Raw genomic sequence first — 114,118 nt, 5'->3', positions numbered from 1 at the left:
ACTGCTTGCCGGAGAACCGGTCGATGTTCTGGCTAAGCACGCGGCCCAGGCCGTGGACCAAACCGTTGAATCGTGGGTTGCGCGGCTGCTTGAGATCGGCGCGGATCTTCGTGTTGATCCGGAAATCCCGCTCGCGGAGGATTGAGCGGTCGGCGTCGGAGGACGGCACGAACGCGGCTACCTCCTTGCCGGTAGCAGGATCGACCAGTCGGCGCAGCACCAGGTACACGGGCATTGGGCGAGGCTTTGCTGGCTTGCTCATTGCGCCGCCCTCTTCGCTTCCAGTTCCTGGGCCTGCCTGATCAGTAACGCCCGGCGATCTGCCAACTCGTTGGCCGCTGCTATCCGTATTTCGTCCTTCTGCTCTGCGCTAGCCTTGCGCATTTCCAGCATCGAGCTCTTCACGAGCTCCAGTTTCTGGCGAAGTGCCGGCTCCGGCTTGGTGACTGTGCCAGCGAGCAAGCCAGCAATGGCCCGGCCGTCCTCAGTGATCGGCTCGACGCTCAGGTCCGCCAGGTACTTCTGGGCGTGTTCGCGAGGGATGCGCTTCAGCTCCATGGCCTTGGTGACAGCCTGGATTCGGCGGTTGGCGTCAAAGCCGACCGAAACGTGCCAATTGACCGGCTTCGCATCCTCGCGGGACTGGCCCACGAACCGTTGGTAGGCGTCGATGAATGCCATGCGCGCGCCGATTTTGTCGCCGCCGTCCAGGATTGGTTTCGCGGCAGCCAGTGCCAGCTGGATCTCGTCGGTCAGCACCACGGTTTCATATTCGTCGTTGGTGGTCATCGCAATTGCCCAGGCCTCGTCCTTCCCAGGGCGGCCGTCGGATGTCTGGACACGCTGCAGGATGTCAGCCATAGCCAGTTTGCCCTTCACTTCGAAGCGGCACGCCTTCAGCGCCGCCTTGACGACGGGCACCGGGTAGGCGCAGAGGTCTTCTGCCATCATCGCAGCAGTCCCAGGGTTCATCTCCTGGCCCATGGCCTCGGCCGTTGCGCAGATGGCGGCGGCAAGTCCGGCAACCTGCTGGTCGTTCATTTCAGAGGTATTCATTGCGGTCACCTGATTGGCGTTTGGCCAGAACCATCTGGGCGGCCTGCTCGGCTGCGGAGTGGTTCGCCTCAGTCCGCTCCATTTGGCGGGCGGTTGTGCCGTTGATGCGCTGACCGGTGACCCACTGGGTGTGGTAACTCTCGGCGTTCGCCAGCAGTTCGTTGAGGCTGTGGCACTTGCGCAGGACGGCGGCGTCGCTGGTTTTCAGGAAGTGGGCGGCCACGTGGTGGGCGACGTCGGCGCCCAGGCGGTCAACCAGTTGTCCGAGCTGGCCGCCGACCTTGGCGTTCCACACAGGCCATGCGCCGTAGCGCTTGCGGTAGGCCATGGCGTAGTTCGCCCAGACCTTGAAGGTTTTGCAGGTCTGGTCTTTGGGGCCAGGCATGTCAGCGGGGATCTCGACCCTTGGGGTATCGGTGCGATCAACCACCAGAACCAAGCCGCGGGACTGAACCGGCTTGCCGGTGGCGTCCTGCAAGTCCTGACTGGTGTCCTGATTGGTACCCTGATGATTGGTATCCTGATTTGTCGGAGATTTATCCGACCCTTGCTCGGATTTTTTTCCGACCTTGCTCGGAGATTTATCCGCGGTAGATCGGATTTTTTTCCGACCTTTGTTTTTGGGTGGGGTCGGATATTTTTCCGACCCATCAAGCTTCTGGTTCCACTCGACGGCCTTCTCGGTGAGGCGAAAAAGCGTGATGTTTGAAGTGCTGGAAAGCTCAATCAAACCGGCCTCTTCCAGGGCCTTCAGCATGCGGTAAGCGGTGTCCGGCTTATCGGTAAGCAATGGCAGCTCTTCGATGATCTTGGCCTTGCTCAGCGCGAAGAAGATCCCGTCATCAGTCTTGATTGGCTTGGTCCAACTCGGGCAGCCGTAGACGAAGGCGAACAGCAGGGCCTGCTGAGAATTCAGCCCCCACTCCAGCGCCTTCACCTGGTTAATCGTGACGGTGTATTGCATGTCAGGCCTTCCCGACCTTAGCGGCCAATTCAAGGAAGCGATCCACGTACCAGTGAGGCTGCGTCTCGCGGGGGCATTGAGGGCTGGTGAGGTTCTTGCCGTAGGCCAGGCCCTTCTCGGTCACGGACCAGAAATCGACCATTTCCTGCTTGGAGTTTTTGCGCTGGAGCAGAGTCAGGAAGCCGTGAGCCTTGAGCGCGAGGTTGAAGGCGCGAGCGGTGCTGGCAATGGCGTGTTCTTTGATAAGCACGGTGATTGCCTTGGTCGGCATCGATGACCCGCCAGCGGCGTCTGGCGCGGCGTCCACGGCGTAGCCTGGGAGGAATTTGGCGTCCAGGCCGTTGTTGGCGGCGATCTTGGCCAGCATCAGCATTTTGCTAGAGGGCGCTGGCTTCAGCATACGGTCAAAGCACTCCAGAATGGCAAGCTCGCCGATGATCTTTGGATTGCTTGGCAGTGCGCGGGCGCGCTCACGATCCTCAAGCGCCGTCATGCGATCGAACACCAATGCCTGAAGCTCATAGCTGTACGACATGGCGATAAGGCAGGCTTCACGCTTGGGGAACACAAAGCACTTTTGTACGCGGCTACGGGCATCAAGGTAATCGGCTGAAAATTTAGCCGATTGATCGGCGCCGAGAACACGCGGCACTTTGGCGATCAGGTTCTTGTGCGTCAGGGTCGGCTCGCCCTTCTTGCGCTTGGAGTTGATGAAGTCCACCAGCTCAAGACTGGACATGGAAACACCGCGCGCCACGTTTTCAGATTGCGAAAAACGTGGCGCGATATTGTTGGGGGTATTGATCGATTCGGTGTGTTGGTGCATGATTCGCTCCAGTTGTTTACTGCTGTAGAAAAAGCCGACCTTGACCGTCGGCTTTTTTGTGCCCGGAATTCAGGCGGCTTTTACCGATTCATCCATCACGTCCAAGGTTTCCCGAATGTGGCCGATCTCGCGGCGGATGGTCGATTTGTCGAACTGGCACACGTGGCCATCTTTCAACGCTTCGTGCACCGCGATGGTCAGATCGGCAAACTCTTTGCTGACGCTGATCATGGATTTGGTGAGTTCTTGCGGCTTCGGGGCGGTCTTCGCTACCAGGTCAAAACCAAACTCCCCGGCAAGCGTGATCAGCGGGCGCATGTCCCCGGTGTGCAGCAAGATCCCGAACAGATGCTCCACGGTCAGGTGGTGAGCCTCGTTGTCCGGATTCGCGCGTTGAAGCAGGCCTACGTGCGGAACACCCATCTTTGCGGCCAGGGACTTGGGCTCGTTGCCCTTCACTGCTGCCTGGCATGCATCCAAAAAGTCTTCCATTCGTAAAACCTCAAATTTGTTTCCGTGGCGCCCTGCTGGTGCAGAGGCGATCATTTGCTCAATGGGGCGGTGGAGATGGATGTCAGGCAGCGGATCTGGCGCGCTTCTGTGGCATGCACAGCTCGCGAGCAGTAATCTTCCCACCGGTCAGCTCTTCAGCCCTGAAAGCCTTTTCGGCGCGCATCGGGTGAATCCCGGCAACCCAGTACGAAACTGCTGCTTGGGAAACGTCGAGCGCTAAAGCGGTTTTGGTTTGCCCGCCGAAGAAGTCGACGAGCTTTTCGATAGGGGTCATATGAGAGCCCTCCTGATAAGCCTGCTTATATCCTAAGTAGAAGCAGGCTTATTTGCAAGCCAATAAGGGAACTTATAAATTCATGTGCATGAGCACACTTGCAGAACGTCTAAAAGAAGCGCGGAAACACGCGAAGCTGACCCAGGCAAAACTGGCGACGGTTTCCGGTGTTGAGCAGCCCCTGATCTCCCAGCTGGAGACAGGCAAGAACCTTCAAAGCGCACACCTTCCAAAATTCGCCCACATATGCGGCGTGAGTGCTATTTGGCTGTCGGACGATATTGGCCCCATGGTCATTGACTCAAAAAAGGAAGAGTCGAACGTATCGCTGGCTGCCCAGAATCCTCAGAGCTTCCGCTATCCGGTGATTAGCTGGGTGTCTGCGGGCGCTTGGTCTGAAGCGGTGGAGCCCTACCCGGCTGGAATCTCGGACACCTACGAGTTTTCGGAGTACGACTCCAAAGGCCCTGCCTTCTGGCTGAGAGTTAAAGGTGACTCGATGACGGCGCCCGCTGGCCAGAGCATCACCGAGGGCACGCTGATCCTGGTGGACACTGAGGCTGAGGTTGCCCCAGGTAAGCTGGTCGTAGCCAAGCTGCCGGACAGCAACGAAGCGACATTCAAGAAGCTGGTCAGCGACGGCGGCCGGCTGTTCTTGAAGCCGCTGAATCCAAGCTACCCCATCGAGGCGGTCGATGAGAATTGCCGGATCGTGGGCGTGGTAGTGCAGGCGTTGCAGAAGTTTTACTGACAATCCTCGAGGATTAGCCATGCCCCTCACCAAACCGAACCAGCAGCTACGCCGCGACCTCAAGGCTATTTCTTTCAACCTTGAACAGTCCTGCATCGACTTAGGCAAGCTTGCGAAAAAGCTGAGCGATGCCGACGCCATAGCCCTGGCGGGGTTAGTAGGAACGCTTTACGAGGAAGCCGGCAGGCTGGTTGGGTATGCGGATGAGGTGAAGGCCGGGCGGATCACCAGAAGCAAGCCCGAATAGACGCGTCTGACGCGGCAACATAGACCGAACTATCGCGAGCTGATCGGCGCTCGCGCGCACAAGGAATGTGGTGATGAACGCTTTACGGATTGTGGCCCTGCTAGTCGCACCTCTTATCCTCTCGGGCTGCTTCAGCACGCCGAAAGAAAAAACCGAGTACGAAAAACAGATAGACGCAGTATCTATGCCCGTCACGGAAGCTGAGCGGCTAGAGCAATGTCGTAATTTCAAGCAAATCGCAGATCGCCAACAGGTTGAAGATTTTTTGCAGTACGCTCATCGGTCAATGATGGGCGCTTCGGATTATGAATATACAGAGTCACTAGCGCTTTTGCGTCGCCTCAGAGCCATGAAGTGTCCTGGGTATGGATGGTTTTCCTAATGCTGCCACCCAGAGTGAGCCAATGACTGCATGGCGAGAGCAGAGCTTCTGGAGCAAGTTTTGGGTTTGGGCTTGGTTGACGTTGCTCATGGTGATACCTGGCGCTTCCGAGGCGGGCTGGCTGGGCGGAGCCTCATCCAATCGCAAGCGGGTGTTCAGCCCTGGCTTCGTTGTGCTCTGCACCATCGTGGCCGTGGTTGAGCTGATAGCGCTGAACTACTTCTATGGGCTCCGCGAATAAAGCTGAGTGGAGCAGAACTGAAGCAAGCGCGTGATAAAGGGAACGCGAGCGCGAGGAGCGACGCGAATAAAAATAAAAGGCAATATCTTGGTTGGAACAAAATTAGTTGCTTACAAAAAATCACGAAGCACCTAAATTTTACAACATGCAATACAGGGAGAGTTAGCAATGTCGAACGCAAGAAAACAAATCACAATACAGTATCGAAAATTTGTACGTCCTTCGGGTGTTAAATACAGCTTAGAAGAGATGATAAGGTCTGCGATGGACTACCCCGTGGATGGCGGGATACAGCTAAAGCATCGATATTTAGAGCGCCTCCGCGAAGATGGAGCAGACAACTATTTTATCAACTTGTATCAAGACTCCTCTCAAAGTTTAGGTTTCGTATTTGGGGATATACTTCATTTTTCAAAAGGCCATTTGCAGGCATTGGCCAAGACAGCTGATCAGAAAGCACAATCGGTCCCAGTTCAGCAACTGAAAGCGCCTGAACAATCTGAATACGTGCACTCTCAAATGTTCTGGATGATAAAAGACGATCATGCATTCGTTGTTCAAAGTATGTCGCTAAAAACTGCTGACCTTGAGGGCTATTTAGCGTGGTTGTTAAAGACTAAGTCCACAACCCTAGGCTCGGAAAATGAAGTAACCCTGACATCAAAATTTGATATTGGCGATATGGGTGGAGATTTAGCTGATATCCAGGAAATCATTATAGGTGGCGTTGCGACACCTCCACCTCTGAAATTTGACAACAATAGAGAGCAGCCTGAAATCATCGACAAGATAAGCGAAGTCACTGAGCACGGCCAAATCGATACAGGGAGAACTACTGGGTGGGCTACCGCTCGTAAAATTCTCGCTGAACTTTTAGGAGGGGAAGCCAATGTAGCGTCTCTCATGCAGTCTGTGCCTCCAGATGCGGAGTTAGACGTTCAAGTCCACATCGGATTTAAAACCAAGAAGCGTCGAATTGATCGTGTAGCCCTTACCCAATTGGAAACTGGGCTACGCAATCTGCCGGATAGCCAGTTACAGGTCAGAGCTAAAGGCGGAAAAATCGGCAGTGATGGAACTATAAAGCTTCATCATAATGCATCAATAAAGCTAATAACCTCCATGGACGGTAACAATGAGATAATAGGATCGCTATTAGACCCTACTGACGTTTTACGTGCTACAATTGAAGCTTATTCAAACTTTGTCGCTAATGGAAAAATCATCGAGTAAATTAATATGCGGCGACCTACAAAGAGAATGATAGCATCGCTAATGCTACCTCTTTTATCAGGAGTTGCAGCAGCGTACTTCACGCCGCTTTCATTTTGGTTTGACATGAAAGAAGGATTAATTGCATTTCTCGGATTTCTAGCGGCGTCCTTAATGCAAGTCATGCCGATAACAGCAAATTTTGTGCAGGCAGATCGACTTACTCCGAATGACGCCAAGAGGATTGTGGCATCACTAACGAGGCAGCAGTACTATTGGATTGGTCTGCTCAGTGCCACCGTAGCTGCATTGCTAGTTGTAATTATAAGCTCTGCATTAAAATCTCCACTTGAAAAAATTTCGACCGAATGGCACGGAATGACATATTCAAGTATTTGTTGCTTTTTAATTGCTGCAACTTTTAGTTTCGTATTAATAAAAATGATGGGCCTGTTTGAAGGAATGCTCTCATTGCATAACCTACGAGCGCAGTTAGTTCTTGATGCTGCAAACAGAGCAGCTATCGAAAAAAAAGCTGCCATCCAAGCTAGCGCTGGGTCATTGACACCCATGATACCCCCGGGCTATGGCGAAATCGTTGATCAGCCGAAGTAGCGCTATCGCGTTAAGCATGTATTGATAAACCTGTTCACGATTTTTTCACAGCTCGCTTACGGTTACACCAGCTCCTAGTGCACATCCCTTTAAGCCCGCACTCCCCATCGCTGGCTTTTCTTTGTCCGAGAATTGATTGCAAAACGCCAGGCCAGCGCTGGGCGTCTCGCATCTGACGTTGGCACTTTTTCAGCAGCAGCATGTCAATCGTGCATCACTGCCACGCTAGTACGCCATCATGCACACTTGGAAGAAGATATCGCTGACAGAGGATCTAGAACGGAGTCTGCCAGGGCACCAGGTAGATTGCATTTTGATCAACGGATGGACAGTTACCGTCTTCGTCAGGCAGCCCGAGTATGAGGCGATGTTTTGTACGACAGGTATCAACCTAGCCAAGCTTGCAGACAGCTCATGCGTCCAAAAGCTCGCTGAAGAAATTGCGTTTGAGATCGATATGTCCAAAGGAGGGATCGCCGGATAGCTCTACTGAAGCTTCTTGTATCTGCCCTTCATCGTGCCCCTATTGAGCTGGCAATCCTGGCGATTGCAAACTGGCCGTGCTGACGGATCGGCGCCCCAAGTGTTACAGAGAGCCCGCCCCGTGCGGGCTTTCTGCTTTTGCGACATCCTTTTCACCTGGCATTTACAGAACAGGGGGTAAGGTCGCCCTACTCCTTTGAAGAATTCCCATTAGGCTCGCACATAAGCGGGCCATTTTTTTTGTCCGCGGCTATGCTTTCCCTTCTTTCTATTGGAGACCAAGCAATGCCGTCACCCGAATACTCTCTCTCGGACACCTTGGAACGAATCTACGAGAACCAGCTCGCTCTTGAAGCTGCACTTATGGAGCTGACCTTGCTCGTTGAAGGACAAGGCAATGCTGAAGCTGGCGATAACGTCCGCGGTGCCCTGGAGACGATTGGCGAGAACGCCGGACATATCAAACAGGGGCTTGCCAGGTTGAGAGCCCAGGAGCCGGACTGACGCCCACAAATGGTGGCTGTGCGCCACGAATGGTAGAGTGCGGGCTCAATTACGGGAGGGATCCAATGAAAGGACTTGGGACGTTCGCGCTGATAGCCGGCATCTGCTGGCTCATCTTCGCGCTGAGTATGGATGTGTCCGTCTCGACCGGCGCGGGTGGCCGAGTAAACAACCTGGGGCTCATGGCTGACCGCCAGATCCACACCATTGTTGGCGGAGTGATTGCGCTCGCCGGCCTACTCATGGTTTTGCTGGGCGGTAAAGGCTCCCCTGCTGCTGCCCAGGCAGAAAAAAATACTCGCCCATGCCCAATGTGTGCCGAGAGCATCAAGACTGCTGCGATCAAGTGCAAGCACTGCGGAGCGGACGTTGAGCCTGCCGCAGCACCACGGCTGAAAAACGGCTGGGTCGCCTCGACTACCTGCCGGGACGAGGAAGAGCAGCAAAGCACCATTGAAGCTATTACCGGAACCGGGCTTCCGGTTGTTTCGATGATCGGCCTGGCTGTAGGTGCCGGCCCATTTGCAACGAAGGAAGAGGCCAAGCAAGCCCTTGTGACGATGCGCGACGGACCCAGGCTATTCAGCGAGATCGTTTATAGAGACTCGGTGAGCGGCAAATACCCACCGATCAGCGATTGACACCAACAGGCTACCAGAGCCCGCTTTTGCGGGCTTTTTATTGCGTGGGGGAAAGTCACCCTTAGACCATTTATGCATAAATGCATTATGGATCCAAATGCAGCTTGCCAATATCGCACGCCATCAATACTGTACATATATCCAGTAATGACCAGGAGAGTCGCATGCAAAGTCCAGCTTTTACCACCTCGAAACCGCCATCCTCGTACGAGGCGGCCGGCCGTCGCCTACAAGCCCTGATTGCCTCTCCAGGCGTTCAGAAGTACCAGGCGGTGACCGTGTGTAGGCTGGAGCATGAAGCGCCCGAGGACTGGCAACGCCTTCTGGATGAGATCAGCGAAACGGCCGGCGTCCGAGTCGAGACCCTGGAAGGAGAAACAGTCAGGATCGGCTGGCGAGAATACTGCGACGCATAAGTGAGCCCGCCACTGAGCGGGCTTTTTATCGCCCTCGATAAAAAATATAAGCCTGCTTATTGACGAATAAAATAAGCGAGCTTATATTTGTTCCATCGGGTCACCCAACAGGGACTCGCCAGGGCCTCAGGGCCTGACCGCTCTTTGGTCACACCGATTCACCCTTGCCGGATAACCACCGGCCCAGATTCAAAGGCAGCGATGAACCGGCCTAAACGGTTCAGAGGGTTGGCAACTGACCCGGGCGTGCAGCGTAAAGCGCCAAGAACAGTTATCCAGCGGGAGAACAAGCCGAAAGGCCCGCGGCTGGAGTGACATTTGATTCAAACCGGTGACCGACGCCAGTAGCGGGAAGCCGGCACCAGAAGATTTCACGTCAGCACCTGTATCAGGTGCTTTCGGAAGATGACTGGGAGGTAGCGTCTGTGGAGCAGGCGTGGCATAAACTGGCGAATATGGTCTGGCTTTTGTCGCACCTTTTGATGAGTAATCAACGGAGAAATGAAAAATGGGACTGGACATTTCCGCATACAGCAAGCTGGTGCTCGCGCCTGACGCTAAGCGTGATGAAGACGGCTACCTAGAAGATTGGCAGAACTTTCGCGAATTTAATGATAGTGATGACTTCCCAGGTCGTCTTGATGGAATCGAGCCCGGCGTTCCTTACCATTTGAGTGGCGACAACATAGATTTTCGGGCGGGAAGTTACAGCAGCTATAACGCTTGGCGCGATCAGCTCGCGCAGATGGCTGGTTATCCGCTTACCAAATACATAGGCCCTGATGGTGAAGCTGAGGGGTATGACGCTGGAGCATGGGCGGCTAGCGAAGGCCCCTTCTTCGAGCAAATTCAGTTCACTGACAGCGACGGGAATATCGGCCCGATCATCAGTTCCAAGCTCTCTAAAGATTATGCAGAGTATGCAGGTAAAGCTGAGCAAATCGGCGGTAATTTCTGGCTGCTTTATCAGGAATGGCAGCGTGCGTTTACCTTGGCTGCTGATGACGGCGTAGTCATATTTGGCTAATACATAAATCCCGAGCCACGCACCTTCCGCCCACTTCATAGCGAGTGAGCCCGACACTATAGAACCCGGTTAACTCCGGGTTTTTATTGTCCCGAATTTATCCATCTGTACACATATCCCTGCGCCCTTCGGCAACCAGCGGGAGGCATGAGTGTTGACGAATACAGGTGAACCACAGAGGAATCGACATGGCACTTCAAGTTGAAGAGGTCGCGGTCACAGGCGGCTATCGAATCATCGATACAGATCGCAGTGCGGCGTATCAGGGTGTTGCGATTGTGGTTCAGCGCGATGCACACCCGGTGATTGCTGGTTGCGAGATCACCCACGCCGAAGCGCTTTCCACCGCGAAAGCAATGGCGGCCTCTCGCGACCTGCTGGAGAGCCTGACAAATCTAGTTGGGCTGGCAAGGCTCGGCGCCGCGCACCTGGGCAATTACCACGCGGCCCTGGCCGACGCCGAATCCATCATCGCCAAGGCGACCGCCTAACCCCAAACACTGGAGGTCGCCATGCATAACTGTACTAAAACTCAAGCTGTTTGCCGAGGATGCGGCCTCAAGTTACGGGGCTCGCCGTCGTGGAAAGCCGGGCTTGCCTACCACCCAGAGCCGCAAGGCGAGGTACACCGCTGCCACTACGGTGGCTGGGTTTGCTCACGCCGATGCGACATACGCGCCTGCGTCGAACTGGAAGGAACCATGCCTGGTTGCGGATCGGTGAACGGCTATCAGCGGCTGTCGCCTTACGCAAAAGAGAGCATCGAACGCCATTGGCCGGAGGCAGCATGAACGCAGCATTGAAGATATGCCAGGAGCGTTACGACGCTCAGTTGCCTCCAGAGATCAGCGAGGCCAATCCGGAACAGGAGTGGCTGGAACAGTCAGCGGAACAGCTGGTGTGCGGCGTCGATATCAAGTGGAAGCGCCGCCACGGCCAGCCGCAAGCGGTTACGTTTGACCGGTTCTGCACTTACCTGCAAGGCCACCTGAACCAACGCCAGATCGATGGCCTGGACGAGCGCGACTCACTTGCTCGGCTGTTCCTGTCGTCGATCCTCGGCGGCCAGGCGGACTCGCGCGGCCACGCCGCCGACTTGATCGGCCAGCCCCGCCCCATCGAAGCCGCCGAGAAGATCGCCATGGACCTGCTCAGGCCCTACGCCGCCGAAGCTGTAGCAGCGGAGCGGGAAGCGGCCGAAGACGACGTGGATGCGGACCTGTGAGCCCGCACGTCGCGATAACCACCGCTCTGCTCGAGCTTGAGCATCCGGACACAACAGACCTTGCCGAGTCACTGACTGAGGGCCTGATCGTCCGCCACTTCACTACCGGCGCCATCAACGCCGAAGAGTTCCACCACTACAGCGCCTGGCTACTGAAGATCAGCCGGCTGCGTAAGGAGGCAGCATGACCACCGCACCGGTTAGATCGCTGATCGACGAGCAGCTCGACGACATCGAGCGCCGCATCGCCATCCTGGGTTTCGGCCTTCCCTTCAACGAGCTCATCGGCCGCAAGCGTGAGGACCTGGTGCGGGATTTGCCCCAGCGCCTGGCACCGACCATGAAAGGTGGCCGGATTGCGGTGAGGGTCCGACGTTGACAACCCGCCAGCGCACCCGACGCATGCTCATCTGGCGCGGCGCCTTCCCTGTCCTCGCCCTCTTTACGTTCCTGATGCTGCTCAGCGCCCTCGCTGATCGAATCACCCAATAACCATACACCTCACAGCGCCCCGCAAGGACGGCGCGGGAGTATCGCCATGCTCGCAGCAATTGCAGATCGCATTCGTTCCAAGTCCTACGAACTTCCCCTGTCCCGCGATTACGTCCGCCACTGGGGTCTGAAAGAGGCCATCCGGGAGCTGGTCCAGAATGCGCTGGATAGCGAGTCGCCTTTCGAATACGCCTTCGCCGACGGCCAACTGTTCATCACCAGCCGCTTTGCAAGGCTGGAAGCCAGCACCCTGGTGTTGGGTAGTACGTCAAAGGCCGACCGCGCCGACGCCATCGGTAGCTTTGGCGAAGGCTACAAAATCGCTTTGCTGGTGCTTACCCGGAACGGCTACGACGTGAAGGTTTGGAACGGCAACAAACAGTGGGTTCCGGAGTTCCGGCATAGCGACCAGTTCGACGCGGAAGTGTTGTGCATCAATGAGACGCCGGCACATCGGCAGAATCAGGGTGTTGAGTTCGTTGTCTCCGGCCTCACCGAGGAAGACGAAACGGAAATCCGCAGCATGTGCCTTCGCATGCAACCGCCAATGAGCGACGTCATTGGCACTAAGTACGGCCACATTCTGCCCTCCCGGCCGGGGAAGCTCTACGTCGGAACGCTCTTCGTCTGCGACACAGACCTGACCTACGGCTACGACATCCTCCCCGAGCACCTGCAGCTTGAGCGCGATCGCCAAACGGTCAGCGGCTGGGACCTGAAGCAAGTATCCAAAAACGCCTGGATCGACACCGGGCGCCTGGATGAAGTGGCAGAGAAGATCGAGGCGGGCATCCCGGACGTTGAATACGTCGAGTACGGCAGTACCGAGCTTGTACGGGAGGCCTGCTACAGGTTGTTCCAGCAGAAGCACCCCGGTGCCATTGCCGTTCAATCCCAGGAAGAGCTGAACAGCCTGGTCAAACAGGGAATGACCAATACCGTGGTTGTGCGCGGCGCGTATTACTCGCAAGTCGCCAACTCGACCTCATACAAGCAGCAGGTCTCGCACGTCGTTGCCATCCAGACGCCCAAGGCGGCCTTGGAAGAATGGTACCGCGACAACAAAAAATACATGAGCAGGCTGCCAGCCGCTTCCTTCAAGGAACTGGTCAAGCGTGCTGACGGCTGGAGGAATAAGTGATGTCCGACAAAACCAGGATCTGGGATCAGGTCAACACGACCGACCCCGATGCAACTAAAAAATACACCGGCGCAGGTGGTTTTAAGGGCACTGCGATCAGGCCAACCTACCTCATGCGCAAGGCGACCGAAATTTTCGGCCCATGTGGTGAGGGTTGGGGCTGGAACGTTCTAGAGGATCGATTTGACGAAGGTGCACCGCTCCAGGGGCCCACAAAAGAGTGGCCAGAAGCTCCGATGATCTGCGCGAAGCTGCACACCGTAAAAATCGAACTTTGGTACTTGGGCAACGCAGGGCAGAAATGCACGGTTCAGCACTACGGCCATACGCCATTCATCTACCTGCAGCAGGGAAAAATACTTACAGACTGGGACGCGGCGAAAAAATCGTTAACTGACGCCATTGGTAAATGCTTGCAGCCACTGGGGTTCGCCGCCGACATCTACATGGGCATGTTCGACGATCCAACCTACGTCGACACAATCACCGAAGAGTTCAAGCTTGAAAAGGCGGAGGACAAAGACGCCGAGATGCTTCGCCAAAAACAGGAGCGTGTCGACTGGCTTGCTTCTGCGGTTGAGACCATCGGCAAAGCCGTCACTGTGTACGAACTCAAAACCTTGAACGTGAAATACATCCGCGAAGCCACTCGCCGCAATGAGCCCGCGTTCATTGCCCGTATCACTCGCGCATTCGAAGAACGCAAAGCAAGCCTTGAGAAAGGCGCGGAGGCAGCAGCATGACCCAGCTCTACGCACTCACCGGCAAACTCGCCGAACTTCAGGCCATGGCCGACACTGATGATGAAGGCCTGAAAGAGGCTTTGCAGCACGCCATGGACGAGGTTCAAGGCGATTTCAACATCAAGGCTGACAACATCGTCATGTTGCGCCGCAATATCGAAAGTGACGTGACGGCCATCGAAAGCGAAATCGAGCGCCTGGCCGAACTCAAGCGGATCAAATCCAACAGCGTGTCGCAGATCAGCGACTACCTGCGCCGGAACATGGAAGCCGCCAACATCAAGTCGATCAAGCGTCCGCTCTTCACCATCACTCTAGCGATGGGAAGTGAACGGGTGATCGTCGACAACGAAGACGCGGTGCCGGACGAGTTGACCACTGTGAAATCGAGCATTGCCCCGGACAAAAAAGCAATTGCCGCCAAACTTAAGGAAATCCGCGATCACAACGAGGCGGTGCGCAAGCGTATGGCCGCCGGCGAAGATGCCGAACACGAGCTGCTCGAAGAGCCGAAATGGGCTCACCTTGAGCGCGGCGACAGTTCAATCAGAATTAAGTGAGGCAGCCATGATCAGCAACCACCTCAACCTGGTCGAACAGCAACGCCAGCACGCCGACTCAATATCGGAGCGCACCGCGCAGTTCCTGGCGGCCGGCGGAACGATCTACCTGGGCGAAAGCCCGGCGATCAACCCTCCACCGCCGAAGCGCTCCACCAAGATCGATCCCGAAACAATCCTCAAGCGCCGCAAGCCGCCAATCACCAGGGCCGAGCGTAGCGCGCTGCGGAAACTCGCGGAGGCATTATGAGCAAGCGCAAGCGGCATAACCTGCAGGCACGAATCGCCCGGTCGTGCCGCTCGCTGCTGGCATCCAACCACGTCGCAGTGGTCAACATCGACCCCAGCGGCCGCCAGGGCATGATCAATTACAAGTCGCTGAAGAACATCGCGCCGGGGAGGATTGGCCAGGCCGTCTGCGGCATTCCTCACCGGTGGACGATTTACCTGAGCGCGCTCTGTATTGACGCCCGCGGCGACCGCTACAGCAAGTCGGTGGAGATTGCGCCCGAAGGCAACTACCTCTCCGACCACCTGGAAGACGTGATCGAGCATTGCTACAAGAAGCTCCGCGACGAGGCCAACCAAAGCCAGATGGTAGCCTCAGGCTGGATTGCCATTCCCGAGGCGATGTCGCTGGACGAAGAGCACGCCGCCCGGATCTTCGAAGCCGTCGGCGCCTGGCACCAGGTGAAGGTCGACTCATGCGCCGCATAGCCCGCACCCAGCAACGCAAACGTCAAACCTGGCTCGCACTGCCGGCCAGCGGAATAGAAGAGGTAGGCCATGGCTGCCGAACAGAAGGAACGCACAGCCAAGCTTGCCGAGAAACAGCAGGAACTGGGCGAGCAGGAATTGCGGCACACGGTCCCCTACGGCACCCGGCAGATGCTCGACGAGTTGATGCGCGGGCATGAGATAGAGGAAGTCCGCGAGGCGGTGAAACTGCTGGTGCTGAATGGCCGGGCCGAGGATATGCCGCCTGCGCCGCCGAAGGCAAAAATTCCGTCCGACATCATTCGCCATTACTTCCGACAGGGGATGCTTGATCGACTGCGGCGCTGACCGTCGAACTAGGCGAGACGAAAGACCGAGCGCTCATCTAGCACTTGATCGCTCACGCCCTCGCGCCTGGATCGAAAAAGTCTGCGCCGCTTTTTAAAAGCGTGCTCCACGAAATCGACATAATGTAATACGTGGGGCAACGATAGAAGGTCGGCATCACTCAACTCCTTCAGATATATCTTGATTAAAATTGAAAAAATGGATTTGACCATATTCAGTCTTTTTCAGAATTATAATAATCATAAACCACTTTCGCTACATATCCGTGCTCGCGCAGATGATTAACCCCCCACTTACGCAAAAGCAAACGCATATGCCTATAGTTGAAAAAAATATAGTTAGAAAACAATATACGCTCGGGCGGCAGTAAAGTCTCCCTAAATACGCCCAAGTATGAGGATTTATTGTCATCAGGGATATTTGAATTATTGACAAAGTTAACCACTCGAGCAGCCCTGAAAAAGAAATTCATAAAGACATCATGCTCTAATACTGCATTAACATGAGCCTTCGCTAGCTTCAATTGACCCTTAACACTCTTACCGGAAAACTCTTCTCGACGTGCTAAAATATCTTCACAGGCTTTATCAGCTTTCGATTTAGCCTTGCCGTTTTCATCCGGCTTTGTTCGAAGATAAATTTCACAATATTTTTCCGCTCTATCTAGCAATTGAAAAAATGTAGCCTCGAACTTCTCAGACTCTAATATTGTTTGTTGCTGCCTCATAAAATCCGTTGTTTTTCTGGCCTCGCCAGTTTGGATAAGAGTGGTTCTTAAAAGCACCAACAATGCTAGAAAGCTAAGCACTGGATTTATGAGTCCGCCGACAAAGTCACCAATCTGACCAATATTATTATCGAGGTTCAGGCGCCTGCCGTATAGCGCCACAAAAGATAGTAAAACTAAACCTGCAATGACAAGTGCCAGCCATACCATCAAGGCATTACTTATTGGAGGTATATTCTCGTCACTGCTACGCCCTCCCTTTTCAATGGAAAAGCGATACATGCTAAAAAGACTTACTCCCAAAATAAAAGTTACTAATACGATCGCAATTGCCTCCCTCAAAACCTTCTCCTTGACTAGCTTCGCGCATTGGATTTGATGCATCCATTCTCACCCTAAAGCCGCAATTTTGCCATTAGTCGCATCCGCCAGCGCAATCTCAACCCAGCCGCCTTTCAGCGATCCCGGAGAAACAGTCATGTCCACAGCAACAGATACAGCAGAGTTTCTTGAAGAACTCAACGGCGGCGCCTTCGCCAGCCAAATTGGCCACGCCATCTCCGAGGTAGCCGCGGGGGTTGTTGACCATGGCAAGTCCGGGAAGCTGGTTATCACCCTGGATTTCAGCCAGATCGGCGAATCCCACCAGGTGAAGATCAAGCACAAGCTCGATTACAAGGTGCCGACCAAGCGTGGCGCCCGCAGCGAAAACACCAGCCTCGACACGCCCATGCACGTGGGCACCGGCGGCCGCGTGACCCTCTTCGCGGAGAAGCACGACCAGCTTTTCAGCCGCGACGACGCGCCGATTCCCAAGCGCACATGATCTACCCCGCTCACCCTCCCTCCGCAATCCAAGGAAATAAGCGATGTCACTTACCAAAGATGCAATTCAGCTGATCACCGATACGGCGCTGGAAGCCAACGGCAAGAAGCTGGAAACACTCGTCCCTACCGTGGTGTTGCCGGAAAGCTCGCGGATCATCGACTTGGAGAAGTTCCAGGCCGGACGTAGCCGCTTCCGTGGCACCTACAGCACCCACTCGCTGGCAGACTTCAGCGCCTACGTGGTTGAGCGTGCAGCTCTTGGCGCACGCGGCTTCATCGATCAGGACGCGATGAGTTGTGTCCTGCTGTTCAACCTGGGCACCGCCGATGTGCCCGGTCACGCCGATGACCGCGCCGTCCTCAAGCTGAAGCCAACCGCCGGCTACACCGCCGCCCAGCAAATCGGCGGGCGCGGCATCAGCCAGAAAGACCTAAGCGACTGGATCGAAGACTGGCATCAGTACCTCACCCCAGTAGACGAAGCTGGCAACGCCATTGCGGTGGCCAAGGCTATCGCAGCCGTTCGCACTATCACCATCAAGGCGTCGAGCGAATCGGAAACCACTGTGGGCGAGACCAGCGCCAGCCGCAGCGCAATGGATCAAATCGAGGCGCGCAGCAAGGAAACCCTGCCGGTGTCCCTGCAATTCAGCACGATCCCGTTCGAAGGTCTGACCGAGCAAGTCATCACGCTGCGCCTCTCCGTTATCACCAGCGGCGCGCAGCCAGTTCTGAAACTGCGCTGGGTCGGTGAAGAGGTCCAGCGCGAAGACATCGGCCAAGAGTTCAAGTCCGTTCTGCAGGAAAAAATCGTCGAGGCTGCCGTCTTGTCGCTTGGCTCGTTCGATCCGAAGTAAAAATTAGGCCGGGAGACCGGCCTTTCTATTCGCTTTCGCCGATTATCTCAGAAGATCTTTACTTCTTTCCCAAAAATGCCCACGCATCTTTTAGAGCTCCGGATGCAGCGGCGGCGCGCACTGGATCACCCGGATAATCTTTGCTCTGAATTGATCCCAAGGCTCTCTCCAGGATCATGTCAGAAGACAGACCGTGCCTTAGATCAAGTTCTTTCAACAGTTGAAACACAATGTGTTCCAAAGCAATGATTTTTGCTTCTTGAGACATCTGCCTTCTCCTTGATCCGGCTCCATGCCGGTCACCCGTAATACCCCATACCCAACCAATTTGCCACCACCGGAGACGGAGGGCGGCGCATGCATTGAGCGATGTATGAGCGATTCATTTGAGGTTCGGCGTGTAACGACCGCCAGAAGGCATCAGCGCCGCCATAGCCATATTCCCCATCGCATGGAATCTACCCAGCACCAGATTCTCCTGACCGATACCGTCCACTTTAGGTCCTTTCTTTCGCGTCTAAATGCCTTTGCGTTCGGTAGTACCAAAGGACGATGCCGAGGAGAAAGAGTCCTAAGGACCATGCTGAATAGGACGTGTACCGGCTTTTTAACGCAGCTAATTCTTCCTCTAGTCGCTGGACAATTTGCAGCTTGTAAGAGGTTGGCTCGACCTTAATACCAAGCTTGTTGAATTCTTGTTGAAAAGTGGCTGTTCGGTCGAATTCGGCCTTTAATTCCTCTGCGGTTTTTGCTTGAGACCCAAACTTTTGATAGCGCATTTCAAGCGCCTTCAGCTCTCGAGAAGAGGCGTCGAGGGCTGAATTCAGCTCTAGCGCACTAACTATCCACTCGTCCTTTTTGTTCTGGAGTTGCTCCTTACGCTGGTTGTAATCGAAATAGAAAAACAGCATGCAGATGAGCCCCGAAATCGCGAGGAATTTGTACAGGTTATCCGTTGGTGCTTGCACTTCTATCTCCCTTATAAGTTCGGGCTTATTACCCAGAACCGAACATAAATACCCCATATCAACGAATCACGCCAGCTGGCGAGGATCCCCTATGTCCGCACAACAGAAGAAACACCCCTTCGATTTCAAAACCCAATACGGACTCGGCTTCAACCCTCAGGACGATGAGATCATTGTCGACTTCTTCTGTGGTGGTGGCGGTGCCGGTACCGGCTTGGAGATGGGCCTCGGCCGCGCGGTGAACGTGGCGAAGAACCACAGCACGCAAGCGATCAGCATGCACACCGTCAATCACCCGGGCGCCCAGCACTTCACCACTGACGTTTTCGAGGGTGATCCGGACACAGAGTGCGGCGGCAAGGCCGTGGGCTGGTTCCACATGTCGCCAGACTGCACGCACCACTCCCAAGCAGCCGGCGGCCAACCGCGCAAGCGCGAGATCCGCAACCTATCGTGGATCGGCCTCAAGTGGGCAGGTATGAAGCGGCCCAGGGTGATCAGCCTGGAGAACGTGAAACAAATCCTGCAGTGGGGCCGACTGATCGCCAAGCGCGACAAGGCCACCGGCCGAGTGGTGAAACTCGGTGGCGACATTGCCGCACCTGGTGAAGTTGTGCCGGTGGGCCAGCAGTTTCTGATTCCTGACCCGAAGCAGCGCGGCCGCACCTGGCGCCGCTTCGTCGCCCTGCTGGAAGGCATGGGCTACGTCGTTGAGTGGAAGGTGATCAAGGCCTGCGACTTCGGCGCGCCGACCAGCCGGGAGCGCCTGTTCATGATCGCCCGGTGCGACGGTCAGCCAATCGTGTGGCCGGAGCCAACCCACGCCAAGAACCCCGCTAAAGGCCAGCAGAAGTGGAAAACAGCCGCTGACTGCATCGACTTCAGCGACCTGGGCAAAAGCATTTTCGGTCGCAAGAAGGACCTGGCGCCGGCCACGCTGCGCCGCGTTGCCAAGGGAATGAAGAAATTCGTCATCGATAGCGCGGCGCCGTTCATTGTGCCGATCGCCAATTGGTCGGGCGAGACGGTGCAGTCTGCCGACGAACCGCTGCGCACCGTCACCTCCTACCCGAAGGGCGGGGCCTTCTCGGTGGTCAGCCCGATCATCGCACCGGCAACGCACCAGGGCAGCGATCGCATCAATGACCCGCTTGAGCCGCTGCCGACGGTGACCTGCGCGAATCGAGGTGAGCTGACGATGATCAGCCCCGTGATGGTTACCGCTGCTCACGGTGAAGGGAAGCCAGGAGGCGTACAGCGTTGGGGAGATGGCTGCAAATCCTCTGCTGACCCGCTGGGCACCGTAACAGCAAGCGGAGGGCACTCGATCGCATCAGCGCATCTGGTGAAGTTTCGATTCAACGACGCGGGCAAGGCGCTGGATGAACCGCTGCCGACCATCACCAGCGGCGGCAACTATCAACGCCCGGCTGGTGCTGCTCACGCCATGGGCATCTCCACGGTGTTCGTGGCCCAGATGAATGGTGGCTTCAACACCACGGCCGCCAAGAGCATCGAAGACCCGATGAGCACGGTGACCAACACCGGCAGTCAGCAGCAGCTGGTGGCGGCGAACCTGGTGCACTTGCGCGGCAACTGCGATGCACGGGACGTAAGCGACCCGCTGCACACCGTCAGCGCCGGCGGCCAGCACCACGGGTTGGTCAGCGCATTCATGGAGCGGGCATTCGGCGGCAGTGTTGGCCAGGGCCTGGAGGATCCGGCGCCGACGATCACGGCCGGCGGCGGTGGCAAGAGCTCCCTGGTGTCACTCACGCTCTCGCCAGAGCATGAAGCCGGCGCGCTGCGCGTGGCGGCCTTCCTGATCAGCTACTACGGCACCGAGAACATCAGCGCCTGCGACTCGCCGGCACCGACGATCACCACCAAGGACCGCCTGGCCATGGTCACAGTCATGGTCAAGGGCACCCCCTACGTGATCGTCGACATCTGCCTGCGGATGCTGAAACCGGCCGAACTGTACAAGGCCCAGGGCTTCCCGGCCGACTACATCATCAGCCACGGTGCCGACGGCAAGCCGTTCACCAAAACTCAGCAGGTGCACATGTGCGGCAACAGCGTCAGCCCGCCGCCGATGGCAGCGCTGGCACGTGCCAACGACCCGTGGCGTGCCGAAGAGCGTCAAGCCCGAGCAGCGTAATTCACCCCAGCGGAACGGCCAAGACCCACTCGGCCAGCCAGCTGAGGCCGCGAAAAATCAGTTCAATCAGTACCTGGTACATCAGGTCAGCGGCAAGTTGTTTCATGCGGTAGAACTCTCGATTTTGGTCAGCTCACAACACGATGCGCTGACGGTAGTGTTCGATGGTCTGCCTCTCTACCCAAGCCTTCCACTTGGGGTTTTTCCAACTCCCCCACTCCACCGACCGGGCATAGCCCTGCAAGGACTCCCCATGCCTACAGAAAACAAATCCTGCGCGGCCGGCGTAACCCTCCGCGCCAACCGCGTCTACGTCGCCGGGCCGATGACTGGTATCGCCGACTTCAACTACCCAGCCTTCAACGCCGTGGCCGATCAGCTGCGCGCCCAGGGCTACGAAGTCGAGAACCCGGCTGACCACGGCGTCGTCGAGGGCGCCCAGTGGGCCGACTACATGGCCTACGACCTCACCCGTCTGGGCTTGTGCGGAATGATCGCCCTGCTGCCGGACTGGGAGCATTCAAAGGGCGCCCGGCTGGAAGTCCTGATCGCCGAACGCCTTGGCATGAAGATTCTTAAAGCCCATGAACTGTTGAATAGATAGGCAGTTGAATATTAGCTAGACAACGGAACTGTTTTTAGCAAGTTTATCTCCCTCATCGGCATAACCTTTCTGCTTTTGCGCTGACATCAATTGTGAAAGTGCCAACACCAAGCATGTAATAGTAAAAACAGCGCTGGCTAGAAAAATTAATCCAAGCTCCACTCCGGCAGTAATTGTCATATACATGCCCATTACAGCAGTCATTTGAAATGACAGCGCTCTTATCTGGGCGTAGTTTGCGCTCTGAACCAATCTTGATCTTTCGTATTCACTTTTTGAGAGCTGATGAATAACTTCCTGTTCTTTTGCTTTTTTTGCATCGTTCGAAGACTTCCACTTCTTCGAGGCAGCCCCAAAACCTGCATCAATTAAGGGCTTTGCGTATGACGAAACTAGATTTATCGCCAGTCCCACAATGACTACAGAGATCCACCAAAAAGAGTCAGATAGCAATGCGTACATATTGGTTGCCTTTCAGTTAAAACCAAAATGATAGCCTTTTGATTGCTCACTTGAACAGAGTAAGCCCCTCACGCGAATTGGCTGCCACTGGCATCCCATCGCCTGCATCGGGATTCCGCTACCTCCCCCTTCAAAGTCAGCCGCTATAGCGGCAAGGACGAAGTCATGTCTGAAGAAAATGTTTTGATCGAGCCAAAAGAAGTCGTGCGCAATAACTGCGGGAACTGGACGCACCCAGCCGTACCGGATTGGGGAGAGGGAGAAAGCTTCGAGACCATCAAGGCATGGTTCGATGCCCATCAAATCGAATGGCGCTCGGTTGCTTTGGAGGATGATCTTTCGGCGGAGGAATACGACAAGTGGGCAGCCAAGGGTGGCTACGACGCAGAAGGATGGGAGCCAACGAAACCGGAGGGGGCTGGCTGGTTTGTTCTGTCTATCCATGACACTGACAACGGCCCAGTCTGCTGGTGGGCACGCCGCGAGGTGACCCCATGACCCAGGTAAAGGAACGGCCAATCCTGCTCTCCGCGCCGATGGTGCGCGCCATCCTGGAAGGCCGGAAGACGGTCACGCGGCGGCCGGTGAAGTTTCCATTCATCGATCGCGCCGTGGGTTGCGAGCTATCCGGCAATGAAATCGGGCCGGACGAAATACGCAACAACTGCCCGTATGGCGTGCCTGGCCAGCGGCTTTGGGTGCGCGAGACCTGGGCGCGTGTCGGCAATAGCGATCCTGGCTATCTGACATTCGGCGCCACCTACCCCGCGTGCCTGCCGCCGGAACTGGAGAATATCCCCGCCGCCAGCGAAATCCGCTGGAAACCCAGCATCCACATGTTCCGCCGTGATAGCCGCATCCTGCTGGAGATCACCGCCGTGCGCGTCGAGCGGTTGCAGGACATCACGGAGGACCAGGCCAAGGCCGAGGGCGTGCGGCTCTACACAGATCATGCCGAACTGGGTGATTGGTGGCACGTCGAGGGGATCAATACCTACAGCGCTGACCCGCGCAAATCGTTCGAGCTGCTCTGGTCATCAGTCGGCGGTGACTGGGTTGCAAACCCGTGGGTCTGGGTGGTCGAGTTCAAAAAAATAGGCATCTTCTAAAATGGCTTTCAATAAACTCATTGTCGCCATAAACCACATCAGACGAGGAGTCGTCCTCTAAGATCTTGAATACTATTCTCCTCAACAACTCCAACATCTTTAAGCTTAATTCTGGCGTAGACTCAGCAACCGCATTGTTAATGTGCGAACCATGAGTGACTTGCGACCGTACGGCGTATACTTTTTTCATAAACTGATATATTAACTCTTTATCCTCTGAGCTTTCCCCAATGAAAAACGCAACCCGCTCGGACAGCCGGTGAGTTAACTCCGTAGTGCTTGTAGAGAAAAGACTTTCTAGCGCGCTGCACATTTGGGAAATCTTCATAGCAGGAACACTTGATCGCCTAGCTATTTGAATAAAATTCAAGAACCTGTCCACCCGAGTCGCTTTATTCGAAACGATCGGTGTGAATACTGAATAACCTTTCTCATCAAGATGCATGCGCAGGGTATTCAGTCGCTCTCCCCATTCCCTCATATCACCTTCGGAAAACTCTATGGAGCACTGCCTGTCACCATCAGAAATAGAAGCTTGAGCGTATAGACTGTTACTACACCAGCCAAGCACACCATTTAAATTAGACCGACAATATGCAACTTCCGAAATAAAGCAGTTATCTTTAACTAGCCATGAATCCTGTAAAACCCAATCTACCCACACCATCCAACAGTGCAATATTTCCTCGCCATTCGAAAACTGATCCCAATACCCGACATCTCCGGGATTACTAACAACAATATTATTAGCATTCTTAAAGTGTTGATACTCAATCTCACCAGCATACTTTCTAAATCCTGAGTTCAAGTACTCATCAATCAACTCGCGCCCAACAACAACATTCACCGTTGGCATAATCTGATAGACGCCAGAGGGGGCCGTCACCTTCAACCACCTAAACGTTGTAATTAAAGAAACTTCTCGCATAACCACTCCAATTAAATGCCTGTAGCGCAAAGACTTTGATCATAGTCAAAAACAGATCGAACGCCCACTTCCACCTACGACAGCCTGCCAGTATGCGGCGGGCGAGGTATTCCTATGTCACCAGTTCAGCGATTCCACCAAGTAACCAACGACGCGCTTGTCAAAATCAGCGAGCACTGCCCGCCAGGCGCAAAGCTGGCCTTGATCATTGTCACGCCGGGCGAGCCTGAGCGAGACATCGTCCTTGAAGACCAGGGCCTGGATCGAAACGAAGTGGTCAGCGCCCTCCGTCGTCGCGGCCTGAGCATCGACGGCGACAACGCCTACAAGCGTGACCTGTGCGACGCAATTGTCGGGGCGCTGGCCATGGGCGCCCAAAACACCAACCCGCCGCCGGCGGATCACTGGGGCCAACGATTCTGGGATATCGGCCGGGAGGAACGCGCCAGCAGCGAGCAACTGCTGGAAGCACTGACAGCGCTCACCCAGGTGGCAGGCGAATGCGAGCAGATCGCCAGCAACTACAGCGGCACCATCGACGGAATTTTCGAACACGGCGGCGACGATCACGAAGACCCCAGCTGCGCGATCTTCCACCGACTGTACTACGCCATGTTCGAAGCGCGCGCCGCCATCGCCAAAGCCACCATCTAACCCACCTTCTGCCGCCCAGCGCGGCAAGGACACCCCAATGTTCGCTATGAAACTCACCCTGATTGTACTGGGCGCTTTGCTGTACCTGGTCGGAACACCCGGCTGGTTCTTTTGGGCCGGGCCCGAGTTGCTGTCCACCGGCACCACCGAGACACTTATCTACGCCCTCTTCGGTACCTGCGCCTGGCTGCTGATCTCCTTTGGCCTGGCAATCCACATTATCAAGACAGCGCGGCCCACAGCGGGCGGGAGGTAGGTATGGAAATTCATTTTCTGTCGCATGAGGAAGTTTGCACACTCACAGGCGCAAAAACCAAAGCCGGCCAGGTGCAAGTGCTAAAGCGGAACGGGATTCGCCACACCATTAAGCGCAGCGGCTGGCCTTGCGTCATCGCCAACGCCCTAACCGGCGAGCCGGTCACAACATCAGCAGAAAAACCAAAATGGCAGCCACGCCTGGTGAGTTAAATGGGAAGGAAGCCAACGAACCCTGATAGCGTCACACGCCTCAGGAAGCGCAAGCAGCGCAGCGGGACAATCTATTACTACTACGACCTCGGGGGCAGACCCAGAAAAGAGATCGCCCTGGGCAGTGATTATGGAATGGCTATCGTGGAGTACGCGAAGCTCGAGAAGAGCCGCGCGTCCTCGGCCTTGGTGCAGGACGTACTCACCTTTGCCTACGTCGCGAACATCTACATGCTCGAAGTTGTTCCAACCAAGGGCGTGGCCACGCAAAAAGACAACGCCCGAGAGTTGAAGCAGCTGTTGAAGTTCTTCGACGATCCGCCTGCACCGCTCGAAGCGATCGAGCCACAGCACGTTGTCCAATACCTGCGGCAGCGCGGCAAAACAGCGCCGGTACGCGCCAATCGCGAGAAAGCTTTGCTCAGCGCTATCTGGAACTTCGCCCGGAGCAGTGGTTACACGTCGCTGGCCAACCCGTGCGCCGGCGTCAAAGGACACAAGGAGTCTGGACGTGATCAATACATAGAAGACGAAATGTTTGCCCTGGTGTACCAGCACGCCGAACAGCCCCTACGGGATGCGCTTGATCTGTTCTATCTGACCGGCCAACGGATCGCGGACACGCTAAAAATGGATGAGCGAGACATCCGTGACAACCGGCTTGCCGTGAAGCAAGGCAAGACGAATGCAAAAAGGAGGATTGAAATAACGGGCGAGCTGAAGGTTGTTATTGACCGAATCCTGGCCAGGAAGGACGGGCACAAGATACGGACAAGTAGGCTCATCGTTATGGATAACGGACAGCCTATGACCAGCAGCATGTTGCGAGGGAGGTTTGACGCGGCCCGTGAGGCGGCCGGCGTAGAGAAAGGAGACTTTCAGATGCGCGATCTCCGCGCAAAAGCTGGCACCGACAAAGCAGAATCCAGCGGTGACATCCTGCAGGCTCGCGACCAACTTGGGCATACAACCGTCGTCATGACGGAGAACTACATCCGTAAGAGGATCGGCAAAAAGGTCACGCCGACCAAGTGAATTCTGCACCGCAATAGTTTTAACCCCCTTGAAAACAAAGGGCTGCAAGCGAGGTAAAAACTACTCGTAGCGGTGCAGAATAGACGCTAACTTATTGTATTTAAAAGAATACCTTGCGGACTTAAAATCCCCCGCTCGTAAGGGCGTCCCGGTTCGATTCCGGGTTCGGGCACCATCTCTTGTTCCACTGACGGCCTGTAAAGTCCGTGGAAGCCTTTAAAACCCGCCGTTTGGCGGGTTTTTTCGTTTGTGGCGTTCCGTCGGTTTTTGCCGAGTTCCAGTGAATTTAGGTATAAATTTAGGGATACAAATCGGTTCGATATCAGGTCGTATACTTATGTCGCGCACCACTACTCCACTCTCTGACGCGGCGTGCCGCACAGCCAAGCCGAAAGACCGCCCCTACGGACTCTTTGACGGAGAAGGTCTTTTTCTCTTAGTCCAACCCAATGGTCGAAAGGGCTGGCGTTTTCGTTATACCAAGCCCAATGGCAAGCAAGGCCTGACTTCTTTCGGCAATTATCCGGTTGTCAGCCTTGTGGACGCTCGAGCAAAACGGCTGCAAGCCAAGCGTTTGATTGTCCAAGGCATTGATCCGGTAGAAAACAAGCGAAACGCCAAAGTACAAGCGCAGGTGAACGGTAGAACCTTTGAAGAGGTGGCGCTTGATTGGCACCGGGGCATGTCTGCCAAATGGACGCCCGGCCACGCAAAGAATGTTTGGCGCCGTCTTCAAACCTATGTCCTACCCCATATTGGCGCGCGTTCTATTGTGGACCTGGACACCCACGACCTGTTGCAACCCATAGAAGCCATCAAGACAAAGGGCTCGATAGACGTTGCTCTGCGCGTCAAATGCTATTTGATGAACATCATGCGTGAAGCAAAACGCGCTCGCATCATCAGCCTAAACCCTGCCTATGATCTAGAAGGCTCAGTCAAATCACGCCGCGTGACCCATCGCCCCGCCCTGCCCCTGTCGCGGTTACCTGAACTGCAGGCGCGAATCGCCGCTTACAAAGGTCGGGCCCTGACACGACTGACAGTCCAGCTTTCTCTGCATCTGTTCGTTCGCTCCAGCGAACTGCGTTTCGCCCGCTGGAACGAGTTTGACCTCCAGCGCGCGGTATGGGAAATCCCCGATACTCGCCAGGCACTTGAAGGTGTCAGCTTCTCCACTCGGGGTACAAAAATGCAGGGCGACATCCATTTGGTCCCTCTCTCCCCCCAGGCAATTGGCTTGCTCAAACAAATCCAGGCTCTGACCGGGGAGTTTGATCTGGTATTCGCCGGCGATGCCAACCCGCGTAAACCGCTTTCAGAAAACACGGTGAATAAAGCGCTTCGGTCGATGGGCTATAACACCCAAGCAGAACTTTGCGGACACGGCTTTCGCACCATGGCCTGCAGCGCACTGGTCGAGTCGGGATTATGGTCAGAGACAGCAATTGAGCGACAAATGAGCCACAGGGAGCGGAACAAGGTCAGAGCCGCATATATACACAAAGCTGAGTTCATCGAAGAGCGGAGGCTTATCATGAATTGGTGGAGCGATTACCTGGACGTGAATCAGGAGGAGCATGTCACTCCACATGAGTTCGCAAGAAAGATCAAAGCATAGCCGTGTCGACGCTGCAGATTTCAAAAATTAGCGGGGGTGGATTGACTTTCCATGGGTGCTGGCACTTTTTAAGCCAAAGAAACTGGAAAACGACAAACAGACCCAATGATTAACAGTCACTTGCTACCTGTTAGGTGCACCGGGACCACGACGAAATGTGGCGAAGGGATAGAATTGCTGCATAGCGTGGATCGCATGAATGCGTCACGTCAGGAAAGTTAGTCGTGTTAGGTTGGCTTGTCAAAGCGTGACAAAGCAATGACTTGTAGGAAAAGGAGGCGCCCGCAGTCAGCTACCGCGTAATCTCGAATGTGTATCTGACCCAGTCGACTTCCATATGGCGTACTTCAAGATGATGGCAATGGGTGGGTGGATGGATTGAGGAGGGTTATCTAAAATTACTGAACCACCAAGAATATAATCGCGGGCTAACGGCCTGCGTTACGCCTTATCCAGCAACTCTTCCTATACCTACAATGATATGTGAAACTCCTTCCAACCTCGCAAAGCCCTATCGAAGTCATCCAAACTTATAGTGACTAAAAACTCCACATCATAAAGTGAATAGATTTTTACTTCATTATTTAAAATACGGGTTGCCCAAGCATCACGGTCCCAGTCAATAGAGACTTCATCTGCGCGCCTCACTGCCATAACTCTAGGGCTGAGGTGAGGAAAAATGGACACCCGAAGAATGTTAAGTAAGTGGCATTCGGAGCAGATTTATTTTTTTGGACCAATCCGCCCCTCCTATTCAGATAGGATGGATCTTTTCAAGCTACTTACCAAACATAAAGCGCTTAATAATTCGAACGTCCTCTGAGGAAGAAGCTAATACTGTCCCAAGAGCAGACCTGACCTCATCGGGCAAATCAAAGACCCTTAATCCTACTCTAGGCTTAGCGATTAGCTTATAACCATCGCTCTCAACGTCATAGCTATACAATCCTTTTTTAGCCATCGAAATAAAGGACTGCAAATAGCGTTCACGCTTAACATGAGATTCAAACAAATTCAGATTCTCTTCCTCAACCTCGCACTCAAAAACCTCGGGCAAGGAACAAAAATAATCGAATAAAAGTTCATAACTTAAAATCGATGCGCGAACCGAGTCTGGGACAAACCCATTCCCTCCAGTAGCAAAATGCGAAAGCGCCCCATCCTGATAAGACGCAAACCAATCCAAGTCATTTATCTCTAAAAATTCGTCATCCATCTGCATTACTCAGCTCCAAATATATTTGTGCAGTTTTCGCACCTAGGAACTACCTCTCCTGTACGAGGACGGATAGCAGGTGTGAACTTAATATCGCTCAACCTTAGTCCCGGATTATTTAGGAGTAGCTCATTCGCGGCACGAAATTCGGCACAACGTCCTAACGTGTTCCCACAAGCTGTTTTCACACCCAAACCTCCCAGTTTTTCAGCATACGCCCGTAATTCTGGAGCAATCACATCTGGAATTGATCCACTTGAGGAAGTCACTATCTTCCCTGTTAATGGGTCTACAGCACCAATCACAGTCGGCGGCTTGTACTTACCAAATGTTCCAATATAAAGCTTGAGCTGCTGATTCGCGTCGCCAAGAAGCTTAGACGTTTCCTCGCTAATAGCACCGTTGGCATTCTCATTGTACATATTCCCAGGGTCGAGTCGATGCTCGGGCGTTACGTATTTTCCATCATCCCGCTGCCCGTCCAGCTGGGTCCCACCGGTATTGGTAGCAGGGTTAACAACGCCGCCATTTACGAAACCACCACTGCTCGGATTTACTCCGTTAATCTCAAGAATGGGAGTGATATAGGCCAAATGTTCAGGGTCGAGCTGATGAATCGGAAAGGAGGTGCCAAGCAAAATCTCCCAAACAGCGACGGAAACCCTGATTTGTTGGGCCGCATCCTTTCCAGCCTTCGCACCTGACTCCACCAGCGAATTCGCAGCAATACGCGCCTTCTCCTGAAACGTCGCATCTGACGCTACCAGAACAGCACCGACAGCCACGACGACTGCTTCAGCCGCCACAGGAATCGCCACTAAATTGCTTGCGCCAGTTCTAGGACCGTTCAAGGTCGTTAACAAACTCATAACGATCAGAGCTTTGTTGGGATCATCGCCCGCAATTTGAGTGAGCTTATCAACCAACGCCTGGTTTTCAGGTGCCTGCTCTTTTCCAGTTATACCCGCGATCACTTTATTGATCAGCGCTGCACGGTCTTCCGGATGGCGACTACCCAATTGCCTAACGAAGGCTTTGGCGGCCATCACGTCGGAGACTCTGTCGGGGTTCTTTCCGATGGCAATGTCCGTACCCGCGCTAAAAAGATCTAGGAGTACTTGAATGGTTTCCTCACCCCGATCTCCAAGCTTCTTAGCATCAGTTGTCCATTGCGCAATCGTTGCAGTGGGGTTTGTCACCGCCGTCAATGAAGAGTCAGTGATGTAAAGATCTGTGCGCTTTTCTTTATCCCTGGTGACTTCGTAAGCTTTACTTACATCACGATTGAGGCCTGCGACAACCGAAGCCGCGTCAGCAGCATCTCGAACAATTATCTCCCCCGAACCAACCGTCGCGCGGACCGACTGTTCACGTTCCTTGTCGTACTTCCAGCCCGAAACACTCCAACCGCTATCGCCGGCTTTCCCCTTACCCACTTGGCTTGGGTCTTGTGTGGTGCTCTGACCCTCTTTGTAGGAGCCGCCAACACTCAGGTAGTACCCATGCTCATTATCTTTTCCTGCGATGTCGTTGAACCCAAGCGTCCCTGTATCCAGTTTGAGATTACCGGTGTCTGAAGCGATCAACGCACCATCCAATTGCGTGTGATCCTCTGTGCGGATATCGACCTTGTCTCGCCCAGTGATACGGGTCTGATCTTCTACCCAGTTGGTTTTACCCGTGGTCTGACCATAACCGACTGAACCGCTAACACCCGCGCCCGGGCCAATTGTTACGGTTGCGCTAATATCAAATTCCTTCCCTTTAACCTTACCGGTGTCAGGAACCGAAGAAACGCTCAAATCTCGACCCACGCGACCGGTTATCTGATCCCCGCGCAGCTCAGCGCCGGCGATGTTGGTATCTCTCCCGCTGCCGAAACTCAGACGGTCTCCTGCATATAGGTAGGCGTTCTGTTGCCCCTGCTTCTCCCTTTCAAGATCCCCCTTGCCCATACTGACGCTCACATAGATACCAGCGCCTTCTTGACCGCCCAGGGTGAGTCCTATCTCCCCTCCACCACTGCTTCTAGTACTTTCGCTATTACTCTCATTTTTCGCCGCACCAATATTCAGATCATTTCCAGCTTTTAGATCAATGTCGCGACCCGACCGGGCTTGAGTTCCAATAAGATTCAAGTCATGACTCGCAATCAGATTGATATCTCGCCCTGCATCTACCACTGTGGGTGTCGAAGTATCATGGCTGGCGTCTTCGTCAGCAACACCATGACTCCCACCGATCCCCAGCTTGGCCCCGCCGCTGGTACCGCCATGAATGCCCGCCCAGCTCTGACTCTGAGAGTCATTCTTTTCGATGTTGCCTTTGGCGACATCAAGATTGATATCACGTCCTGTTACGTTGATATCCCGACCTGCGCTTAACTGACCACCAGCGACTGCAACATCGTTACCGGCAGTCATGTTGAGGTCCTTTCCGGCATGGAGTGTCGAAGGCCGATTGGTCACTTCCACTACTTGTTTGCTGGTACTTTCACTACTACTGCCGATTTTCAGGTCTCCCGTAGGACCTGCCAGGAATTGGCCAACAGCATCGACGCCCCTCAGAGTGCTTGAGCCCTTGCTGACATTGTCCTCACCTTTGCCTGCACCACTCACAGCATCCTTCGTGCTGCCATAGTTATGATTGAGCGATACGCTAACCCCATTGCGCTCCTTTTCAAGCTGTTGCTCTACCAACAAACGCTCACGAGCTGCATCAATATTGATATTGCGCCCAGCCTTCAGGTCAATATCGTTGTCCGCCGCCAGATCAGAGCCGCGCTGGTTGATATCCCGCTTGGCCATAATCGCCAGATTTTCACCCGCGCTGATTTGGCTCGCAGCCGCAGTCTGCTGCTCAAGGCGATTTTTCTCGCCGCTGCGATCGGTACCGGCAAAGAACGTGACGCCATTGGCATCACTGGACACCCCAATACCGGTCTGTTTCGACTTGGCCCAATCACGCTCGCTTTTCGAGTTTTGTGCAGCGACTACGTTGACGTCGCGCCCCGCATTGAGACTGACGTCACGTCCGGCACTGATGCCACTGCCCACCAGGTTGATGTCGCGCTCGGCCTGCAGAGTCGCATCGCGATCTGCCATAACCTGGCTACCAACGCTGGTGCTGCTCTGGGCTTCCTGTCCGGCCTTCTTGGCCGAGGAGATCGCGATGAAGCCACCCGAGATTGAACCGGTCTTCTTCTCGTATTTCTCACTACGGCTATAGGCCGTGTCATTGGCCGATACCAGGTTGATGTCACCGGTATCCTTTACCAGCCCTGCCCGCAACTCAGCATCGTTCTCGGCATTAATCTCACTCGCCCGCAAGCGAATGTCATTGCCCGCAGCCACCACCACGTCGTTGCCGGCCTCCAACTCACTGCCTACTTGCGTGGCGGTCGTTTTCAGTTGGCTCTTGCCACTTTTTGAAAGCCCCAGGAATCCAGACTTGGTCTTCTTGCTGTAAGAGCCATGCTCTTCAACACCTGACAGCACCGCGACGTCACCGGTGGCGCCCAGCAGCATGTCGTCACCGGCTTTCAATTGACTGCCGATCACGGTGACATCACGCCCACCTTCGATGTTCATGCCACCGTCGGCTTTCTTGCTAGCGTTGACGGTCAGGTCCTTGCCCGCCTCCACAACGGAAGCCACGTTGGTGCTGTCGTAACTTTCACGCTGCTCGCTTTTGCTGCGCCCGAACGAGCCCTTGCTCTTTTTCGAGTAGAACGAAGCGTCTTCGTCCAGCGCTGACAAAATGCTCAGGTCACGCTGCGCCTCCAAAGCCACGTTACCGCCGCCCGCAACCCGGCTCGCGGTCAGCTCAAGGTCCTTGCCAGCACTCAATGACACATCACCACCAGCTTTCAGCACACTGGAAACCTGGCTGATGTGATCCTCGGAGCGGGTGACCTTCTTGGACTTGCTGGATGAATGCTGCTCGTCTGCTGCAGACGAAATACTCAAATCATCAGCGGCCGAAATACTCAGATCACGCTTGGCATCAATTCGGCTGGCAATAGCGCTGAAATCGCGGCCCGCCGTGACCTTCACATCACGCCCCGCGTCCAGGCTCGCTCCGGTTTGCGTGACGGTTTCAGTGCGGTATCTGCTTCCCATGTCAACGGAGTTGCGTTGTTCTACCGCATCAAGGCGCACATCACGCCCGGCGGTAATAGTAGTATCGCGTCCACTGGCCAGCACGCTGCCGTTGTTAGAGACGTCACGTCCAGCATTGAGGCTCAGGTCGTTAGCCGCTTCAATCCTGGCAGCGCTATCGAGGTAATCGCGACGTATTGAAGTACCGGAGCTGTAACCGGTGGTGGTCACGCTACGCTCGTTGATCACATCGCCACCAACTGCTGTGAGCGTTACATCGCGGCCGGCAATGATCCCGCCTGCCTTGTTGACGATGTTGTTACCCGCCAGTAGGTCCAGACGGTTGCCGGCTTCAATCAACCCGCTGTTGGCCAGGTCGTTTCCGGCCTTGGCCGACAGGTTATGAGTGGCGCGCAGGGTTCCTGCGTTCTCCAGGTTCTCACCCGCCATAAGGCTGATGTCCTGGCCAGCAATCAGGGCGCCGTTGGGGGCCAGGCGATTATCAGCTTGGGCCAGGTACAACACCGGCACCAACACCTTTTCGCCGTTGATCACATTCTCTTCAAGCCAGACGATATCGTGGGTTAGCGCGGCCACTTGCTGACCGGTCAGCGATACGCCCACCGACAGGTCGAGGGCCTGCTTGCTGCGAATGGCGTTATCCATCAGGTGACGGAACACTGCCTCGTCAGAGGCCTGGCCGTCGATAAAGCGCTGCCCGGTACGCTCGACAATCGCTTGCTGGATCAATCGTTGTTCATAAAGACCGTCGCCCAATCGCTTCGCGCTTTCATCCGGGTTATAGCCCAATCCTGCGAGCAGATAATCCGAGCTCATGAACTGTTTGAGGTCAGTCAGAACTGGATTGGTTTCGATCAGGTATTTATGTGGCTTCGAAACGATTGTACGGTCAGGCAAGCCCTGCACACGGTTTAGGGTTTGACCGCTTCCAGGCGTAGAGGTGGCGAGCTGTGTAATGCCCGGAATATTCAGGGAAGGCGAGCTTCCGGCGTTGATGCCACTGGCCTCTCGGGCACCCACTGATACAGGGCGAGAATCCACCGCAATCTGGCTCGCGCCACCCAACTGGATCGTCCTGCCTTGATTTTGAGGCAATGCCTGCTCTCGGTGAGCCAGCTTGATGCTTGCCTCGCTCAGGGTCCAACTTTTTGGCCCATTGCTGCGTTGCGCCACCTGGGTAGCGCTTACTCCACCGCTACTGAGGCGGAACAAGCCGTTCTGCCCCGTCGGCAGAGCGAAGTTAGGCAGCGCTACCGGATTAACTTGCCGCTGCGCCAGATCCGGGGGCAGTTGGGCATTGACGGAGATATCTTTGGTGATGGTCGTGGGCTTTGCTACCCCGTTCTGCTGGCCTTGATTCATAAAAGGGGCTAGGTTTTTGATATCGCCGTTCTGGATAGATTTTGTTGCGTTTATCGAAACAGTCTTACCGGCCTGAATAACGGCAGCCGCCGAGCTACTGGACTGATAGTTTCTGACATCACTCATTAAATTGAGCGCCAAAATGGCGGCTGGAACAGAAACCTCGGGGCCTTGCCCAAAATAGGGATTCAGATAACCGGTCTTGGCACCAGCGCCCCACATCCATATGTCGTAGCATGGGTCGCCGTCACCACCACCACATGACAAGCCGCCATAATATTCCATCGCATATTTAGAGTTACGCTTAGCGTAGATGTCGACAGGGCCATCACCGTTGATACCCGCGAAAAAAGGGGCTGAATGCTTGCGACCTGGTGTCGACTTATAAACTCTTGAGCGCGTAAATTCGCCTGTACTTACAGAATTATTCTCAAAGACATCTGTTTTAAAACTTATATTTCCACCTGAGACGATAGTTGACGCAAAGTTATTGAAACGTCCGACATCAGCATTAAAATCACCTCCCACCGATACCGTCGCCGCTTGCCCAGAGAAAGTAGCCTCAGACACATACCTCTCTTCCACAAAATAATTCATGTAATAACACTTATTGCCATCACAATCAAAAGTAATGTCACCCGACAACAAGCGCTCTTTACCTGCAACACCCTGCCTCTTATTTTCAAAGACCGTCGAAGCAACGGTAAAATCTGCATCCGACTGTATGGAGGATGAGAAATTTACAACGCTATTAGCCTTACCCCCCTGCTGCCCACCAATATTCAAGTTGCCCAGACTGTAAATGGCCGCATTATCATTGTTCAGCAGATCACCGACTTTAATGTCAATGTTCGAACCGCTAAAAATCAGTCCACCTTCATTCAACAACGTTGGTGTCTGCAGCAACAGCGCCTGTGTACTGCCCAACGTTGCATAGTTATTAATAGCGCCGGCACCGACACTCAGCTTCGCCGCAGATGTAACCCGACCGTAGTTGTTGAATGCTCCCGCGATATTGAGGGTTGTATCGCCCCCTCCTGCAATACTCGCAGCGCTGCTCACGTTTAACTGTGCCGCACTCAAGCCCAGTGTCCCGACACTGCTGTAACGGCCTTTGCCGACGTAGTTGCCGGTCAGGGTCAGATCCGCGGTGCCATCACTGGTGATCAACCCATCATTGTTCCAATTGCCACCCGTACCGATAAGGCTGTCGGACGCCAGCAACTGCCCACTGGCGGTTTGATTCAAGGTGTTGACGTTAATCGTCAAGCGCCCGGCCTGGATTACGCTGCTGTTGGTCCAATTGTTCGCAGTGAGGGTCAGACCGCCTCTGGTAACCACGTCACCACCGGCTTGAGTGAGGTTGGCAGTGGCGATATCAAAGAAGCCCTTACCTGCGTGCAACAAGCTGCCGCCCTGGTTCTGAAAGCCACCTACATTTAGCGTCAAATCAGTATTGGAGGTTTCCAACCGGCCGTTACGGTTATCAAACACGCCACCAATCTGAAAGTTGGTTTTTCCACCGCTACCCAGCGCCCGAATTTGCCCTCCCTGGTTATCAACGCTATTGGCCGCCACATTCAGGCTGCCATCGCTTTCAATCACCCCGCCACGGTTGGTGAGTAGCCCATTTGCCGCCAGCTCAACCGCGCCACCGGCAATTTGCCCGGCACTGTTATCCACTTGCTGACCACCTACCCGTACCAAGCCCTTGGCGTACACGCCACCATTGCTATTGGCAAAATTGTTGGCGTTGACCACAGCATCGCCCGCTTGCGCGGCGATGCGTCCACCCTGGTTGTTGATGCTGTTGGCGAGCAGGTTCAGGCGCTGTGCCTGGATGATGCCACCTTGATTATTCAGGCCTGCGGCCAACTGCGCATCCAGCAGGCCCTTGAAGCTGGCTAATGTACCGCCTTGGTTATCAACATCACCGCGGATTTTCAGGCTCAGGCCGGTTTGGCCCTGCACGACACCCTTGGCGTTGTTCAGGCCCGCGGCGTTCAGTTGCACATCGGCGTCCTGGCTGTAGATCAGACCATTGGTGTGGTTCTGTACGACGTCCGATGCCGTGATTGCTACCCGTTCCTTGGCTACAATGGTGCCACGCTCACTGTTGTCTAGGCCTCCGGTAAACAGGGTCAGCAGGCCCTGGCTGGCAATCTGGCCGTCGGCGTCGTTGTAAACCTGGCTGGCACGTTGCAGAAGCAACGGCCCAGCGCTCACCAGCTTGCCGCCGCTGTTGTTGAGGTTGCCGAGCAAGTCGAGGGTCAACTGTCCGTTGCTCGCGAGGGTGCCGCCGTTGTTGGTCAGGTCGGTACCGGTAAAGGTGAAGGCTTGTTGCGCGTTGATGGTGGCCTGGTTGGCCAGGGTGGCCGCTTGTACATCCAGCGTAGTGCCGCTCTCGATCAAGCTGCCGTCACCATTAACCAATGCGCCAGTCACCGACAGGTGTTGCCCGGCGCCGCTGGAAAGCACGGACTTGCCACGGTTATCCAGGCTGGCAGCGCTGACGTCCAGCCGCCCTTGACTGACCAGCGCGCCTTCAGTGTTGTTTTGCAGAGCACCGCTCAGGCGTACATCGATCGCACCGTTGCGACTCGACAGTGTGCCGTGGTCACGGTTATCGAGGCTACCACCGCTGACGTTCAGGCCTTGCCAACCCGACATCAAGCCATTCGCGCCGTTATTCAGGGTGTCTGCGTTGAGGGTCAGTACTTGGCTGCTGATCAGCTTGCCTGCACTGTTATCCAGCGTGCGCGCTGCCAGGGCAAAGCTTTGCTGGCTGGAAATTTCACCGCCTTGGTTGCTGAGATCCCGCAGGTTTTTCAGAGTCAACGGACCATTGGCGAGGATCAGGCCGTTACGGTTGTCCAGGTCATTGTTGTTGAAGTCGACGGTTATGCCCTGCTCACCGACTATCCTCCCCCCTGCCAGTGCCAAGGCGTTGAGGTCGATAGCCATGGCACCTTTGGCAGAGACTTCACCGCCGTTACCGGAATTGAGGCTGGCGGCCTTGAGGTTCAAGGTGCTCCGGCTATTGATCAGGCCGCTGGCGGTATTGTCCAGGGCCATGGCATTGAGAGTCACCGCAGCACCCAGCAGAGTGCCGCTCTGATTGTTCAGGTCAGCGCTGTGCACAGTGACCGCTTGCGCTGCGCTGATAAGGCCTTGGTCGCTGTTGTTCAGCAGACCGGCGCTGGTTAGTTGCAGGTCGCCGCGACTGGTCAGGCTGCCGCCACGGTTGTCCATGGCAGTGGCTTGCGCAGTGAGACTCGCCCCGCCGATCAGCCCCTTGATGTTGGTCAGAGCCTGGTCGATGCGTAGGGTCAGGCCCTGATTGCTCAGCAGCTTGCCGTTGCTGTTATCGAGGTTTTGGGCGGTCAGGCTGAAGGCTTGGCCGCTGGAGATTTCGCCACCGTTGTTGGTGACGTTGGTGAGGTTATTAAGGAGCAATGGGCCGACGGCATTAATCAGACCGTCTTGGTTGTTAAGTTGACCATTGTTCATATCCAAGGACAGGCCGGCATTGCTGAACAACTTGCCGCCCTGCTGGTTCAGGCCCGTAACGCTGGCCGTCATGGCTTTGGTACTGCCGATGCTGCCACCGTTATTCAACTGCGCGGTGGTCAGCGACAACGTATCGCCGCTGTTGAGTCGACCTCCCTGGTTGTTCACCTCGCCAGAAGTAACCGAGACCGGCCCTTTGCCACTGATATTACCCTGTTCGTTATCCAGATCGGCACTGCGAAGGATCAGGTTGCCATCAGTCAACAGCTCGCCACTTTTGTTATTCAGCATGCTGGTGACTGAAACGTTCAAGCCTTGCGCGCTGGATAGGCTGCCCTTGGTGTTATTGAGCCTGTGCGCTTTGACGTCCAGCGTGCCTTCACTGCTTAGCAGACCTTCGCTGTTATCCAAGTCGCCCGCCAGCGTCAACATCAACGGCTGTTGGCTGAACAGCTTGCCGCCGGTGTTATCCAGTGAAGTGCCAGCCAGCGTGAGGCGCTGGCCGTTCAATTGACCCAGGGTGCGGTTGATCACCTGATCTACCGCAAGTTTCAATCCCAGACCCGAGAACACCACACCCTTGTCGCTGTTGTTCAGTTGCAGTCCAGTGATGGTGACATCGGCATTTCCGGTCACTTCACCGGCGCGATTATCGAGGTGGTCGACGTCGAGTTTCAGCGCTTTTACGGCACCTACCAGGCCCTCGCGATTATCGAGGTTCGCGCTGCTGATATGCAGGCCTTCGGTACTGATCAGTTGACCTTTCTGGTTATCAAAACGGTCTGCGTTGACGGTGACCTGGGCCTTACCGGCGATCTCACCGCTACGGTTATCCAGAGTTGCGCTACTCAGCAACAAGGTACCGTCGGCAATCACGCTGCCACGCTGGTTATCGATCAGTTCGGACGCACTGATATCTACGTCGCCCCGGCCGCTGATCAGGCCTTTGAAATTGTTAAGCACCTGACCAACGCGCAGGGTCAGCTCTTGGTTGCTGATGAGTTTACCGTTGGTGTTGTTGAGGTTCTGCGTGGTCAGGGTGAAAGCGTTCTGGCTGGAAATCTCACCGCTCTGGTTGTCGATACTGGCAAGGTTGTTGAGCAGCAGAATCGGGGCGTTGATCAAACCAGCGTTGGTCAACTTGCCGTTGTGCAGGTCGAGAGTGAGCTGCGCGTTGCTCACCAGTTCGGCGCCGCCCAATTGGGTGAGACCGCCGAGGTTGGCGTTCAGAGTACCGACGCTGGCGATACGGCCACTGTTGGTCACGTGGGTAGCCGTGAGGTCAAGGCGCTCGGCACTGATCACGCGACCGTTAAGGCCGTTAGTGAACTGTCCGGTGACAAGGTTCGTTTCTCGCTGGCTTTTAAGCAGGCCCTGGGTGTTGTCAAGGCTCCCGATGGTCAGCGTGAGTCCTTGTGCGCTTTCGACGGTGCCAGCGTTGTTAAGCAGGTCGGCGGTGGTGTTGATATTCAATTGACCAGCGCTGGAAATACTCCCGCTGGTGTTATCGATGCGCTGCCCAGCAAGGGCAATTGAACCTTCGCTGTTGAGTTTGCCGCGAGTGTTGTCCAAGGATTCGGACAACTTCAGTTCCAGTGAGCGCTGCCCACCCAAGGTACCGTCGGTGTTATCCAGTCGTGTACCGGTCAAGCGTACATCCTTGGCAAACACAAGGCCCTTGGCCTGATTAACGACCTCAGACACCGCCAGCTCCAGTGTGGTACCGGCCAACAGTTTGCCCCCGCGGTTGTCGAGGTACTCGCCGCTGAGTTCGAGGTTTTGCTGACTGGAAATTTCGCCGGCGCGGTTATCGATGCTGTCGGCCTTGAGTTTCAGCACTTTTGTCGCCGCAATCAGGCCGCCGTTCCGGTTATCCACGGTGCCGGCGTTGAGGGTCAGGTCGCCCTGAGCAACCAGTTCACCACCTTGCTGGTTCAATACGCCAAGGGTGGCGTCCAGTTCATCTTCGCTGGCGATGCGGCCCTTAGTGTTATTCACGGTCTCCACCGTCAGGCGCACCGGCCCGATGGCGCCGACCAGGCCGCCTTGGTTGCTTAGGGATTGGCCGGTGATTGCCAGTGCCTGCTTGCTGTTCAGCACACCTTCTCGGTTATCGACTTGGCCAACGTGCAGATTCAGGTTCTGGTTGGCACTAACGACGCCGCTACGGTTATCCAGGCGTCCCGCCTGGACCACCATGACCCCCTTGGCCAAAACGTTGCCTTTGGTCTGGTTATCCAGCAGGTCATCGATCCTCACGGTGAGATCACCATCACTGACCAGACGACCGGTTTGGCTGTTGTCCAGGCTTCCTGAAGTGATGCTCAAACGCTGGCCACTGCCCAGGGTTCCACCCTGGTTGGACAGTGCGCCAGTGTTGACGGTGAGGTCGCGACTGGCGATCACCGTCTTGCCGCTGTTGTCGATGGCTTGTGCGATCAAACGCACATCGCCTTGGGCATTGCGGCTATTATCTACGTTGATACCCGCTTCAATAATCCCGCCGTTAGTCAACCGACCGCCTGCGTCCAGAGTGATGCTGTCCCGGGCGGCGAGGGTTTGTCGGTTGCTCAATGCACCCTGGGTTTTAACCGATAGATCGGTGCCGGCATAGACAGCGCCTTGCGTCTCCACGCTGGCCGCTTTTACCGCAATCGCAGTACCTGCCGACGCCTGCCCCATGACCACGTTGCCCGCCGTATCAATCTGGATATCACCACCGGCGACCATGTCTCCCGACAGGCGTACGCCCACGCCTGACTCGGTACCGACCAGCTTGACCGCGCCCACGTACATGCCGCCCAGCGCCGAAGAATCGATCGCCAGGTCCGGCGCCTGGCTGCCGTCCGCCGCTCGCGCCGTGGCGTTCAGGGTGCGTGCGTCTACATCGTTGCGACCGGCCACGATGGTGAGTTTTTTCGCCTGAATCTGCGCGTTAATGGTGGCAGCGCGGGTGATGATTTCGAACTGGTCGACGTTGTTGGCATTCAGGCCGGCGCCGTCGATGGTAACGCTGCCCTTGTCGACCTGGTAACGGCTGATCTGGCCGTTTTCGATCAGCGCTTTACCGGTAGTCAACGTGGCCTGGGGCGTATTGATAAAGCCGCAACCATTGCAGCTGATGCCGTAAGGGTTGGCCACGATCACATGGGCTGACTGCCCCGCCACTTCGGTGTACCCACGCAACTGACTGGGGCTGCCGCCGTTGACTTCATTGAGGATGACGCTGGCGGCGGCACCATTGAAATTCGGGTTGCCGACGATGATCCCGCCCAACTGCGTGGACTGGGTGCGGCTGGTGGCGTTGTTGAGGATCACGCCCTGCTGGCCGACGTTGTAGTCACTGAACTGGTTATGCGACAAACCGCTGCCATTGGGCGCCGCGATGTTGACGATGGGCACGCCGTTACCCGCCTGGCCCAGACTGGTGCCGGGCGCGCTGACCACAATCCCGTCCGCCTGGGCCAGCAACGGCTGCCAGAACATCGCGTTGGCCAGCACCAACGCCAATCCGCGTTTGGGCAGGCCCAAAAAGCTGGAGCGGGTTTTCACGGCTGCGGAAGGTTGGCGCGCAAGGAAAGCGAACTGGCGAACGTCCATGTCAGGTCTCGATGCCCGAAGGCGGTAAAAATTTAAAGGAAGAAATCCAGGCGGAAATAAACCGGCGCTTCACGTTCAGTGATCGGCCCCGGTCGTTCCAAAGAGTGTGCAAAGGTGACTGTGGCGGCGACGTTCTGGCCGCGTGCGAACAGGTCCACGGAGTTGCTGGTCATGCGCCCGTGCTGTTCGGCGTTGTAGCGGTCGCCGCGGATCACGCCCTGGTCGTAACCGAGGCTGGTGCCGTATTCGGTGAACACCGGTTGCAGCCAGGCCCAGGTCACCGGGCGGCTCCAGCGCAGGTCGTTGCGCCAGTAACCACCGCTGTCGCCGGCAAGGCTCTGGTCCCGGTAGCCGCGAATCGACGACTGCCCGCCCAGGCTCATGCGCTGGGGGCTGAACAGCACGTCTTCGCTACGCTGGCCGGTCATGAGGCTGCTGAAACTGAACGACTCGCCCCACAACTTGAACGGGTACAGGTAGCTCAGGGTGGCGGTGTATTTGCGGTAGCGCGCGTCGGCCTGGCCAGGGCGCGGGTTGTGATTGGCCTGGGCGTCGAAGGCGCCGATGCCGTCCTGCATGCCCAGGTCGATGTTGAGGAACGAGCCGCCGATGCGTCGGCCATGGTTGATGCCGAACTGGGCTTCGCTGAGGCGGTTGCTGCTCAGGGCGAGCTTGCTGTCTTCGATGAAGTTGTTGGTGCGCAGGGTGGCCACGCCGGTGCTGAGCGAAGTTTTGCTCAGGGCGTCGCGGTGGATCACGCGCTCCAGGCGCAGTTGGTGGTTCTGGCTGTCGCCCGATTGCTTGAAGTTGAAGCCGCTGGCCTGGGCCAGGGAGCGGTATTCGGTTTCGCTGTAGCTGTAATTGAGGTTCCACCAGCCAAAGGGCAGGTTGTAATTGAGCATCGAGTTGCGCGAGGTTTTCTGGTGATCGCTGACCGCATCGTGGCCGCCGCGCAGCGACAATTGATCCGCCAGGCCCAGCGGGTTATCCCAATCGAAGCTGGCGCCCCACTGCTGCTCGCCGGTGCTGCGTTGGCCGCCGTTATGGCGGGACAGGCCGACGCGCCACGGCTTCTGCGGGGTGTTTTTGACCAGCACTTCACTGCCGCCAACGGCCTTGCCCGGCGCCAATTCCATCTGCGCCTGGTTCGATGGCAAGCGGTTCAACTGGTCGACCATCTGCTCGATCTCGCGCAGGTTGAGCAGGTCGCCCGGTTTACCTGGGAAACTCATGGCCAGTTGACGGTCGGTGATGCCGCTGCCTTCGGCACCCTTCAGCACTTCCAGGCGGCCTTCCACCACTTGCACCTTGAGGTTGCCGCTGGCGAGGTTCTGTTGTGGCAAGTAGGCGCGGCTGGTGACCAGGCCTTTGGCCAGGTAGTGGTCGGTGATGACCTTAAGCAGGTCATTGAGCTGCGGCACGCCGAGGCATTGGCCGATGTAAGGTTTGAGCAGGCGGGTGCGCTCGGATTCGGACAGGGCGTCGGCGCCGGTGAGCTCGATGGTGTTGATCGCGAAGCAGCGGGTGTCGGCGGGTGCCGTCGGCTGGGCGGCGGTGGCGGCTTTACCGGGCAGGTCCTTGAGGTCTTCGAGGCGGCGCTGTTGCTCTTCGAGCAGGCGGTCCTGGCGGTCGCGGATCAGGTCGGTGACGCCTGGCGTGTTCTGCGGGGTCGCGGCTTGCGCCATGCCGGCTGCGCCAAGGCAAACAAAAGCGGACAACAGGCCGAGCCTGGTTCGACGTACCGTACGCCACATCTCTAGATCCCTCTACATGGCACCGTGCCATCAATGGGCGGCGATCATAAGGTGGCGAAATAGTGGCGTCAATTAAATGTACAAATTTGTTCAATGCCAAGTAGGGATCTCTGGGCCCTGCTTTGTCCGAAAAATCAGACAGTATCTTTGAATCAGAACGGTTGTCGCTGAGCTAGAAAAATATCTGCATAGCGGTAAGCTTTTCTCAATCCAGGCTGTAAATCGACCGCGACCGTTTTGCTCGCCAGCCACAGGGCATGGTCGCCAGCCATCCGACACTCGCAAGTGATTCAACGATCGCCATAGGTAGAGTTGACCTTAACCTTGCACACTCGTCATCGTCAGGAATAAGCCCCGACCAACTCATAGCCTATTTGGATGATTAGCAAATCAATCCGCGCCCCACACTCCAGCCGTCGCCGGAGAAACATCCAGATAACGGCCTACAGGCGATATCCATTAATCAGCGAGCGATTCATTTAAACCAATCGGACATTAATTAAACGCCCCCTCTGCTGACCTCTTGATCGCATCGAAAAAATGTTACGACGAGTTTCGAGACTTCGCGATGACGGGTCGAACTAAACGATGGATTTCGTTCAATTTAGTTCCAGCGCACAACGACCTTCCTCGGCTGAACGCGATGCAAGGCGAACCCTCAAGGACTTTTCAACCCCACGTTTAAACCATTTTAGGAGACCATATCCGCGATAAACGCAGGTGCCGAGCGCTGCGTGATACCCGTCAAAAGCTCAAATCTGAAAACGGATCCGATACGCTAGCGTTGCCCATTCAGGGAGGCCATGACCATGCACACCTCGCCTACTCCGCTAATAAAAGCCTATTACCACCCGCTCGAAGCGGCCATTCGCTGGAGCAACCTGCATCCTTTCGAGTCGACGATTTATGAACAATTGAACGGCCGTCTTCGGCTGGATCACACCGATTTCCCACGCTGGCCGAAGCTGATCCTCAACTACGAACGGCTGCTTTTTGCCCTGTTGAATGGCGAGCTTATGTATGGCAAGCAAGGCATTGTTTACGACGATCCACGCCTACTTCAGGACCCGCAGCTAAGCATCGGTGAAGTGCACCTCAAAGCCTGGATGTCCATGCATTATCCTGAGGAAAAGCCTCGTTTTTTGTTCACTACCAACGAGCTCGGTCGTCTCACGCGGCTCGCCACACAACAGTTGCTTAACGACAACAGTGCAATGGCAATCAACCTCAATGAACGCACCAAGCGGTGTGTGCAACTCAAAGAAGAAAATGTCGCGCTGATGCAACGGGTGAAGGGGCTTGAGCAGCAAGTTCAGTCTTTTGATGTCCCCAGCGAGCGCAGCGTTCTGACCTTCCAGCACATCATCGGCGGCATGCTCACGCTGTTACGCGGCACCTCGCCCGGTGGGCAGCGCTACAGCGTATTCGACAGTGACAGCGCGATCATTGAGGTGATGTTGTCCTTCCATCCTGGACGACTCGGCATCACCCAACGCACGCTGCAAAAGCACTTCGCCGCAGCTCGCAGAAGCCTGGACAGTTGAGCACCACCCTCTCGCAGGAATGTGCGTGTGGACGCAGCACATTGGCGGTATCCCTCATCTGACGAGAGCCATTGAATACCGATCATTCCCCAAGAGACACGTGGAGTGATCATGATGACCCAAGAAGTCCAAGCAGAATCCCCCCTCGAGCGACGCGTGCTACGCCGGGTCGATGTCGAACACAAAACCGGCCTCAGACGCTCGCACATCTACGCGCTGATGCGTGAGGGGCGCTTCCCCAAAAACTTCCCGCTGGGCATGCGTGCCGTCGGTTGGGATTCCCGGGAAGTCGATCAATGGATCGCCGAACGCCGTGCCGAGCGCGCGTAATGGGAGGCGGCCATGATTGTAATAGTGGCGCTAAATACCAAGGGTGGCGTGGGCAAGACCACCGTGATCGCCAACCTCGGCGCAATGGCCGCCGATGCCGGCTTGCGCGTGCTGATGCTTGATCTCGATATACAGCCCACGTTGTCTAGCTACTATGAGTTGACTCGGCAAGCCAGCGGCGGCATTTACGAGTTGCTGGCCTACGCAGAGCGCGACCTCGACAGCCTTATCTCACACACCGCCATCCCCGGGCTGGACCTGATTGTGTCCAATGACAACCAGGGCCAGTTGAATACCTTGCTGCTGCACGCGCCGGATGGCCGTTTGCGTTTGCGCAATCTGATGCCGCTATTCGAGGCCAGCTATGACCTGGTGCTGATCGACACCCAGGGCGCGCGCAACGTGTTGCTGGAAATGGCCCTGCTGGCGGCGGACCTGGCCTTGTCGCCAGTCATTCCGGAGATCCTGGCGGCCCGTGAACTGCATCGCGGCACCTTGCAGTTGCTGGAAGACGTCGCGCCGTATCGACGGTTGGGTATCCCCTCGCCGCCGCTGTGCATGCTGATCAACCGGGTTCATCCCGTATCCACCGATGCCCGGTTGATTCAGCAAGCGCTGTGTCAGGTGTTGAAGTGCAAGGAAGACGTCAGAGTTTTGCGCACGATCATTCCGGCGATTGATGCCTATCCCCGCGCCGCCACGCGCCAGTTGCCTGTTCACCGGGTCGAATACCGCAAGCCCTCTTCGCGCATTGCTCCCGCTGCGTTGCACACCATGCGCGCCCTGGCCTGTGAACTGCTGCCGGAGTGGACCGTGCGTTTTGCCCAGGTCACTGGCCGAGGAGCACGCCATGTCCGCTAATCATGTGCCACACCGATTGCGGCGTCTGATACGCCTGGCCCTGCGCGAGGGTTGGCAGGTGGACGTCGGCACCGATTTGCGCCTGACCTTGCGCAAACCCGGTTTTGCGTCGATCCATACCGGCGCGCACAGCAATGATGGGCGACCACCCATCCATCGTCGGCGCTCGCAGAGTGGAGAGGCTCATGACTAAGCCATCGATACCGCAATTGACCGCGCAATTGATGGCCGCGCCCTTTGCACGCAACGAATCATCGCTACCCGAGCCGCTGGTGGACACCCCCCTGCAAGTGACCCTCGAACAAGTGCGACCATTTCACCTTGATCCACGTCGCTCGCCCAATCCCAAATACCAGCAGATCAAGGCCTCGATTCGTCAACGTGGCCTGGACCAGCCACCGAGCATCACCCGTCGTCCGCATGACGAGCACTTCATTATCCGTAACGGTGGCAATACGCGCCTGGCGATTCTCAATGAGCTGTGGCAGGAAACCGGTGAAGAGCGCTTTCACAGCTTTCTCTGCCTGTATCGCCCCTGGACGGCGCGCGCTGAAATCCTGGCACTGGCCGGGCATCTGGCCGAGAACGATACGCGGGGCGATCTGACGTATATCGAGCGCAGTCAGGCGGTGGATAAGGCCCGTCAGTTGTACCAGCAGGAATGCGGGCGTGCACTGACCCAGTGTGAACTCGCCGAGCGCTTGACCGAAGACGGGTATCCAATCAATCAGCCCGCCATCAGCCGCATGGGGGATACCCTGGAATACCTGTGGCCCGCGATCCCCGGCGTGCTGCAGGCAGGCCTGGGCCGGCCACAAATTCGCCGGTTGTTGACGCTACGCAAATCAGGACTGGCTACTTGGCAACGCTACGCGCCAGACAAGCCGGATGACTTTGCAGAGACCTTCACGCGCAGCCTGGCAGGCTGCGATGGGGAGCTGGCGCAGTTTTCCTTTGAGCGGGCCCGGGATGAGTTGATTGGCAATCTGGCCCAGCAGTTGGCCTTGGACTACGACGAGCTGGCGCTGGAATTGGGCGTTGAGGATCTGCGCAAGAACGTGATGAGCCAGATGCTCACGCCTCAAGTGGCGCTTCCCACACGGCTGCCAACTTTTCCAACCGGCGTATCTCCACCGGTACTCGCACACGATGAGCCACCCGCTGCAAAGCCGTTGCGCGAGCGTATCGCCCAACTCGCCAGTTCGATCACTTCCAAGCTTGCGCCCGGCATCGACGTAACGGTGCAGGACAACGGCGTTGAATTGACCTGGCATGGCGCGCATCCAGCAGGCCTTGCACACCCTGTACAGCCGCTTCTGACGTTGCTGAGCACCCTCTGCTCGCACCCCACGGACAACCCGTATGCGGCCCTGCTGTACGGAACGGCTGAAGCCCCGCCAGTATTGGATGATGAGAGCCTGGCGCGTCTGTATCGCCTGGTCCGACTGGCGCGCCAACTGCCGCGCGCGGGAGCATCGCTATGAACGTCCCCCACCCGCTCAACCAGGCCGTCATCGCCCAGGCCCTGCATGACCTGCGCAACGGTCAACTGCGCCGCTGCCTGTCCATCGGTTTTACCGAGGGACAACTGGCCGCCTTAAAGCGTCCGGAACTGCTCAGCGTGCTGTCCAACGCTCAGGTGTGTTGGTGCCGCGTGACGGTCAATTCGGCGGTGGTGCAGCGGATCCTTACCCAGGCCATCGCCGCCAATGAGGAAGTCGCGGCGATTGACCGCATGCTGCGCGCCGGCGCCAGCACCGAGATGATGAGCCGTTATTTCGGCCTGCCCCACCAGGAGGTGGCCACCCGACGCGAGGTGCTGGGCCTGCCCAAACGTCGTGGTCGCCACCCGGCATTGGACGAGGCCCAGGACGTGGAGTTGTGGCGACGCTGGAAACCGCAGCGCGATCAACGCCAGATCGATACAGCTGATGAGACCGCGATGCTGCAACTGGCGCTGGAGATCGCCGAAGACATGGCCCTGCCACTGTCCGTGGTGTGGTCCACGATTCAGGGATGGGTCGAACAAAAGTTGGTGTGAGTCATGCCTCGCCGGCCGGTGGAGCCCACGCCACGCGACGACTTTATCTACAGCGGTCAACTTCACGACTGCGTACCCCGCGCCTTGCTGCTCGACCGGCGCCTTTCCCCCCTCGAACGCAATGCCTGGCAAGTGATCCGCCTGCTGCTCAACGGGGACGGCATCACTGCCCTGCCCACCTACGAACGCCTGCGCCCCTTTCTCACCACCTCCGCCTGTGCGGCCCAAGCCTCCTGTGAAACCGTGGCGCGGGCGCTGACGGTGCTGCGCCTGTGTCGCTGGCTTAGCCTGGCGCGTCGACGTGCGCTGGGCCCCGGCGGACAGTGGCAAGGCAATCTGTACGTGCTGCACGAAGCGCCTCTGAGCCCGAGCGAGGCGCTGCGTCTGGATGGCGAATACCTGGCGTTGCTGGGCCAGTCCTTGAGCCATCCCAGTAAATCCGTGCAGTGGGTGGCCTACGATGCCTTGCAGGCGCTGGCCGAGGACCCACTGCTCGCTTCCGAGGTATTACCCGAGCCTTTGCAGAGGCTGGTCAGCGACCTGGAAGACCCGCAGAACTTTGCGATTTCCGCCCACGCCCAGATCCAACTGCCCAGGGGCGAACCTGCTTCGGATTCCGAAGTACGGCCTGCTTCGGATGCCGAAATCAGCCCTCCTGCTTCGGATTCCGAAGCAGGTCTGCAAGCCCCGAAATCCGCCGGCCTTCGGAATCCGAAGCAGGTGCCTGGTACTGTATTAAGTATGAGTAAAAGCTTTTGTATACCGCGCGCGCGGGATATAGAGGTGCCCGCCCGTTTCGCCGCCCTGCGCCCGCAGGAGCAAAGCGCAGCACTGGCCACCCTGCAGCGCGTCGATCCTGGGTTGCGTCAGGCCGTGCTGGATGAATGGCAGGCGCGCTGCGAGCGCGGTGGCGTGCAGCGGCCCAGTGCCTATCTGTTCGGCATTTTGCAAAAGGCCCTGCGCGGCGACTTTCATCCCTGGGCGGCCGCGCCTCAATCGCCGCCACCGCCCGCAAAGGCGATGCCACGTTCGCCGGAGCAGGAACAAGAGCGGGTCGACAGCGCACAGCGCCATCTGGCCCATCTGCGTAAGTTGCTGGGAATCCGTCGCTGAGGATTTATGTCACTGACATAACGCGGCAATCCGGAGAACGTCTCCTACGCATTGCCCACAGACGCCTGCCTGAAGACCTGCCAGCCTCGGCTCTCCAATGCCCTTTGAGCCCTTAACCCATGGCCGTCATCGACCACGCCCCGCTGGGTCATCTGCGCAGCAACATGCACCTGACCTTGCACACCCACCACGCCATTCGCCTGTGGCAAGGCCGCATGCCCGCCGCTGATCTACATGGCATTTTTGGCTTGGCCGGGTTTGTCACGGTGCTTAACCGTATTCACCGCGACGCAGCCCAGGACGATCCCTACGCCGATGCGTGGCTGTTACGTGTGGAAGCCAAACTCGACAGCACTCGCGCTGCGCTGTTAGACCTGCGCGCCCAGTTGGATAGCGCCCTGAGCCAAGCGCCAGCGGCAATGAGCCTCGGCGACAATCTGAACCAGACACCTTTGCACCTGCCGGTCACCGTCAATGCTCCCATGGCCTTTTTGGCCCTATACCTTCTGGCCGATTACGACGAACTGGTCCGACGCGCCCTGCTGGCCCAGCACACCGCCCTGATCGACCCGCCCTTGCTGGATGACTGGCTGGAAAAAGGCGCGCATCAACTGCGCAGCCTGTTCAGCCTGGTGCAGCCCTACCGTTCCAGCGGTGTTTGCCGCAACGACCTGCTCGGGCCAACCGATAACGCCCTGCGCGTCCGCGAGGCTTTCGGCGAATTGCCACAGGCCGTACTAAACCGGGAGCGGCGCGCCCGCCACGCCCCCGTCATTCGCACCGCTGGGCCAGAGTCCCATCGTGACCTTGAAGCAATGCAGGCGGAGGCGTTTCAAAAATGTACACGCTGAGTCCACTTCCGGCCCAGGAAGCGATTGCCTCCCTAAAGGGCCTTTTCAAGGGTAAGGGGCAACTGCTGACGCTGGCCGAAACCTGCATCGGCCAGCGCGACGAGCTGATGCTGCACGACATGCCTCGGTTGCTCGAACGCGCCCACGTGTCGCCGCTGCACCTGCTGCCGGTGCAACTCAGCCGCCACGGTTCCCAGGCCGGCACCTGCTTTCTGCGCTGGCGCCGTGTAGATCGCAGTGCGATGGGCACTGCCACCTGGCAAGCCCAGTTGCTGGCAGGCCACACACCGGACGCGCTGGTCCCGACATTGCATCGCCTGGAGCAACAACGCCTGCTGTTCAACGCGAAGATCAGCCTGCTGCACGCCATTGCGCAACTGGCGCAAAGCACCGCCAGCAAGCTGGATGTCGCCGAGCGTACCTATCAAAAACGCCTGTCCGCCATCGTCTCGGAGGCTCAATGAGTACCTACTTCATTGGCGAGGGCAATATCGGCGTTGCCCCGCAATACCGTGAATTTGCCCGCGATAACAACGAGCCCCGGCGACTGTTGCGCCTGAGCGTCTACTTCGACAACCCGGTGCCGATCAAGGAGGGTTACGAAGATCGTGGCGGCTATTGGGCACCGGTGGAGCTGTGGCATCCACAGGCGGAGCAATGGCAGACCTTGTTTAAGAAAGGCATGCGCGTACTGGTCGACGGACGCACGGTGCGTGATGAGTGGGAGGATCGCGAAGAGCACCCGCGGGTGACGTTCAAGATCGAGGCACGGCGCGTGGCGATTTTGCCGTATCGCCTGGCTACGGTGGCGTTGCAAGCTCCGCAGGATCTCGCGGATGAAGCGCCTGATACCGCCCTTGAATCATGAGTGGGCATACTCTTCGTTCTATGTCGTCCCTTTCCCACGTCATCCGTCGACACGGGATTGAAGAAGCGCAGCGGCTGCTTTTAGTATTGCTCTCGACGGAGCAAAGACTCCGTCGCCGAGCGGCGGATTCACTTCGATGAACGCCTACTGCACTCGTCGCTCGGCACTGCATTTCCGGGGCCCCGGAGTGTTTCTCCCACATGGGCGCTTTGGGGTCCATTTTAGCGTGATCGCCGGTTTAACGCGGAAGGTCGCTGCTTCTGATTTGCACTGCCCAAAGGTCCCACACTCTCCCCAAACTCCCACCCAGCGTTGCCGTGCAGCACGGCACCCGCCCAGGTAGCCACGATCTTCAAGGCTACGGCGCAGTCCTCCTGTGCTGATCCAACGGCCTGTCCCTAGCGCCTCAGGCCATCATCCCCCTACGGCTACCCCCGGCCGTTTAAGCCTGGAGAATCGTCCATGAATCCACCGATATCGACGCCCGATTGTTCTGACCAGCCCAATGGTCTTCAACATCAGTCGCAGGCGCCTGAACCGTTCTTCGAAGCCTGGAAACAGGCGGTCCTGCTCGCAGGCCCTGGCTACTTCGGCATCAAATGCCGTCGCGATCTCGACATGGCCCTGAGCAAATGGGACCTATGCCCGGACATACCGCTGATCGAAACAGCCATCGGCGCCATGAGCCATGGCGAGCAGATCTTCATTGCCGCACTCGTGAGCTTCTACAACGACCAAATCGGCGGCGAACTGCTGCAGCGCGCCGGTGTGTCTGGCATGGCTGACTTTGGCATTCTTGACTCACAACGCCGATCATTGTTGGCGAGGCTGCTTATTCACTACAGCGGATGGTAAACCCACCGCATGACGGCACCCGACGGGACACTACCCGTCGGGCGGTGTCCCTCCTTCATCACCGCAGGAGATCACCCATGCCTACGTTCAATCACCCCGTGAATCCGTTCGCGCGCGGCTTCAACGATCTACGCATCCAGCGTCTGCTGGCCATTCTCTACGACGCCCAGGCGCCGCTGTGCTACCTGGCGCCGCATCCGGATCAGGAGCACCTGACCGACGATCAGTTCGAGCGCCAAGCCTGCCTGTTCAACCAGCAGCACGCCTGGGTCGAGATCGAGGCAGGCGAACTGTCCAGGCATGCACATGACTATCCCAATCAGGGCATCGTGGTGCATGTCATCCATGCGCTGTACAACCATGACCACTCCCCCGCCACGCTGGTGGCGGACCAATATTCCAGGGCACTGGCAGAAGAATGCGTGCAACAGCTGACCTTCGAGACCGGCCACTACAGCCGCTGCTGGGAGATCAGCAGCACGCACCTGCCCCACAGTGCCTGGTCCACGCTGCAAGCCATGTTGCTGGACGAATGGCCGGCGGGCCTGCTGTTCGAGACCTTTGTCCTGGCTGATAGCCACGCCCTCGGTTTCAAACTGATCTTCACGCCCTGGAGCGACGCGCATTTGCTTGAGTTCGACGGCAGCAGCGCCGAGCAACTGCGTCAGCAGCACCTGAATGCCGGGCTACCGCTGGCGTTGGTTGAAGTGCTGCATCTGGCGGCACAGGCCGATGTGCGAATCCTGATCTTTGATCCTGACGCGACTTGTCTGCCTGGGTTGACCACCTTCGACGACCATCCCTAGCACGTCCTCATGAAGCCCCGAACGCGGGGCTTCATCCTTTTGCCCGAATGAAATCCGCAACACTGCGGGTTCCCTTTGATAAACGTCAGCCGCTCAAACACATAGCAGGCTGGAGCCATGTTCAGCCGACATGCTCGGCAACATGCCCAGGTGGTCAGGATCTACAAGGCCACGGCGCTGCGGCGTTGATCCTTTTGCTCGCACCGCATCCTCGCGCGAGTACCCGCCATCCCGGCGGGCGATGCCGTTCCTCAACACCAGTCGCGAACTGGTATCCGACCCGTGGGGCCACTCCCCTCGGGGTGTCTCCACGTTCTGTCCATCCAAACAGGAGACTGTCATGTCCCAATCATCTGCCGTTGCCGATGAGGCGACTTACTTCGATCTGCACACCCAGGGTTTGGGTTATCTGAACCGGGTCCGCGAAATCCAACCCAAGCGCGGCAAGGCATTTTTGGCCTGCACGCTCGCGGCTCTCAGTGGCCCGACCGAGGCGCCGGAGTATCGCTACTTCGACGTCACTGTCTGTGGTAGCGAAGCACAACGCCTGGTCAAGCAATACGCCGACGCGGTCAAGCAAGGCCAGAAAGTGCTGCTGGGTTTCCGCTTGGGCGACCTGTGGGCCGACCTGTTCCGCTACAGCCGTGGCGAAAAAGTCGGGCAAACCGGCGTCAGTCTCAAGGCCCGCTTGCTGTTCATCAGTTGGATCAAGGTTGATGGCCACCTGGTGTACCAGGCCAAGCCCAAGACGGCCTCCAACGACACGCCTGCAACCGCGCAAGCCGTCCAGTGACCGTGCGCGCTCATCCCTTCGACGCTGTGTTCAGGCGTCAGTCTTATCAAGGAGTCTGCCATGACCCTCAATTGTTCCGCCCCGCAGTTCACGCCGGGCGTCATCGTTACCACCCCTGGGGTCCAAGCGCTGATCGAGCGTGAGGCCTTGAATCCACTCCCCTATCTGCTGCGTCATATCAAAGGCGATTGGGGGGATGTCTGTAGCGAGGACTGGGAAGAAAACCAGTACGCGCTGAAATTCGGCAGGCGCCTGCTGTCGGTCTATAACATCGCGCCTGAGCTGACGTTGTGGATCATCACCGAGTGGGATCGGTCGATCACGACGATGCTGCTGCCTGACGAATATTGAGTGAAAACGACAACGGCCTTCTGTGGAAGGCCGTTTGTCTATGCGGGGCGCGTCCAATGCTGGCGGGTGCATTCGGGTGTGCGGGGCCGGCGCATTTGCCGCTGCAACCTTTCAATCGACATTGCTCAATGGCGCTCTGCATACGAGGGCTTTGGGATGTTTTCAGGTAAAGGTGTTCGAGGGGTTTACTCGCTGGGTATGTGCCTGCTGGCCGGCTGTACGCTGCCCTCCGCACCCGAAGCGATGCTGCCTGCTGAAATCAGCCCAAATGAGACTCCGGTGATTCGGCAAAACCGCTACACCTTGATTGAACTGCAACCGGCTGACGACCAGATGGATTTGCAGCAACAAATCATCGACTTGCGAATTCCCGCCACTGCTGCCACCCGCGTCGGCGACGCGATGCGTTATGTGTTGCGCCACTCCGGTTATCAATTATGCGAAGGCGATCCCGCACTCGCGAGCTTGTGGGCTCTGCCCTTGCCCGCCGCACATTGGCGGCTGGGCCCGCTACCGTTGAATCAAACCCTGCAACTGCTCGCTGGCAATACCTGGCGCCTGGTGGTTGACGACGGTGAAAGGCAGGTGTGCTTTACCCGCACTGTCGAGGTGCTGCCATGAAACGCCCATCGGCGCCACGTGCCGTTGCCGCTCTAGCCTTCATCTGGTTGATGCTGCTCAGTCTCGTCGTGCTTTCACTAGCCGGCTCCATCACCCGTCAGGATGAACAGCGCCGCCGGGATGCACCCGATGCTCAGATTGCCGAACTGCAAAATCGCGCCGCTGCGCTCGAAGCTTTTCAGGCAGCCGTCGAGGCCGCGCCGGCTCATGTGACCGAGCAAAAGCTGCAACGCGCGGGTGATCTCTGGCAGCAGCAAGGAGATGAGCTAAGTCAGCAAGTCGCTATCCACACAGCGCAGATAGCCGAACTGAAGAGTCGGCTTGAGGCCCAGTCGCAACAGCTTGCCAGCACGGCGGCCACCCGACCCAAACCGCGTAAACCCGAAGCCAAGTCACGCCCCGCAACGGTGGCGCCAACGTTCCAGGTGCTCGGCGTCGAATTCCGTGGCGGCCAGCGTTTCCTGGCGATCCAGCCGAATGGAAGCCTGGGTTTGACTCAAGTCCGCTTGCTTAGCCTGGGCGACGCTGAAGGGCAATGGCGTCTTGAGGAACTAACGGCGCAATCCGCGTTGTTTCGCGTTGGGCACCAAACACGGCGCCTGGCAGTGCCGCAGGAGTGAGTCATGACCAAGGGATCCAGGTTTTCCTGCCGATTGAGCTGGGTCATTGCACTGAGCGGCGCCCTGTTTGCCAGTCAGAACCGTGCCAACGCTGAAGACGAAATGACCTCGCGCGCACGCATCAGTCGCGAACAGCGCACGGACGAGCAACGCGCTCAGGATTGGGGGTTGCGCGCCGAAGACTGGGCGCGCTATCGCCAACTGCAACAAGGCCCGCTCGGTATCTACTCGCCCAACCTGGACCCGCTGACCGCCCTCGGCATCGAGGCCCGCAACGACGAGGAACGCCGTCGCTACGCCGAATTGCAGGTTCGCGCCGAATCAGCGCGTGTCGCCAAGGAATTGGCCTATCAACGCGCCTATGATCAGGCCTGGCAGCGTTTGTACCCGACGCTGCTGCCCGTGACATTGCCCGCAGCCACCAGCAGCCCCGTCCGGCAACGCAGGATTGCTCTTTTCGTGGAGGACAACTGCGTGCGCTGCGACGCCCAGGTCAAACAACTGCACCACGCCAACACTGAAATGGATGTGTACCTGGTCGGCAGTGTCAATGACGACCTGCGCTTGCGCCGCTGGGCACAGCGTTTGGCGGTCGATCCGCAACGTGTACGTGATCGGCGCATTACCCTGAACCATGATGCCGGGCGCTGGGAAGCACTGGGGCTGGCGGGTGAGCTGCCGGCGCTGGTGCGTGAGGTGAATGGACAATGGCAACGCCAGTGATCCGTTATTGCGCGTTGTTAGCGCTGATGCCGACCTTGGTCGCCGCGCAGGAGTGGCCACCCTGGGCATATCAACTGGCAGCCGCTTCCGCACAAGTACCGCCAACCCTGCTCTACGCCGTCGCGTTGCAGGAAACCGGAAAAATGCTGCGTGGCCGCACTGTGCCCTGGCCCTGGACGCTGAATATCGCCGACCAGCCACATCGTTATGCGACACGACGCCAAGCCTGCCAGGCATTACAACATGCACTGCAATCCACACCGCAAAACCGTATTGATGTGGGCCTGGCTCAGCTCAACGTCGGCTATCAAGGCGACCGTGTAAGCCACCCCTGCGAGCTCCTGGAGCCCTACCGTAACCTGCGGCTGGCGGCGATGATCTTACGTGAGCAGTACAACAGCAATGAGAGCTGGTTGATGGCGGCCGGGCGTTACCATCGCCCCGCCGGCGGAGTTCAGGCGAGGCGCTATCGACAAGCTGTCGAGCGTTACATGGCGACACTGGGCACCCAATCGCAGAAGAGCACACGATGAAACGCTCCTGGATTTTGCTGTCAGGTGTGCTTGTCGTGGGGAGCCTGAGCGCATTCGCAAATCCAGACACTCGCGCCCCCTTTGTCTACAACGAAGCAGCGCTATTGCCGATACGTTCGTTGTCATTGCAACCCGGCCAAGTACAAGCAAAAACCGTGGATTTGCCAGGCATCACCGCGCTGTTTCTGATCGGTGATGACCCGCTCTCTCTGAGATGGCTGCAACAACGCCTGCCCCAACTGCAAAACCTGGGTGCCGTTGGGCTGGTCGTCAATGTGGAGTCCGCAGCGGCGCTTCGGGATCTGCGCAACCTGGCTCCCGGTGTAAGCCTGACGCCAATGGTTGGGGATGATTTCGCCTCGCGTCTGGGCCTCAGCCACTATCCCGTGCTCATCACCGCAACAGCCATCGAGCAGTGATATGGCTCAAACGGTGGAGGTGCTGCTACGGCCAGCGGTTGAGCTGTACACCGTCGCAGTCTGTGCAGCCAGTGCCACGCTCTGCCTGATTGCACCCTGGTCGCTGGCGCTCAGCCCCAGCCTCGGTATTGAAGCGGCCGCGCTCTTCGCTGTCCTTGGCAACATTCGGCTACGACAGGCCTGGGTAATTCTGCGTTACCGCCGCAACATTCGACGTCTGCCACGCTATGCGTTATCCGATAAGCGCATTCCGGTCAGCCACGAGCGGCTGTTTTTGGGCCGCGGATTTCGCTGGGAAGCCCATCATACCCATCGCCTGCTGCAGACCTACCGCCCCGAATTTCGACGCTATGTTGAAACGCCCCGACGACTGCGATACGCACGGCGACTGGAGCAGCGTCTAGAGTTCGCCCCTAGCCCCTTTAAGCGCTTGGCGAAAGTGACCAGTTGGGATCACCTGTTGAACCCGCTGCGTCCACTGCCTCCCGTCGGTGGCCTGGCGCGTCTGCACGGCGTTGAGCCTAACGAAGAGGATGTCGCCCTCCCTCTGAGCGAGCGCGTCGGCCACACGTTGGTGCTCGGGACCACACGGGTCGGCAAAACCCGCCTGGCCGAACTGCTGATCGCCCAAGACATCCGCCGTGGCGAAACCTGCATCGTCTTCGATCCCAAAGGCGACCCCGACCTGTTGCTGCGCGTTTTCGCCGAATGCCGTCGCGCCGGCAGGCTCGACAGTCTGTACATTTTCCACCTGGGCTGGCCCGCCAGCTCTGCGCGCTACAACGCCATCGGCCGCTTTGGTCGCATTACCGAAGTCGCCAGCCGCGTTGCCGGTCAATTGTCCAGCGAGGGCAATAGTGCGGCCTTTCGCGAGTTCGCCTGGCGCTTCGTCAATATCATTGCCCGCGCCCTGGTTGAACTGGGGCACCGCCCGGACTACCTGCTGATCCAGCGCCATGTGGTCAATATCGACACGTTGTTCATTGAGTACGCCCAGCACCTGTTCGCCCGCCACGCACCCAAGGCGTGGGAAGCCATCGTGCAGATCGAAGAGGGCATCAATGAGCGCAATACCCCACGGCATATGCTCGGTCGCGATCGCCGGGTGGTGGCCATCGAGCAATATCTGACCCTTGTGCCGCTATTCGACCCCATTCTTGAGGGCCTGCGCAGCGCAGTGCGCTACGAGCGCACCTTCTTCGACAAAATCGTCGCCTCGCTGCTGCCGCTGCTGGAGAAATTGACCAGCGGCCCCATCGCTGAACTGTTGGCGCCCGACTATGCCGACCTCAATGATCCACGACCGATCTTCGACTGGATGCAGGTGGTGCGTCAGCGCGCCGTGGTCTACGTCGGTCTGGATGCACTGTCGGACGCCGAAGTGGCGGCCGCCGTCGGCAATTCCATGTTCGCCGATCTGGTCTCGGTAGCGGGCCACGTCTACAAATTCGGGCTGGACGACGGCTTGCCCGCCACGCCTCACCCAAGCCCCTCACCGATCAATGTGCACGCCGACGAATTCAGCGACCTGATGGGCGATGAATTCATTCCATTGGTCAACAAAGGCGGCGGAGCTGGCATGCAAGTCACCGCCTACACCCAGACCCTCAGCGATATCGAGGCGCGCCTGCGCAACCGCGCCAAGGCTGGGCAAGTGGTCGGTAACTTCAATAACGTCATCATGCTGCGCGTGCGCGAAACCGCCACCGCCGAACTGCTGACCAAACAACTGCCCAAGGTAGAAATCAAGAGTATTTCGCCCGTCAGCGGTGCCACGGACGTGTCCGACCCCGCTAGCCAAACCGCATTCACCTCCAACACTCAGGACCGCGTCACCCTCAGCAGTGTGCCGCTGCTGGAGCCAGCGCATATCGTCGCTCTGCCTAAAGGCCAGGCGTTTGCCCTGCTTGAAGGCGGCACGCTGTGGAAACTGCGCATGCCGTTGCCGGCCCGGCAGACAGCTGCAGCCCTGCCAGACGACTTGACTGAACTGACCCAACAGATGCGTCAACGCTACGCTCAGGACCGCCGTTGTGCGTGACCCGATAAGCGTCGCCCACAAACAAGAGACTGCACAGCGCGGTCTGGTCGTATTTTTGTTCACCTTGCCGTTGCGCATCCTGGGTCTATTACTGGGATCGCTATTGTTGAGCCTGATCATCGAACTGGTCGGCATGCAGCTATTTTGGCCGGAACAGGGCTGGCGGCATGCACAGGCGATGATGAATTTTGAACTGCAGCAGTTCTCGACCCAATTCACGCGCAGCCTAGTCGTGCAGGCACCGGGGCGCATCGCCTATCGCTGGGTAACTTGGTTGCATGAAAGTCTGCTGCTGGATACGGGAGTATTGAACTGGGTCGAGCGTGTGAACGCGCAGGCTCAGTTCTCGGATACTCGCAGAGGCTTCAATGCCGTCGTTGCTCAGGCTGTCACGCATCTTGAAAACTACGTCCTGGCGGCGTTCTATGCCTCAGCGACATTCGGCCTGCGGGTATTGCTGCTGGTGTTGACGCTGCCGCTGTTCTTGCTGGCCGCTGTGACGGGGATGGTGGATGGTCTGGTCCGCCGCGATGTGCGGCGCTTCGGTGCCGGGCGGGAATCGGGGTTTGTCTATCACCGGGCGCGGGCACTGCTCATGCCATTGGCCTTGAGCCCGTGGGCGGTGTATCTGGCGTTGCCGATCAGTGTGCATCCGCTGGTGATTTTGCTTCCTTCGGCGTTGTTGCTCGGCATCGCGATCAGGATCACCGTGGCAAGCTTCAAAAAATACTTGTGACGTTGGGCAGCGCAATAGCGGGTAGGCGCCGCGCCTTATTTCTGGCGGCGCGGGCCTGCATTTACCGGCAGCCTCTCTCTCTGTTTTCCAGAGAGGTCATTCATGTTGAAACGCTTCAATCCGCACGTCGCACACACTATTGCGCTTCTGATGGCGCCCTCCCTGTTTTGGGCTCCATGGAGCTTGGGTGTACAGGAAGCACGCCTGGCAGCACTGGTTCGCCAACTCGATGTACTGGAACGCATGACCGAGGACGCCGCTGCGCTTCCCCGTGACGGTAGCGCTCGCTACCACTTCGATTACCCGCGCCTACGTGATGACCTCCAGCGTATTCGCCAAGGCATCCGCGCCTATTTGAGCCCTGAACGTGCCCAGCCTCGCGACGCCATGCCCATGCAGGCTGACTACCGCGTGGAAACGGAGGCCATCGATGAACCTGAGCAATGAGCAAAGCGCAGCGTTCCTGGCGCACGGTGGATTCACACCCGGCGCCGTCGCGGTCCTGTTAATTGGCGTGGTATTCGCCGTGCTGCTGGTGTGGGGCGTGTGGGCAATGCGCACGGCCTACGTCGGCTGGGCCGAGCACAGGCTCTCCCAGCGCCAGTTGCTCGGCGTCGCGATTCGCTTCGCCGCGATGTATGGGCTGTTGACCTATTTTTTGCTGTCCTGAACGAGGCCGTTATGCAGTGTTGCGCCGCTAAATCCCCCTGCACGCGTAGACCGCCGGTGCGGTTGGGGTTGGCTGTGCCCGCCACGGTGTTGAGCGCATTGAACGCCCAGGCCGGTCTGCCGACCATGGAAGACCCGTCCCGCGGCACCGGCGACGGCATTCTGCAAACCGCGCAGAACTACGGCTATGACATCGTCATGCTGGTGGCCTTGCTGGTGATTTCCTCCATGTTTATCGGCGTGTGCTACCACGCCTACACCACCTATTCGGAGATCCACGCCGGGCGCAAGACCTGGGGCAATTTCGGCCTGACGGTGGCGGTTGGCGCGCTGTTGCTGGTGGTCGGCATCTGGTTGCTGACCCAGGCCACCGGCATTTTGTAGGGGATCGCCCATGAACAGCCCTTTGCTGACCGACCACACATTGACCTTTCTGCCCCATCGCCTGAATCGCCAACCGGTGGTGGTGCACGGTTTGACCGCCGATGAACTGTGGGCCTGCACCGGGCTCAGCGCTCTGGTGGGGCTGGCCGTGGGTGCGCCAATCGCCTGGATCGCTCGCAGCGTGGCGATAGCGCCGACCACGATGCTGATCGCGGTGGCTGCGGGCATTTACGTGGGCGGTGGGCTGTTGCGCCGCCACAAACGCGGCCGACCGGATACCTGGCTGTATCGACACCTGCAGTGGGCGTTGTGTCGCCGTTTTCCTGGTTTGGCCCGCTATCTGGACGGTGCCGGGCTGATCTTTTATTCAGGTGCCTGGGGCACGCGGCGGAGCCAACCATGAGCCGCTTCAAAAATGAAGTCTCGCACCTGCAGACCCATGTCCGCACCCTGCGTGCGGGCTGCGCGGCGTTGCTGTTGATCGCGATCCTGTTGGCCGTTGGCTGGTGGAACGCGCCACGGGATTTGACCCTTCACATCCCGCCGGACCTGCGCTCAGGCAGTGTGCGCAAATGGTGGGAAGTGCCGCCCTCCACGGTGTATGCATTTGCCTTCTACATTTTCCAGCAGCTCAATCGCTGGCCGAGCAACGGGGATGAGGACTATCCGCGTGCCATCCGCGCGCTGTCGAGTTACCTCACGCCCGGCTGCAAGGCGTACCTGGATGACGATGCGGCGCGGCGCCGCGAGAGTGGTGAGTTGCGTCAACGGGTGCGCGGGGTCTACGAAATTCCAGGGCGCGGTTATGGGGAGGCGCCGACGACGCGGGTGCAAGTGGTCTCGGCTGACGACTGGGTTGTCACGCTGGACCTGAACGCCGATGAGTATTTCGGCGCGGAACAGGTCAAGCGCGCGCTGGTGCGCTACTCCCTGAAAGTGGTGCGACTGGACATTGATCCGGAGCTCAATCCGTTCGGGCTGGCATTGGACTGCTTTAGCCAACTGCCGCAACGCATCAACCGCGCCAGCTCAGTATTGCAGGGGGCGACCTCTCCATGAAGGCATTGCTGCTCAGCGGTCTGGGGGTACTTTTCATGCCTGCAACCCACGCAGTGGAGCTGCTGCGCTGGGAGCGCCTGCCACTGGCCGTGCCGTTGCGGGTTGGCGAAGAACGGGTGATCTTTCTTGATCGCAATGTACGCGTCGGTTTGCCCGAGTCGCTGCAAGGCAAACTGCGCGTGCAAATTGCCGGTGGCGCGGTGTATTTGCTCGCGAACGAGCCCATCACGCCCAGCCGCCTGCAGCTGCAGGACGCAGATGACGGGCGGGTGATTCTGCTGGATATTGCCGCAGATCCCTCCTCTGCCGGGGATACGCCCGTCGAACCCATTCGCATCATCGAGCCTGCCCGCCTTAAGCAATCCCTTGACGATGCAGCAAACCCGCCCACACCTGTCCCGGTGACCCTGACTCGCTACGCCGCACAAAGCCTGTATGCGCCCTTGCGGACCCTTGAGCCCGTACCCGGCATACGTGCGGTGCCGCTGAACCGTGACTTGCCACTCGCCACGTTGCTGCCTGAACGCCCCATCGCCTTCCGCGCCCTGGCCGCCTGGCAACTCGAAAACCTGTGGGTGACCGCCGTGCGTCTGCGCAATACCTCACCAGACTGGATCGAACTCGACCCACGCCTGCTGCAAGGCGACTTCGTCAGCGCGACCTTTCAGCATTCCAACGTGGGGCCCAAGGGACAAAGTACCGACACCACCGTGCTGTACCTGGTCACCCGTGACCACGGCTTGGCCGAATCACTGTTACCGGCGATCGACCCGGTAGACGCCGCCAGCAACCTCTCCGGGAGGCGTGGCGATGAAAAGTAATGGCCTGCTCAAATGGCTGATGCTGCCGTTTGCCATCCTCGTGCTGTATGTCGTGGTGAAGCAGGCCGGATCGCCCCGTAACGAGGCGGGGAATAATCCGGTCGACCCGCTTACCCAGAACGAGATGCAAGCCCTGGGCATTGAGGGCGATACCCCCCAGGACACCGTTGCAACCCTGGTGGCCCAGGTCAAACAGCTGCGCCGCGAGTTGCAGGGTGCTCTCCGGACCAACCAGCAGCAAAAGAGCGAAAACGAACGGCTGCGCCAGCGCGAAGACACTCTCGAGCAGCGCATCCAAAACGCGCTGGACGACGGCCGCGATCAAGCCAGCGAATCCCAGCGCCAAACCAGCCAGTTGTTGCAGGACCTGCAACAACGTCTGGACACCCTGTCAGGCTCGGACCTACCGCCCGGCCTTGGCCTGGAGGACGCCGACCAACAGCGCTTCAGCAGCGACCGCCTGGTATGGATCGAGCCCCAGGATGGACGCGACATCAGCCCCTCCCAGCGCAATCCATTGAGTGTGGCCTCTGCACTGAATGCGGCGCAAAAACCGCTGGCACCTTCGGCCGCCCCCCTCGCCACCGACAGCAAGCCGCCGTTGAAACCGGTCTACACCGTTCCGGCAAACGCCACCCTTATGGGGTCGGTGGCGATGACCGCACTCATCGGCCGCGTGCCCGTGGACGGCACCGTCAATGACCCCTACCCCTTCAAGGTACTGATCGGACCGGACAATCTGACCGCCAACGGCATCGACTTGCCGGACGTGGCCGGTGCCGTCGTCAGCGGCACGGCGTCGGGCGACTGGACCCTGTCCTGCGTCCGAGGGCAGGTTCGCTCGCTGACCTTCGTCTTTCACGACGGCACGGTGCGCACCGTGCCCTCCAAAACCACCCAGCGCGAACCCGAAAGCGAACAGAGCAGCGGCAACATGCGCCAGGGCCTGGGCTGGATCAGCGATCCCTACGGCGTGCCCTGCGTCACCGGCGAGCGACGCAGCAACGCCCGGCAGTACCTGGGTTCCCAGGCACTCATCACCGCTGCCGGCGCCGGCGCGGCCGCGCTGATCCAGGGCAACAACAGCACCACCTACCTGAGCCCGGGCAATCCGCTGGGGACCGTGGGCATCACCAGCAATGAAGCGCTCGGCCGCATGCTGTCGAGCGGCGTGCAGGAGATGGCGCAGTGGGTCAACAAACTCTATGGCCAGGCGTTTGCCGCGGTGTATGTGCAGCCGGGCGCGAAGGTGGCCGTGCATATCGAAAAAGCGATCAACGTCGATTACAACCCAAGCGGACGCCGGGTCGATCACCAGCGGGGAGGCAATCAATATGCCGTGGAATTGGACTAGGGTGGCTGGCGTGTGCGGCGCGCTGCTGTTGAGTGGTTGCGCAACCGATGCACAGACGCTGTTGCCCCACGGTGACGCAACGATGCGGGACATCTGGAGCCAGCAAACCGGCGGCCAACCTGGACTGTCGAGTCGAGCACTGCTGGAGGCCCGGCAGACACTGCGCCGACCGCTGCTGGCCGACGACGTGGTGGTCGATCAGGGCGCCTACACCCGCTCTGCGCAAACCGAGATCTATCGCCAGTTCAAGCGTCTGCCCAACCCGGACCTGGTGATGTACGTTTTTGCCCATCTGGCCGGCAGTGAACCGGTGCCGGTACCCGGCTACAGCACGGTGTTTGCGCTGCATCAACGCGTGCACTACGCGTTGCCCGGCGAGCGCGTAGACGATTACTGATGAAAGCATTTCCGCACAAATCACCGACCCCGGCCACGCGCGCAGACGAACAGCGCCTGTACGCCGCGCCGCCGTCGTTTGTCGATCTTTTACCCTGGGTCGAATACCTGCCCGATTCACAAAGTCTGCTGCTGGAAGACGGCCAATCCGCCGCCGCGTTTTTCGAGCTGAGCACGATCGGCACGGAAGGCCGCGAAGCCGAGTGGCTTGAGCAGATACGCGACACCCTGGAAAACGCACTACAAGACAGCTTCGATGAACTGGATCAGCACCCGTGGGTCATTCAGCTTTACGCCCAGACCGAAACCGATTGGGACGGCTACCTGCACGATTTGCGCAGCTATGTTCAGCCACGTGCCCAGGACAGCGCCTTCACCGCGTTCTATCTGCGCTCGATGGCACATCACCTTCACGCCGTGAGCACACCCGATGGGTTGTTCGAAGACTGCACCGTCACCCACCTGCCCTGGCGAGCCCAAAAACGCCGCACGCGCCTGGTGGTTTACCGCAGAGCTCGCGGCGAGCGGCTGCGCTACCGGCGCGCACCTGAAGCAGAACTTTCGACCGTGTGCGAGCGCCTGACGGGGAGCCTGGCCAACGCTGGCATCCGCGCCAGCCCCATGGATGAGGCGGCGATTCATGGCTGGTTAGTGCGTTGGTTCAATCCCGCTGCGGGCTTATTGGGGTCGGATGCTCAAGCACGTCGACGTTTCTTTGAACTGACTGACACTGACTCCAGTGGAGCAGAGGATGCACTGGCAAGCGGCACCGACTTCGCCCAACGCCTGTTCGTGCGCCAACCCCGCTCGGATGCTGCACGCAGCGTGTGGTGGTTCGACGACATGCCCCACCGCGTTATCACCGTGGACCGACTGCGCAGCCCACCCGCCATCGGTCATCTGACCGGCGAAACCGCCAAAGGCGACTCACTTAACGCGGTCTTCGAGCAACTGCCCCAGGGCACAACGTTCTGCCTGACATTGATCGTCACCCCCCAAGACCGGCTGGAAGCGCAGCTCAACCACCTCTGCCACAAGTCGGTCGGCGACACCCTCGACTCACAGCAGACCCGCGAAGATGTCGAACACGCCCGCACGCTGATTGGGCGCGATCACAAGCTGTATCGTGCCGCGATGGTGTTTTATCTGCGCGGTCGCGACCTGGCAGAACTCGACGCCCATGGCCTGCAACTGAACAACGCACTGCTCAATGCGGGGTTGCTGCCGGTGTTGGAAGAGGACGAAGTCGCCCCACTCAACAGCTACCTGCGCTGGCTACCCGGTGTATTCGATCCCGACCTGGATAAGCGCAACTGGTACAGCCAACTGATGTTCGCCCAGCACGTGGCCAACCTGGCCCCGGTGTGGGGGCGCAGCGAAGGGACCGGGCACCCCGGCATTACCCTGTTCAACCGAGGTGGCGGGCTGATCCAATTTGATCCACTTAACCCCCGTGACCGGCAAATGAACGCCCACCTTTTTCTGTTTGGCCCCACGGGCTCGGGCAAATCCGCGACCCTCAACAACCTGCTCACCCAAGTCACTGCGATCTACCGGCCTCGCTTGTTTATTGTCGAAGCCGGCAACAGCTTTGGCCTGTTTGCCGAGTTTGCTCAGCGCCTGGGCTTGCGTGTGCATCGGATCAAACTCGCGCCTGGAACGGGAGTGAGCCTGGCGCCATTTGCCGACGCGGCACGGCTGGTCGACCGGCCCAATGATGTCAACCTCGGTGAGGAGGATCAGGAAGAGCCCGACGAACGCGATGTGCTGGGCGAGTTGGAAATCACCGCCCGACTGATGATTACCGGCGGCGAAGACAAGGAAGAACAGCGCCTGACCCGCGCCGACCGCAGTTTGGTTCGCCAAAGCATCCTGGACGCCGCGCACCTGTGTGCGCACGAAAACCGCGCAGTACTCACCGAAGACATTCGCAACGCCCTTCGAACCCTCGCCAAGCAACCGGATTTACCGGCGCTACGCCGTGTTCGACTTGAAGAAATGGCCGATGCCATGGACCTGTTCTGCCAAGGCAGCGATGGCGAGCTGTTCAACCGCGCCGGCTCGCCCTGGCCAGAAGCCGACATCACCCTGCTCGACCTCGCCACCTATGCCCGAGAGGGCTACAGCGCGCAGTTGTCGATCGCTTACCTCTCGCTCATCACTACCGTCAACAACCTGGCCGAGCGCGACCAGATGCTCGGGCGGCCCATCATCAACGTCACCGACGAAGGCCACATCATCACCAAGAACCCGCTGCTTGCGCCCTACGTGGTCAAGATCACCAAAATGTGGCGCAAGCTCGGCGCCTGGTTCTGGCTGGCCACGCAGAACCTCGATGACCTGCCCAAGGCGGCCGAACCCATGTTGAACATGATCGAATGGTGGATCTGCCTGAGCATGCCGCCCGACGAAGTGGAAAAGATTGCGCGCTTTCGCCGCCTGACCCCCGCGCAAAAAACCTTGATGCGCTCGGCCCGCAAGGAAACCGGCAAATTCTCAGAAGGCGTGATTCTTTCCAAATCGATGGAAGTGCTGTTCCGGGCTGTCCCGCCCAGCCTGTATCTGGCCCTGGCGATGACCGAACCGGAAGAAAAACATCGACGCCACCAACTGATGCAGCAAATGGACATCGACGAACTCGCCGCCGCGATCGCGATGGCCACCCAACTGGACCGCTCACGCGGCATCGTCCCCATGAGCATCAACTTACCTGAGACGGACTAACGGCCATGGAACTTGTCATGCACTTGAATTACATTCTAGGCAAACCCCGCATAGGAATCGCAACCATGGCCAGCAACGCCCTGATCCAGACCCGCATCGACCCGGACATCAAAGATCGTGCGACTGCGGTACTCAACCACCTCGGCCTCACAGTCTCCGACGCCGTGCGCATCCTGCTCACCCGCGTCGCCAACGAAGGAGCCCTGCCCTTTGGCTTCACCGCCGACCCCGTCGCCTACGACGCCTGGTTCCGCGCCAAAGTCCAGGAAGCCCTCGACGACCCCCGCCCCGCCATCCCCGCCGAAAACGTCGAAGCCCACTTCGCCAAGCGCCGCGCCAACGCCCAGCGCAAGCTGTCGGAAGGTGGTGACGTGTGAGGCTGGAGTGGACACCGCTGGCCTTGGACGATCGTGATGGGATCTTTGACTTTATCGAACAGGACAATCCGCGAGCTGCAATCGAGATAGACACGCGTATAGCAGAGCAAACGCAGCGGCTGACGGTGTTTCCGGAAAGTGGCCGGGTTGGGCGGTGTGTTGGGACACGGGAACTGGTGATTGATCGCACGCCGTATATTGCGGCGTATGACGTGCATGATGATCGGGTGCGGGTGCTGAGGGTGTTGCATGAGGCGCAGAGTTGGCCAGAGGATTGGGTGGGGTTGATGGTTCGGTGAGGGGGCTGGGGTGAGTCTGAGTGAATTACCGTAGGCTGGGTTGATTGGATGTTGTCGGCAGATTCTGTTGAAAAAGTCTGCTTCGAATTCCGCGCCAGAAAAGTACGCGTCTGAGATTGAAATCTGAATTTCTGGCAGTAGATTGAGGACTCGGATTTCACGTAGCGGCGTGCAACAGAGGTGTTTTTATCCATTAATATTCGAGTGTTTTGGGAAACCGACTTTTTCAACACAATCGGCCAGAAGCGGCCCACTGGACAGTCCGCCTCCGAATGAGTAGCGTGCAATCGAATATCATCTAGTTAGAGTTAGCTCATGGTTTCTATGGCTGTTCAGGAAGAGGTTCGAAGCCGCCTACGCCGCGCGGAGGACGAGCATGACGTGAAAATTCTTTTAGCGGTTGAGTCTGGCAGTCGCGCCTGGGGATTTGCCTCTCCCAACAGCGACTACGACGCACGCTTCATCTACGTAAATAAACCTGAGTGGTATCTCTCGGTCGGCCTTGAGGAGCATCGCGACGTCATCGAGTATCCGATCATTGACGACATGGACATCAATGGCTGGGATCTACGAAAAGCGCTTAGGCTATTCTGGAAGTCAAACCCAGGCTTTGTGGAGTGGGTGCAGTCGACCATCATTTACGAACACTCTGGATCCTTTCACGAGCGGGCTAAAGAGTTACTGCCGCACGTGTATTCGGTAGAGAGTGGCATCTACCATTATCGCAGCATGGCAAAAACCAACTATAGGGGATATTTGCAGAACCCTCAGGTACCGCTGAAAAAATACTTTTACGTACTGCGCCCCTTGTTATCGGTGCGGTGGCTGGAACAGTTTGATACGCCCGCCCCCATAGAGTTTGACAAGCTGCGCGGTGTTATCGAAAGAGAGCCCGAGCTTCAGCAAGCTATTGATGACTTACTTGTGATTAAGCGCGCGTCTCCGGAGATGGGCCTATCGCCCCAGATCATCCCCATCCAGCAATTTATTGAGCGTGAATTGCATCGACTTGAAACCATCAAGCCGATCCGTAGGGAACGCAAAGAAGTTGAGCCATTACTTTCCGAACTGTTTCGCTCTGTGCTGAAAGAAACTTGGGGGTGAAGGGGGGCGCCGGAACGCTCTGTAGTCGTCAGGCACATCTGGCTACCTACTCACACGACGATGCCCGCCTTCGTATCAAAATGATGTCCATTATGGGTCGATAACTGCCTGTCGTGAAGGGCTGCAATCGGCCAAAAGCGGTCAGTCGACCGATCAGGTAGAGACGGCTCACAGGCGAACATAACATCAGGAGGATAAATAACGCCCGACTCTCGCTTCCAGCAGCTTGATCAAAGCAGGTGCCATGTATTCGTAATCATCCGAAATATTCAGACAGATGATACGTTTATTGGCCAACTCCGAGATGAAGCGAGCAGTCAGTTTCTTTCGATGGATTTGCTCCATAACAAAAATGAGATCGGCCCACCCTAGAAGCTCCTGGCTTACAGGCACATCCGCATCGTTATTGACACCAGCCGATGCTGTCTCAACTCCCGACCAATCAGCAAAAAGTTGCTCGGCGGTCGGACTACGTAGGCGGTTTTTGCCGCAGATGAACAATACATTCAAAGTGGGTTAGCTCCTAACTGCTATCGACGTTCTCTGCCAGTCGCGCGAGACAGAAAGCGACCCAATATAGATAGTCCATGTCGAGCGTAACAAACTGTCGGGATGAATTACTCCCCGGATTGCAAGCGCTCGATAGCTTCGAGAAGCTGGCCGTCGAAGTACTCGGTTTCATCTCGTTCCTAGTCTCTCATGCGACGCTTCGCCTCAATCAGCAAGTGTTCCGTCGCGATATTCTGATTCAAAAAAGTAGCGACCATAAGATCATTCAAATTCTCTAGAGGTGTGTCCCATGCCTCCCTGCAACGCTGAATGAGTCCTGTGGGGGTATCGCCACTCCATGGACCTAAAATATCCGACACTGCCAGAATGGAGGTCATGAGGCTGCCTTTGAGAGAAATTGAAGAACTGGTAATTTCGCACGCTCGGGAGATTGATGAATAGCGAAATCGACCGACAGCTACTGGCCGATAGCTAACGTACGCAACTGAACGCTTCCGCCCCAAAAAAGCGGTCCCTAATCGCCGAATAAAGGCTAAGAAACCTGATCACCTATCACTATGATGGATGCTCCGAAGATTACGTGAGATAACCGGGTAACCTCAGCCAATGCGCGTAATGGGGCAGGCAAATCGAATAGTTTCAGTGGATTTTGGGGACGATATTGCAGCTCATACCCCCTCAACGCCTGGCGTGAATCGCGATGAACGTCCGACCAGTCGTAAGCAAAGAACCCACGTTTAGCAAATTCAACGAAAGCGTTTGCACCAGCCCGGGCAGTGGCCCGATCTACATCGGACACTTTCGGCAAGGAAAGGACAAATTCTTCGGAGTTTTCGACGGAGGGTATCGCGGAATCAGGAACTGGTCCGGGGCCACCTGTAGTGAAGAGCGCAACCTGTCCGAGAGCGTCGGTAGCGACCCATCCAACGTCAAAGTCCTGAAGAACGAAGGGAGCCATTATTTGCACCTACTTTTGAAGAGGGGACGAGTTGATTTCCCAACTCTGCTTACCAGCCCAGAGTCTAAAAGTGCGTAGACAAACTCTCAAAGCGGGAAAAAATTCGAAGGATTTATTTTTCCAGCTTAAAGATCTGCTTCTGGCCGATATCCGCTACCACCCTGAAACTCACGCACTATCTGCACAACCAGCGGCTTCACATATTTCTCAATGGTATCAATCTCCGGCGGATCGTCATGGCGCCCCCACCCCCCCTGATCAAAGGCCTGATAAAGCGAGAAAGCAGGCTGCGGCATGTCATTGGTCATGCCCACATCAACGATGGCAGCGATGAGCCCGTTCATGACGCCATCGCAGAACTCGTAAGTCAAAGCCCCTGCCAAGTAGCCTTCAGCAACCGCTATGGATAGCTCGTTCAGCAGAGTGCGGGGGGCCGCGCCGAATTCCTCGCAGGTGGCAGCAAGATCATTCAACGTTAAACCGTAGGCTTCGGCTTCAACCAAAAGCTTATTGCGTTGGTTCTTTGGCAACCTCCCGTCCACGGTTCCCTTCCACGTTGCGGCTGTCGTACCCGTGTCATTCATAATACTTCCCAGCCAGCAAAATGGCCGCACAGCGATGCCAAACATTGGGTATCGACCTATCTTCTCGGGCAAGTCGGGAACTGGCGTCTGCCCACGAAGCTGCCGCATCGAAAAACGCGTCAACGGACACATTTTCCCAGCCTAGAGCACTTGGCCCATAGGCCGATGAAGGCGATGCCTTTTCAATTAAACGCCCGCTGGCGAAATCTACACCGAGGGCTTCGATAAATCGTATGAACGACGGTTCATCTCTGACGTGCGCCAACAACTCATGAAGATCTACAGGGCTATGCATAGGTTTCCTGGAAGCACTTAATGATTGATCACATGCTGCTGCACTGCATCGTGAACGGTCAACTCGGCTATCCAGGCTTTCAGGCCGGGGATGTGATGCGGAGTGACCGCTTCTGGCCGATTCTGTTGAAAAAGTCGGCTTCGAATTCCACCCCAGAAAAATACGCGCCTGAGATTGAAATCTGAATTTTTGGCTGAAGGTTCAGTACTCGGATTTCACGTAGCAGCGCGCAACAGAGGTGTTTTCATCCATCAATATTCGAGTGTTTTGGGGAAACCGACTTTTTCAACACAATCGGCCGATTTCTGCCGTTCATAAACACATGCCTTCAGTCAAACTCAGCCATCGCATCCATACTCTTTTTGCGCTCCTCGCCTTCTCGCCCCCTCAGCAATCGAATTCTTAGATTAAACATCACGTTCCACTGCCGACATGACGTTGACTTTCAACGCCTCAGGAATAGGCTTCTCTACGTCACAGCTTTCTTGTGACCGGGTGTCGCAACCTGCAATCTCACGAAGGCGCGGCTCAGCGCCACAGCATAGTGGTCGACGCTTTTTTCAGGTTTGACTGCTTTAGCTTTATGGCGGGCCGTGCGGGGCAGGCTACGGCCTGGCCGGTTTTCCTTCGTGTGCCGGTTTGCGACCCCCGTACGGTCTGCCACCCCAAGCTGTGTCGCAACGGCGGGTGGTAGCTCCTTAATCACACGTAGGAGATAAGGAGAATGATCTATCCCCCTTTCACGCCAGGGCACCGCCCGCCAAGTGCCGTAACCAGGCAGCACCTCTTCATCATCCAAAGCCACGCGGAGGTCACCCCATGAACGATGACCTCCCGACCCCAAAAGTGCCTCGTCACCTGTTCGATGTCCGTACAGACCTGACGACCGAAGAAGCCTTGACCAACGCCAGCGAGATGCTCGGCTCAGCCATTGCCCTTGCACATGAAAGTGCCTTCGACTTGAACGAAGCGCAATGCACCAAGGTGCTGGGCATTATCAATCTGGTAGAGATCGCGCATTTGCTGGTGAATCAGGCGCTGGATCACGTGTCGCCTATACATTCAGAATGAAACAAAACCGGCCGCCGCGGTTGTCCGCTGCGGCTTTTTAATCGTCTGGCCAAGCTTGGATTTTTTCCTACGAGCTTTTAGGAAAACATCAACAAAGTCGAACGTAGACCCGTTGCTCACCGCGCAAACGGGGTTGCCGCAGATTCCCTTTCCAACACATCGCTCTCCCGGCATTGGGTTCAACTACCGCTTTCTCTCCTTGGGATAGTGGGTCCGATGCGCCGCCAAATCTGTTTTTCTCTGATCGTCGGTATGCCCTTTTTAATCAATTCGGGCACGTCCAGCGCCATAGATAGCGCCACACTCATCGCCTCGGCGCTTTCGCCTGACTGCCTGGCGTATCGCATCACCGGTGTGTGCTATTGGCTGCGCTGTACGCCTTACGGCTGCAAGGTCAAAACGTCCCCCAAGGTTCGTCATTACGTACCGGATGCGGTGGTATCGAGCTACGCAGCCACGGGGGCCAACCCGTGGCGCGAGGTGGCGCTGATGAGTCCTGTAAACCCTTCGGCCCAGGGCGGCGGTGATAGCACCACAAACCACGCCAATGAAAATGCTCTGCTCAATTTCAAGAACGCTGACGTAATTGGCCACCCCGGAACCTTGGCGTTCAATCGCTTTGTGAGCCAGTTTGGTTATACCTGCGCCGGTGCGGGCCAGCCTTTTACGCCTTACCTGTTGAGCGCCTTCGATTTTCTGGCATGGCGCTACAACGTTCCGGAAATGCTCTACGTCGAAGCACTCACGCCGGGCCTGCGCGAAGTGGGGAGCGGCGGCGATGTATGGGGCAGTGTTTATCCGCGCGGAGGTTTTTTGCAGCAGGTCGATGATTACAAAGCTGCTGCGGTCGTCGCGCAGCGAGCAGGCGATGTCGTTACTCGCAGCGGGCAGCCGCATTTGTATCAGGTGCTGTCGGCCAAATCCAAACCCGGTTATTGGCCAGCGGGGCCGTTGCGTGAGCGCGACGCGGACACCGGCAAGTGGCAGCGGCTGCAACCGGACCTTTCCATGAGCTGCGCCGTGTTCCCGAGTGCGGATGAATTGCCCCAGGCCGAGGATGGCGCCTACGCCTGGGCGCTGTGGCGCCCCTATAGCTGCTGCAAGCGAATGGGGCAGCAGTTTCTGGGGAGCACTGCGCTGGGAGCGAGACAATGAACGGCCGTTATCTCGCTGCCGCGGTGATGCTGTTAAGCCTCAGCGTTGAAGCTAACGATCAGAGCATTGGCGCCAGTGGCAGCGTGATTGGCGACGATGTGCTGTACAGCATCGGCGGCGGTCGGGCGGTGCCGATGGGGCCGGGGGCCGGCATGCGCAGTCTCGGCGTTGGGGTGGGTTGGAACAGCAATTTGATTTGCGGTGACATGAACCTCAACACCACGTTGCAGAACCAGTTGAACGGCATCACCAACGGTTTTCAGTCGATCATGAGCAGCGTCATCCAGAACGCCACCAGCGCCGTTGCCTCGCTGCCCGCGCTTATTATCCAGCGTGCGAACCCCGGCCTGTACAACCTGTTGAGTAACGGCATCCTGCAGGCGCGACTGGATTTCGACCGCTCCAAGTCGACCTGTCGCGCCATCGCCAATCGCATGGCGGATCTCGCCGGAGGCCAGTCCGGATGGGAGCAACTGGCCGAGGGGATGGCGCTGAAAGAAGCGACCAACAAAACGGATGCGGTGGCTGCGATCGAGCAGACTGAGGCCAAACGCGGCAACCGCGGCGTGCCCTGGGTTGGCGGTTCCCACGCGGGTGGCAGTGGGCAGACGCCAATCAAGGTTGTCGCCGACGTGACGCGCGCCGGCTACAACCTGCTGAACGGGCGCAACGTCACGGATACGTCCCCGATCAATGTCGCCAGTTGCGCGGCGCGCTTGAGCTGCCTGAACTGGAGTTCCCCCCAGGCTGCGGCCGACTGGGCCAATCGCGTCCTGGGCGAGCAGGTTCAGCGTACCTGTGAGGGTTGCAGCAAGACCGATAGCACCCCAGGCGCCGGGCTGACGCCACTGATTCAGGACGAGTACGAGGCCAAGCTCAACGCGTTGCAGGCGCTGGTCGAACAGAACGTGCCGACGACACTGGCAAACCTTGAAGCCGCCGGCAGTAGCGCCCTCCCCGTCACCCGTGGACTGATCGAAGCCTTACGCGAGGAACCGGACCAGGACTTGCTCGGCAGGCGCCTGGCCTCCGAGGTGGCGCTGTCGAGCGTATTGGAAAAGGCCTTGCTGCTGCAGCGTACATTGCTGACGGGGCGCCAAGAGCCAAACGTGGCGGCCAATGAGCTGGCACAACAGGCTGTCGCGCAAGAAAGCGATCTACTCACACTGGAAATTCAAAACCTGAAGACTGAGCTGGAGTTGCGTCGCACCCTTGCGGCCAATACCGCCAGTGAAATCCTGCGACGTAATCAGACGCGCATTGAGGGCTCGCGCGGGATTTATCAGGGTGATCCGCAGCGCAATCGCGTCGAGCACATCGAACGCCCAGCCGACGGTGGACGCTAGCATGCGCCCGATCTGGAACAGTGCAGTTCGAATCGCCTTGGTGCTCTGCGCGTTTTTGCTAGTGGAATTGCTGCTAAGTCTTCCCTTCAATGGGTTGCTGCGTGATCCCAATACCGTGACCACCTGGCTGCAAGCCCATGTCAGCGAATTGCTGATATGGCGTCTGTGTCTTTACGCGACAGTGCTGCGCGGCTGGTGCTGGATGCGCGCGCGTCTGCTGCAGAGGGAACCTGAAGCGGCAATGCGTCTGCGCCGTGCCGAAGGGGCAGCGGCCATCGCCCTGTTGCTGGTAGAACTCGTCAACGCTCGGTTCGGCTGGGAGGTCCCGTGACACTGACCACCACCGATTACCTGGAGTATTACCTCACGCTGGTTGGTTGGATCATCAACAACGGCTTGTGGCAGGTGCTGGTCGCGAGTGGCGTGTTTGCCCTGCCCTTTCTCGCCATCATCTTGCAGGAATGGCTGCGCGCCCGTGCCGAGGGAGCCGATGAAGGTAACAAGGGTGTGCTCTCGGCCATGCGCATCGAGAACCGTGTGTGGGTGGCCATCGTGGTGGTCATGTTTGCGGGTATCCCGTTTATTCCGGTGGACTTAAGTACGCTGCAGTTCGACGAAAGCCGCTCGCGCCATTGCCAGGTGCGGGTCGCAGCGCCCAGCGAAACGGGTTGGAGCAGTGCTTTTACCACCCTCAACAATCAGAATGCCGAGGTGCCGGTCTGGTGGTTTTTCATGCATGCGCTGTCCAAAGCGGTGACGGGCGCGGCCGTGGCGTCGATTCCGTGCGGAGTGGATTTGCGGCAGATTCGGATGACTGTCGACAGTGCACGCATCGCGGACCCACTGCTGGCCCAGGAGGTGGCCGACTTCACCCGCGATTGTTATGCGCGGGCGCGGGCGAAGCTGTTTATGAATCGTCCACCCTTGGACCAGGACCAGATGAATGACGTGGGCTGGATTGGCTCGCGCTACTTCCAGCAGGCCTCGGGCTTTTATGACCAGTACCGCTCAAGTACACCGCGTGAAGCATGGCCGTATGACGCCACCCGTGATGCCGGCCTGGCACAGGTGCCAGCTGGCGGCGGTTATCCCGGTTGCATGCAGTGGTGGGCGGATACGGACAAAGGCTTGCGGGCGCGGCTGTTGCAGCAGGTTGATGCGGACATGCTGACGCGACTGGCGGGATGGGCCGGTTTTGTGTCTCGTTCGGAAGTGGATGATGCGGTGATTCGCGCCATTGCGGCGCCCCGCCAGCAGGTGATGAATCGAGGGCAGGTTTACACCGACTATGGTGGTCAGGTTGAAAAAAGCATTTCCAATGTCACCACGCGTGCAGCGGCGGACTTGGGGCTGACGGTGGGGTCGCTAGGGTTCTTCCCGGCGATGGATGTGGTGCGCCAGGCGCTGCCAATGGTGCTGTCGATGTTGAAGATGGCGTTGGTGATTTGCCTGCCGCTGGTGCTGGTGATCGGGACGTATGATCTGAAGACGCTGGTGACCGCCAGTTGCGTGCAGTTTGCGCTGTTTTTTGTGGAGTTCTGGTTTCAGTTGGCGCGGTGGGTCGACAGCACCATTTTGGATGCGTTGTATGGCAGCGGTGCGCCGCAGAGTAATTTCAATGTGTTGTTTGGGTTGAATAATTCGTTTGGGGATATGTTGCTGAATTTTGTGATGGCAATGATGTTTCTTGTGCTTCCCACCTTCTGGGTGCTTACCCTAGGGGTCGCCGGAGTCCGTGTTGGCAATGTTTTACAAGGCATGGCAAGTGCCACTGGAGACGCAAAGTCGGCGGGAGGTTCAGGTGCAGCGGCAGCGATGAAGGTCACGAAATAGAGGTAGCAACTTAATGTCAGTCGTCCTCAAACACATGTGGATCGATGCGAAATTCATCTCGTGTGTATAAGCCGAACCCTGAAATGCCATCCCGCCATTCGGCATCCAAAGTTCGATATGAAAAATCGCTGCGAGCAACGCCTCGACCAATCAACCACAGACCCCACACAATAATCACCAATGCGATAAAGAAGCTGAGCAGGAGAGCCAACGCACATAACCTCAAACACCAAGTAAGGCACTTGGCGCGCATCGTCGGAATACCGAGATCTCTCAGCCACAGACGCGATCGCTGTTCTTGCTGCATCAGACCTCGATAGCCTCTCCCCAGCCAGCATCCGACACGCTCGGCTCTACTGATTTGCGGATGACCGCTCATGGCATTCACCTCTACATGAACGGGTGCACAGCACTCCGTTTTCAAAGGGATTTACAGCAATAAATACCACAGCCATTCCAGGACTTGCGTGCCGTTTATCAGCATAAACAGCCTTAAACGGCTGCCGCAAAGGATTCAACGAAAGGGCTATTCAATGGCAAAGGTCTTGCCAAAAAACGGCTGGATTTGCTTCTCCTTAACACGCTGCGGAGGACAACATGTTCCGCTGGTTTCACCGACAAAAAGGCCACTCCCAGTGCACCCGAGAGCCCGATAACTGGCACCGCCCAGAGCGCGCCACACAATTACTCTCCCCCGCCCATCGCCGAGCATTAATCCAACACATCTGGCAGCACACCGCCGTCTCGCAGGGCCAGTTTGCCACGCTGTACCTTGCCCCTATGAAGCGCTACGCCGAGCTGGTGCAGCATTTTCCCGCTTCCGAGAACCACCACCACGCACACCCAGGCGGACTGCTTGACCACGGCCTGGAAATCGTTCTCTACGCACTGAAGTTACGCCAGTCACACCTGCTACCTTCGGGCGCCTCACCCGAAGTACAAAGCCAACAAGCCCAAGCCTGGACAGCCGCAGTCACCTACGCCGCCTTGCTGCACGATATCGGTAAGCTCGTTACCGACCTGGTTGTAGAAGATCACACCGGAAAACGGTGGCACCCCTGGCATGGCCCGCTCCAAATACCTTACCGTTTCCACCACAACCCGGACCGCCAATACCGTTTACATAGCGCAGCAACCGGTTTACTGGCCGTTGCGGTCATCGGACGCACGCCTTTGGATTGGCTAAGCGCCTATCCCGATATCTGGGCGGCTCTGCTGCACAGCATCGCAGGCCAGTACGAACACGCCGGCATTCTGGGTGAACTGGTCATTCGTGCGGATCAAGCCTCCACCGCGCAGGCATTGGGCGGGAACCCCATGCAAGCCCTTGTCGCCCCCAAGCATGCACTGCAGCGCAAGTTGCTCGATGGCCTGCGCTATTTGCTGCATGAAGTACTCAAGCTCAATGGACCTGAAGCCTCGGACGGGTGGCTTACAGAAGACGCCCTGTGGCTGGTCAGCAAAACCGCCTCCGACAAGCTACGCGCCCACCTGCTTTCCCTGGGCATCGCCGGCATTCCCGAGCGCAACACCACCCTGTTCAACATCCTGCAGGAGCACGGCCTAGTACTGAGCAACACGGATGGAAAAGTCATCTGGCGCGCCACCGTTCAAAGTCCCAGCGGCTGGACCCAAACCTTTACCTTGCTCAAATTGGCCCCGGCACTGATCTGGGAGCTCGACCATCGCCCGCCGACTTTTGCCGGCGACATTCTGGTGGAAACGACCACCCAGCCACCTGAAGCGCCCGCCACAGACAACCCAACACCGGCACTTCCCGCTCAACCGCTGTCGACGGAAATGCGGCCATCACCGGGCGAAAACCACGGTGCACAATTCTTGGACTGGCTACGCGATGGCATCCGTCAGCAGCGTCTGGTGCTCAACACGCCAGTGGCCCTCCTGCATACCGTAGATGGCACCCTGTTCCTGGTCAGCCCTGGCATTTTCCGGCGTTACCTGCACGAGCACCCAGAGATCGCTAAACATGGCCAGGGCGGTGAATCGAACGAATGGCAGGCGCTGCAGAAACAGTTTGAGCAACTGGGCCTACACCGCAAACGAGAAAATGACCTCAATCTGTGGACCTGCGAAGTCTGCGGCCCGCCACCCATAAAGCGACTGCACGGGTATCTGTTGCTTCAGCCTGAGAGGGTCATAGCCGAAGTGGCTTTCGACAACCCTTACCTGCGATTGGTATCAGGGTAGCGAAGAATCAGAGTGCGTTCTGAAGACGTCAAAGCCCTGTGTCGAGTGATCCTAGCCGTGTTCAAGAGGTATTTAGAGAAACCTCTCTCAACAATTGACGGGCCGCCCTATAGACATGATTTTTTATGCTCACGCAAGACGCGAAGTGACTCAACACTCAGAGCCGTCGACTGAAGAACATCCTACTCCGGAAATTATCGATCCACATCAGTCGTTCGGACAGGTCATAAATCGTTTCCTGATGCAGGGTTCAAAACCCTCCAGCGATAACCTGAATCAGATACACCTCGATCAGGAATTACGCTACGCCGCGCAGTCGCAGGCAGATCGCCTGGGCGTGAGTGTCCACTCCTAGGTCAACCAGGTATTGAAGGATTACCTGAAAGGCAACTCTTGAGCGTGAATGTTCATTACCTATAAAACGCCATGCTCATGCAAAAACGCGCGCATTTGATCTGCCGCATTCACTGGTGTTATCTGGCAGGCAAGCCAACCCATACAGGCTGCTGCCTGGATATTTGCTTTTAGATCGTCGAAAAAAATAATCTCTGCTCCGCGGCATCCACTCAGCATCTCCAGTCGCCGATAGATCTCCACCTCTGGCTTGGCGCATTGTTGTTCAAAGGACAGAACTCTCAAGCAAGATAGCGGGATACATTCAAGACGCTTCAAATGTGCCCAATGACTGGCGTTGGTATTAGACAGTAGTGCAATGGTTGCGCTCTTTTTGTGCAGGTGTGCAAGTAACTCTTGCGCGCCGGGTTGCGGCCCTTCAATACGATGATGGACGAACCACGACTCGATATCTGACAAGTCGTATTGCCACTGAAACAAGCGCTTCAAGGCACTGAGGAACGCCGACCGCGTCAGACGGCCGAGCCCGTATAGTCGAGTGAGCCGCGAGTATTCATCAATCAGGGAACCCTCTACAGCAGTGTCTCTCAATCGAACCAACACGTTGCCTATATCAAAACAGACCAGCCGACTCATCTGACACTCTACTCAGCCTCGGTGGCAGTAAAGGTTCGGGAAATCCCCTGTTTCCCTGATGCCGCATCCCTTATCCGAACTTGCGTATTAGCTCTCATAGGCGCGGGAAGTGCATCAACGGAAAAAAATCCTACCTCTGCAATTTCATCGTCTGCAGACCATGGATCGCGTCCAAGGATGGAACACTCGAAAGAAATCACCAGATCTGCCTTGTAAGGCGCTGAATACACACCCACCAGACGACCGACCTGCACGTGATACCCCGTCTCCTCATATACTTCCCGAATCACACCGTCTTCCGGGGTCTCATTATCTTCAAGCCTGCCTCCTGGGGTGGTCCAACCGTAAGGTGGATAATTGCGTCGGACGCACAAAACCTCGCCGGCTTGGTTAAAGATTGAAGCAAATACGCCGATGGTGGTCATGATGGCCCCCTTGAACTGTCTTGAAGGTCGCACGCGCTCGCTCCGGCACACCATTCGCCTGATGGTGCCTCGCCTTGCACATAGGCTGGATTTCCATAGGCCATCTGATTGGCGGGAATGCTACGCGTCACTACCGATCCGGCTCCGACGAATGCGCCCTCACCTATCGTCACATGGCCCAACAACGTGCAGCCACTGCCGACCCTTGAACGGCTGAGAATGCGGGGCGCACATAAAACTTCACCTGCCCGCCAGCGCATTTCATTGTCATTGATCGTCACAACGCGTGCGCCGATCTGTACGTCATTGCCGATGTGGCAACCGCCAGTAATGTGAGTCAAAGCAGAAATCCGAACCTGATCGCCAATCTGTGCCGCTCGCTCAATACAGACCAGATGCGAGACAACACAGTCATGTCCGATTTTTACCCCGGCGCGAATGACACATTGATGTCCGATGACGGTGTTGTGACCTATTTCAACACCCGAACAAATAACGGCGCCGGCTCGAATACGTGTGCCTTCGCCGATCACGGTGACGCCGTAAGATTCGCCGTTGTCTTCGGCGGGAACAAAATGGGCAAACTCAGAAATGCTGACGTTCGGCGACATCTTAATCAGCCCGGAACGCTCAGCCTCATGCAGCGTCATCAATTTGTTCACCATAACTGCCTCTCCCTTAACATCTTAAGCGGCACCGCTTGGCGTCCCAACGATTCGCTGTACAGCGTTTCACCCAGCAGGCCCCGAGCGACTTGGCCACGAAGCACATCGGGGGTCCCATCAGCTATCCGCAAGCCCATCAAATCACGCAGGATTTTTTCCAGGCCCAGATCAGCGCAATAGCCTTCGGCACCGTGAACCAACATCGCCCATTGCACGGCAGCGATCGCGACTTCCAAACTTTCGGCTTTCGCCATCGCGGCATCGACATAGCAGTAGGCACGGCGATCCAAACGTTGCGCGGTGCTCTGTACCAGAAGCCAGGCCATGTGCACCCGTGCTGCATGACGTGCATACTCCTGTTGCAGATGAGTAAAGCGACCGATCGGCCCTCCAAATGCGTGGCGTGCCTGCAGTCGTTTCCTGCTGTAATCAAGAGCGGTTTGCGCGGCACCGATCGCGCAGGCAGCGGCTGAACAACGCCAGTAAGAAAAGTGCGTTGAAAACAGACTGAATCCTTGGCCCTCGCCACCCACACGTAGGTTTTTAGGCACGAATACCTGATTCAACTCCAACGCGCCCCAGGAGCACCCTCGTAAACCGTGCGCCGCGATGTCGTGAATAACGATCCCGTCCGCGCTTGCCGGCACCAGAAAAACCGTTAATCCGCGCTCAAGCATGGCTACATTGGCAAACACAAGGTACAGATCGGCCTGACGCAGTCGAGAGACATATTGCTTACGGCCTGACAATCTATACCCGCCCTGGCACCTGACTGCAGTGGTTTGTATCGATTGAAGATCCGAACCTCCACTGGCCTCAGTGACACACACAGCGGTAAAACTGCTGCCAGAAGCAATACTGCGCAAAAACGGTGTAAAGGACTCTCCCCTCACTAAGCTCAAAAGGCGTCCATGTCCGAGACCGGGGACGTCTCGAAGGTCCAGGCTTAAAGCGCCAAAGAAGCGAAAAACGTCAATCATTTGTGCGGCGCCAAGCGCGTGGGCACCTAGATGACTCAGCGAACAATCCAGCTGACACAGCTCAGGAACGGCCGAGCGCCATTTGAGCGCCGAGTGAAAATCCGGGGTGCCTTTGAGTGCGTCGAAACACTCAATAATTCTAGCGCGCGTATCAACGTCGAACAGTCGATTCAAGTCGGATTCACGAAGTCGAGACATTCCGCCCACAGCCTACGCAAGGTCTGGAAATTGAACATGTGTTCTAAGCCACACAGTTCCATCTGACAAATACATTTGAGGTCTCGTAACGGACCTCCGATGTCAGGTATTGCCCCGCAGAACGGCACAGCAAAACTCAAGCATCGCGATAGCAACACGCCTTTTGCGAAAACGCGTCAGTTCTCAATCAGAGATCTATGTACTCAACCGATCTGCGCTTTTGAGCCGTCAGAATGATTTGGCTATTCGCCCAAACGACGTATAACTCCGAAACCTGCTGCTGCCCCTGCGCGTAGGCATAAAATCGTGTATTCAGGCGCCTAGGTCTGGTACGCCAGTGCGCAGCGCTTGCCCCCGGCTCTATCTGCCGGTAAGGCTCGGCGCGTTCAATGAGGTGTTTTTTGAAGTAATTCTCAACAGTGCTCTGATTGGAAAGGAGATGCATGCCGCCAGGATTCGGGAAAAGCACCGCTGCCAGCTCATTTTCTTGAGCGATGCTGACGGCGACATCGAAAAACGCGTTGACGATGCTATGTACCGTATGAGTAGCCAACATCTCATCCATCGGGTTGATCGCGCGAACGATCAGGCAACGCTTGGTTGGATGGAGCGCCGGGATTGATTCGAAATAGATCATGGCCATCCCCGCAAGCCGACGTTGCACAGGGTCAAATACCACCATATGCGCGTGCCGCTCCTCCTTCCACATGTCCGTGTCATCGCGCGTGCACAGGTTCGCGGCTTGCCTAGCGAAAAACGCTGCCGGATATTTTGACACGAACGCCTGCAATTCAGTGACTTCGTCGTTAGCAGGCATAGCGGTGAACTTGCCCTGCTCGCGCTTCAACCAGCATGCACATGTCGCGAGCACAATTGTTTGGGTGTGTCTGACTGCGGCCTGCAATCTTCCACGGCCAGTTTGCGCCCCAGCCAGATTAGCCTCACCCACCATTCGCTTGGCCAGGCTATCAGCCTGCTCATCGTTGAAGTTCATTACAAACGCCGGCATATGCGCCTCAAGAGCGTCCGGTAAAGTGCTGGTGAACAGCGTGTCGAGCTGCTCCAACCCCTCCGAGATATCAATACTGAAATCCTCCAAGGCAGCTATCTGTCCGAGGTCGGTTTCGAGCCACGATCCGATCAATGAGTCCTCACGACTCGCCGCGAACAGTACACCTAGATGGGCCGCTACAGACTGAGGATCACGCGACTTGTCGTATAGCCGCTTGGAACGGATGGCCTGACACGCGTCGGTGAAGTCCCTTTTTGAACAGATCTTCGCGCTGATCGTCTTGGCCTGAACCAGCGCTTGCAGACTACTGCGCTCAAGGCGCTTTTCCATGCGACGAATCGAGCGCGCCCAGCGCATCGGGTAACCATCCCACAATGTCAATCCAGCCATTTGCGATTCGAAACCCAGGACATTCTTCCACTGTGACCTGACGCTGTGGCTATCAGCCTTGTAGATCATGGATATAGCCTCAACCTCCTGAGGCTGCAGCTCAGCGCCTGATGGTCCGCGCCCCATTAGCAGGTCCTCTACCAACGGCACCAATGCGTCCATCTGTTCTTGTAGCTGCTCAGCTGACGACCACGCATGGCGAATCATGCTCGGCAGCAGGACGCCGCCCGTTTGGTTCAGGATGGCTGGTAAACGAGGCAAAAGTTTTAGGCTCTCGGCCTGAGCTAGAACTTCCCTTCGTTCGTCGTAGCGCTCGCGTGCCGCGTCGTCCGGTTGCTGGTGGCGATAACCGAGGTCCGTTACCACCCGATCATCAATGGCTCTAATGACACAGCTCAGGTTCTCAGTGAAAGCAGCAAAGTGGTTACGACGGAAGGCATCGTCCAGCAGTACACGAGATGTTGAATTCAGGTCCCAGCAACAAAGCGTATGTACGCCACGTGCCTTGTAGTACCAATCCATGATCGCTTTGAATGAGTTCAATCCCTTGTTCTCGACTAAGTACTGCAAAGTGCCAAGTCCAAACCGTACCACGCGCTCCGCTTGGCACAGATGACTGAACTCTGGCATGGGCACGGCGGTGAGCAGATAGTGATACGGTTGGGCGGCCAGAGTGCCAGCACAGCGAATGATCCAGTCAACCAACTCGCGCTCTTTACGCGGTTTACGGTGCCCTTTGATTACAAGCCAAGTCTCAAGGCTCTGGACACCGATGACGGTATACGCACGCTGAAAACCCAGAACTGCCTCAGGGTAGCCATACCCATGTCGCTCAAGCACTGCCAAGTATTCCTGCAATGATCCGGGGCGCGCCAGGTAAGTGCGACACTGCCCTATCTGCTCGAAGCTCAAGCAATATGGAGCACCGGCCAACAGCGCGATCTCGGCGAGCGGTTCGCCCTCTCCCTCTTTTTTGTTGAGCTCCAATATGAGCGTCTGGCAATGCGCTAGGTCTTCGACGCTCGCGCCCAGAGCAATCAAGTGCTCGACCAACAGTGAAGAAGGCTCGCAGTAATGGTCCAGCATACGCTTGCAGTGTTGAATCTGATCAGCTGAATGGGCCTTAACCACATCCAATACAAAGGCCCAATTTGCGCTGGAAGCTCGCCAAAGCGACTCTCCAATGACCTCGTAGACGGCATCTGCGCCTGCTGTGCCAGAAGCAACAATCAGTTGCAAGTTTACCTGCAGCCGATCTGGGTCTATAGCATCCAGGTCATGACGAAAGATACCCGCTACCTGCTTGCGCTTAACACCATTGGCCAGCAATAGATCAATGGCCTGTTTGAAGGTGCGAAGGGCTTCAGGGGTGATCTCGGGCGCGTGATAGCGCTCTTTCATTTGATAGTCTAGCCAGGCCAGCTCCGATTCTGTCTGCACCACATTGGTCAGCACCAGCAGATTGGCGAGTGGGCCCTTCAATCTGAAGCTGCCATAGCGAGCATAATGTTCGATCCTCGCAAAGCTCTCCACGCCGACCTTACGCACGGCCATGAACCAGCCAGCATCCAGTCTGTCGAGCTGTCTTGCGCGTTCATAGGAGAGCAGCGGCATGCCTTGTATGGCCTGATCAACGGCCGGGGTGTAGCGGTTCAAGCGACACGTCACGACTCGGTCGTAGAAGGTCTCGTAAAGATAAGAACGTCCTTCGTAGGTCCGTGTTTTTGCTAACTGCCTACGCGTGTATTGCCATGTTAGCAAATGTGGAATCAAGAATATCCCAAACTTGCCATACCAGGGCCAGGGCTCTGGCCGGACTAATGAGTGTGAAGCGGGTATACCAAGCATTCGGCGGATATGTATCGCCTTGCCAGGGTCTTCGGCAAGCAGCTCGCTGACATTGTTCTGAACCCAACGCCGCGCAGCTCTTAAGGCAATCCGCTGAGTAAATCTGGAGTGAACGTCGGAACTTTCATCGTAATCGGAAATGGCCAGTCGTTTGACCGCGTCTCGCCCTTGCTCTAAGGCATGGGTACGAAATGCCCGATACCCACTTTGATCACTCATTGTCATTCCTTTTACGTGGCGGTGAGGTCGTGCAAACGAATGCGGTTGAATCAGCTTTGTGGTTGATGGGAAGACTAAAAGCGAAGCCCGTTATTAATGTTTATCACCTCGGTGATGTCGCACCTAATTCGGAAGCCGATAGCACATTTTCACGGATGGGCCAGAAGCTCCGCTAGCTGCTCAGGCCGGGGAGCCTGTTTCTCGAACTCGAGTCGGCCTTGGATAGAATCGCCATTAAACCGGTAGACCCCCCTATAATTAAGCATTCCACCCCACCCCCTGCCATGACGCGATCCGCCATGGGCACTTTTTTCACCAGTAACAACCCACACGATTTCTAACCCTTCTGCGTCCAAAAACGCCCGCATCACATCGCGATCTACAACAGCCGCACTGAACCCGGGCTCGTCAACGGACGGATCTTTAAAAAGAATTCTGCTATCTGCTGTTGCGTATGCAAGGGAGCGTCCTTCCGCCAGACGTAAATGAAGGCCACGCATAAGCGCTGGAGCGGGAACCGTAAGATTGAAGCTTTCCTCAATCGAATAGTCATGGCCTGAGCGCTCGACACGCCAGTCAGCTACCGTCGCTTGCGTGTAAATTGCTTCGTCCGAACCCATCTCGAAACTTCTATCGATAGTGTCGAATGCCGGATGCCAAGGGTACTCGCCAAGGTAGCCATTCCGAGGCATATCGAATGCCGGAAAATGATCCCGATTATCTGCTGATTGGGTTAGAAACTCCGTTAAACGCTCAACATCATCGCGTGCTACCAATATCGATTTAACTTTGTGCCAGGTCATCCGATGAATCACGCGTTCGCCATCTACCATAGCTAGATGATTACGGCCAACATTTGTGTCGAGTACGAGCCAGCGTCGGCCAGCAGGGTCGATTACATCAATCTGCTGTACTGGATCAGGCACGTCTCGCGATTGATCCTCCATCCACGCGACTCGCGATTCGGGCGGATCGTCGCGCCAACGAGAAAAGTGAGGGGACCACCAGGTCGGACCTTGACGATCCGAGTCGCGTTGTTTCGTACGAGTCACAAGGATAGTCGGATCCATCTCTCGTGACCCGACTTGCCAAGGACCGCGAAAGAGCTCGGGATCTTCCTGATAGTTACCACCTACGAGCGAGGTGTCAGAAAGACGTCCGGTCATTTCATGGTAGGCGATCCATTGATATTTTTTACCGATGCGCTCGACTCGGTGCTCATTACGGTCATGGCCCGCCATCTCGCGGTCGAATTCGGCGAAGCGTTCTGGGGTCCATCCAAGTTCATGCGCGCGCCAAGCGACCCAGTGGCGCGACCTATCTCCAGCATATGTTGGATACCCGGCTACGGCTCGCTCGTCCCACATACGGCCGCGCACAAAGCCGGCAGCACGAATACGAAACTCCTCTATCTCTCCCTCGTCCAAAAGACGCTCGAACTCGCTGATAGTCGCGTCTCGCTTTTTTTCGGACGCACGCCGCGCCTCCATCAGTTTTTTGGCTTCGTCGTGAGCTTGACGAAGAAAAAGCGAGAGCCCCGTAGGCATCGAATTGGTGCGAGCTGCAATTTCAAGTACCTGCTCAAACGCCGTGGTACGCGCCGGATGGGTTTTGATCGCTTCCAAGTACCAGGCGTCGTAAATCTCACGCATGGAACGACCATGCTCCGAGCGTGGAAGTAACAGGAAGTCGCCGGCAAGATTATCGATTTTGTAGCGTGCAAAATCACCATCCTCGACTGCAGAACTGCAAATTTCATCACGCAATAAACTGCCGCCATAGTTCTGAACATACGTGCCGAGCGTTTCTTCGGTCACCGTCTCGAGTGCCCTCCCTCCTGGATAAGGAGGCCGAGCGCAATCTAGCGATATGTCCGCCGGCAAAACTCCGCGGCTGGCGGCAAGCTCGACGATCCCGCGCGCATGGTCGCGAACGAGCGCGTGGGTTGGTAGCCGGTCGTTTGTAAACACAGCCGCAAAGGCAACTCGCGCGAGTTCGGCCAGTCCCTCATCGCTGGAATTTCGCGTTGCTGCACCATATGCAGCAGCAAGCACGCGGTCGACGATATAAGCGTCGTCAACATTGGAGAATTTCTCGATCATCTGGGCGGCGAGTTCACGGCGATTTACTAATAGTGTCGCAAGCGCTTTGGTCGCCATATCACGGATCCAACGATGGCTGAGACTAGTGAGCCATGCGAGCGTGATGGCGACTAGTCGAGCGCGCGACAGCTCGATTGGCTCTAGTCCGTTGGCTAGCACCCACTCGATCAATGTTTCAATGGCGCCGTCGCCGTCGCCATCCACGGCGATGTGCGTCACGCGAGTCGACCATTCAATGTCGCGCTCGTACATCGGCAACGGTTGCAGCCAACGGTCAAGATGGTCGGCATTAAATAGGTTGTCAGGTTCAGTGGCGATCGCGAGCAGCGTCTCAAGAAATGCGTCACCTCCAATTACGTCAGCGCATTCCTCAACCAGTTCGAGCGTCCGTTTGGTGAAGGCGTCTTGTCGACGCCACAGCAGACTGAGCTGAAAGGCATGAGCAAGTTCCCAGCGGGCAAATTTGCCGTCGACAACGTCAATGAGTTCAACGCCGTAACGCTCTGGCAGCTGTACAGCCAATGCCTCGGCGATGCCTGCAAACCTGGAGGAATCTCGACCCGCCACATAAGATGCGAGTGGCCCCCCAGTGATGAAAGCTGGCGCAGGATCGCCGGCGCCTACATGAGTATCGAGTAGCCTCTGGGCTATACGATGGTCACTTAACCGCTCGAATGTGAAGCGAACCATCTCGTTGATTTCTTCTCCGTCGCCGACTGGCTCAACCGCGATCACACCTTCGCTTTCGAGCTGGAAGAAAAGGCTTTGTTCAGCGAGACCGTTTGAGTTGTGCAAACATTCAATGATTGAATTCGCGGCGCCAATTGAGAGATAGCCGTTACCCGCAACCATCATCTCTTCCGTGAGCGCCGATAGGACGGCTTCTACACGCTTTAGCCTTGGCGCCAAGCCCATCCGCAAATTGAGCGTCTCGACCACTGCGTTGAAATAAAAATCGAAAACCTTCGACACTCCAGCCAGTCCACGCGGAAGTTCGCTTTCATTACGACGTTCAAGCATGTCACAGCAAGTACGCAGGAACAGCGGGTTTTCAAACTCTGGCGCGAAATGCGGGGCTGCCATTCGAACGATGCCACGCTGGTCGAAGTAGCGACGCGCGGCTTCAGCCGCCCTTCCTGCGAAACCTGGGTGTTCCAAGCGGGGTAACGTGGTCGTATCGAGGTCGCGCACGATATAAGGGATGAAGGTGGAGCGACAGGAGACGAGAACCGCTATATGTTCAAAACGGTCGGCAACAGCGAGGAACGCGGCAAGACGCTCGGACCAAACCGCTACACCATTACGCTCGTTGATCGCATCAACCATCACTAATGCGCGGGTGCCAGCTGCTTCGGCAGCGGAGTCAAACGCACCGAGAATTGCATCCGGAGGAGCATTTGTCAGCCCCAACTGCTCGGCGATCTGTCGCCAAGGTTCCGCATCACTGAACGCTCCACCAAACATTAGGACGGCAGGAAAGCCCTGCGCAACATGATGCTCGGCGACATCAGCCAGCAAGTGTGACTTACCAACGCCCGCCTCTCCGCTCAGCAGCAGGCGGTGTGAATTAGCGAAGTTGGTCGAGGGGGCATTGATTTCCTCGACAACGCGATCGATCACTTCGCGCAAATGTTCGGCAAAATGAAGACCGTCGCGACCACTGTCCTGAGCCGCTCCGGGTTGCCGACGTAGCTCCCAGATTCCGCTCCAACAGCGGTTGAGCGCCGCAGTTGCAATCGCCAATAAAGCGCTCCATTCCCCGAATGGAATGAGATTCGCTGGGCCAAGTGGTGCGCCGCGGATTGCTGCAGATATCGCAGCCATTTGGTCGCCGAGCGCGGTGAAATCTATATCACGTGTTCCCTTCAGCGCAGCACCGATGCTGCGTAGCGAACGATGTCTCGCCTCGTCGAGATCATCAGCCCAACCAATGATCTTGCACGCGAAATCGGGACCTCGTGCGAATGCGACTAACGCCTGACGAATAGGCAGTTCAATATTAAGTTCTGGCGTGTAGCGACGACCGAGAGCGGTACGGGTGATCGCAAACCGGTCTTTAAACCATTCGCACCCAAAATGAGGGAGATCGAACCAATAGGTACGACGCCCCACATACAGTGGATCATTCCGTGAGAGTCGTTCTGTGAGCTGGAAACCGCCCCAGAGTTGGATTTCAACTATACGAGGCGCGATGGAAGTTTGACGCGCAATCACCCAGGCATCCCAGCGATCGCGCTCAGACTTACGGCCTTCAACACGGCCATCAGACAAGTCGAAAGGTATGCATACGATGAAGGTGGCGAGTGCGGGGTGTTTGGCTACGGCGTTTTCAAAGGAGTCTTTGAGCTGCCCCGCTTCGCCGCTACCGAGCTCGAAGAAATACTTGGCCTGCCATCCAGTTTCAGATCCGTTAGGCTCGACTCGATAACATTCAAGTCCTGCGTCGGCACCCGCCCCCTTGCGGTGGAACGGTACGCCACCCTGAGACTCGAGCGCGGCAAATTGGCAGACGAGCTCCTCGAAACCGGCGTGCTGGCTGCCTTGATGTGTGCGGATGGCTCGGAAATCGATCATTGGTGTTGCCATCGGCGGTCCTCAGGTCAGTTACGGAACTCTACTAAGCCGCGATAGTTACGCATATTCAGAGGCTGTAGCAATGATCTCCGAAAGCGCACTCGATACCGGCATCATCAACAGCTTTCATTTCAAAATATTTGGACCTGCAGTGTCCAAGGCCGGCGTGAAACCAGCGTACTCAACGGCTATCTGATTCGAGACGACAAACTAATTTGCAGCCTCCTCCAGCTAACAACAACTTCCTTAATTTGGTTGATTAGCAGATACCGCGCTATGTCAGACCGCCTAAATATTCCGTCGTCGGGCGGTGTATCACGGAAGGGGCGAATTAATCCCTTCCGAGATAAAGTGCTAATTTAGGAATGGCTCGACAGGCACTACCACTCCAAATTTTTCCAACTGCAGGAACTTTGCTCCCAGAATCTCAGCTGGAATCTTGCGCTGCAGAAGGCCGAAGAAGTTTTCATCGTGCGTAGAGATAATAACTTGCTTATCAAACTGCAGGCAGATACTGCGCAAAAGATCAATAGTTGAGAGAATATTGATGGAGTCCATCGACTGGATAGGATCATCGATCATCACGACATCAATCGGATTACCCTTATCATCCTTGGCATGAAGCGCGCCGGCCAGAAACACACTGAGACTGAGAATATTAGACTGAGCAGCACTGAAGTACAATATTGGCGAAATCAAAACCCCGTCTTCGTCACTCACTACAATGTTCAAACCTGGTTTATCAGAGTCAAAATCTGGCTTGAATTCTACTTTCTTAAAGGATGGATGCGGGTCAATTTTTTTGTAGATAACGTTGATGAGATCTTCATAGAAGAAATTGTTAATCAACGTCTTCAGCTGCTCGATCACAGCCAACCGTTCCGTACTCAGAAGCATGTCAACCTGGCTTCGCTGATCTAGCTCCACTTCCAGTTCAGCCAACTCATTTTGAAAGGATAAGCGCTTGATGTAGGGTTTAAAGGACGCCATCAACTCCAACAGCAGTTTGAAACTGTTTTCAGCGGTTTCAAGTTGCTCGGTGCGCAAGCGGCGGGTCTGGAGTTCACTGGTGATCAGTGCCTTGACTTGGTCTAAACGATCCTCGGAGCGAACAACAATCAACGTGGCAAGGCTTTCATAGAAAGCGTTGATTGCGGACTGAGCGCGAGCCAATTCCAGATCAAGCCCATCTTTCTGAGATCGTAGCTGGACAAAACTCACCCACGTCCCATCGGACAGCATCTTCTGCTGGAGTGCACTGCACTGAGTCGTCAGCTCACCAGTAACGGCCTTGGCGTTAGCAAGTTGAGATTCAAATTTACTTTTCTCGACCTGACAATGTTCAGCCAACTGGGCTGAATTGATACCATTATTTACCAAGTACTGAGAGACAAGCAGATAGGACGCTTGAGACTTAAGGGTGTCGCCTTCCGTTGTCAGAACCTGCAAATCTGTATCAATCTGTGAAATCTTTCGATTGAGCTGTGCAATCTCTTCAGACAACTCAGTTTGACGAGTTACAAGTCCGGAACGTTTGAGTGAAAGCTGATCGATCTCGCCTTGAGCACGGGTTAAGAGCTCATCGAGTGCGAGACTCCATACGGTCTTATCGAGTGTGTTGACTCTGTCCTCTAAGGCGCGCTTTTCCACCTCCAGATCAGATTTTTCTCGTTCAACTAGCTCCAGTCTTGCACTCAACTCCTTGATTGTTCCGCGAAGGTCAGCCAACTGCTGCCCATGTGCCTCTTCCGCCACTAGCGTGATAGATTTCACTTCATCGAGCAGTTGCTTACGACGTGTTTCGGACTGTGCGAGGAGCTCCGCGTTTTCTTGACTAAGCCGCGATAGCAGAGTCTGAGATTTAACTTTCAGCCTGAGCTTCTCGGCATCTTCGTGGGGGGCGCTGCACAGCGGGCAAATATTTGACGGCCATGCGCTGAGGTAGTCAAGGCCGGTGGAAATCAAACGTTCGTGCACACCCATCTGGTTAGCCAAGGCTGTTTGAGTCGCATGCACAGTTTTGTCGTGGAGATCAATGGATTCCAACTCAGTAAAACACTTAGTCAAGCGCTCAATTTTCTCTTGACCTAAATATTTTGTGCCTTCAACTGCAGACAAGATAAAGTTTGCAGTAAGTTTGAAACCTGAAACAAGCTTCAGGTTGGCTTGAAGTTGATCCAACTTTGCTGCATCCAAGCGAACCGAAACGTCTTTCTCAGTCGCGCACGATGTGATGTTAGCTCTGCATATATCGGCCCAGCATTATCGATGGAGTTCCTAAGAAATGCAGCGCGATCATCAGCCTTTTTGAGCTCCAGATTAAGATCGCTCAAAGCCTTTGCAAACCCTGACAACTGTGCGGCATGACCTGGTTGGATATCTCCCAGCGTTATTTGACGTTGGGCGATATCATTGAGGCGTGATTCAGACTGAAAGAACACAACAGAATGATTGATTACATCAAGAATATTTGCCGAACGCTGACTTGCTTCCTGGACATCGCTTGTGCTTTTTTCATGAGCGTTGAGCAGTTCCTGATAGCCGCCTGCATCTTTTACGCCCTGATCAAGACGCTCTGAAATAGCTTTCTGATCGATGAGAAATTGGCTATTAAGTTCAATTTCGGGAATCTTTACCAATCTATCAGCAAGAGTGTCAACCGCCCGGACATTAGCTTCACGTTCTACGCTTAACTCATGCTGTCGGGAGACAAGGCTTGCATTCAGTTCGTGTTCAGCCTGCGCGGAAAAATTCTCGTCCGCGAGCAAGATGTTCTCACCACCAGCGTTTAGCTGTGTAGCTAATGCATTGAAACTATAAAAGATGGAGAGGTCAACAGGCTGGTCCAGCTCGGCGATAATGGCTTCACGCTGGGAATCCAGAGCTAGCAGCTCAGATTTGTTATCAAGGATAAGTGCAGTCAATTCCTTTCGGACTTTTTCAGTTTCCCCGCCGAAATTTTCCATAAACTTGGTATAGCGTTCATGCGGCTTCGCCTCTCGGAGGAATCTGTCAATCTCATCTTGACTTAAAATGACACGCCGAAAATAATCGTTCTCGCGACCTTTCTCTCCAAAGCGCAAGTCTCGCCCATTTATGCGAAGCTTTCCCAACTCTCGTTTAAACGGAATAGGCAGCGTAGTTGAAACAACCACCCGAGTTTTAACGTCGTCGTTGACGTATTTATTTCGAAGGATCTCCTGCCCCTTGTCTAAATCTTTGGTCGCGCGGGCGGCGCCTTCATAATTGACTCTATTGTAGTCGCCACCTAAACGCTCCAAATGATTCGTGACTGCCCATTCGACAGCATCATAAAACGAGCTCTTACCAAATCCATTAGGGGCAAATATCGCAACAAAATTAGAAGGAAGATCATCAGCATTCGTAAAATCGAATGTGCCTTCTGATTTCATTTTATAAGCACGAAATGCTTCAATTTCAACTTTTTTGATTTTCATTTTTATTCAGAGATTCTATGATTTCATTTATCATTAACGCGCGCTTTTCCTTGGACTCAATCTTTTGATCTAACGGCGCACCCCGAACAAAGTATTCCAGTGACAATAATGGTTCCCGGGTTTCCGCAACACGAGGATCCAGCGTCAAATCTGATCCTAGGAGCTGCTCTTCCAAACAGCCAGTCAATTGCTCAACCGCGGGCAATTCAGCATACCCATCAATTATCAATTTACGAGCAGAGTATTTGTTGTTCTCGATCTGGTATTTATCCCAAATCGGCACAGTGCCGATCGTCACAAAAGCGATATACACGTTCCACACAGCGAGGTTTCCTGAAGGTTGGTGGTGAACCGAAACAAGGTTTTGGATCACCCGCCAGTTCGCTACGATATCTGACGGTTTTTTACACAGGCAAGCAATACACGAAATATAGGACAGCGAATCATCTGAGCGAAACATGTGAAATTCAATGCCATCAAACTCAGCAGTCAGAAACTCAAAATTGTAATCTTTAATTAATAATTTCATTCAACTTCTTCCTAAGCTCCAGCAGTTGAACCTTACCTGGAGCCAAACTGCGATAGTCAAACTCTTTCTCGATGACGCAGCTTTTGCGCAAACCTTCCAGATGAGTGAGCTTATAGCTGGTGTAAATCGCACTCTCAATTTCATCAATAGAGAATGGGCCTTGGTTCGGGATGGTTGCAATATTGCCAATTACGTTCTTAAGGACAAAGTCTGGAGGAAAGGGTTGCGCTGCAGCATCAGGCGAGGCGACCACGAGGGTGCCGTTTTTGTCGAGCAACTTACGAGCAATTTTGAGAATTTCATCCAAACGGCCAAGCCAGTTGGTGACGTCGCTGGTATACAGCAGACGACGCTTCTTATCGATCCCGCTGATATAGCCGTTATCCGCGACTCCAGCACCGTCCATGAGTGCGGAGATCACCACAAACTCTAAATATGCAATCCACAACTCTCGTGCCTCCAGCACGCTGGACTGCCCCGTGTCTATCAATAACTGGACATCATAGTGCTTCATAATTTCATACGGAGGCGGCATTCCGCTCTCGATTAATGAGTCTGCGAAACCAATTAATGCAGATTTCAGATGCTGAACGTTAGTGGGATCAATCACATTGAATGCGAAAATCCTATCCCGCACTCTCGAAAAGCACTCCATATGTGGCGGAACCATTGGCGCACTTGAATGGAGGGTGATGAGTTCGTTGTATCGTGCGAGACCATGACAATCGACGCGACCAAACTGGTGATCCAAGCGACTGGCCTCCATTTCGAACTCCACGCCCACCAGATACGGGTAATCGTTATCTACATGGTATACACCACCTCCAGACATCCCTTGAATGATGTCCTTGCCCGGGATACCTTCCAGCGCAAGTGTTATAAGTTCGTTAACCACGCTCGCTGAGTGGCCAGTCCAATGCGTAATTGGCTTTGAACTCGCCCTTTCCGCTTCTGGAAGACCCACAAAGGTAAGGTTGGCCAGCGGTGGCAAGTGAGCGGCATTCCAAGATTTCTGCGACAGGCCTGGTTGATGCGTAATTGTTAATATTGCGCAATCTAAGGGCTCCTCCAGACCCTCCTTAGGGAAAACCAAGACGCCCAGCACTTCAATGGGATCCTGATTATGATCTATCACCACATTGTGGGCGCCCTCCTCGAACACGGCGTGCCTGGCCGTGAGCACGTAGGAATACTCTTGCGTCATAGCGTTTACCAGAACACCACTGCCGCCATTAACCATTACGCAGTATGACTGCATGATTTCCGAAACTGTCATATTAGTATCTGATTTCATCATCGAGCACTTCTAGACGAGAGGAGTACTCCTCAATTTCATGAGCCTGTAGCAGGGGAGCGACCACATGATCATAGTTAAAATACACTTTACCCTGCGTAGACTTGATGATCCTGGCTATTGTCCTTTTGTTCGGAAGCCCATGCTTAGACCCATCGGTGGACACTATATAACTCGGTGAATCCAGCAGCTCTAACAAATCGCTACTGGTATTGTATTGACTTCCATGATGCGACAACTTAACAAGATTCAATTGAAGTTTGTTGGTTTCGCTGTACTCATCAGCCCGCAAGCTATCGCATACTACGCCTTCGTGCGCATCGCCCAGAAAAAGCATGCGCTTACCATCTGCTTCGAGTATAAATGCTATAGAGCTGCCGTTGTAAACAGAGGCATCAGGATAAAACTTATCGTCTGACCAGATATCTTGAAGTGTTAAATTATAATCAGTGCCGTGCACCGAGGTTTTTCCTGAATCAACTTCGGAAGGCCATACATGCAACAACTTCACAAGTTGCTCACGACTAGGCGACAATACCTTGAACGTAAAGGGACCAGCTTTATACGTTTGCCCTGCCATTACAAGCGGAGCTCGAACGCAGCCAATCTTATCAAGCAACTCTTCCAGGTCTTTTCCTTGCTTGATCGATGTTTGCGGATTGTCATCAAGCAGCTCAATATTATTTTCAGGTATTTCGGGCATATCAAAATGATGTGTGATCAATCGCGAAGAATTAAACCAGATGGATTTGACCATATCGCCTAGATAACCTGGCTTCTCAAAGGCTTTAATAAGTCCATTGATGTGATCGTCATCAATGTGGGTGAGGATGGCTAGATCGATGTGCTGTCCTTTGACTTTCAAATCATCGAGGGTATTGCACAGCGCACCGGCGTAAAGCTGCCGTGGCCCATACCTGAAGGTCGTAGACGTTCCTCCATCTATCAGCAGATTGAACACCCCGCCAGGCCCCTCATGGCTGACGAGAATGCAGTCTCCATGCCTCGCTTTGAGAACGCGGACGATTATAGCCATCAGGACTCCCTGTCACTGCCTGGCTCCACCAGGCTGTCAAGATGCCAGTAGCATAGGCCCTACGCGGAAGACTTCCAAGGGAAGCGTCCATGCCAATTTCTGGCGTCAGACAACCGACAGAATCTTCCCCGCATTCGTACAGTGGCTAGGCACTAGTCAGATAACAACAGATCTGCACGCTGACTAGGCCCCTCAGTCGGTTGCCGAGCCTGCTGCTCATTAAAAGACTCGGGCATGGATGCACTGAATCGCCTCTGGTTTCGTAGAAACCTCCAAGCCCAGCAAACCAATTACGCAGATGCAAATATTTGGTCGAACACAGCCGATCGGAGTTGTTGCTCTCGACCGAGAGCGGATTAGCTTGCCTTCCGCTACCGCGTGCCACGCCTCAAATCGCTCGACCTACCTTGTCCGCGCTTGCCTCCGGCAACCCGGCCCGGCCTGTCAGATCGAAAGAAATGTAAACCCAATACTCCGTAAGGGTTGGATGGTTCAGGCCGGCTGCGGCGAGCGACTTTGAAATCTGCTCGAGCTCTTTGCTCCCCAGTTGAAAGAAATATTTTGCCTGCACGCCCTAGACACTTCCACTTGGAGCCTGAAAGTAAGCTTCCACACCACTACCACCGCCACCACCTCGCAGACTGCAGAAATCAGGGCCCGGAGGCGCGTCGCAGTTGTGTCGAAAAAGTTGCACCGGAGGGATTCAAAGCTTTCGTTCTTACTTTTTGGAGCACTGCGGATGTTGTTGAAATCGATCGTCGGCATGATCATCCCACTAATTCTTGGATCCAAAGAGATTTTACTCAGCAGTTGGCCCCATCAGGAAATTTATAGGTGGAACTCTTTTCGGTGATCGTTTAAAGAATTGGCTGGTAGTGGGGGGCGAGCCAATACTGGCTCCGACTTCATGCCCCCCAATCATTGAAGCGCTCTGTCTGCCCGTTAAACACCGTACCGTGAAGGAACGATTCACGTTCACCAGGTGTTGTCAACGCATATTGAGCATGATGCGTATGAAGCATTCGCATCAGATACTCTAGCCATTCAGGCCGATCTTCAACTTCTAGATTTCGGCCGTCAGCCCAATCTTCAGGCATGATCTCGTCAAGCCCTTTTGGTGTCGCATCGAAAGTCCCAATACGCGAACGTAGATTCACCGTACAAATTTCAACAATCAAGCCTGTGATTCCGGCGCTCATCAATTGCTCAAGAACTTTTATTTTTTTTGTTGCCGCAAAGCTGGTTGATTTAAGAAGCTGATTATATCGCGGCTTGAAGTAATTAATCAGCGCTGCCTCAGCCAAAGAAACAACTTGATGGCGTTTGAGCGTCACCTTCCTCAGCTCGTTAAAGTGTGCTGAATCCTGCTCGTCAGATGCCTGAGGCTCTACATTAAAATCACCACCATTGCTGATAATGGTTCTCCCATGTTCAAATCGATACAACAACACCAATACCTCCCACTCAGGGAAATACGTGGATGTTTCAGCGAGAATTCTCTGGAACGTCGTATGCGACTGCAACCGGTCCAAGGCTGTCCTGGAACGCTTTCTGCCGATGCCTTGGCCAACGTAGAGGACATCCATGTCCGTGTCTTCAGCTATCAAGGTGCTTTCGGCATTAGCAACGACCACATTGACTGTGATATGACGATCACCAACTGGCGTCATCACCAGCATCGATGCTCCGTTTGCATTGACCGCAACATCTAGTATTTTGGAATCGTTCGGCTCGGCGCACTGGTTGATCTTATATTTGAAGGGGATTGAGGCTATTCCTGTTAGGCGACGCACCAGAAACTCCCCGATGATCGTATCGCCTTCGAACCTGAATTTTTCTGGATTGATAAAAATGCGAAAACGTCGGGTTATCAGATACAGATTGCAGTTCTGAAGCTCAGCTAAAACCGCAGGATTTTCTCTGGCGGTGTAGATGTCAGCCGGAGTGAGCATCGCCGGGTCGCTGGAATATAAATGTGTAGCGCCTTCCATCGAAAAGAGGCGCGTGACGTTTCGGAATTCAGTCATATCTTATCTGCCTTGATATATTTAATAGCGGTGATAGTGTCGCCTCTCGCGGCGATCGGGTGAGCAAAATGGTGTCCATAAACTCGAGTTTGATCTGAAGATTGCCTGGCCGATCGTTACGTCAGGCCTTCACACCGCAACTACAGACCAAACCATTTGTGGTTAACCCAAAGCCAAGACCTCAAAATAACTGTATATACATACAGTTACCATGCATTCATGGCTACGTCAATGCAGTGAGAAAAATTTGGTCTAGGATGCAACTTAGGCAATCGCTCGTCTGGGCCTCGATAGCTGACAGTGGTTGGAGGCACCAACGGCTTTCAGCGTTTGGACTTGTGAGTAACGCCCAGGGCTTGCATGCCCACTTTCCGGCGCTACTCAAAAACGACGCCACACTAGCCCTTGACCACTCACCACCCATGGCTTCTGATCGGCACCGATTGCCCCCCGCCGACTCAACGCTCTGCTGGTGTGTAATCGAGCCAGTTGGAGCGTCCTAGCAAAACTCGCCACGCCCAGACAGTGATTCGAACAACGGACTTCTGCCATTCGGCTCCCGGCTGTTCGTGCACCAACGGCTGTGGCATAGGCGGTCCAGATGGCAACGCGCCGCTGCAATCATGAGTTTGGTCCAGTAGGCTCGCAACAACGGGTACGATCCGTATGCCTATCTCAAAGATGTGCCGACGCAGCGGGCGAGTGAGATTAAAGAGTTGCTGCTACGCAGGTGGCATCCAGCTTAATCATGCAAGTCTGGTTGGCCGGACGCTTGCTTTTCCATTTCACCTCTCCCTGAAGTAGCTTTTTAATAGCACATTAACAGGCCACCAGAGCCAAAGTGGCGATCATCCCCCTCCTCACGCATGTCTCTTATCTGAGGCCCATTTCCCCAAGTTACATTCTGTTGCAAAACTCCTAGCCAAATACTGGCCAAAAGCCATCTCACGCCTACGTTCACAGATTTAGCCGTGAGATAAGAGAATGTCGAGGATTGAACAATAGCCGGTAGTGATGGATGACTTTGAGTCTTGGCTAAATGGTCGCCCGAAGTGGCTGCAGGCTGCTGCGCGCATGATGATCGATGCGAAGCGCCAGCTGAGCGAAGGGGAAATTAAGGAGCTTTCTCGGCTCTTCCAGCTTGAGGCCAAAGGCCAACCTTACCCAGGTTTTCTGAGCATAGTCCTGGACACATTGTCCCAGGCCGCAACCAGACCTCCAGTTAGGATCGATGAAATTCTCGACGTACATGGCCTGAACGCCATTAAGGCCTGAGCCAATCTTCCATTCGGCAACTCGAACCTCGCCGTCATCTACGGTCAGAACGGCACCGGTACGCGCGCATTTTCATAGGGTGACCAGCACGCTCACGTAACTGGTCGCGTCACTGGCGAGGAACAGAGCCGCCTGGGCAATCTCCGCGGGCCGAGCTAAGCGTCAGGGGGCACATGATGCAGCGATCTGGGCCCAGGCTTTCGGCGTTTCGGTGCCGCGGAGCAGCATGGAATTGGCGCGGATTCCCGCTCGCCGCATTCGGTGGTGACCACCTGGGACAGCCCGGCCTTGCTCACGGCATAGGCTGGTCGACCACTTCTCACACCTCGGGCTGGCGCCGAGCGGTGAGCACCAGGCACTCGCCCTTCTCGGCGGACAGTCTCGCCGCAGCGCGACCGATACAGGAGGCGGCACTAGTGATGATGGCAAGCTTTCCTGCGAGTGCGCGGCATCCTTGAGGTTTGCTGGCAAAGCGCAGTATGTCTCTAACCTCGTCCGCCAGCACTCCGACTTTTGCTCCGGATTACCACTTCCCCTTACGCCGCCGCTTCATCGATGTCGACGAGCGGGTTAACCTAGACGGAATTTTTTGACTGAAGAAACAGGCTATGGAAAAGGAACTTCCTTTCATCCCGCGTACCCTGGTGCACCAACATGGGCGCCACGCCCCCCTTCGTGATAGTGAACTTGACCCACATCAAGCCCCAATAGTGATACTGGGCGAGGCTGGGATGGGGAAAAGCCGCTTGCTCGCACAGCTGGCCTCACAAGCAGGTTGGCAAATCGTGCGAGCCGACGAGATCGAGCTGGTTGGCAACGTTGCCTCGACAGTCATGCTGATAGATGCGCTCGACGAGACAACAGACGCTGCCGACAATGCGCTGAAGGCGGTTTTGCAGGAACTGAAGAGACGCAGCTGCCCGCCCTTCATTATTTCCTGCCGTGCCTCGGATTGGTCGCACGCAAAGCATGCACGCTGGATCCAGGCCGCCTACGGCAAGGAACCAACCGAGTTGCGCCTGCAACCACTCGATGACGAAGGTATCCAAGCACTCTTGCGTGCATACCTTCCCTCTGAGCAGGTCATCACGCTTCTGTCACACCTCGAGCGCTTCGGCCTCACCCACTGGCTTGGCAATCCACATACGCTGAAACTGATTGCCGAAAGCGCCAAGCATGGCAAACTGCCCGTCAGTCGCTCCGAGCTGTTCCGACACGCAGTGGAACAACTTGTGAGCGAACATAATGATCTGAAGACAAACAAAGCGTTCGCCATCAAGGACGCCGTCGAGCTGGCCGGTGCAGTCTGTGCGGCACTTCTGCTGACGGGCCACACAGTTATTTCACGCCAAGCACAACCTGCCCGATCTACCGATGTCTCCATCATCGAACTGAGGCAACTGCCAAACACCGATCGGATCGAAGACTTGCTAGGCACCCGCTTGTTCAGGGTGCTTGATGCCAATCGCTTCGAATGCATCCACCGCAGCATTGCCGAATACCTGGCCGCTCACTGGCTGGCACAAGAACCTCTGTCTCGCATAACCCGGAGCCGGCTGCTTGCGATGTTCCATCAGCATGGCATCGTGCCCTCTGGCCTGCGGGGCATGCACGCATGGTTGTGCATGAACCCGAAGCTGGCCCAACGAGTGATATGCATGGACCCAGCAGGCGTCATCGAGAACGCGGACTTGGCCGGGCTTGATCCAGCCTCAACCACCCTACTACTAGAAAAACTGGAAGAGTGCTATTCGAGTAATCCAATGGCACTTTCCTGGTGGCGACCCGGCGCTGCCGTTGAACTGGCCAGCAAAGGCTTGGTGGGCGAGCTGGTAAACATCGGTGCAGGTCGAAGCAAGCCAGTGCATCTGCGCCTGCTTGTTCTCGAATCGCTGGACGCCTCGGCGAAGCTAGAGCCGTTCAAGAACCGGTTGTCGGCCGTCATGCTCGACAGTACGGATGTGTATGGCGCTCGTCGAGCAGCACTACAAGCACTGCTTGCCCTCTTGTCAGGTGATGAGTCCCTTGAGTGCATTCGCGCCCTGCACGCAGGTGCCGATCCGGACTCCGTAAGGTTAGCCTTCGACCTTGCTTGCCTGGTCGATTTCGACGGTGTCGAAAATGAACTACTCGCCGCGCTGATCATTGGCTGCTCAGACCAGAACGACCGCTTCGGTGAGCTGTGGGACAAATTCGCCCCGGTCAAGTCCGACTTTCCGGCGTCGCGACGCACGTCACTGTTGAATTGCCTGATCGACCAGGCTCCCGCAGAGCTATTCAGTACCGAGTTCTATACCAGACAGGTTGACGAGTTTCGCGAACTGCTTACTGCCCTCACCTTGGCGGCGATGACGGACAGTACGCTCTCCCCGGCGCAAGCTTGGCGTGCGTTCAGCTTCCTCTGTTCAGTTCCGCTTTACCCAATGCTGGATCCCTCCATCACTGAGCGTCTGGCCGCAGACCACGCCTTTCGCCGCGCAGTTCAACAACATGTGCTGTTCGACTGCACAGATGGTGAAAGCCTTGACGAACGCCATGAGCGGCTGCAAGAGATCGGTCTTGATTGCTCGGAAAGCGACGCGATCGAGATGCTGGCGAGGCTGGACGCCGACGATCTAGAGGACGAGCGCTGGAAGGCGCTGATAAGCCTCATACATCACGACAACGAGCACGGCGTGCGACTGCGCGCCTCCGCGCTGCTGTTTGCCGGCAGCCACCCTCAAAGGCTGGCGTGGGCAAGCAACATCGAACTGGACTTCCGTCGGCAAGCGAATCGGGAACGACAACTGCGCGAAAACCGGACCCGCGCGGAACAGGACCGTCACGACGCAACTACCCGGCTGAATGAGCACAAGGCAGCAATGGCCGCCATAAGTAAAGGCGACCAGCGGTACCTGATGATACCGGCGCAAGCCTACCTGCGCGGATCTCGCCATAACCTTGATGCAGGGGCCGGAAATGGCGCTGTCGTGCAGTGGGCAGGTGACGAATTGGCAACCGCCGTTTTCCAAGGTTTCGAAAACTACCTACGAAATATTCAAGCACGCCTATCGGCTGAAGCGATCAGCCAGCACTTCGCCCTACTCAGCCAGTACAAACGCAACGACCAGGACGTGGCGCTGACAGAGCTTTCAGCAGAGATCGTCCTGGCTGCGGCAATCGAGCACGTGCGCACCCGAATCTCTTTGGAATGCTTAACGACCGAAGCGCTGTTCGCCATCTTTCTTTCGCTCAAACAGCTCCCCTTCAAGGCGCCCGACACGCTGGAAACGCTGGTGTACAAGACGCTAGGCGAACGCAAGCTTCTGATGGAGGCCATAAAGCTCTGGTTCGAACCCTGCCTGCTCATCGGCGAGTTCATCCCGCAGCTTTATCCAGCTAACCCGGAGATCTACAAGCAAACCGAGAAAATCCTAACTAAACTGGCAAGCGACTGGCTGGAGTGCCGACCGGACCTGCCCGAGGCCGCGCAGTACTGGTGCTTACAGCATCTGGCCTCCAATGAACCACGCGCCGTCCCCCGAGCTCTGCAGCATTGGGGCTCGGGAAATTCTCGCCCCATGCCGCTATTCATTGAGGCCGCGCAACTCATCGTGAACTTCGAGGAAAAGTCGGCGCTACTCGACTGCACACCGGTGAACCCTGAACTACTGCTGGCACTTAGTGAGTTTCAGATGCACACTCCAAGTGTGGCCACCACCAGCTGGATCATCGAAAGATTCCGGGGCTGGTATCCCATGATCGGCTGGCTCAAAGGCAACCTAATCGATGAAGACTGGTCGAAACCGCCAAGTGAATACCTGCAACGCCTAATCTTCCAACTAAGCGAGCAGCAAACCAACGAAGCACACTCGGCCATGGACCTCCTGTGCGAAGCCTCCCGTGACAGTTACACCGATTACCTGTGTGAACGCCGCACCCTACAACGCCAGAACGGTCAAGAACTAGCATACCAGCCACTCACGTTGGAAATGTTGCTGGCAATTAAGTTTGACGGACCACCGCGCACCGGGGCCGATTTGCTGGCCTTCATTCTCGAACAACTGGAAGATATACAGCGCCGGATCAAGAATGACGAGCTCAGCTCTTGGAAGCTGTTTTACATGGACGACGGCGAGACGCCACAACTAGAAGGACGTTGCCGAGATCGTTTGATCGGTATGTTCGAACATGTAACGGCAGGTATCCGATTCGATCCCGAAAGACAAGTGGTCGACCAAAAACGCGTGGACATCATGTGCGAAACCATGGGTATCACACTGCCCATCGAAATCAAGCGTGCCTGGAACGGGCAACTCTGGAACGCGGCCGACCAGCAGCTCGATGACGGCTATGTCAGCTTCCACAATGGCTCGGGCCTGGGCATCTACCTGGTGCTGTGGTTTGGCGAGCACTCCAAAAAACCTCGCCGTCCAGCAGACGGAAGCCCGCCCCCCAGCTCCCCGGAGCAGCTGAAGATGATGCTGGTCGAGCGTAGCAAGGCTGCCACGCAGGGACGCGTGGCGGTGGTGGTACTGGATATGACACATAGTCGGCGCGCTAAATGACTCGTAACCGCCTGGACAGCTTTTCGTCGCTTGAGGCCGCGGCGGAAACGCTGGCCACTCACTCTTTCTGAAGAGCGAATCGTCGAAAAACCCCTTCCTACCTGGCAATGCCCTTTCACGAACTGGTGCGGGAGCTCACCAATGCCCTGCCGCTGGAGATCGAGGACGCGGCATTCTCACCAATAAACTCACCGACGGTAGAGCTCGAGCTGCTACAGGCTGATCGGCGGAGGTTTCGCACCCAGGCATCAGTTGTTCGGCCTAGTCAGGCAAATTTCAGAGAAAGCGTGCTGGCGCGATATGGCGGAGAGCATTGTGAGCGCGATGGAGGTGTGCCAGAACTGAAACTAGCTAGCCCAGAAAGCCTACTTCATCGACTTTGCCAGAGATTTGCAGGGCGTGACGAAAATGCCGCTGATGGTTGCCGGCGGCATCCGACATCGCGCCGGTAGAACAGGTGATCGCTTCGGGTATTGCCATGGCTGGGAACGGTACCGTCTTGGCCATGGAGCCCGACCAGGCAAGGCAGCGGCGCCAGGGGCGGGAAATGCTTCGAAACTACGACCCATCATCTGGATGAACAAGGCACTGGCGTCGATGGGCACCACGACAGCCGTGAAATTCCAGTTGCGCTGGCTGGACCGGGGACAACCTCCCGATATTGCTGTATCCACCGTCTAAACGTTGCTGACGCAGCAGTTCAGCACACTGCAGCTAACGCGCAGGTACGGCAAACAAATGGCCCTGCAGCAACAGTAATTATGGGGCGGTGTGCCATCGCCACATTATTGCAATATGATGCCCCCCTCCTCCTGCCCCATGCAAGGAATGCGGGTGAAACGCATCGAACGAGATTTCGTAACCCTCTTCAACTGCCTCTGGTATCGAGACTTTCCCGTGACAGAGGAGCACTCAATGGCCAACCCTGCCAACTGGACTATTCATATCGGCTTGGTGGTCAGGCAATGCGCGACCCTGCTCGGCGCTCGCGCACTATTCGAGCAAGGCGGCCGTACCGATGCAGTCATACGTTTTCCGGAACCAACCCTGTCCTATGTGGAATGGGAATGGAAACGCACCCATACCGATATCAATGAGTTCGAAAAGCTGCTGAAACGCGCTGATGATGCAGTGTTTCAGACCTTCATCGGCTACACCAGGGTAAATGAGCTGCAGATGGCGCTGGAGCGCACACACGGGGTATGGGAACACGCGGACAAGCCATTGCTGGTATTTTTCGTGAACTATGAATGGCACGGGCGCAGTCGCTATTTCCAAGAACTGAAAACCTATGAATTCGCCAGGGGCCGCTACAAGCACGTTCGCAGCCAGCCAGCATTGCCCTGGCTGGTCAACCGCAAGACCTACAACAACGTCGGCGAGGATGCTTGAAGGTGAACAACGTCCAAGCCCTGAAGCTGGTCGATGCGGTGTTCGCCGACATTCTACGGGCACGCTCTGCCGATGAGTTTTCGGCCATCGTCTCCCAGCGCCCCGACCTTCATGTCAATCGACTGGACCGTAAGGACTACCCGGAACTGCGGCTCTCGATCAACAGCGATGAGATCGCCACCCTGATAGCCGACGGGCTGCTGACCGGCGAGGGCGAGCTCCACCCCCGAATCAGCGCCAGGACGCTGTCACCGCTGGAAAAGCTGCTCTATTCCATCGTTTGGAAGAACGGCGACCTGGCGAAGGTGATGCACATCGTCGAAGGAGTGCGCGGCGCCCATGCCGACACTGCGCGGAAAAACGGCCCGGGACAGGTGTTCCACCAGTTTGGCCGCCACCTTGCCGACAAGCGCGAGCCCATCATCGACCAGCATGTCCTGCGTGGTTTCCTGCTATGGCGCGCCGATCGCAACGACGAAAAAAAGATGGACTCCATCCGCCGTATCACATTGCTCAACAACCAGGTCTCTGGTATCAACGATTACAAGAGCTGGCTGAAAACCGAATGCTTCGACCCGCAACTTAAAGAGTCAGCGGATTACCTGATGCACATCGACAGCACGCTGTTCGCCCTAGGCAAAACCATCAAGCTGGGCAAGTGCGCTGGATGATCTCCGTTCCGTGGCCATGAAGCGGGGTGCGGATCAACACCTCCTTCAGTACTGCTGAAACACCTCGATGCGGTTGTCGCGCAGATAGTCCGCCATCCCGCCTAGCACGAAACGCAGCGCCCATCGAAGCCTCAGCGCCACCCGGCCAGCATCACCCAGCCAGCGCATCCCGGTCCGAGGCTGATAGCGGTATTAAGACCCATCACTTGATCTCTAAAGCGAAGCGGGTAAAGCCTCTAAAAAACTGAACGGGCTCACTCTCTCGAACATCGCTTCTTCAAGACGTGAACGAGCCCCTTGAAAGACAGGATATTTAAGAGAAGGGGTAGGCAGACGGTTATGTTTATGACTAACAGTAACGACAAGGGTGGCGGTAAATTGCTTAGTCAAGAGCGGCGGCACTGGAGCCCCGAGCAGAAGCTGTCCATGGTGCGCAAGAGCCTGGAGCCCGGGCAGAGCGTCTCGGTAGTCGCCAGGCGCAACGGTATGAATGCCAACTAGCTTTTCCTGTGGCGCAAGCTTTACAAGGAAGCCAGCTTGTCGGCAGTCAGTGCCGGTGAGGCCGTCGTTCCGGCCTCTGAGCTGAACGGTGCGCTAAAGCAAATCCTTGAGCTGCGGCCGTCTGTGCTGGCTATCTACTTATTCATGCCAGGGTCAGTCTTGCCCAAGCAGGTCGGGCAATTCCGCATCAGCGCCAACATCAGGCAGAAGAAAGCGCCCGTACCGGGCGCTCGACGTGGCTGTTTGCCAACAACCAACGGCCTACAACGACCATAATTCCGAAACTGCGTGGACTGCCGTACATTTTTTTCTAATTTTATACCCCTACCGAAGAGGTCAGCTACTTCACCAGCAACAGAGCACGTCAAATAAAATTATTTACAATGAGGGGCATAAAAATCTCATCTGAATTTTCTTCTAGCTTCTCACCAACACGACAATCCACAGTTGTCAATATCGACGCATTTGTAAATCTGACGCAAGACCTCCCTTCGGATTTTCGCTCAAGGAGAATTTTCATTGCGTCTGCGGGTATTTTAGCTTTCAACTTAGCAAGGGCGCTCAGCCCGAAATCTAGCGAAACAACATAGCTGTCGCCACCAGGCAACGCAGTACTACTTCCAGTTGTGAACATATTGCCATCAAGCTGGGCAATGAAACTTATAGGAACACCTGGAAATATTAAATGCTCGACCTCATGAAAGCCAAGCCTCTTAAGATGCAAGCCTAGGTCCTTTGCTAACTTAAACTCATAACTCAATGAGTTTTCTGGACCCAGAATTCTCTCAAGCTCATCCAGATACTGAGGCAACAGATCCATTGCAAAATGCAATATAGGGTCCGGCTTACTTATATTAAAAAGCACAAACTCCCGACCATTACACAATGCAAACATTGGCACACGAATCTCACTATGAATAGCATAAGAATAAGCCTGTTCAACGTGAGCCCCTGAAGTAATATTTTCGTCCGGCGCCTTTGCTTCAAGAAGCCATGAATACTGACCACTTACTTCAAAAAGGTAATCCGGGATGCAGGTAATCTTTTTTCGAGAGCTACCAATCGATATAAAAGGATGAACAAGCGGTTTACTGCGAACAATTTTATATGGCTTACTAGCCGAATACCCTAAATGCTTCAATATCGGAAGAATAATTTCCTCCCTAACAGAGTCCTCCTTGAAATCTGGATCATCAAGTTCCTCCAGCTTAAAATCCTTGATCGGATTAAAACTCTCCTCAATTCTCATCGGACCTCCAAATCTCAGCCATTAAAAAAGTCATAACTCAGACATTTAAGAGAGCATAGAGTGCCGTATGACGAAACTTTTGTCGTCAACCCCCTCACCCGCGCTTTTGCATATGGAAACAATCAGACAATGAGCGACCTATTCGATGTTGACGGTTCCAATCTCGATCTGGGGTTCGAGAACCTGAAGGCCGCCGAAAGCCCGGTTGAGCAGCAGCTTCGCGTCACACTGCAAGAGATGTGGACCCACTACGAGCCCTATGCCGATCCAGACTTCCGCCAGGGATTCGCACGTGACGTGGATGGACGCTTCTGGGAGATGTATCTGGGTTGCACACTTCTTGAGGCGGGGCGCACATTGTTGCCCGTCGCCGACCGTCAGCGCAAAGGCGGCCAGCCCGACCTATGCGTGCTTGAAGAGAATCGCCGTATCTGGATCGAAGCTATAGCTCCAGACGGAGGCGCTGCGGGACCAGAACGGATTGTGCGTCCTGTGCCGATCAATGAGGGCGGTGGCCTTATTGCTGCGCCGATCCGTCAAGCGCAACTTCGGACCTCCGGGGCATTCTGGACCAAAGCAAGGAAGATCAGCCGCTATATCGAACAGGGCGTGATCGCCCCGGAAGACGCTCGCATCGTCGCGATCAGCGCCAGCCGCTTCGGCATCTATGTCCCCGAACATCCCTTACCACTCATCATGACGACGCTGTTCCCCATCGGCGATGCTTTCCTCACTATCGATCGCGATACAGGCGATGTCATCGAAGAAGGCTTTCACGTCTCTCCCTTGATCCACCGAGAACGGAATCCGATCCCGCGCTCGGCATTTCTTGACGAGCGCTTCGCAGATATCTCTGGCGTGATCTGGTCACGGGTTGGCCTTGGCAACCTCTCGCGTCAGGTTCGGCCAATCACCTATGTTCACAATCCCCTGGCACAGGCACCATTGACCGTGAATTGGGGCGTCTGGGACCGTGAGTTCGTGACCATCCGCCAGATCGACAACTGGGAGTCCACCGACATCCTTGCCGCAACGGAGTCCTTGTGAAGAGGAACTTGAATTCGCGCATCTGCTACATACAGGGCTAAGAGGCCGACCATGTCCGCAACCGGCGAAACTCGACTTTTCACCTTAATCAGCCAGCGCCAATTCGAGCTCTATGCCCTGTCGCTCGAACACGGTCCCAATTTCGACCCCGCACATATTTTCAGTGCCTATCAGGCCGGAACTGGTGGCGTAACCGGCTGCATTCTTCTTGATCCGGACACAGGAGCTTTCACATATCTGGCCATGCGCCGCCGCATCGACCACTGTTGGATCAAAGTAGATGAAAGCGGGCCCTACTCCACACCCGAGGCTGCACTAGACCGACTCACCGTCGCTATGCGTGCCAGTGATCCACCGGAACCATTGCCGCCAGGAGTCAGGCGTCGCCCGCATTTGCTGAAACCGGGGCCGCGTGGGACGTCTCCAGAGTTCCAGCTGCTGACAACCACGATCAACCATCTGCCGGCGCTCATGGCGGTCGGCGAATGCTACCTCGCGCTTCCCAACCCCGACGCCAATTTCGTCTCGGATTTTCAAACCAACAACTTCGCGTCCCGTCTGTTCGAGCTCTACCTTTTCAGCTGCTTTCGTGAGCAGGGTTTGAACGTCCGACAAAACCATGTCTCTCCCGACTTCTTGATCGAGAAGGAAGGTAACGCATGCTGGATTGAGGCAGTTACAGCAAACTCCGAGCTTCCACGCGCCGGCGGCATCGGGAAATGGGTTCATGCCCCAAAGGATCGCATTGAACGGCTCACAGGCAACCCGGCGGAACGATTCGCAAAGACGCTGCGCGGCAAGCTCCAGCGCAACTATCATGAACTGGACCATGTAAAAGGACAGCCGTTCGCCTTAGCGATCGCCGACTTCCATGATTTCGGCTCCATGGTTTGGAGCCGCGAGGCTCTTCCCACCTACCTTTACGGCTTACGCGCGGACGTCACCGGCGATGGCACTGATCGTCGCGCGATTGGAGTGCCGATCGCAAATCTGACGGGCCAACACAGCATTCCTGCTGGGCTCTTCCGCGACCCAAATTTCGCACACCTCTCGGCCGTCATCTTCAGTAATTCTGCAACGCTCGCCAAATTCAACCGCATGGGTTTCTTGGCAGGATGGCGACCGCCCGGGCTGACGATGATCAGGCGCGGCATTCTCTTCGACCGAACTCCGGGCGCATTAGAGCCTATCGATTTCAATCTTGCCGTCGACAGTACCGAATACCAAGCACTCTGGCCGTGGGGCGAAGCTTGGTGTCAGGAACTGGAAGTGTTTCACAACCCATTGGCAACACATCCCATCCCGTTTGATCTCATCCCCGGCGCGACCCACTGGTTTGAACGCGATGGCGACATCGAATGCAGCACGATTTGGGCGAACTCAGTCATCTCATCGATCACTCATCTACAGATGGACGGCAAACCCCCTGTGACGAGCAAGCCGCGTGACCGTCGCCAACCACCTGCCCCCCACGAGCACAGAATAGACAACGACAATGACGAATGAGCCATCTGATCGGACGATCATCCTATATCTCCTCCGCGGCGCCGTGCCCGAACGAGCCGATGAAATCAGCGGTCTTTGGAGCCAATACGGCCATGCCGTCGAGGTCGCGCCAAGTAGAAAGGGCGTGACGATGAATGCCAACGGGAAACGTATCCAGTTCGACACTAAGACGATCGACTTGTTCTGGCTGCTTGGCTTCAGCTCGTGGCGGGCCATCGAAGTGTACGCACCAGCCTTAGTTGTCGCGACATCCAACGGGTTACCGCTCGACCAAGCCCTCAGTGTCGATGAAGAACGAGGCCAATATGAATTCGACTACAAGCAGCGCATCGCCGCCGCCCAGTCGCTCATCACAGCCGAACAGACCTCAGACGTATCCTGGCCGGTGGACATCCCCCTGCCGAGCGCCGACCGTGATGGCCTGGGCAACATTCAGCACATGGCGGCATTCGACCTTGTTGCGCTCGCCTTGGCCTTCGCCCTGCTACACGAATTCCAGCACGTCATGTTCTGCGCCGATAAACGCGCGCCCTCTACGCGACCTGAAGAGGAAATCGCCTGCGACACCTATGCCCGAACTTTCATGACAAGCGAGCTCGCCGCCTATGCGAAGGTACACGGACACGATTTCGCCCAGGTCCAGAACAAGCGTGCGATGGGCATCACGCTCGCCGCCGTCATCGTTCATGCGATGACGCCGCCCCATGCACGTTGGGGCAATAGCGAATATCCACCGATCACCGAACGGCTGACAGCAATGATCCGTGGCTACACTCTGCCAGCCGATTCATCATTCTGGGCCTTCACGGCCTGTGTCCTAATCGCGCTTATGCGGCAGGAAAACCTTCCGCTCGACATTGTCGCCTACTCGAACAAAGAAATGGTCGAAATGCTGCTCGACCGGCTCGGTTGAAGGCCTAGGGGAAGTAACTTGCCGGTCTACTTCATTGGCGAAGATGAAAACGGATGCTCTCCTATCAAGATCGGGGTGGCGAAGAACATCGAGGAGCGTAAGCGCAATCTCCGGTAACCCTCTTGATCTGAAACTGCTCGGATGGATCGAAGTAGCCGATGCCTTTCAGCTTGAACGCCAGCTTCATCAGCACTTCGAGTCGACCCATGTGCGCGGCGAGTGGTTCGCAATCGAGCCTGCAGAGATCTTGCCCATTCTCATGCGCGCTGGCCTAGACGGATTTGTCGCCAAGAACGCTGATGCGTTCCAGGTCATTGGCTATGAATTGGCTATGACCGTGACGCTGTGCCGGAGTATCTTGGGGTATGGGAATGGGGCGACCTTGAGATCTATGAATGCTGCCCCTACTGCGGCTGCCTGTGCGGCATGCACTTTCAAGATGCATCACAGATGTACCACTGTCTGAACTGCGACACGCTAACGGACTTTTCGAACTTGGACCCACGCAACGAATACTTGGACGACTGAGCCATGACTGACAAGGAACTTAGTGCAAGTGAACAATGGCTTGAAGCCCGAGCCCCCGGCTTTCGGCGCCTACCAGATCTTGATCGCCGCGTCATATTCGACTTCGCCTTTCTTTGGAGTCTTTTCGAGGCACAGATCATGGAGAACCACGCCCGGACTGATCGCATCCGCGATCGAATCGATGCCTGGACTTTGGACGGAACGCTAGGAGCTGAGCTCTACGAGGGGGAGCTTGCCTATTTTCGGAATCGTTACTATGCCGACGGTGAATTGACTCACCATTTCCCTCACCTGAAACTCCGGCCCTCAGACCACCTTAGTCTCGTTCAGGAGGTTGTTGAAGGGGTGAACGACACCCCACGCGACCGAATGTTAGCTCTTCTGATGATCGTCTGGCGCCTACGCAACAATCTCTTCCACGGCGAAAAATGGGCCTATGAGCTTCGCGATCAGCGCGAGAACTTCAGTCATGCGAACAGCATTTTGATGCGAATACTCGAACGCCATGGCCGGCTCGGCTAACAGTCCAGCCGCCCTTGAGGACTGTTCCCTAGCCAAGTTGAACCGGTCCCTCGCGCTCGATCCAGGCTTCAGGATCCCCGAATGCGCAGTGTGGGACCGTAAGCCTAGTGTGTCCTACGCGGCTATTTCGGGTCGCCCTTCTTAAATCCTCTGTCCCCTGCCATAAAGGCCTCCAGCATGTACGGAATGAGAGTCGCTGCATCGGCGGTCTCGCCATACGCTTGACCGTGTAATGCCGCATAGCGGTCCAAGTCGGCTTTCAATCTCGCTGGGCACATGATGGTCGGCTTGACGCTCTCGGTCTTGGGGAGCGGCCCCAGCCGCAGCTTGCGCGATGTGCTCATCTTGATATCCCCCGATCGAAGAACAGAGGCTGATACGGCCCCAGAATCAGATCGCGATTGACGATGACGCGGACCGGCAATCTGGGACGCTCAGTTAGCGTTGACTGGATGTTGAGGTTGCGTCGGGTCATCTCCTGCCCGACCTCATTCACGCTGTCCTGCATGCTGTCACGCCCTGCGATGATGACGCGATCCCCGTTTTGGCGATTCTCCGGTGCGGCCAACTCCGCGCCGACACCCAGCAATGTCGTCAACGCGGCACCTGCAAAGATGCGATCCCAGTGCCAATCGACACCATCCTCAAGGCCAGCGTAACCAGCCGGATCAGTGCCCGCTAGGTTGTCGAGCGCGAGCGAAGGGGTGTCCGGCAAAATGATGCGACTCCATACCATCTGCACGCGGCTCGACCAACTCGGAATGTAGCGAGTCAGAAGGCACGATCACCAAGGCCGTGGCCATCCGCGTGACGAGCCGTAGTCCAAGCATGGCCTGATTCATTCTCACTCAACCGGCATGGCTGTCGTGGCAGTCGTAGCCGGTGCCATCACTGTCACGAGCGCGACGCACAGCGCGCCTAGCTACGGCTCACGTAGACCAGCCGCCTGGGTTTGCCGAGCAGCGATCAAGTTGAAATGATAGATGCGCAAGGACGCTGTACGGTCCTAAAGTGCGCTTGATGCCCTTCCCTGGGCAACCAATCATCAGGCATGCTCCGAACAAGCCGACTGGCGTGCACTGAAAACCTTGGAAGTCCATCCTGCTCCGCATCAGAAATCGCCAAGCCAAATCGCCCGCTCAACCGCGGCGACCGGGGGCAAAATTGGGGGCATAGCTTAAACATTTCTCTGCAAAACCAGCGTACTAGAGCCCAGTCAAAATGTTTTTTGGGTATGGATGCAAGGTCGCAACACACCATTGGATTTATTGATAGTACTCACCGAAAGCGCGCCAAGAGCTTTCGCACCGTGTGTCACTGAGAATAGGATATCTTTAGGGGTAACACCCTCAAAAAAAACAACTATAACCTTTTTATTTCAATAGCTTATCGATAGATTCGATTCCGGGTTCGGGCACCATCTCTTGTTCCACTGACGGCCTGTAAAGTCCGTGGAAGCCTTTAAAACCCGCCGTTTCAGGCTGTGTGAAAACCTAGCAATTTGCCGCCCGGTTTAAGAAAATGCCCGTATCGCAAGATACGGGCATTTTTCTTATGCGCTATATCCAAGGTGAAGACCGCTCTCAGGGAACCCTATTTCCAGT

Annotated in this window: 113 protein-coding genes and 4 pseudogenes (1 of these 117 cut by a window edge); 83 read left to right on the top strand and 34 right to left on the bottom strand. The window is 56.2% G+C overall.

Features of this window, described 5'->3' with window-relative positions; translation table 11 throughout:
• The 6 genes from BLL36_RS24480 to BLL36_RS24455 form a co-directional block, all read right to left on the bottom strand.
• Positions 1–262 carry the 5' portion of a hypothetical protein gene (locus tag BLL36_RS24480; RefSeq protein WP_076954183.1) on the bottom strand. Its footprint begins 254 nt before the window's first position, so 262 of the gene's 516 nt are visible here — the first part of the coding sequence; it begins with the start codon at positions 260–262; the stop codon falls past the left edge of the window.
• The gene (locus tag BLL36_RS24475; RefSeq protein WP_076954182.1) at positions 259–1,056 is read right to left on the bottom strand and encodes a hypothetical protein; all 798 of its coding nucleotides are present in this window, start codon (positions 1,054–1,056) and stop codon (positions 259–261) included. Before BLL36_RS24475 ends, BLL36_RS24480 begins: the two co-directional genes overlap by 4 nt.
• Positions 1,043–2,020, bottom strand: a complete 978-nt coding sequence (locus BLL36_RS24470) for an SIR2 family protein (protein WP_076954181.1) — start codon at positions 2,018–2,020, stop codon at positions 1,043–1,045. The genes BLL36_RS24475 and BLL36_RS24470 overlap by 14 nt, the downstream gene beginning before the upstream one ends.
• Before the next feature lies 1 nt (position 2,021).
• Positions 2,022–2,846: a Rha family transcriptional regulator gene (locus BLL36_RS24465; RefSeq protein ID WP_076954180.1), complete on the bottom strand. Its 825-nt coding sequence runs from the start codon at positions 2,844–2,846 to the stop codon at positions 2,022–2,024.
• Between the two features lie 69 nt (positions 2,847–2,915).
• A complete protein-coding gene (locus BLL36_RS24460; protein ID WP_076954179.1) occupies positions 2,916–3,338 on the bottom strand; it encodes a phage regulatory CII family protein in 423 nt (140 codons plus the stop codon).
• Between the two features lie 82 nt (positions 3,339–3,420).
• A complete protein-coding gene (locus BLL36_RS24455; RefSeq protein WP_076954178.1) occupies positions 3,421–3,633 on the bottom strand; it encodes a transcriptional regulator in 213 nt (70 codons plus the stop codon).
• Between the two features lie 82 nt (positions 3,634–3,715).
• Between BLL36_RS24455 and BLL36_RS24450 the strand changes: the two genes are divergently transcribed.
• The 20 genes from BLL36_RS24450 (at position 3,716) to BLL36_RS24355 (ending at position 15,378) form a co-directional block, all read left to right on the top strand.
• Entirely contained in the window at positions 3,716–4,384 is a 669-nt protein-coding gene (locus BLL36_RS24450) for a LexA family protein (protein WP_076954177.1), read from the top strand.
• Between the two features lie 19 nt (positions 4,385–4,403).
• Positions 4,404–4,631, top strand: coding sequence for a BAR domain-containing protein (locus tag BLL36_RS24445; RefSeq protein ID WP_076954176.1), 228 nt, complete (start codon positions 4,404–4,406; stop codon positions 4,629–4,631).
• Between the two features lie 73 nt (positions 4,632–4,704).
• On the top strand, positions 4,705–5,013 hold the full coding sequence (locus BLL36_RS24440) for a hypothetical protein (RefSeq protein ID WP_076954175.1): 309 nt from the start codon (positions 4,705–4,707) through the stop codon (positions 5,011–5,013).
• 22 nt (positions 5,014–5,035) lie between these two features.
• The gene (locus BLL36_RS31385; protein ID WP_076954174.1) at positions 5,036–5,254 is read left to right on the top strand and encodes a hypothetical protein; all 219 of its coding nucleotides are present in this window, start codon (positions 5,036–5,038) and stop codon (positions 5,252–5,254) included.
• A gap of 168 nt (positions 5,255–5,422) precedes the next feature.
• Positions 5,423–6,487, top strand: coding sequence for a hypothetical protein (locus tag BLL36_RS24430; protein ID WP_076954173.1), 1,065 nt, complete (start codon positions 5,423–5,425; stop codon positions 6,485–6,487).
• 42 nt (positions 6,488–6,529) lie between these two features.
• Positions 6,530–7,081, top strand: a complete 552-nt coding sequence (locus BLL36_RS30780; protein ID WP_130925994.1) for a hypothetical protein — start codon at positions 6,530–6,532, stop codon at positions 7,079–7,081.
• A gap of 768 nt (positions 7,082–7,849) precedes the next feature.
• On the top strand, positions 7,850–8,068 hold the full coding sequence (locus tag BLL36_RS24420) for a hypothetical protein (RefSeq protein ID WP_076954171.1): 219 nt from the start codon (positions 7,850–7,852) through the stop codon (positions 8,066–8,068).
• Between the two features lie 65 nt (positions 8,069–8,133).
• Positions 8,134–8,709: a hypothetical protein gene (locus BLL36_RS31380; protein WP_231998972.1), complete on the top strand. Its 576-nt coding sequence runs from the start codon at positions 8,134–8,136 to the stop codon at positions 8,707–8,709.
• A 164-nt stretch (positions 8,710–8,873) separates the two neighbouring features.
• Complete coding sequence (locus tag BLL36_RS24410; protein ID WP_076954170.1) at positions 8,874–9,125, top strand: DUF1654 domain-containing protein; 252 nt, start codon at positions 8,874–8,876, stop codon at positions 9,123–9,125.
• A 508-nt stretch (positions 9,126–9,633) separates the two neighbouring features.
• On the top strand, positions 9,634–10,152 hold the full coding sequence (locus BLL36_RS24405) for a hypothetical protein (protein WP_076954169.1): 519 nt from the start codon (positions 9,634–9,636) through the stop codon (positions 10,150–10,152).
• 188 nt (positions 10,153–10,340) lie between these two features.
• On the top strand, positions 10,341–10,643 hold the full coding sequence (locus tag BLL36_RS24400) for a hypothetical protein (RefSeq protein WP_076954168.1): 303 nt from the start codon (positions 10,341–10,343) through the stop codon (positions 10,641–10,643).
• A 296-nt stretch (positions 10,644–10,939) separates the two neighbouring features.
• Positions 10,940–11,377: a hypothetical protein gene (locus BLL36_RS24395; RefSeq protein ID WP_076954167.1), complete on the top strand. Its 438-nt coding sequence runs from the start codon at positions 10,940–10,942 to the stop codon at positions 11,375–11,377.
• Positions 11,374–11,565, top strand: a complete 192-nt coding sequence (locus BLL36_RS24390; protein WP_076954166.1) for a hypothetical protein — start codon at positions 11,374–11,376, stop codon at positions 11,563–11,565. Before BLL36_RS24395 ends, BLL36_RS24390 begins: the two co-directional genes overlap by 4 nt.
• On the top strand, positions 11,562–11,756 hold the full coding sequence (locus tag BLL36_RS24385; RefSeq protein ID WP_076954165.1) for a hypothetical protein: 195 nt from the start codon (positions 11,562–11,564) through the stop codon (positions 11,754–11,756). Before BLL36_RS24390 ends, BLL36_RS24385 begins: the two co-directional genes overlap by 4 nt.
• Positions 11,757–11,915: 159 nt before the next feature.
• On the top strand, positions 11,916–13,010 hold the full coding sequence (locus BLL36_RS24380; RefSeq protein WP_076954164.1) for a hypothetical protein: 1,095 nt from the start codon (positions 11,916–11,918) through the stop codon (positions 13,008–13,010).
• Positions 13,010–13,753, top strand: a complete 744-nt coding sequence (locus BLL36_RS24375; RefSeq protein ID WP_076954163.1) for a hypothetical protein — start codon at positions 13,010–13,012, stop codon at positions 13,751–13,753. The genes BLL36_RS24380 and BLL36_RS24375 overlap by 1 nt, the downstream gene beginning before the upstream one ends.
• Complete coding sequence (locus tag BLL36_RS24370) at positions 13,750–14,313, top strand: siphovirus Gp157 family protein (protein ID WP_076954162.1); 564 nt, start codon at positions 13,750–13,752, stop codon at positions 14,311–14,313. The genes BLL36_RS24375 and BLL36_RS24370 overlap by 4 nt, the downstream gene beginning before the upstream one ends.
• Positions 14,314–14,320: 7 nt before the next feature.
• Positions 14,321–14,563, top strand: a complete 243-nt coding sequence (locus BLL36_RS24365; RefSeq protein ID WP_076954161.1) for a hypothetical protein — start codon at positions 14,321–14,323, stop codon at positions 14,561–14,563.
• Positions 14,560–15,030, top strand: a complete 471-nt coding sequence (locus BLL36_RS24360; RefSeq protein WP_076954160.1) for a hypothetical protein — start codon at positions 14,560–14,562, stop codon at positions 15,028–15,030. Before BLL36_RS24365 ends, BLL36_RS24360 begins: the two co-directional genes overlap by 4 nt.
• Before the next feature lie 69 nt (positions 15,031–15,099).
• Positions 15,100–15,378, top strand: coding sequence for a hypothetical protein (locus BLL36_RS24355; protein WP_076954159.1), 279 nt, complete (start codon positions 15,100–15,102; stop codon positions 15,376–15,378).
• A 214-nt stretch (positions 15,379–15,592) separates the two neighbouring features.
• On the opposite strand, the gene BLL36_RS24345 is transcribed toward BLL36_RS24355, so the two are convergent.
• Positions 15,593–16,489: a hypothetical protein gene (locus BLL36_RS24345; RefSeq protein WP_076954157.1), complete on the bottom strand. Its 897-nt coding sequence runs from the start codon at positions 16,487–16,489 to the stop codon at positions 15,593–15,595.
• A gap of 94 nt (positions 16,490–16,583) precedes the next feature.
• Here BLL36_RS24345 and BLL36_RS24340 point away from each other — a divergent pair, with 94 nt between their 5' ends.
• Both BLL36_RS24340 and BLL36_RS24335 read left to right on the top strand, forming a co-directional pair.
• Positions 16,584–16,931: a hypothetical protein gene (locus BLL36_RS24340; protein ID WP_076954156.1), complete on the top strand. Its 348-nt coding sequence runs from the start codon at positions 16,584–16,586 to the stop codon at positions 16,929–16,931.
• A gap of 43 nt (positions 16,932–16,974) precedes the next feature.
• The gene (locus tag BLL36_RS24335) at positions 16,975–17,790 is read left to right on the top strand and encodes a DUF2303 family protein (RefSeq protein ID WP_076954155.1); all 816 of its coding nucleotides are present in this window, start codon (positions 16,975–16,977) and stop codon (positions 17,788–17,790) included.
• 58 nt (positions 17,791–17,848) lie between these two features.
• On the opposite strand, the gene BLL36_RS24330 is transcribed toward BLL36_RS24335, so the two are convergent.
• Complete coding sequence (locus BLL36_RS24330; RefSeq protein WP_076954154.1) at positions 17,849–18,058, bottom strand: hypothetical protein; 210 nt, start codon at positions 18,056–18,058, stop codon at positions 17,849–17,851.
• A 229-nt stretch (positions 18,059–18,287) separates the two neighbouring features.
• Positions 18,288–18,758, bottom strand: a complete 471-nt coding sequence (locus tag BLL36_RS24325; protein ID WP_130925993.1) for a hypothetical protein — start codon at positions 18,756–18,758, stop codon at positions 18,288–18,290.
• Between the two features lie 91 nt (positions 18,759–18,849).
• Between BLL36_RS24325 and BLL36_RS24320 the strand changes: the two genes are divergently transcribed.
• Together BLL36_RS24320 and BLL36_RS24315 are read left to right on the top strand one after the other, a co-directional pair.
• On the top strand, positions 18,850–20,919 hold the full coding sequence (locus tag BLL36_RS24320) for a DNA cytosine methyltransferase (RefSeq protein ID WP_076954152.1): 2,070 nt from the start codon (positions 18,850–18,852) through the stop codon (positions 20,917–20,919).
• A gap of 253 nt (positions 20,920–21,172) precedes the next feature.
• The gene (locus BLL36_RS24315; protein WP_076954151.1) at positions 21,173–21,523 is read left to right on the top strand and encodes a DUF4406 domain-containing protein; all 351 of its coding nucleotides are present in this window, start codon (positions 21,173–21,175) and stop codon (positions 21,521–21,523) included.
• Between the two features lie 15 nt (positions 21,524–21,538).
• On the opposite strand, the gene BLL36_RS24310 is transcribed toward BLL36_RS24315, so the two are convergent.
• Complete coding sequence (locus tag BLL36_RS24310; RefSeq protein WP_076954150.1) at positions 21,539–21,985, bottom strand: hypothetical protein; 447 nt, start codon at positions 21,983–21,985, stop codon at positions 21,539–21,541.
• A gap of 165 nt (positions 21,986–22,150) precedes the next feature.
• Here BLL36_RS24310 and BLL36_RS24305 point away from each other — a divergent pair, with 165 nt between their 5' ends.
• Complete coding sequence (locus BLL36_RS24305) at positions 22,151–22,483, top strand: hypothetical protein (RefSeq protein WP_076954149.1); 333 nt, start codon at positions 22,151–22,153, stop codon at positions 22,481–22,483.
• Positions 22,480–23,094 carry a hypothetical protein gene (locus tag BLL36_RS24300; protein WP_076954148.1) on the top strand — a complete coding sequence of 205 codons (615 nt, stop codon included), beginning with the start codon at positions 22,480–22,482 and terminating at the stop codon, positions 23,092–23,094. Before BLL36_RS24305 ends, BLL36_RS24300 begins: the two co-directional genes overlap by 4 nt.
• Here BLL36_RS24300 and BLL36_RS24295 read toward each other — a convergent pair.
• Positions 23,072–24,022 carry a HEPN domain-containing protein gene (locus BLL36_RS24295; RefSeq protein ID WP_076954147.1) on the bottom strand — a complete coding sequence of 317 codons (951 nt, stop codon included), beginning with the start codon at positions 24,020–24,022 and terminating at the stop codon, positions 23,072–23,074. The genes BLL36_RS24300 and BLL36_RS24295 overlap by 23 nt on opposite strands.
• Before the next feature lie 114 nt (positions 24,023–24,136).
• Between BLL36_RS24295 and BLL36_RS24290 the strand changes: the two genes are divergently transcribed.
• From BLL36_RS24290 to BLL36_RS24270, 5 genes are all read left to right on the top strand, one after another.
• On the top strand, positions 24,137–24,676 hold the full coding sequence (locus tag BLL36_RS24290) for a hypothetical protein (RefSeq protein WP_231998971.1): 540 nt from the start codon (positions 24,137–24,139) through the stop codon (positions 24,674–24,676).
• 37 nt (positions 24,677–24,713) lie between these two features.
• Positions 24,714–24,932 carry a hypothetical protein gene (locus BLL36_RS24285; RefSeq protein WP_076954146.1) on the top strand — a complete coding sequence of 73 codons (219 nt, stop codon included), beginning with the start codon at positions 24,714–24,716 and terminating at the stop codon, positions 24,930–24,932.
• 2 nt (positions 24,933–24,934) lie between these two features.
• On the top strand, positions 24,935–25,144 hold the full coding sequence (locus BLL36_RS24280; RefSeq protein ID WP_076954145.1) for a DUF4224 domain-containing protein: 210 nt from the start codon (positions 24,935–24,937) through the stop codon (positions 25,142–25,144).
• Positions 25,145–26,179, top strand: a complete 1,035-nt coding sequence (locus tag BLL36_RS24275) for a site-specific integrase (RefSeq protein ID WP_076954144.1) — start codon at positions 25,145–25,147, stop codon at positions 26,177–26,179.
• Between the two features lie 337 nt (positions 26,180–26,516).
• Positions 26,517–27,800 (top strand): tyrosine-type recombinase/integrase, encoded by a 1,284-nt coding sequence (locus tag BLL36_RS24270; RefSeq protein ID WP_076954143.1) that lies wholly within the window; start codon positions 26,517–26,519, stop codon positions 27,798–27,800.
• 778 nt (positions 27,801–28,578) lie between these two features.
• On the opposite strand, the gene BLL36_RS24265 is transcribed toward BLL36_RS24270, so the two are convergent.
• Genes BLL36_RS24265 through BLL36_RS24255 form a run of 3 tightly spaced genes read right to left on the bottom strand, consistent with a single transcriptional unit; the run spans position 28,579 to position 43,363 of the window.
• Positions 28,579–29,022 (bottom strand): hypothetical protein, encoded by a 444-nt coding sequence (locus BLL36_RS24265; protein WP_076954142.1) that lies wholly within the window; start codon positions 29,020–29,022, stop codon positions 28,579–28,581.
• On the bottom strand, positions 29,022–41,609 hold the full coding sequence (locus tag BLL36_RS24260) for a hemagglutinin repeat-containing protein (protein ID WP_076954141.1): 12,588 nt from the start codon (positions 41,607–41,609) through the stop codon (positions 29,022–29,024). Before BLL36_RS24260 ends, BLL36_RS24265 begins: the two co-directional genes overlap by 1 nt.
• 32 nt (positions 41,610–41,641) lie before the next feature.
• Positions 41,642–43,363 carry a ShlB/FhaC/HecB family hemolysin secretion/activation protein gene (locus BLL36_RS24255; RefSeq protein WP_076954140.1) on the bottom strand — a complete coding sequence of 574 codons (1,722 nt, stop codon included), beginning with the start codon at positions 43,361–43,363 and terminating at the stop codon, positions 41,642–41,644.
• Positions 43,364–44,172: 809 nt separating this feature from the next.
• On the opposite strand from BLL36_RS24255, the gene BLL36_RS24250 reads away from it, so the two are divergent.
• From BLL36_RS24250 to BLL36_RS24090, 33 genes and pseudogenes are all read left to right on the top strand, one after another.
• On the top strand, positions 44,173–44,907 hold the full coding sequence (locus BLL36_RS24250; RefSeq protein ID WP_083735331.1) for a hypothetical protein: 735 nt from the start codon (positions 44,173–44,175) through the stop codon (positions 44,905–44,907).
• Between the two features lie 114 nt (positions 44,908–45,021).
• Positions 45,022–45,237: an AlpA family phage regulatory protein gene (locus tag BLL36_RS24245; RefSeq protein WP_090220143.1), complete on the top strand. Its 216-nt coding sequence runs from the start codon at positions 45,022–45,024 to the stop codon at positions 45,235–45,237.
• 12 nt (positions 45,238–45,249) lie between these two features.
• Positions 45,250–46,098: a ParA family protein gene (locus BLL36_RS24240; protein WP_076954137.1), complete on the top strand. Its 849-nt coding sequence runs from the start codon at positions 45,250–45,252 to the stop codon at positions 46,096–46,098.
• Entirely contained in the window at positions 46,088–46,291 is a 204-nt protein-coding gene (locus BLL36_RS31110) for a hypothetical protein (RefSeq protein WP_157697309.1), read from the top strand. Before BLL36_RS24240 ends, BLL36_RS31110 begins: the two co-directional genes overlap by 11 nt.
• The gene (locus tag BLL36_RS24230) at positions 46,284–47,582 is read left to right on the top strand and encodes a ParB family protein (RefSeq protein WP_076954135.1); all 1,299 of its coding nucleotides are present in this window, start codon (positions 46,284–46,286) and stop codon (positions 47,580–47,582) included. The genes BLL36_RS31110 and BLL36_RS24230 overlap by 8 nt, the downstream gene beginning before the upstream one ends.
• On the top strand, positions 47,579–48,139 hold the full coding sequence (locus BLL36_RS24225) for a DUF2857 domain-containing protein (protein WP_076954134.1): 561 nt from the start codon (positions 47,579–47,581) through the stop codon (positions 48,137–48,139). The genes BLL36_RS24230 and BLL36_RS24225 overlap by 4 nt, the downstream gene beginning before the upstream one ends.
• 3 nt (positions 48,140–48,142) lie before the next feature.
• Positions 48,143–49,252, top strand: a complete 1,110-nt coding sequence (locus BLL36_RS24220) for an STY4528 family pathogenicity island replication protein (protein WP_076954133.1) — start codon at positions 48,143–48,145, stop codon at positions 49,250–49,252.
• Between the two features lie 119 nt (positions 49,253–49,371).
• Positions 49,372–50,103 (top strand): PFL_4669 family integrating conjugative element protein, encoded by a 732-nt coding sequence (locus BLL36_RS24215; protein ID WP_076954132.1) that lies wholly within the window; start codon positions 49,372–49,374, stop codon positions 50,101–50,103.
• Complete coding sequence (locus BLL36_RS24210; protein WP_076954131.1) at positions 50,091–50,567, top strand: DUF3158 family protein; 477 nt, start codon at positions 50,091–50,093, stop codon at positions 50,565–50,567. Before BLL36_RS24215 ends, BLL36_RS24210 begins: the two co-directional genes overlap by 13 nt.
• A complete protein-coding gene (locus tag BLL36_RS24205) occupies positions 50,564–50,971 on the top strand; it encodes a single-stranded DNA-binding protein (RefSeq protein WP_076954130.1) in 408 nt (135 codons plus the stop codon). The genes BLL36_RS24210 and BLL36_RS24205 overlap by 4 nt, the downstream gene beginning before the upstream one ends.
• 462 nt (positions 50,972–51,433) lie before the next feature.
• The gene (locus BLL36_RS24200) at positions 51,434–51,826 is read left to right on the top strand and encodes a hypothetical protein (RefSeq protein WP_076954129.1); all 393 of its coding nucleotides are present in this window, start codon (positions 51,434–51,436) and stop codon (positions 51,824–51,826) included.
• Between the two features lie 77 nt (positions 51,827–51,903).
• Positions 51,904–52,632 (top strand): DUF5983 family protein, encoded by a 729-nt coding sequence (locus BLL36_RS24195; protein WP_076954128.1) that lies wholly within the window; start codon positions 51,904–51,906, stop codon positions 52,630–52,632.
• 340 nt (positions 52,633–52,972) lie between these two features.
• On the top strand, positions 52,973–53,425 hold the full coding sequence (locus tag BLL36_RS24190; RefSeq protein WP_076954127.1) for an STY4534 family ICE replication protein: 453 nt from the start codon (positions 52,973–52,975) through the stop codon (positions 53,423–53,425).
• 60 nt (positions 53,426–53,485) lie between these two features.
• Positions 53,486–53,776, top strand: coding sequence for a hypothetical protein (locus tag BLL36_RS24185; protein ID WP_076954126.1), 291 nt, complete (start codon positions 53,486–53,488; stop codon positions 53,774–53,776).
• Positions 53,777–54,397, top strand: coding sequence for a PFGI-1 class ICE element type IV pilus protein PilL2 (gene pilL2, locus BLL36_RS24180; RefSeq protein WP_197678463.1), 621 nt, complete (start codon positions 53,777–53,779; stop codon positions 54,395–54,397).
• Positions 54,394–55,017 carry a hypothetical protein gene (locus BLL36_RS24175; RefSeq protein WP_076954124.1) on the top strand — a complete coding sequence of 208 codons (624 nt, stop codon included), beginning with the start codon at positions 54,394–54,396 and terminating at the stop codon, positions 55,015–55,017. The genes pilL2 and BLL36_RS24175 overlap by 4 nt, the downstream gene beginning before the upstream one ends.
• 3 nt (positions 55,018–55,020) lie before the next feature.
• Complete coding sequence (locus BLL36_RS24170; protein WP_076954123.1) at positions 55,021–55,740, top strand: TIGR03759 family integrating conjugative element protein; 720 nt, start codon at positions 55,021–55,023, stop codon at positions 55,738–55,740.
• Positions 55,725–56,273, top strand: a complete 549-nt coding sequence (locus BLL36_RS24165) for a lysozyme family protein (protein WP_076954122.1) — start codon at positions 55,725–55,727, stop codon at positions 56,271–56,273. The genes BLL36_RS24170 and BLL36_RS24165 overlap by 16 nt, the downstream gene beginning before the upstream one ends.
• Complete coding sequence (locus BLL36_RS24160) at positions 56,270–56,692, top strand: integrating conjugative element protein (RefSeq protein ID WP_076954121.1); 423 nt, start codon at positions 56,270–56,272, stop codon at positions 56,690–56,692. Before BLL36_RS24165 ends, BLL36_RS24160 begins: the two co-directional genes overlap by 4 nt.
• 1 nt (position 56,693) lies before the next feature.
• Positions 56,694–58,715: pseudogene (gene traD, locus BLL36_RS24155) on the top strand (type IV conjugative transfer system coupling protein TraD); the annotation flags it as partial.
• Positions 58,716–58,725: 10 nt separating this feature from the next.
• On the top strand, positions 58,726–59,469 hold the full coding sequence (locus BLL36_RS24150; protein ID WP_076954120.1) for a TIGR03747 family integrating conjugative element membrane protein: 744 nt from the start codon (positions 58,726–58,728) through the stop codon (positions 59,467–59,469).
• Between the two features lie 102 nt (positions 59,470–59,571).
• On the top strand, positions 59,572–59,916 hold the full coding sequence (locus BLL36_RS24145) for an integrative conjugative element protein, RAQPRD family (RefSeq protein WP_076954119.1): 345 nt from the start codon (positions 59,572–59,574) through the stop codon (positions 59,914–59,916).
• Positions 59,900–60,139 carry a TIGR03758 family integrating conjugative element protein gene (locus BLL36_RS24140; RefSeq protein ID WP_076954118.1) on the top strand — a complete coding sequence of 80 codons (240 nt, stop codon included), beginning with the start codon at positions 59,900–59,902 and terminating at the stop codon, positions 60,137–60,139. Before BLL36_RS24145 ends, BLL36_RS24140 begins: the two co-directional genes overlap by 17 nt.
• Positions 60,140–60,150: 11 nt before the next feature.
• Positions 60,151–60,522, top strand: a complete 372-nt coding sequence (locus BLL36_RS24135; RefSeq protein ID WP_076954117.1) for a TIGR03745 family integrating conjugative element membrane protein — start codon at positions 60,151–60,153, stop codon at positions 60,520–60,522.
• Positions 60,523–60,532: 10 nt separating this feature from the next.
• A complete protein-coding gene (locus BLL36_RS24130; RefSeq protein ID WP_076954116.1) occupies positions 60,533–60,925 on the top strand; it encodes a TIGR03750 family conjugal transfer protein in 393 nt (130 codons plus the stop codon).
• A complete protein-coding gene (locus BLL36_RS24125) occupies positions 60,922–61,581 on the top strand; it encodes a PFL_4703 family integrating conjugative element protein (RefSeq protein ID WP_076954115.1) in 660 nt (219 codons plus the stop codon). The genes BLL36_RS24130 and BLL36_RS24125 overlap by 4 nt, the downstream gene beginning before the upstream one ends.
• A complete protein-coding gene (locus BLL36_RS24120) occupies positions 61,578–62,402 on the top strand; it encodes a TIGR03749 family integrating conjugative element protein (protein ID WP_076954114.1) in 825 nt (274 codons plus the stop codon). The genes BLL36_RS24125 and BLL36_RS24120 overlap by 4 nt, the downstream gene beginning before the upstream one ends.
• On the top strand, positions 62,392–63,756 hold the full coding sequence (locus BLL36_RS24115; protein ID WP_076954113.1) for a TIGR03752 family integrating conjugative element protein: 1,365 nt from the start codon (positions 62,392–62,394) through the stop codon (positions 63,754–63,756). The genes BLL36_RS24120 and BLL36_RS24115 overlap by 11 nt, the downstream gene beginning before the upstream one ends.
• Positions 63,737–64,153 (top strand): TIGR03751 family conjugal transfer lipoprotein, encoded by a 417-nt coding sequence (locus tag BLL36_RS24110; protein ID WP_076954112.1) that lies wholly within the window; start codon positions 63,737–63,739, stop codon positions 64,151–64,153. The genes BLL36_RS24115 and BLL36_RS24110 overlap by 20 nt, the downstream gene beginning before the upstream one ends.
• Positions 64,153–66,876 carry a conjugative transfer ATPase gene (locus tag BLL36_RS24105; protein ID WP_076954111.1) on the top strand — a complete coding sequence of 908 codons (2,724 nt, stop codon included), beginning with the start codon at positions 64,153–64,155 and terminating at the stop codon, positions 66,874–66,876. Before BLL36_RS24110 ends, BLL36_RS24105 begins: the two co-directional genes overlap by 1 nt.
• Positions 66,877–66,941: 65 nt before the next feature.
• Positions 66,942–67,253 (top strand): type II toxin-antitoxin system RelB/DinJ family antitoxin, encoded by a 312-nt coding sequence (locus BLL36_RS24100; protein ID WP_076954110.1) that lies wholly within the window; start codon positions 66,942–66,944, stop codon positions 67,251–67,253.
• Positions 67,250–67,552: a type II toxin-antitoxin system RelE/ParE family toxin gene (locus BLL36_RS24095; protein WP_076954109.1), complete on the top strand. Its 303-nt coding sequence runs from the start codon at positions 67,250–67,252 to the stop codon at positions 67,550–67,552. Before BLL36_RS24100 ends, BLL36_RS24095 begins: the two co-directional genes overlap by 4 nt.
• Before the next feature lie 315 nt (positions 67,553–67,867).
• Entirely contained in the window at positions 67,868–68,656 is a 789-nt protein-coding gene (locus tag BLL36_RS24090; RefSeq protein WP_076954108.1) for a nucleotidyltransferase domain-containing protein, read from the top strand.
• Positions 68,657–68,842: 186 nt separating this feature from the next.
• Here BLL36_RS24090 and BLL36_RS24085 read toward each other — a convergent pair whose 3' ends face one another.
• The 3 genes from BLL36_RS24085 to BLL36_RS24065 all read right to left on the bottom strand — a co-directional run bounded on the left by BLL36_RS24085 (position 68,843) and on the right by BLL36_RS24065 (position 71,003).
• Positions 68,843–69,166, bottom strand: coding sequence for a low molecular weight protein tyrosine phosphatase family protein (locus BLL36_RS24085; protein ID WP_076954107.1), 324 nt, complete (start codon positions 69,164–69,166; stop codon positions 68,843–68,845).
• A 1,083-nt stretch (positions 69,167–70,249) separates the two neighbouring features.
• Positions 70,250–70,708: a hypothetical protein gene (locus BLL36_RS24070; RefSeq protein ID WP_083735327.1), complete on the bottom strand. Its 459-nt coding sequence runs from the start codon at positions 70,706–70,708 to the stop codon at positions 70,250–70,252.
• The gene (locus BLL36_RS24065; RefSeq protein ID WP_076954104.1) at positions 70,701–71,003 is read right to left on the bottom strand and encodes a DUF7660 family protein; all 303 of its coding nucleotides are present in this window, start codon (positions 71,001–71,003) and stop codon (positions 70,701–70,703) included. Before BLL36_RS24065 ends, BLL36_RS24070 begins: the two co-directional genes overlap by 8 nt.
• 20 nt (positions 71,004–71,023) lie before the next feature.
• Here BLL36_RS24065 and BLL36_RS31185 point away from each other — a divergent pair, with 20 nt between their 5' ends.
• The 6 genes from BLL36_RS31185 (at position 71,024) to BLL36_RS24040 (ending at position 76,408) form a co-directional block, all read left to right on the top strand.
• Positions 71,024–71,188 (top strand): hypothetical protein, encoded by a 165-nt coding sequence (locus BLL36_RS31185; protein WP_197678462.1) that lies wholly within the window; start codon positions 71,024–71,026, stop codon positions 71,186–71,188.
• Positions 71,189–71,822: 634 nt separating this feature from the next.
• Positions 71,823–72,074, top strand: coding sequence for a DUF6124 family protein (locus BLL36_RS24060; RefSeq protein WP_076954103.1), 252 nt, complete (start codon positions 71,823–71,825; stop codon positions 72,072–72,074).
• Between the two features lie 252 nt (positions 72,075–72,326).
• Positions 72,327–73,229: a TIGR03756 family integrating conjugative element protein gene (locus tag BLL36_RS24055; protein WP_083735334.1), complete on the top strand. Its 903-nt coding sequence runs from the start codon at positions 72,327–72,329 to the stop codon at positions 73,227–73,229.
• Positions 73,226–74,575 carry an integrating conjugative element protein gene (locus BLL36_RS24050; RefSeq protein ID WP_076954101.1) on the top strand — a complete coding sequence of 450 codons (1,350 nt, stop codon included), beginning with the start codon at positions 73,226–73,228 and terminating at the stop codon, positions 74,573–74,575. Before BLL36_RS24055 ends, BLL36_RS24050 begins: the two co-directional genes overlap by 4 nt.
• Position 74,576: 1 nt before the next feature.
• The gene (locus BLL36_RS24045; RefSeq protein ID WP_076954100.1) at positions 74,577–74,906 is read left to right on the top strand and encodes a hypothetical protein; all 330 of its coding nucleotides are present in this window, start codon (positions 74,577–74,579) and stop codon (positions 74,904–74,906) included.
• Positions 74,903–76,408 (top strand): conjugal transfer protein TraG N-terminal domain-containing protein, encoded by a 1,506-nt coding sequence (locus BLL36_RS24040; protein ID WP_076954099.1) that lies wholly within the window; start codon positions 74,903–74,905, stop codon positions 76,406–76,408. The genes BLL36_RS24045 and BLL36_RS24040 overlap by 4 nt, the downstream gene beginning before the upstream one ends.
• A gap of 16 nt (positions 76,409–76,424) precedes the next feature.
• Here the strand turns inward: BLL36_RS24040 and BLL36_RS24035 are convergent, their stop codons facing one another.
• Positions 76,425–76,787, bottom strand: coding sequence for a DUF3742 family protein (locus BLL36_RS24035; protein ID WP_076954098.1), 363 nt, complete (start codon positions 76,785–76,787; stop codon positions 76,425–76,427).
• Positions 76,788–77,005: 218 nt separating this feature from the next.
• Here BLL36_RS24035 and mobH point away from each other — a divergent pair, with 218 nt between their 5' ends.
• The gene (gene mobH / locus BLL36_RS24030; RefSeq protein WP_083735326.1) at positions 77,006–78,616 is read left to right on the top strand and encodes a MobH family relaxase; all 1,611 of its coding nucleotides are present in this window, start codon (positions 77,006–77,008) and stop codon (positions 78,614–78,616) included.
• Between the two features lie 414 nt (positions 78,617–79,030).
• Here mobH and BLL36_RS24025 read toward each other — a convergent pair whose 3' ends face one another.
• The 6 genes from BLL36_RS24025 to BLL36_RS24000 all read right to left on the bottom strand — a co-directional run bounded on the left by BLL36_RS24025 (position 79,031) and on the right by BLL36_RS24000 (position 90,031).
• A complete protein-coding gene (locus BLL36_RS24025) occupies positions 79,031–79,606 on the bottom strand; it encodes an HAD-IA family hydrolase (RefSeq protein WP_076954097.1) in 576 nt (191 codons plus the stop codon).
• Between the two features lie 8 nt (positions 79,607–79,614).
• Positions 79,615–80,031: an NUDIX hydrolase gene (locus BLL36_RS24020; RefSeq protein WP_076954096.1), complete on the bottom strand. Its 417-nt coding sequence runs from the start codon at positions 80,029–80,031 to the stop codon at positions 79,615–79,617.
• Complete coding sequence (locus BLL36_RS24015) at positions 80,028–80,696, bottom strand: DapH/DapD/GlmU-related protein (RefSeq protein ID WP_076954095.1); 669 nt, start codon at positions 80,694–80,696, stop codon at positions 80,028–80,030. Before BLL36_RS24015 ends, BLL36_RS24020 begins: the two co-directional genes overlap by 4 nt.
• Positions 80,690–81,850, bottom strand: a complete 1,161-nt coding sequence (locus BLL36_RS24010) for an acyl-CoA dehydrogenase family protein (protein ID WP_162279233.1) — start codon at positions 81,848–81,850, stop codon at positions 80,690–80,692. Before BLL36_RS24010 ends, BLL36_RS24015 begins: the two co-directional genes overlap by 7 nt.
• 211 nt (positions 81,851–82,061) lie before the next feature.
• On the bottom strand, positions 82,062–85,343 hold the full coding sequence (locus BLL36_RS24005; RefSeq protein ID WP_076954093.1) for a hypothetical protein: 3,282 nt from the start codon (positions 85,341–85,343) through the stop codon (positions 82,062–82,064).
• Between the two features lie 149 nt (positions 85,344–85,492).
• Positions 85,493–90,031, bottom strand: a complete 4,539-nt coding sequence (locus BLL36_RS24000; protein ID WP_130925992.1) for an ATP-binding protein — start codon at positions 90,029–90,031, stop codon at positions 85,493–85,495.
• 51 nt (positions 90,032–90,082) lie between these two features.
• Here BLL36_RS24000 and BLL36_RS31785 point away from each other — a divergent pair, with 51 nt between their 5' ends.
• Positions 90,083–90,382 (top strand): conjugal transfer nickase/helicase domain-containing protein, encoded by a 300-nt coding sequence (locus BLL36_RS31785; RefSeq protein WP_130925997.1) that lies wholly within the window; start codon positions 90,083–90,085, stop codon positions 90,380–90,382.
• Here BLL36_RS31785 and BLL36_RS30180 read toward each other — a convergent pair.
• The 6 genes from BLL36_RS30180 to BLL36_RS23970 form a co-directional block, all read right to left on the bottom strand.
• Positions 90,374–92,200 carry a hypothetical protein gene (locus BLL36_RS30180; protein WP_083735324.1) on the bottom strand — a complete coding sequence of 609 codons (1,827 nt, stop codon included), beginning with the start codon at positions 92,198–92,200 and terminating at the stop codon, positions 90,374–90,376. The genes BLL36_RS31785 and BLL36_RS30180 overlap by 9 nt on opposite strands.
• Complete coding sequence (locus BLL36_RS30175; RefSeq protein WP_083735323.1) at positions 92,176–93,477, bottom strand: AAA family ATPase; 1,302 nt, start codon at positions 93,475–93,477, stop codon at positions 92,176–92,178. The genes BLL36_RS30180 and BLL36_RS30175 overlap by 25 nt, the downstream gene beginning before the upstream one ends.
• A complete protein-coding gene (locus BLL36_RS23990) occupies positions 93,458–94,006 on the bottom strand; it encodes an ABC-three component system middle component 1 (protein ID WP_076954091.1) in 549 nt (182 codons plus the stop codon). The genes BLL36_RS30175 and BLL36_RS23990 overlap by 20 nt, the downstream gene beginning before the upstream one ends.
• A complete protein-coding gene (locus BLL36_RS23985; protein WP_231998968.1) occupies positions 93,990–95,303 on the bottom strand; it encodes an ABC-three component system protein in 1,314 nt (437 codons plus the stop codon). Before BLL36_RS23985 ends, BLL36_RS23990 begins: the two co-directional genes overlap by 17 nt.
• Complete coding sequence (locus BLL36_RS23980) at positions 95,284–96,336, bottom strand: ComEC/Rec2 family competence protein (RefSeq protein ID WP_076954089.1); 1,053 nt, start codon at positions 96,334–96,336, stop codon at positions 95,284–95,286. The genes BLL36_RS23985 and BLL36_RS23980 overlap by 20 nt, the downstream gene beginning before the upstream one ends.
• A 905-nt stretch (positions 96,337–97,241) precedes the next feature.
• Entirely contained in the window at positions 97,242–98,363 is a 1,122-nt protein-coding gene (locus BLL36_RS23970) for a hypothetical protein (RefSeq protein ID WP_076954087.1), read from the bottom strand.
• A gap of 605 nt (positions 98,364–98,968) precedes the next feature.
• On the opposite strand from BLL36_RS23970, the pseudogene BLL36_RS30770 reads away from it, so the two are divergent.
• The 3 genes and pseudogenes from BLL36_RS30770 to BLL36_RS23960 all read left to right on the top strand — a co-directional run.
• A pseudogene (locus BLL36_RS30770) lies at positions 98,969–99,109 on the top strand (transposase domain-containing protein); the annotation flags it as partial.
• 268 nt (positions 99,110–99,377) lie between these two features.
• The gene (locus tag BLL36_RS23965; RefSeq protein WP_197678461.1) at positions 99,378–99,638 is read left to right on the top strand and encodes a hypothetical protein; all 261 of its coding nucleotides are present in this window, start codon (positions 99,378–99,380) and stop codon (positions 99,636–99,638) included.
• 608 nt (positions 99,639–100,246) lie between these two features.
• Entirely contained in the window at positions 100,247–104,185 is a 3,939-nt protein-coding gene (locus BLL36_RS23960) for an NACHT domain-containing protein (protein ID WP_076954086.1), read from the top strand.
• A 351-nt stretch (positions 104,186–104,536) separates the two neighbouring features.
• Here BLL36_RS23960 and BLL36_RS31105 read toward each other — a convergent pair whose 3' ends face one another.
• Positions 104,537–104,692, bottom strand: a complete 156-nt coding sequence (locus BLL36_RS31105; RefSeq protein ID WP_157697308.1) for a hypothetical protein — start codon at positions 104,690–104,692, stop codon at positions 104,537–104,539.
• A gap of 408 nt (positions 104,693–105,100) precedes the next feature.
• Here BLL36_RS31105 and BLL36_RS23955 point away from each other — a divergent pair, with 408 nt between their 5' ends.
• The 3 genes and pseudogenes from BLL36_RS23955 to BLL36_RS31375 all read left to right on the top strand — a co-directional run.
• The gene (locus BLL36_RS23955) at positions 105,101–105,577 is read left to right on the top strand and encodes a hypothetical protein (protein ID WP_076954085.1); all 477 of its coding nucleotides are present in this window, start codon (positions 105,101–105,103) and stop codon (positions 105,575–105,577) included.
• Between the two features lie 2 nt (positions 105,578–105,579).
• Positions 105,580–106,248 carry a hypothetical protein gene (locus tag BLL36_RS23950; protein WP_076954084.1) on the top strand — a complete coding sequence of 223 codons (669 nt, stop codon included), beginning with the start codon at positions 105,580–105,582 and terminating at the stop codon, positions 106,246–106,248.
• A 345-nt stretch (positions 106,249–106,593) separates the two neighbouring features.
• Positions 106,594–106,866, top strand: a pseudogene (locus BLL36_RS31375) (transposase); the annotation flags it as partial.
• A 247-nt stretch (positions 106,867–107,113) separates the two neighbouring features.
• On the opposite strand, the gene BLL36_RS23935 reads toward BLL36_RS31375, so the two are convergent.
• Positions 107,114–107,998, bottom strand: coding sequence for a type I restriction enzyme HsdR N-terminal domain-containing protein (locus BLL36_RS23935; protein WP_076954082.1), 885 nt, complete (start codon positions 107,996–107,998; stop codon positions 107,114–107,116).
• A 60-nt stretch (positions 107,999–108,058) separates the two neighbouring features.
• On the opposite strand from BLL36_RS23935, the gene BLL36_RS23930 reads away from it, so the two are divergent.
• The 5 genes from BLL36_RS23930 (at position 108,059) to BLL36_RS23910 (ending at position 112,514) form a co-directional block, all read left to right on the top strand.
• The gene (locus BLL36_RS23930; RefSeq protein ID WP_197678459.1) at positions 108,059–109,045 is read left to right on the top strand and encodes a hypothetical protein; all 987 of its coding nucleotides are present in this window, start codon (positions 108,059–108,061) and stop codon (positions 109,043–109,045) included.
• A 51-nt stretch (positions 109,046–109,096) separates the two neighbouring features.
• Complete coding sequence (locus BLL36_RS23925) at positions 109,097–110,551, top strand: hypothetical protein (RefSeq protein ID WP_076954080.1); 1,455 nt, start codon at positions 109,097–109,099, stop codon at positions 110,549–110,551.
• Positions 110,541–111,464 (top strand): phage exclusion protein Lit family protein, encoded by a 924-nt coding sequence (locus BLL36_RS23920; RefSeq protein WP_076954079.1) that lies wholly within the window; start codon positions 110,541–110,543, stop codon positions 111,462–111,464. Before BLL36_RS23925 ends, BLL36_RS23920 begins: the two co-directional genes overlap by 11 nt.
• 43 nt (positions 111,465–111,507) lie before the next feature.
• Positions 111,508–111,930, top strand: coding sequence for a GIY-YIG nuclease family protein (locus BLL36_RS23915; protein ID WP_231998997.1), 423 nt, complete (start codon positions 111,508–111,510; stop codon positions 111,928–111,930).
• 65 nt (positions 111,931–111,995) lie between these two features.
• Positions 111,996–112,514, top strand: coding sequence for a hypothetical protein (locus BLL36_RS23910; protein ID WP_076954078.1), 519 nt, complete (start codon positions 111,996–111,998; stop codon positions 112,512–112,514).
• Positions 112,515–112,636: 122 nt separating this feature from the next.
• Here the strand turns inward: BLL36_RS23910 and BLL36_RS23905 are convergent, their stop codons facing one another.
• The gene (locus tag BLL36_RS23905) at positions 112,637–112,858 is read right to left on the bottom strand and encodes a DUF2274 domain-containing protein (RefSeq protein ID WP_076954077.1); all 222 of its coding nucleotides are present in this window, start codon (positions 112,856–112,858) and stop codon (positions 112,637–112,639) included.
• A pseudogene (locus BLL36_RS23900) lies at positions 112,855–113,262 on the bottom strand (TrbI/VirB10 family protein); the annotation flags it as partial. The pseudogene BLL36_RS23900 and the gene BLL36_RS23905, both read right to left, overlap by 4 nt.
• Positions 113,263–114,118: the final 856 nt, after the last annotated feature.

The sequence above is a fragment of the Pseudomonas cedrina subsp. cedrina genome (assembly GCF_001983175.1).
In the GTDB taxonomy this organism is placed as follows: Bacteria; Pseudomonadota; Gammaproteobacteria; order Pseudomonadales; family Pseudomonadaceae; genus Aquipseudomonas; species Aquipseudomonas cedrina.
This window is presented reverse-complemented; position numbering and strand designations above follow the sequence as displayed.

Excerpts from the sequence above, each read along its gene's own strand:
- BLL36_RS23955 (WP_076954085.1), top strand. The coding sequence starts at position 105,101 with ATGGCCAACCCTGCCAACTGGACTATTCATATCGGCTTGGTGGTCAGG.
- BLL36_RS24070 (WP_083735327.1), bottom strand. The coding sequence starts at position 70,708 with ATGAATGACACGGGTACGACAGCCGCAACGTGGAAGGGAACCGTGGAC.
- BLL36_RS23965 (WP_197678461.1), top strand. The coding sequence starts at position 99,378 with ATGGATGACTTTGAGTCTTGGCTAAATGGTCGCCCGAAGTGGCTGCAG.
- BLL36_RS24280 (WP_076954145.1), top strand. The coding sequence starts at position 24,935 with ATGGAAATTCATTTTCTGTCGCATGAGGAAGTTTGCACACTCACAGGC.
- BLL36_RS24320 (WP_076954152.1), top strand. The coding sequence starts at position 18,850 with ATGTCCGCACAACAGAAGAAACACCCCTTCGATTTCAAAACCCAATAC.
- BLL36_RS24175 (WP_076954124.1), top strand. The coding sequence starts at position 54,394 with ATGAAACGCCCATCGGCGCCACGTGCCGTTGCCGCTCTAGCCTTCATC.
- BLL36_RS24315 (WP_076954151.1), top strand. The coding sequence starts at position 21,173 with ATGCCTACAGAAAACAAATCCTGCGCGGCCGGCGTAACCCTCCGCGCC.
- BLL36_RS24245 (WP_090220143.1), top strand. The coding sequence starts at position 45,022 with ATGACCCAAGAAGTCCAAGCAGAATCCCCCCTCGAGCGACGCGTGCTA.
- BLL36_RS24190 (WP_076954127.1), top strand. The coding sequence starts at position 52,973 with ATGTCCCAATCATCTGCCGTTGCCGATGAGGCGACTTACTTCGATCTG.
- BLL36_RS24330 (WP_076954154.1), bottom strand. The coding sequence starts at position 18,058 with ATGTCTCAAGAAGCAAAAATCATTGCTTTGGAACACATTGTGTTTCAA.
- BLL36_RS23920 (WP_076954079.1), top strand. The coding sequence starts at position 110,541 with ATGACGAATGAGCCATCTGATCGGACGATCATCCTATATCTCCTCCGC.
- BLL36_RS24220 (WP_076954133.1), top strand. The coding sequence starts at position 48,143 with ATGCCTCGCCGGCCGGTGGAGCCCACGCCACGCGACGACTTTATCTAC.
- BLL36_RS24050 (WP_076954101.1), top strand. The coding sequence starts at position 73,226 with ATGAACGGCCGTTATCTCGCTGCCGCGGTGATGCTGTTAAGCCTCAGC.
- BLL36_RS24405 (WP_076954169.1), top strand. The coding sequence starts at position 9,634 with ATGGGACTGGACATTTCCGCATACAGCAAGCTGGTGCTCGCGCCTGAC.
- BLL36_RS24205 (WP_076954130.1), top strand. The coding sequence starts at position 50,564 with ATGAGTACCTACTTCATTGGCGAGGGCAATATCGGCGTTGCCCCGCAA.
- BLL36_RS24110 (WP_076954112.1), top strand. The coding sequence starts at position 63,737 with ATGCCGTGGAATTGGACTAGGGTGGCTGGCGTGTGCGGCGCGCTGCTG.
- BLL36_RS24450 (WP_076954177.1), top strand. The coding sequence starts at position 3,716 with ATGTGCATGAGCACACTTGCAGAACGTCTAAAAGAAGCGCGGAAACAC.
- BLL36_RS24135 (WP_076954117.1), top strand. The coding sequence starts at position 60,151 with ATGCAGTGTTGCGCCGCTAAATCCCCCTGCACGCGTAGACCGCCGGTG.
- BLL36_RS24060 (WP_076954103.1), top strand. The coding sequence starts at position 71,823 with ATGAACGATGACCTCCCGACCCCAAAAGTGCCTCGTCACCTGTTCGAT.
- BLL36_RS24385 (WP_076954165.1), top strand. The coding sequence starts at position 11,562 with ATGACCACCGCACCGGTTAGATCGCTGATCGACGAGCAGCTCGACGAC.
- BLL36_RS31385 (WP_076954174.1), top strand. The coding sequence starts at position 5,036 with ATGACTGCATGGCGAGAGCAGAGCTTCTGGAGCAAGTTTTGGGTTTGG.
- BLL36_RS24250 (WP_083735331.1), top strand. The coding sequence starts at position 44,173 with ATGCACACCTCGCCTACTCCGCTAATAAAAGCCTATTACCACCCGCTC.
- BLL36_RS24285 (WP_076954146.1), top strand. The coding sequence starts at position 24,714 with ATGTTCGCTATGAAACTCACCCTGATTGTACTGGGCGCTTTGCTGTAC.
- BLL36_RS24420 (WP_076954171.1), top strand. The coding sequence starts at position 7,850 with ATGCCGTCACCCGAATACTCTCTCTCGGACACCTTGGAACGAATCTAC.
- BLL36_RS23970 (WP_076954087.1), bottom strand. The coding sequence starts at position 98,363 with ATGACTGAATTCCGAAACGTCACGCGCCTCTTTTCGATGGAAGGCGCT.
- BLL36_RS24230 (WP_076954135.1), top strand. The coding sequence starts at position 46,284 with ATGACTAAGCCATCGATACCGCAATTGACCGCGCAATTGATGGCCGCG.
- BLL36_RS24100 (WP_076954110.1), top strand. The coding sequence starts at position 66,942 with ATGGCCAGCAACGCCCTGATCCAGACCCGCATCGACCCGGACATCAAA.
- BLL36_RS31185 (WP_197678462.1), top strand. The coding sequence starts at position 71,024 with ATGATTGATCACATGCTGCTGCACTGCATCGTGAACGGTCAACTCGGC.
- BLL36_RS30780 (WP_130925994.1), top strand. The coding sequence starts at position 6,530 with ATGCTACCTCTTTTATCAGGAGTTGCAGCAGCGTACTTCACGCCGCTT.
- BLL36_RS24460 (WP_076954179.1), bottom strand. The coding sequence starts at position 3,338 with ATGGAAGACTTTTTGGATGCATGCCAGGCAGCAGTGAAGGGCAACGAG.
- BLL36_RS24295 (WP_076954147.1), bottom strand. The coding sequence starts at position 24,022 with ATGCGAGAAGTTTCTTTAATTACAACGTTTAGGTGGTTGAAGGTGACG.
- BLL36_RS24310 (WP_076954150.1), bottom strand. The coding sequence starts at position 21,985 with ATGTACGCATTGCTATCTGACTCTTTTTGGTGGATCTCTGTAGTCATT.
- BLL36_RS24305 (WP_076954149.1), top strand. The coding sequence starts at position 22,151 with ATGTCTGAAGAAAATGTTTTGATCGAGCCAAAAGAAGTCGTGCGCAAT.
- BLL36_RS24145 (WP_076954119.1), top strand. The coding sequence starts at position 59,572 with ATGTTGAAACGCTTCAATCCGCACGTCGCACACACTATTGCGCTTCTG.
- BLL36_RS24000 (WP_130925992.1), bottom strand. The coding sequence starts at position 90,031 with ATGGCAACACCAATGATCGATTTCCGAGCCATCCGCACACATCAAGGC.
- BLL36_RS24335 (WP_076954155.1), top strand. The coding sequence starts at position 16,975 with ATGTCACTTACCAAAGATGCAATTCAGCTGATCACCGATACGGCGCTG.
- BLL36_RS24165 (WP_076954122.1), top strand. The coding sequence starts at position 55,725 with ATGGCAACGCCAGTGATCCGTTATTGCGCGTTGTTAGCGCTGATGCCG.
- BLL36_RS24025 (WP_076954097.1), bottom strand. The coding sequence starts at position 79,606 with ATGAGTCGGCTGGTCTGTTTTGATATAGGCAACGTGTTGGTTCGATTG.
- BLL36_RS24265 (WP_076954142.1), bottom strand. The coding sequence starts at position 29,022 with ATGCAGATGGATGACGAATTTTTAGAGATAAATGACTTGGATTGGTTT.
- BLL36_RS24200 (WP_076954129.1), top strand. The coding sequence starts at position 51,434 with ATGAATCCACCGATATCGACGCCCGATTGTTCTGACCAGCCCAATGGT.
- BLL36_RS31105 (WP_157697308.1), bottom strand. The coding sequence starts at position 104,692 with ATGGCCAAGACGGTACCGTTCCCAGCCATGGCAATACCCGAAGCGATC.
- BLL36_RS30175 (WP_083735323.1), bottom strand. The coding sequence starts at position 93,477 with ATGAAAATCAAAAAAGTTGAAATTGAAGCATTTCGTGCTTATAAAATG.
- BLL36_RS24185 (WP_076954126.1), top strand. The coding sequence starts at position 53,486 with ATGACCCTCAATTGTTCCGCCCCGCAGTTCACGCCGGGCGTCATCGTT.
- BLL36_RS24355 (WP_076954159.1), top strand. The coding sequence starts at position 15,100 with ATGGCTGCCGAACAGAAGGAACGCACAGCCAAGCTTGCCGAGAAACAG.
- BLL36_RS23910 (WP_076954078.1), top strand. The coding sequence starts at position 111,996 with ATGACTGACAAGGAACTTAGTGCAAGTGAACAATGGCTTGAAGCCCGA.
- BLL36_RS24475 (WP_076954182.1), bottom strand. The coding sequence starts at position 1,056 with ATGAATACCTCTGAAATGAACGACCAGCAGGTTGCCGGACTTGCCGCC.
- BLL36_RS24210 (WP_076954131.1), top strand. The coding sequence starts at position 50,091 with ATGTACACGCTGAGTCCACTTCCGGCCCAGGAAGCGATTGCCTCCCTA.
- BLL36_RS24255 (WP_076954140.1), bottom strand. The coding sequence starts at position 43,363 with ATGTGGCGTACGGTACGTCGAACCAGGCTCGGCCTGTTGTCCGCTTTT.
- BLL36_RS24455 (WP_076954178.1), bottom strand. The coding sequence starts at position 3,633 with ATGACCCCTATCGAAAAGCTCGTCGACTTCTTCGGCGGGCAAACCAAA.
- BLL36_RS24195 (WP_076954128.1), top strand. The coding sequence starts at position 51,904 with ATGCCTACGTTCAATCACCCCGTGAATCCGTTCGCGCGCGGCTTCAAC.
- BLL36_RS24240 (WP_076954137.1), top strand. The coding sequence starts at position 45,250 with ATGATTGTAATAGTGGCGCTAAATACCAAGGGTGGCGTGGGCAAGACC.
- BLL36_RS24395 (WP_076954167.1), top strand. The coding sequence starts at position 10,940 with ATGAACGCAGCATTGAAGATATGCCAGGAGCGTTACGACGCTCAGTTG.
- BLL36_RS24410 (WP_076954170.1), top strand. The coding sequence starts at position 8,874 with ATGCAAAGTCCAGCTTTTACCACCTCGAAACCGCCATCCTCGTACGAG.
- BLL36_RS24055 (WP_083735334.1), top strand. The coding sequence starts at position 72,327 with ATGCCCTTTTTAATCAATTCGGGCACGTCCAGCGCCATAGATAGCGCC.
- BLL36_RS23925 (WP_076954080.1), top strand. The coding sequence starts at position 109,097 with ATGTCCGCAACCGGCGAAACTCGACTTTTCACCTTAATCAGCCAGCGC.
- BLL36_RS24370 (WP_076954162.1), top strand. The coding sequence starts at position 13,750 with ATGACCCAGCTCTACGCACTCACCGGCAAACTCGCCGAACTTCAGGCC.
- BLL36_RS24020 (WP_076954096.1), bottom strand. The coding sequence starts at position 80,031 with ATGACCACCATCGGCGTATTTGCTTCAATCTTTAACCAAGCCGGCGAG.
- BLL36_RS24140 (WP_076954118.1), top strand. The coding sequence starts at position 59,900 with ATGAACCTGAGCAATGAGCAAAGCGCAGCGTTCCTGGCGCACGGTGGA.
- BLL36_RS24375 (WP_076954163.1), top strand. The coding sequence starts at position 13,010 with ATGTCCGACAAAACCAGGATCTGGGATCAGGTCAACACGACCGACCCC.
- BLL36_RS23980 (WP_076954089.1), bottom strand. The coding sequence starts at position 96,336 with ATGGCTATAATCGTCCGCGTTCTCAAAGCGAGGCATGGAGACTGCATT.
- BLL36_RS24035 (WP_076954098.1), bottom strand. The coding sequence starts at position 76,787 with ATGAGCGGTCATCCGCAAATCAGTAGAGCCGAGCGTGTCGGATGCTGG.
- BLL36_RS24225 (WP_076954134.1), top strand. The coding sequence starts at position 47,579 with ATGAACGTCCCCCACCCGCTCAACCAGGCCGTCATCGCCCAGGCCCTG.
- BLL36_RS24430 (WP_076954173.1), top strand. The coding sequence starts at position 5,423 with ATGTCGAACGCAAGAAAACAAATCACAATACAGTATCGAAAATTTGTA.
- BLL36_RS31380 (WP_231998972.1), top strand. The coding sequence starts at position 8,134 with ATGAAAGGACTTGGGACGTTCGCGCTGATAGCCGGCATCTGCTGGCTC.
- BLL36_RS24170 (WP_076954123.1), top strand. The coding sequence starts at position 55,021 with ATGACCAAGGGATCCAGGTTTTCCTGCCGATTGAGCTGGGTCATTGCA.
- BLL36_RS31110 (WP_157697309.1), top strand. The coding sequence starts at position 46,088 with ATGTCCGCTAATCATGTGCCACACCGATTGCGGCGTCTGATACGCCTG.
- BLL36_RS24215 (WP_076954132.1), top strand. The coding sequence starts at position 49,372 with ATGGCCGTCATCGACCACGCCCCGCTGGGTCATCTGCGCAGCAACATG.
- BLL36_RS24440 (WP_076954175.1), top strand. The coding sequence starts at position 4,705 with ATGAACGCTTTACGGATTGTGGCCCTGCTAGTCGCACCTCTTATCCTC.
- BLL36_RS24045 (WP_076954100.1), top strand. The coding sequence starts at position 74,577 with ATGCGCCCGATCTGGAACAGTGCAGTTCGAATCGCCTTGGTGCTCTGC.
- BLL36_RS24065 (WP_076954104.1), bottom strand. The coding sequence starts at position 71,003 with ATGCATAGCCCTGTAGATCTTCATGAGTTGTTGGCGCACGTCAGAGAT.
- BLL36_RS24400 (WP_076954168.1), top strand. The coding sequence starts at position 10,341 with ATGGCACTTCAAGTTGAAGAGGTCGCGGTCACAGGCGGCTATCGAATC.
- BLL36_RS24125 (WP_076954115.1), top strand. The coding sequence starts at position 60,922 with ATGAGCCGCTTCAAAAATGAAGTCTCGCACCTGCAGACCCATGTCCGC.
- BLL36_RS24445 (WP_076954176.1), top strand. The coding sequence starts at position 4,404 with ATGCCCCTCACCAAACCGAACCAGCAGCTACGCCGCGACCTCAAGGCT.
- BLL36_RS24340 (WP_076954156.1), top strand. The coding sequence starts at position 16,584 with ATGTCCACAGCAACAGATACAGCAGAGTTTCTTGAAGAACTCAACGGC.
- BLL36_RS24380 (WP_076954164.1), top strand. The coding sequence starts at position 11,916 with ATGCTCGCAGCAATTGCAGATCGCATTCGTTCCAAGTCCTACGAACTT.
- BLL36_RS24290 (WP_231998971.1), top strand. The coding sequence starts at position 24,137 with ATGTCACCAGTTCAGCGATTCCACCAAGTAACCAACGACGCGCTTGTC.
- mobH (WP_083735326.1), top strand. The coding sequence starts at position 77,006 with ATGTTCCGCTGGTTTCACCGACAAAAAGGCCACTCCCAGTGCACCCGA.
- BLL36_RS24160 (WP_076954121.1), top strand. The coding sequence starts at position 56,270 with ATGAAACGCTCCTGGATTTTGCTGTCAGGTGTGCTTGTCGTGGGGAGC.
- BLL36_RS23905 (WP_076954077.1), bottom strand. The coding sequence starts at position 112,858 with ATGAGCACATCGCGCAAGCTGCGGCTGGGGCCGCTCCCCAAGACCGAG.
- BLL36_RS24470 (WP_076954181.1), bottom strand. The coding sequence starts at position 2,020 with ATGCAATACACCGTCACGATTAACCAGGTGAAGGCGCTGGAGTGGGGG.
- BLL36_RS24105 (WP_076954111.1), top strand. The coding sequence starts at position 64,153 with ATGAAAGCATTTCCGCACAAATCACCGACCCCGGCCACGCGCGCAGAC.
- BLL36_RS24365 (WP_076954161.1), top strand. The coding sequence starts at position 14,321 with ATGATCAGCAACCACCTCAACCTGGTCGAACAGCAACGCCAGCACGCC.
- BLL36_RS24345 (WP_076954157.1), bottom strand. The coding sequence starts at position 16,489 with ATGCATCAAATCCAATGCGCGAAGCTAGTCAAGGAGAAGGTTTTGAGG.
- BLL36_RS24120 (WP_076954114.1), top strand. The coding sequence starts at position 61,578 with ATGAAGGCATTGCTGCTCAGCGGTCTGGGGGTACTTTTCATGCCTGCA.
- BLL36_RS24015 (WP_076954095.1), bottom strand. The coding sequence starts at position 80,696 with ATGGTGAACAAATTGATGACGCTGCATGAGGCTGAGCGTTCCGGGCTG.
- BLL36_RS23915 (WP_231998997.1), top strand. The coding sequence starts at position 111,508 with ATGAAAACGGATGCTCTCCTATCAAGATCGGGGTGGCGAAGAACATCG.
- BLL36_RS24270 (WP_076954143.1), top strand. The coding sequence starts at position 26,517 with ATGTCGCGCACCACTACTCCACTCTCTGACGCGGCGTGCCGCACAGCC.
- BLL36_RS24300 (WP_076954148.1), top strand. The coding sequence starts at position 22,480 with ATGACCCAGGTAAAGGAACGGCCAATCCTGCTCTCCGCGCCGATGGTG.
- BLL36_RS24465 (WP_076954180.1), bottom strand. The coding sequence starts at position 2,846 with ATGCACCAACACACCGAATCGATCAATACCCCCAACAATATCGCGCCA.
- BLL36_RS24115 (WP_076954113.1), top strand. The coding sequence starts at position 62,392 with ATGAAAAGTAATGGCCTGCTCAAATGGCTGATGCTGCCGTTTGCCATC.
- BLL36_RS23985 (WP_231998968.1), bottom strand. The coding sequence starts at position 95,303 with ATGATGAAATCAGATACTAATATGACAGTTTCGGAAATCATGCAGTCA.
- BLL36_RS24360 (WP_076954160.1), top strand. The coding sequence starts at position 14,560 with ATGAGCAAGCGCAAGCGGCATAACCTGCAGGCACGAATCGCCCGGTCG.
- BLL36_RS24260 (WP_076954141.1), bottom strand. The coding sequence starts at position 41,609 with ATGGACGTTCGCCAGTTCGCTTTCCTTGCGCGCCAACCTTCCGCAGCC.
- BLL36_RS23935 (WP_076954082.1), bottom strand. The coding sequence starts at position 107,998 with ATGAGAATTGAGGAGAGTTTTAATCCGATCAAGGATTTTAAGCTGGAG.
- BLL36_RS24090 (WP_076954108.1), top strand. The coding sequence starts at position 67,868 with ATGGTTTCTATGGCTGTTCAGGAAGAGGTTCGAAGCCGCCTACGCCGC.
- BLL36_RS24275 (WP_076954144.1), top strand. The coding sequence starts at position 25,145 with ATGGGAAGGAAGCCAACGAACCCTGATAGCGTCACACGCCTCAGGAAG.
- BLL36_RS23960 (WP_076954086.1), top strand. The coding sequence starts at position 100,247 with ATGGAAAAGGAACTTCCTTTCATCCCGCGTACCCTGGTGCACCAACAT.
- BLL36_RS24130 (WP_076954116.1), top strand. The coding sequence starts at position 60,533 with ATGAACAGCCCTTTGCTGACCGACCACACATTGACCTTTCTGCCCCAT.
- BLL36_RS24005 (WP_076954093.1), bottom strand. The coding sequence starts at position 85,343 with ATGAGTGATCAAAGTGGGTATCGGGCATTTCGTACCCATGCCTTAGAG.
- BLL36_RS23990 (WP_076954091.1), bottom strand. The coding sequence starts at position 94,006 with ATGAAATTATTAATTAAAGATTACAATTTTGAGTTTCTGACTGCTGAG.